General features: G+C 55.3%; 97 protein-coding genes, 1 pseudogene and 2 riboswitches (2 of these 100 cut by a window edge). Of the genes and pseudogenes, 30 read left to right on the top strand and 68 right to left on the bottom strand.

Annotated features, from left to right (window positions below):
* The 7 genes from IAE55_RS05155 to IAE55_RS05125 all read right to left on the bottom strand — a co-directional run.
* Window positions 1-314, bottom strand: partial view of a D-2-hydroxyacid dehydrogenase gene (locus tag IAE55_RS05155; protein WP_200631324.1) — the start only. The gene continues 658 nt to the left of window position 1, outside the view; 314 of the gene's 972 nt are visible here — the first part of the coding sequence; its start codon is at window positions 312-314; its stop codon lies off the left edge, out of view.
* Between the two features lie 257 nt (window positions 315-571).
* Window positions 572-2,110, bottom strand: a complete 1,539-nt coding sequence (locus tag IAE55_RS05150; RefSeq protein ID WP_200631323.1) for a right-handed parallel beta-helix repeat-containing protein — start codon at window positions 2,108-2,110, stop codon at window positions 572-574.
* A gap of 135 nt (window positions 2,111-2,245) precedes the next feature.
* Complete coding sequence (locus IAE55_RS05145; protein WP_200631321.1) at window positions 2,246-3,202, bottom strand: carbohydrate kinase family protein; 957 nt, start codon at window positions 3,200-3,202, stop codon at window positions 2,246-2,248.
* Entirely contained in the window at window positions 3,199-4,500 is a 1,302-nt protein-coding gene (gene melA / locus IAE55_RS05140) for an alpha-galactosidase (protein ID WP_105444457.1), read from the bottom strand. Before melA ends, IAE55_RS05145 begins: the two co-directional genes overlap by 4 nt.
* Window positions 4,501-4,532: 32 nt before the next feature.
* Entirely contained in the window at window positions 4,533-5,357 is an 825-nt protein-coding gene (locus IAE55_RS05135; protein WP_200631319.1) for a carbohydrate ABC transporter permease, read from the bottom strand.
* A 15-nt stretch (window positions 5,358-5,372) separates the two neighbouring features.
* On the bottom strand, window positions 5,373-6,314 hold the full coding sequence (locus IAE55_RS05130) for a carbohydrate ABC transporter permease (protein WP_200631317.1): 942 nt from the start codon (window positions 6,312-6,314) through the stop codon (window positions 5,373-5,375).
* Between the two features lie 16 nt (window positions 6,315-6,330).
* Complete coding sequence (locus IAE55_RS05125) at window positions 6,331-7,467, bottom strand: ABC transporter substrate-binding protein (protein ID WP_200631315.1); 1,137 nt, start codon at window positions 7,465-7,467, stop codon at window positions 6,331-6,333.
* Window positions 7,468-7,872: 405 nt separating this feature from the next.
* Between IAE55_RS05125 and IAE55_RS05120 the strand changes: the two genes are divergently transcribed.
* Entirely contained in the window at window positions 7,873-8,889 is a 1,017-nt protein-coding gene (locus IAE55_RS05120; RefSeq protein WP_089548270.1) for a LacI family DNA-binding transcriptional regulator, read from the top strand.
* A gap of 331 nt (window positions 8,890-9,220) precedes the next feature.
* The gene (locus IAE55_RS05115; protein WP_105444454.1) at window positions 9,221-9,583 is read left to right on the top strand and encodes a winged helix-turn-helix transcriptional regulator; all 363 of its coding nucleotides are present in this window, start codon (window positions 9,221-9,223) and stop codon (window positions 9,581-9,583) included.
* Window positions 9,584-9,637: 54 nt separating this feature from the next.
* On the opposite strand, the gene IAE55_RS05110 is transcribed toward IAE55_RS05115, so the two are convergent.
* The 8 genes from IAE55_RS05110 to IAE55_RS05075 all read right to left on the bottom strand — a co-directional run bounded on the left by IAE55_RS05110 (window position 9,638) and on the right by IAE55_RS05075 (window position 18,177).
* Window positions 9,638-10,870, bottom strand: coding sequence for an MFS transporter (locus tag IAE55_RS05110; protein WP_200631313.1), 1,233 nt, complete (start codon window positions 10,868-10,870; stop codon window positions 9,638-9,640).
* A gap of 393 nt (window positions 10,871-11,263) precedes the next feature.
* Complete coding sequence (sigK, locus tag IAE55_RS05105) at window positions 11,264-11,965, bottom strand: RNA polymerase sporulation sigma factor SigK (RefSeq protein ID WP_076169711.1); 702 nt, start codon at window positions 11,963-11,965, stop codon at window positions 11,264-11,266.
* Between the two features lie 136 nt (window positions 11,966-12,101).
* Window positions 12,102-12,758 (bottom strand): nitrite reductase, encoded by a 657-nt coding sequence (locus tag IAE55_RS05100; RefSeq protein ID WP_200631311.1) that lies wholly within the window; start codon window positions 12,756-12,758, stop codon window positions 12,102-12,104.
* Between the two features lie 62 nt (window positions 12,759-12,820).
* Window positions 12,821-13,714, bottom strand: a complete 894-nt coding sequence (locus tag IAE55_RS05095) for a hypothetical protein (RefSeq protein WP_200631309.1) — start codon at window positions 13,712-13,714, stop codon at window positions 12,821-12,823.
* Entirely contained in the window at window positions 13,711-16,191 is a 2,481-nt protein-coding gene (locus IAE55_RS05090) for a heavy metal translocating P-type ATPase (RefSeq protein WP_200631308.1), read from the bottom strand. The genes IAE55_RS05095 and IAE55_RS05090 overlap by 4 nt, the downstream gene beginning before the upstream one ends.
* A gap of 28 nt (window positions 16,192-16,219) precedes the next feature.
* Entirely contained in the window at window positions 16,220-16,420 is a 201-nt protein-coding gene (locus IAE55_RS05085; protein WP_145157913.1) for a cation transporter, read from the bottom strand.
* 203 nt (window positions 16,421-16,623) lie between these two features.
* Window positions 16,624-16,941, bottom strand: coding sequence for a metal-sensitive transcriptional regulator (locus IAE55_RS05080; RefSeq protein ID WP_089550326.1), 318 nt, complete (start codon window positions 16,939-16,941; stop codon window positions 16,624-16,626).
* A 162-nt stretch (window positions 16,942-17,103) separates the two neighbouring features.
* Entirely contained in the window at window positions 17,104-18,177 is a 1,074-nt protein-coding gene (locus tag IAE55_RS05075) for a lactonase family protein (protein ID WP_200631306.1), read from the bottom strand.
* A 370-nt stretch (window positions 18,178-18,547) separates the two neighbouring features.
* Here IAE55_RS05075 and IAE55_RS05070 point away from each other — a divergent pair, with 370 nt between their 5' ends.
* Complete coding sequence (locus IAE55_RS05070) at window positions 18,548-19,297, top strand: SDR family NAD(P)-dependent oxidoreductase (protein ID WP_200631304.1); 750 nt, start codon at window positions 18,548-18,550, stop codon at window positions 19,295-19,297.
* 142 nt (window positions 19,298-19,439) lie between these two features.
* Window positions 19,440-19,853, top strand: coding sequence for a GNAT family N-acetyltransferase (locus tag IAE55_RS05065; RefSeq protein ID WP_325168605.1), 414 nt, complete (start codon window positions 19,440-19,442; stop codon window positions 19,851-19,853).
* A gap of 38 nt (window positions 19,854-19,891) precedes the next feature.
* On the opposite strand, the gene IAE55_RS05060 is transcribed toward IAE55_RS05065, so the two are convergent.
* The 6 genes from IAE55_RS05060 to IAE55_RS05035 all read right to left on the bottom strand — a co-directional run bounded on the left by IAE55_RS05060 (window position 19,892) and on the right by IAE55_RS05035 (window position 27,453).
* Window positions 19,892-20,497, bottom strand: coding sequence for a pentapeptide repeat-containing protein (locus tag IAE55_RS05060; protein ID WP_145157905.1), 606 nt, complete (start codon window positions 20,495-20,497; stop codon window positions 19,892-19,894).
* 258 nt (window positions 20,498-20,755) lie between these two features.
* Complete coding sequence (locus IAE55_RS05055; protein WP_200631302.1) at window positions 20,756-22,957, bottom strand: alpha-L-rhamnosidase-related protein; 2,202 nt, start codon at window positions 22,955-22,957, stop codon at window positions 20,756-20,758.
* 43 nt (window positions 22,958-23,000) lie between these two features.
* On the bottom strand, window positions 23,001-23,840 hold the full coding sequence (locus IAE55_RS05050) for a carbohydrate ABC transporter permease (protein ID WP_200631300.1): 840 nt from the start codon (window positions 23,838-23,840) through the stop codon (window positions 23,001-23,003).
* A 15-nt stretch (window positions 23,841-23,855) separates the two neighbouring features.
* Window positions 23,856-24,752 carry a carbohydrate ABC transporter permease gene (locus tag IAE55_RS05045; protein ID WP_200631295.1) on the bottom strand — a complete coding sequence of 299 codons (897 nt, stop codon included), beginning with the start codon at window positions 24,750-24,752 and terminating at the stop codon, window positions 23,856-23,858.
* Window positions 24,753-24,872: 120 nt separating this feature from the next.
* Window positions 24,873-26,198, bottom strand: coding sequence for an ABC transporter substrate-binding protein (locus IAE55_RS05040; protein WP_200631293.1), 1,326 nt, complete (start codon window positions 26,196-26,198; stop codon window positions 24,873-24,875).
* A 244-nt stretch (window positions 26,199-26,442) separates the two neighbouring features.
* Window positions 26,443-27,453, bottom strand: coding sequence for a LacI family DNA-binding transcriptional regulator (locus IAE55_RS05035; protein ID WP_105444448.1), 1,011 nt, complete (start codon window positions 27,451-27,453; stop codon window positions 26,443-26,445).
* 223 nt (window positions 27,454-27,676) lie between these two features.
* Between IAE55_RS05035 and IAE55_RS05030 the strand changes: the two genes are divergently transcribed.
* From IAE55_RS05030 to IAE55_RS05000, 7 genes are all read left to right on the top strand, one after another.
* Complete coding sequence (locus IAE55_RS05030; protein WP_200631292.1) at window positions 27,677-29,293, top strand: helix-turn-helix domain-containing protein; 1,617 nt, start codon at window positions 27,677-27,679, stop codon at window positions 29,291-29,293.
* Window positions 29,290-31,089: a cache domain-containing sensor histidine kinase gene (locus IAE55_RS05025; RefSeq protein WP_145157886.1), complete on the top strand. Its 1,800-nt coding sequence runs from the start codon at window positions 29,290-29,292 to the stop codon at window positions 31,087-31,089. Before IAE55_RS05030 ends, IAE55_RS05025 begins: the two co-directional genes overlap by 4 nt.
* Before the next feature lie 5 nt (window positions 31,090-31,094).
* Window positions 31,095-32,078, top strand: a complete 984-nt coding sequence (locus IAE55_RS05020; RefSeq protein ID WP_076169695.1) for a substrate-binding domain-containing protein — start codon at window positions 31,095-31,097, stop codon at window positions 32,076-32,078.
* A 29-nt stretch (window positions 32,079-32,107) separates the two neighbouring features.
* Window positions 32,108-33,403: an extracellular solute-binding protein gene (locus IAE55_RS05015; RefSeq protein ID WP_200631291.1), complete on the top strand. Its 1,296-nt coding sequence runs from the start codon at window positions 32,108-32,110 to the stop codon at window positions 33,401-33,403.
* Window positions 33,404-33,648: 245 nt separating this feature from the next.
* Window positions 33,649-35,031, top strand: a complete 1,383-nt coding sequence (locus IAE55_RS05010; RefSeq protein WP_145157878.1) for an ABC transporter substrate-binding protein — start codon at window positions 33,649-33,651, stop codon at window positions 35,029-35,031.
* 93 nt (window positions 35,032-35,124) lie between these two features.
* Window positions 35,125-36,027, top strand: coding sequence for a carbohydrate ABC transporter permease (locus IAE55_RS05005; protein ID WP_200631290.1), 903 nt, complete (start codon window positions 35,125-35,127; stop codon window positions 36,025-36,027).
* Window positions 36,028-36,054: 27 nt separating this feature from the next.
* A complete protein-coding gene (locus IAE55_RS05000) occupies window positions 36,055-36,900 on the top strand; it encodes a carbohydrate ABC transporter permease (protein ID WP_145947400.1) in 846 nt (281 codons plus the stop codon).
* Window positions 36,901-37,062: 162 nt separating this feature from the next.
* Here the strand turns inward: IAE55_RS05000 and IAE55_RS04995 are convergent, their stop codons facing one another.
* On the bottom strand, window positions 37,063-38,763 hold the full coding sequence (locus tag IAE55_RS04995) for a DUF4127 family protein (protein ID WP_200631289.1): 1,701 nt from the start codon (window positions 38,761-38,763) through the stop codon (window positions 37,063-37,065).
* 472 nt (window positions 38,764-39,235) lie between these two features.
* On the opposite strand from IAE55_RS04995, the gene trhO reads away from it, so the two are divergent.
* On the top strand, window positions 39,236-40,138 hold the full coding sequence (gene trhO / locus IAE55_RS04990; protein WP_105444433.1) for an oxygen-dependent tRNA uridine(34) hydroxylase TrhO: 903 nt from the start codon (window positions 39,236-39,238) through the stop codon (window positions 40,136-40,138).
* Between the two features lie 225 nt (window positions 40,139-40,363).
* On the opposite strand, the gene IAE55_RS04985 is transcribed toward trhO, so the two are convergent.
* The 4 genes from IAE55_RS04985 to IAE55_RS04970 form a co-directional block, all read right to left on the bottom strand.
* On the bottom strand, window positions 40,364-42,304 hold the full coding sequence (locus tag IAE55_RS04985; protein WP_200631288.1) for a DUF2207 domain-containing protein: 1,941 nt from the start codon (window positions 42,302-42,304) through the stop codon (window positions 40,364-40,366).
* A gap of 366 nt (window positions 42,305-42,670) precedes the next feature.
* Entirely contained in the window at window positions 42,671-43,759 is a 1,089-nt protein-coding gene (locus IAE55_RS04980; RefSeq protein WP_200631286.1) for a hypothetical protein, read from the bottom strand.
* A 225-nt stretch (window positions 43,760-43,984) separates the two neighbouring features.
* On the bottom strand, window positions 43,985-47,305 hold the full coding sequence (locus tag IAE55_RS04975) for a DEAD/DEAH box helicase (protein WP_200631284.1): 3,321 nt from the start codon (window positions 47,303-47,305) through the stop codon (window positions 43,985-43,987).
* A 144-nt stretch (window positions 47,306-47,449) separates the two neighbouring features.
* Window positions 47,450-48,523: an undecaprenyldiphospho-muramoylpentapeptide beta-N-acetylglucosaminyltransferase gene (locus IAE55_RS04970; RefSeq protein WP_200631283.1), complete on the bottom strand. Its 1,074-nt coding sequence runs from the start codon at window positions 48,521-48,523 to the stop codon at window positions 47,450-47,452.
* 271 nt (window positions 48,524-48,794) lie between these two features.
* Between IAE55_RS04970 and IAE55_RS34220 the strand changes: the two genes are divergently transcribed.
* Window positions 48,795-48,944: an RAxF-45 family protein gene (locus tag IAE55_RS34220; RefSeq protein ID WP_279628456.1), complete on the top strand. Its 150-nt coding sequence runs from the start codon at window positions 48,795-48,797 to the stop codon at window positions 48,942-48,944.
* A 90-nt stretch (window positions 48,945-49,034) separates the two neighbouring features.
* Window positions 49,035-51,008: a ribosomal protection-like ABC-F family protein gene (gene abc-f / locus IAE55_RS04965; RefSeq protein WP_200631281.1), complete on the top strand. Its 1,974-nt coding sequence runs from the start codon at window positions 49,035-49,037 to the stop codon at window positions 51,006-51,008.
* Window positions 51,009-51,188: 180 nt separating this feature from the next.
* Here the strand turns inward: abc-f and IAE55_RS04960 are convergent, their stop codons facing one another.
* The 7 genes from IAE55_RS04960 to IAE55_RS04930 all read right to left on the bottom strand — a co-directional run bounded on the left by IAE55_RS04960 (window position 51,189) and on the right by IAE55_RS04930 (window position 59,015).
* On the bottom strand, window positions 51,189-51,821 hold the full coding sequence (locus IAE55_RS04960; RefSeq protein ID WP_200631279.1) for a 50S ribosomal protein L25: 633 nt from the start codon (window positions 51,819-51,821) through the stop codon (window positions 51,189-51,191).
* A gap of 368 nt (window positions 51,822-52,189) precedes the next feature.
* Window positions 52,190-52,648: a cupin domain-containing protein gene (locus IAE55_RS04955; RefSeq protein ID WP_145023379.1), complete on the bottom strand. Its 459-nt coding sequence runs from the start codon at window positions 52,646-52,648 to the stop codon at window positions 52,190-52,192.
* Between the two features lie 308 nt (window positions 52,649-52,956).
* On the bottom strand, window positions 52,957-55,293 hold the full coding sequence (pulA, locus tag IAE55_RS04950) for a type I pullulanase (RefSeq protein WP_200631276.1): 2,337 nt from the start codon (window positions 55,291-55,293) through the stop codon (window positions 52,957-52,959).
* 442 nt (window positions 55,294-55,735) lie between these two features.
* Window positions 55,736-56,128 carry a glycine cleavage system protein GcvH gene (gene gcvH, locus IAE55_RS04945; protein ID WP_076169681.1) on the bottom strand — a complete coding sequence of 131 codons (393 nt, stop codon included), beginning with the start codon at window positions 56,126-56,128 and terminating at the stop codon, window positions 55,736-55,738.
* Between the two features lie 48 nt (window positions 56,129-56,176).
* Entirely contained in the window at window positions 56,177-57,097 is a 921-nt protein-coding gene (sdaAA, locus tag IAE55_RS04940) for an L-serine ammonia-lyase, iron-sulfur-dependent, subunit alpha (protein ID WP_076169680.1), read from the bottom strand.
* A gap of 7 nt (window positions 57,098-57,104) precedes the next feature.
* Complete coding sequence (gene sdaAB, locus IAE55_RS04935; protein ID WP_200631274.1) at window positions 57,105-57,779, bottom strand: L-serine ammonia-lyase, iron-sulfur-dependent subunit beta; 675 nt, start codon at window positions 57,777-57,779, stop codon at window positions 57,105-57,107.
* A gap of 173 nt (window positions 57,780-57,952) precedes the next feature.
* Window positions 57,953-58,065, bottom strand: a riboswitch (glycine riboswitch).
* A gap of 110 nt (window positions 58,066-58,175) precedes the next feature.
* Window positions 58,176-59,015, bottom strand: coding sequence for an ROK family protein (locus tag IAE55_RS04930; protein WP_200631272.1), 840 nt, complete (start codon window positions 59,013-59,015; stop codon window positions 58,176-58,178).
* 259 nt (window positions 59,016-59,274) lie between these two features.
* Window positions 59,275-59,370, top strand: a riboswitch (glycine riboswitch).
* A gap of 279 nt (window positions 59,371-59,649) precedes the next feature.
* On the opposite strand from IAE55_RS04930, the gene gcvT reads away from it, so the two are divergent.
* The 3 genes from gcvT to gcvPB are packed head-to-tail and all read left to right on the top strand — an operon-like array spanning window position 59,650 to window position 63,620.
* Window positions 59,650-60,756: a glycine cleavage system aminomethyltransferase GcvT gene (gene gcvT, locus IAE55_RS04925; RefSeq protein ID WP_200631270.1), complete on the top strand. Its 1,107-nt coding sequence runs from the start codon at window positions 59,650-59,652 to the stop codon at window positions 60,754-60,756.
* 57 nt (window positions 60,757-60,813) lie between these two features.
* Entirely contained in the window at window positions 60,814-62,166 is a 1,353-nt protein-coding gene (gene gcvPA / locus IAE55_RS04920) for an aminomethyl-transferring glycine dehydrogenase subunit GcvPA (RefSeq protein ID WP_200631265.1), read from the top strand.
* Entirely contained in the window at window positions 62,163-63,620 is a 1,458-nt protein-coding gene (gene gcvPB, locus IAE55_RS04915) for an aminomethyl-transferring glycine dehydrogenase subunit GcvPB (protein WP_105444427.1), read from the top strand. The genes gcvPA and gcvPB overlap by 4 nt, the downstream gene beginning before the upstream one ends.
* A 280-nt stretch (window positions 63,621-63,900) precedes the next feature.
* Here gcvPB and ptsP read toward each other — a convergent pair whose 3' ends face one another.
* The 4 genes from ptsP to IAE55_RS04895 form a co-directional block, all read right to left on the bottom strand.
* Window positions 63,901-65,610 (bottom strand): phosphoenolpyruvate--protein phosphotransferase, encoded by a 1,710-nt coding sequence (gene ptsP / locus IAE55_RS04910; protein ID WP_200631263.1) that lies wholly within the window; start codon window positions 65,608-65,610, stop codon window positions 63,901-63,903.
* Window positions 65,603-65,878: an HPr family phosphocarrier protein gene (locus tag IAE55_RS04905; RefSeq protein ID WP_200631261.1), complete on the bottom strand. Its 276-nt coding sequence runs from the start codon at window positions 65,876-65,878 to the stop codon at window positions 65,603-65,605. The genes ptsP and IAE55_RS04905 overlap by 8 nt, the downstream gene beginning before the upstream one ends.
* Before the next feature lie 313 nt (window positions 65,879-66,191).
* The gene (gene glcT, locus IAE55_RS04900) at window positions 66,192-67,046 is read right to left on the bottom strand and encodes a glucose PTS transporter transcription antiterminator GlcT (protein WP_145157837.1); all 855 of its coding nucleotides are present in this window, start codon (window positions 67,044-67,046) and stop codon (window positions 66,192-66,194) included.
* Window positions 67,047-67,164: 118 nt separating this feature from the next.
* A complete protein-coding gene (locus IAE55_RS04895; RefSeq protein ID WP_200631259.1) occupies window positions 67,165-68,067 on the bottom strand; it encodes a LysR family transcriptional regulator in 903 nt (300 codons plus the stop codon).
* A gap of 129 nt (window positions 68,068-68,196) precedes the next feature.
* Between IAE55_RS04895 and IAE55_RS04890 the strand changes: the two genes are divergently transcribed.
* Both IAE55_RS04890 and IAE55_RS04885 read left to right on the top strand, forming a co-directional pair.
* Window positions 68,197-69,669, top strand: coding sequence for a carboxylesterase/lipase family protein (locus tag IAE55_RS04890; RefSeq protein WP_200631258.1), 1,473 nt, complete (start codon window positions 68,197-68,199; stop codon window positions 69,667-69,669).
* On the top strand, window positions 69,666-70,433 hold the full coding sequence (locus IAE55_RS04885) for a sulfite exporter TauE/SafE family protein (RefSeq protein ID WP_145157829.1): 768 nt from the start codon (window positions 69,666-69,668) through the stop codon (window positions 70,431-70,433). Before IAE55_RS04890 ends, IAE55_RS04885 begins: the two co-directional genes overlap by 4 nt.
* Window positions 70,434-70,622: 189 nt before the next feature.
* Here the strand turns inward: IAE55_RS04885 and IAE55_RS04880 are convergent, their stop codons facing one another.
* From IAE55_RS04880 to IAE55_RS04870, 3 genes are all read right to left on the bottom strand, one after another.
* On the bottom strand, window positions 70,623-72,155 hold the full coding sequence (locus tag IAE55_RS04880) for a flotillin family protein (protein ID WP_181152989.1): 1,533 nt from the start codon (window positions 72,153-72,155) through the stop codon (window positions 70,623-70,625).
* Window positions 72,155-72,691, bottom strand: coding sequence for a protease (locus IAE55_RS04875; protein ID WP_200631257.1), 537 nt, complete (start codon window positions 72,689-72,691; stop codon window positions 72,155-72,157). The genes IAE55_RS04880 and IAE55_RS04875 overlap by 1 nt, the downstream gene beginning before the upstream one ends.
* 140 nt (window positions 72,692-72,831) lie before the next feature.
* Window positions 72,832-73,251 carry a MerR family transcriptional regulator gene (locus tag IAE55_RS04870; RefSeq protein ID WP_145157824.1) on the bottom strand — a complete coding sequence of 140 codons (420 nt, stop codon included), beginning with the start codon at window positions 73,249-73,251 and terminating at the stop codon, window positions 72,832-72,834.
* 172 nt (window positions 73,252-73,423) lie between these two features.
* Here IAE55_RS04870 and IAE55_RS04865 point away from each other — a divergent pair, with 172 nt between their 5' ends.
* Window positions 73,424-74,269, top strand: a complete 846-nt coding sequence (locus IAE55_RS04865) for an SDR family NAD(P)-dependent oxidoreductase (RefSeq protein ID WP_200631256.1) — start codon at window positions 73,424-73,426, stop codon at window positions 74,267-74,269.
* Between the two features lie 186 nt (window positions 74,270-74,455).
* Here the strand turns inward: IAE55_RS04865 and IAE55_RS04860 are convergent, their stop codons facing one another.
* The 4 genes from IAE55_RS04860 to IAE55_RS04845 form a co-directional block, all read right to left on the bottom strand.
* Complete coding sequence (locus tag IAE55_RS04860; protein WP_163879753.1) at window positions 74,456-75,619, bottom strand: iron-containing alcohol dehydrogenase; 1,164 nt, start codon at window positions 75,617-75,619, stop codon at window positions 74,456-74,458.
* A 137-nt stretch (window positions 75,620-75,756) separates the two neighbouring features.
* A complete protein-coding gene (locus IAE55_RS04855; protein ID WP_200631253.1) occupies window positions 75,757-77,346 on the bottom strand; it encodes a UDP-glucose--hexose-1-phosphate uridylyltransferase in 1,590 nt (529 codons plus the stop codon).
* Between the two features lie 12 nt (window positions 77,347-77,358).
* A complete protein-coding gene (gene galE, locus IAE55_RS04850) occupies window positions 77,359-78,348 on the bottom strand; it encodes a UDP-glucose 4-epimerase GalE (protein ID WP_200631251.1) in 990 nt (329 codons plus the stop codon).
* Between the two features lies 1 nt (window position 78,349).
* A complete protein-coding gene (locus IAE55_RS04845) occupies window positions 78,350-79,528 on the bottom strand; it encodes a galactokinase (RefSeq protein ID WP_200631249.1) in 1,179 nt (392 codons plus the stop codon).
* 173 nt (window positions 79,529-79,701) lie between these two features.
* On the opposite strand from IAE55_RS04845, the gene IAE55_RS04840 reads away from it, so the two are divergent.
* On the top strand, window positions 79,702-80,598 hold the full coding sequence (locus tag IAE55_RS04840; RefSeq protein ID WP_105444416.1) for an AraC family transcriptional regulator: 897 nt from the start codon (window positions 79,702-79,704) through the stop codon (window positions 80,596-80,598).
* Between the two features lie 266 nt (window positions 80,599-80,864).
* On the opposite strand, the gene mgrA is transcribed toward IAE55_RS04840, so the two are convergent.
* From mgrA to IAE55_RS04820, 4 genes are all read right to left on the bottom strand, one after another.
* Window positions 80,865-81,869 carry an L-glyceraldehyde 3-phosphate reductase gene (gene mgrA, locus IAE55_RS04835; RefSeq protein WP_116229396.1) on the bottom strand — a complete coding sequence of 335 codons (1,005 nt, stop codon included), beginning with the start codon at window positions 81,867-81,869 and terminating at the stop codon, window positions 80,865-80,867.
* A gap of 179 nt (window positions 81,870-82,048) precedes the next feature.
* Window positions 82,049-82,792, bottom strand: a complete 744-nt coding sequence (locus IAE55_RS04830; protein WP_076169657.1) for an NAD-dependent protein deacylase — start codon at window positions 82,790-82,792, stop codon at window positions 82,049-82,051.
* Between the two features lie 199 nt (window positions 82,793-82,991).
* On the bottom strand, window positions 82,992-83,660 hold the full coding sequence (locus IAE55_RS04825) for a bifunctional 2-keto-4-hydroxyglutarate aldolase/2-keto-3-deoxy-6-phosphogluconate aldolase (protein WP_089550331.1): 669 nt from the start codon (window positions 83,658-83,660) through the stop codon (window positions 82,992-82,994).
* Window positions 83,661-83,738: 78 nt separating this feature from the next.
* Window positions 83,739-84,707, bottom strand: a complete 969-nt coding sequence (locus IAE55_RS04820) for a sugar kinase (protein ID WP_200631247.1) — start codon at window positions 84,705-84,707, stop codon at window positions 83,739-83,741.
* Between the two features lie 373 nt (window positions 84,708-85,080).
* On the opposite strand from IAE55_RS04820, the pseudogene IAE55_RS04815 reads away from it, so the two are divergent.
* Both IAE55_RS04815 and ilvD read left to right on the top strand, forming a co-directional pair.
* Window positions 85,081-85,326, top strand: a pseudogene (locus IAE55_RS04815) (KGG domain-containing protein); the annotation flags it as partial.
* Window positions 85,327-85,586: 260 nt separating this feature from the next.
* Window positions 85,587-87,272, top strand: a complete 1,686-nt coding sequence (gene ilvD, locus IAE55_RS04810; RefSeq protein ID WP_181152987.1) for a dihydroxy-acid dehydratase — start codon at window positions 85,587-85,589, stop codon at window positions 87,270-87,272.
* A 213-nt stretch (window positions 87,273-87,485) separates the two neighbouring features.
* On the opposite strand, the gene IAE55_RS04805 is transcribed toward ilvD, so the two are convergent.
* Entirely contained in the window at window positions 87,486-88,898 is a 1,413-nt protein-coding gene (locus IAE55_RS04805) for a polysaccharide deacetylase family protein (RefSeq protein ID WP_145157801.1), read from the bottom strand.
* Between the two features lie 196 nt (window positions 88,899-89,094).
* On the opposite strand from IAE55_RS04805, the gene IAE55_RS04800 reads away from it, so the two are divergent.
* The gene (locus IAE55_RS04800) at window positions 89,095-90,252 is read left to right on the top strand and encodes an AI-2E family transporter (RefSeq protein ID WP_200631245.1); all 1,158 of its coding nucleotides are present in this window, start codon (window positions 89,095-89,097) and stop codon (window positions 90,250-90,252) included.
* Here the strand turns inward: IAE55_RS04800 and IAE55_RS04795 are convergent.
* The gene (locus tag IAE55_RS04795) at window positions 90,218-91,996 is read right to left on the bottom strand and encodes a peptidoglycan D,D-transpeptidase FtsI family protein (RefSeq protein ID WP_325168604.1); all 1,779 of its coding nucleotides are present in this window, start codon (window positions 91,994-91,996) and stop codon (window positions 90,218-90,220) included. The genes IAE55_RS04800 and IAE55_RS04795 overlap by 35 nt on opposite strands.
* A 227-nt stretch (window positions 91,997-92,223) precedes the next feature.
* Window positions 92,224-94,422: a methyl-accepting chemotaxis protein gene (locus tag IAE55_RS04790; RefSeq protein WP_325168603.1), complete on the bottom strand. Its 2,199-nt coding sequence runs from the start codon at window positions 94,420-94,422 to the stop codon at window positions 92,224-92,226.
* A gap of 432 nt (window positions 94,423-94,854) precedes the next feature.
* Here IAE55_RS04790 and IAE55_RS04785 point away from each other — a divergent pair, with 432 nt between their 5' ends.
* The 4 genes from IAE55_RS04785 (at window position 94,855) to IAE55_RS04770 (ending at window position 99,251) form a co-directional block, all read left to right on the top strand.
* Complete coding sequence (locus tag IAE55_RS04785) at window positions 94,855-96,054, top strand: MFS transporter (RefSeq protein WP_145947372.1); 1,200 nt, start codon at window positions 94,855-94,857, stop codon at window positions 96,052-96,054.
* A 97-nt stretch (window positions 96,055-96,151) separates the two neighbouring features.
* Complete coding sequence (locus tag IAE55_RS04780; protein ID WP_200631236.1) at window positions 96,152-97,390, top strand: aspartate aminotransferase family protein; 1,239 nt, start codon at window positions 96,152-96,154, stop codon at window positions 97,388-97,390.
* 53 nt (window positions 97,391-97,443) lie between these two features.
* The gene (locus tag IAE55_RS04775) at window positions 97,444-98,481 is read left to right on the top strand and encodes a zinc-dependent alcohol dehydrogenase (protein ID WP_200631235.1); all 1,038 of its coding nucleotides are present in this window, start codon (window positions 97,444-97,446) and stop codon (window positions 98,479-98,481) included.
* Between the two features lie 44 nt (window positions 98,482-98,525).
* Window positions 98,526-99,251 (top strand): HAD family hydrolase, encoded by a 726-nt coding sequence (locus IAE55_RS04770; protein WP_200631233.1) that lies wholly within the window; start codon window positions 98,526-98,528, stop codon window positions 99,249-99,251.
* A 173-nt stretch (window positions 99,252-99,424) separates the two neighbouring features.
* Here the strand turns inward: IAE55_RS04770 and IAE55_RS04765 are convergent, their stop codons facing one another.
* The 11 genes from IAE55_RS04765 to IAE55_RS04715 form a co-directional block, all read right to left on the bottom strand.
* A complete protein-coding gene (locus tag IAE55_RS04765) occupies window positions 99,425-100,030 on the bottom strand; it encodes a DUF1349 domain-containing protein (RefSeq protein ID WP_200631232.1) in 606 nt (201 codons plus the stop codon).
* A gap of 172 nt (window positions 100,031-100,202) precedes the next feature.
* A complete protein-coding gene (gene mltG, locus IAE55_RS04760) occupies window positions 100,203-101,270 on the bottom strand; it encodes an endolytic transglycosylase MltG (RefSeq protein ID WP_200631231.1) in 1,068 nt (355 codons plus the stop codon).
* Window positions 101,271-101,381: 111 nt separating this feature from the next.
* Complete coding sequence (locus tag IAE55_RS04755; RefSeq protein WP_116229388.1) at window positions 101,382-101,693, bottom strand: DUF1292 domain-containing protein; 312 nt, start codon at window positions 101,691-101,693, stop codon at window positions 101,382-101,384.
* On the bottom strand, window positions 101,686-101,997 hold the full coding sequence (locus IAE55_RS04750) for a DUF1292 domain-containing protein (RefSeq protein ID WP_076169646.1): 312 nt from the start codon (window positions 101,995-101,997) through the stop codon (window positions 101,686-101,688). Before IAE55_RS04750 ends, IAE55_RS04755 begins: the two co-directional genes overlap by 8 nt.
* Window positions 101,998-102,008: 11 nt before the next feature.
* Window positions 102,009-102,425, bottom strand: coding sequence for a Holliday junction resolvase RuvX (gene ruvX, locus IAE55_RS04745; RefSeq protein WP_076169645.1), 417 nt, complete (start codon window positions 102,423-102,425; stop codon window positions 102,009-102,011).
* A 9-nt stretch (window positions 102,426-102,434) separates the two neighbouring features.
* Window positions 102,435-102,695, bottom strand: coding sequence for an IreB family regulatory phosphoprotein (locus IAE55_RS04740; protein ID WP_076169644.1), 261 nt, complete (start codon window positions 102,693-102,695; stop codon window positions 102,435-102,437).
* Window positions 102,696-102,898: 203 nt separating this feature from the next.
* Window positions 102,899-105,523, bottom strand: coding sequence for an alanine--tRNA ligase (gene alaS / locus IAE55_RS04735; protein ID WP_200631230.1), 2,625 nt, complete (start codon window positions 105,521-105,523; stop codon window positions 102,899-102,901).
* A gap of 395 nt (window positions 105,524-105,918) precedes the next feature.
* Entirely contained in the window at window positions 105,919-106,950 is a 1,032-nt protein-coding gene (locus tag IAE55_RS04730) for an AI-2E family transporter (protein ID WP_234489360.1), read from the bottom strand.
* A 416-nt stretch (window positions 106,951-107,366) separates the two neighbouring features.
* Window positions 107,367-107,573, bottom strand: coding sequence for a hypothetical protein (locus tag IAE55_RS04725; protein ID WP_076169641.1), 207 nt, complete (start codon window positions 107,571-107,573; stop codon window positions 107,367-107,369).
* A 13-nt stretch (window positions 107,574-107,586) separates the two neighbouring features.
* Entirely contained in the window at window positions 107,587-108,108 is a 522-nt protein-coding gene (locus tag IAE55_RS04720) for a PRC-barrel domain-containing protein (protein WP_076169640.1), read from the bottom strand.
* A gap of 161 nt (window positions 108,109-108,269) precedes the next feature.
* Complete coding sequence (locus IAE55_RS04715; RefSeq protein WP_116229385.1) at window positions 108,270-109,412, bottom strand: cysteine desulfurase family protein; 1,143 nt, start codon at window positions 109,410-109,412, stop codon at window positions 108,270-108,272.
* 168 nt (window positions 109,413-109,580) lie between these two features.
* Between IAE55_RS04715 and IAE55_RS04710 the strand changes: the two genes are divergently transcribed.
* Window positions 109,581-109,916 (top strand): hypothetical protein, encoded by a 336-nt coding sequence (locus IAE55_RS04710; RefSeq protein ID WP_076169638.1) that lies wholly within the window; start codon window positions 109,581-109,583, stop codon window positions 109,914-109,916.
* 163 nt (window positions 109,917-110,079) lie between these two features.
* Here the strand turns inward: IAE55_RS04710 and cymR are convergent, their stop codons facing one another.
* Window positions 110,080-110,499, bottom strand: a complete 420-nt coding sequence (cymR, locus tag IAE55_RS04705; protein WP_076169637.1) for a cysteine metabolism transcriptional regulator CymR — start codon at window positions 110,497-110,499, stop codon at window positions 110,080-110,082.
* Between the two features lie 404 nt (window positions 110,500-110,903).
* Here cymR and mnmA point away from each other — a divergent pair, with 404 nt between their 5' ends.
* Window positions 110,904-112,028 (top strand): tRNA 2-thiouridine(34) synthase MnmA, encoded by a 1,125-nt coding sequence (gene mnmA, locus IAE55_RS04700; protein ID WP_325168602.1) that lies wholly within the window; start codon window positions 110,904-110,906, stop codon window positions 112,026-112,028.
* 149 nt (window positions 112,029-112,177) lie between these two features.
* On the opposite strand, the gene IAE55_RS04695 is transcribed toward mnmA, so the two are convergent.
* The 5 genes from IAE55_RS04695 to IAE55_RS04675 all read right to left on the bottom strand — a co-directional run.
* Window positions 112,178-113,488 (bottom strand): replication-associated recombination protein A, encoded by a 1,311-nt coding sequence (locus IAE55_RS04695; RefSeq protein ID WP_200631229.1) that lies wholly within the window; start codon window positions 113,486-113,488, stop codon window positions 112,178-112,180.
* A 122-nt stretch (window positions 113,489-113,610) separates the two neighbouring features.
* Window positions 113,611-114,174: a GNAT family N-acetyltransferase gene (locus IAE55_RS04690; protein ID WP_145157774.1), complete on the bottom strand. Its 564-nt coding sequence runs from the start codon at window positions 114,172-114,174 to the stop codon at window positions 113,611-113,613.
* A 141-nt stretch (window positions 114,175-114,315) separates the two neighbouring features.
* Window positions 114,316-114,639 carry a DUF6092 family protein gene (locus IAE55_RS04685; RefSeq protein ID WP_234489320.1) on the bottom strand — a complete coding sequence of 108 codons (324 nt, stop codon included), beginning with the start codon at window positions 114,637-114,639 and terminating at the stop codon, window positions 114,316-114,318.
* Window positions 114,620-115,141, bottom strand: coding sequence for a nitroreductase family protein (locus IAE55_RS04680; protein WP_200631228.1), 522 nt, complete (start codon window positions 115,139-115,141; stop codon window positions 114,620-114,622). Before IAE55_RS04680 ends, IAE55_RS04685 begins: the two co-directional genes overlap by 20 nt.
* 19 nt (window positions 115,142-115,160) lie before the next feature.
* A protein-coding gene (locus tag IAE55_RS04675; RefSeq protein ID WP_200631221.1) for an NADPH-dependent oxidoreductase crosses the window boundary here: on the bottom strand, window positions 115,161-115,343 show its final stretch. Its footprint extends 678 nt past the window's final position; the window shows 183 of its 861 coding nt (coding positions 679-861); its start codon lies beyond the right edge, outside the window; its stop codon occupies window positions 115,161-115,163.

Below are 115,343 nucleotides of genomic sequence, written 5' to 3'. Positions count from 1 at the left end.
AACTGCGCCACAGACTCGGTTCCGTATGCCGGCACATTCGTCACCGTAATCCCGCGCGCAGCAGCGGCTTCAATGTCAACTACATTGTAGCCGGTCGCAAGCACGCCGACGTAGCGGAGGTTCTCTGCCGCCTCCAGCACCTCCCGCGTCAGCTGGGTTTTATTCGTCAGCACAATTTCGGCGTTCCCGATCCGCTCCTGAATCAGCCCGGCGGGGGTGCGCTCGTAGACCGTCACGGAACCGAGCTTTCCCAGCTCGTCCCAGCTTAAATCCCCTGGGTTCAGCGTATGTCCGTCCAGCACGACGATGTTCATTACAGTCAACTCCTGTTCCTGAAAGTGTAATCGAATTCCCGCATCTTCAGCTAGCAGCAGGAGAGTTATATCTACTATACCATTCGGGCAGTACCGGGTGAACAAGTCCGTTTCGACATCAGCCCCGCCAAGCAGGAAATCGTTTCAAGATCTGGATGCGAAACCTTTGCTGAATACTAGACTTTTCCTCATAAAATAAAAGCAGCCCCCCGCGAAAGGGGGCTGCTAATTAGGCTTGCAATGACGATGAACGAACGTTATTCGTCCGCGCCAATATTGACGCCTGCCCCTTGAACACGGGGCTGCCCGTCGATATCGAGCGACCCGATATCCGAATCCGTCAAGCCCTTATCAATGGCGGGCGATCCCGCCTTCAGGTGTAAATCGCCTGCAGCGGGGTTCACAAGGAGTGGATCGGCGAATACGGAATGGGCATCATTGCCCGTTCCATTTTTATAAGCAGCAAAGCCGGTGTATTCTTTGTTTTTCCAGGTCCAGCTGGCATCCGAGCTTCCGCCGGGAGCGAAGTACAAATTGTAATCCACGACGTTGCCGGAATTTTTCGTGTATTCATTATAAATGAGCACATCGGTAGAACTGGCCACAAAAATGTTGTTACGGATGACGTTGTTCTGGGTATCGTACTGCACGTAGAGCTGACCGCTGCCGTCGCCAATGGTGTCATTTTTGTACAGCGTATTGTTGACGATGTGGCAGCCTACCGTCGAGCCGCGATCTGTGTCGTATCCGCCCATGGCGATGCCCGTCAAACGGTTGTTGTAAATGAAGTTGCTGCGGATCGTAATGTTGCTGGTCGCCTTGCCGGCATGCTCGGAGGCGATTTCCACCCCGATATCGTTGTTATAGCTGTAGTTACGCTCGATGATGCTGTCCTTGCCTCCATCGACATAAATGCCGTCCGCCGAATTACTGTTGTTCGGAAGCTTTTTGCCGTAGGAAGGATTGTTATTGGAGGTGATATTGTACACTTTATTGCCGCTGATGATTCCGTTTCGTGCCTGGTCGTAGGCGGAGTTCGGCGACTTCCCTTCGAATCCGATCACGTCGATACCGATGTTGTCGTTGTCGTGAATGATATTGTTCGTCACGGCAAAAGTATCCACATTTCCGTTAAGAACGAGCGTTTCGCTGGACCCCACCACCAGATTGTACAGCTCATTGCCGTCGATCGTCACGTCATGAATGGATTCCGGCGCCTTGGTTCCGTACACGGCGATGCCGTGCGCATCCCGGCCCAGCAGGTCGATGCCGGCAGGAGTCGACGTGTTTTTGATATCATGGATCTTGTTTTTGGACAGGGTAATGTTGCCGCCTGCGCCATGAACATAAATCCCAACGGGCATGACGTTGCTGGCAGTCGTCGTATAATTGCGAATTTCGAAACCTTGAATGGTCACATAGTTGACGTCGGCTAGGTCAACGATGCCTTCCGTTCCGCTTACGGGAAGTCCCGTACCGTCAATAACCGGCGTCTCGCCGCTGTAATTGGCAAAGGTGATCGGCCCTTGGTCCGCGGAACCGGACTTGGTGATCTTCAGCTTTTGGTTATACACCCCGCCCCGGACATAGACCGTGCTTCCCGGGCCGGCTGTGTCCGCCGCATGCTGCAGCGTTTTCCACGGTGCGGCGCTCGTACCCGCATTCGAATCGCTTCCGCTAACAGCAACGTAGTACTCGGCGCCCGAAGCCTCGACGGTCTGTGACGCCGTATACCCGATTCCAAGCCCTAATACAGCCAGACTGATACCTGCAATCAGTGTTTTACCGAATTTCACGAAATATCAACTCCCATGATTAAAGTTTGAACTGAAATGAAAAGGATCCGATTTAGACTTGCTATGTAATGTGTCGATCACCCCCTTTGCCCGGACTCTCATGAACCTTTGCCTGAGCTTCCACCGCCGAGGCGCTTACTGGAGCGACCGCCTTCCCTGCAGGGCCGATACCGCCGCCGCTGTCGGCAAATGGCCGGTTCCCCCCACGCCCAGCGTGGATAACGCGCCGCAGGCATTGGCGTACTCAAGCAGCTCTCTGCCGGTCAAGCCTTGGAGGAAACCGCAAATCAATCCGGCATTGAAGCAATCGCCTGCTCCTGTCGTGTCCACGGGGGTAACCGGATAAGGGGGCGCCGACACGACAGAACCATCAGGAGACCGGAGCGATGCACCCTTTGAGCCTTGTTTGACGGCGATCAGACCGGGAACGGCCGCCAATTGGCCGAATACCGTTTCTACGCTGTCCTGCTCAAAAATATGCAGCACCTCCTCCTCGCTGGGGATAAACAAATCGGTAACGGCCAGCAGTGCGCGGATCCCGGCAGCATCCCACCGGCCACGGACGTCCCATCCGGTATCAAAAGATGTGCTGACCCCTAAGTCCTGCGCCTTCCCGAACAGCTCCTTCCAATGCGGCCGCATGCCGTCCTGCAAATAGTAGGAGCCAAAATGCAAATGATCCGCCTCCTGAATCAAAGCATCGGGAATATGGCCGGGCGTCAACAGCGGAATACTTCCGGGATACGTGATCAAACCGCGGTCGGAAGGCGTCGTAAACGAGAGGGTAACCCCCGTTGTGACCTCCGGCAGCACCGCTACATGATCGGTGTTCACCCCCAGCCGCTGCAGCTCGCCCAGGCAGAAGCGGCCGAAGTCATCCGCCCCCACCACGCTGACGAACCGCACGTCCAGGCCGAGGTTGGACAGCGCGCTCGCGGTAATCGCAGAAGAGGAGCCGAGAACGACGTCAAAACCGTCGACGATTTTCTCCCGGTTCCATTCCGGGATCACGTCCGTTCCTGAAATAATGATGTCCACGTTCAGCTCACCGGCCACAACGACAATCGGTTTATTCTTGTCCGCTCTCCTCATTTCAGCACCGGTATGAAGTCGCGCTCCGCTTCATACAGCTCCTCAAACATGTCGCTGATCTCATCCAGCGAGCAGACGGCGGCGGACAGCGGATCGACCATCAGGGCATGGCGGGCCATTTCCTTGTCGTTATTCAGCACAGCGCCGACGGCCAGGTCAAAGAACGCCATGTTGGACCGGCACAGCGCGGCCAGATGCTCAGGCAGGCTGCCGAAGCGGCATGGATTGACGCCATTGCGGTCGACCATGCAGGCTACTTCGACGATCCCGTCCCCGGGAAGATTGTGAATCAGCCCTTCGTTCGGCACGTTTCCGTAAATCACCTTCGGTTCATTTTTCAGCATCGCTTCAATAATGATAGCCGCGTATTCATTGCTTGGCGCAAGCTCGATCGGGAGGGAGCCTTCCAGCTGCTTGACGATTTTTTCGTCGTTTTCCTTGCGCCAGATCGGCCAGTTATCCGCATAGTAGCCTGTCGCGCCATTATACCCGGTGCTGCAGTGCTTGTCGATTAAGGACTGCCGTTTGCGGTAGTACGGAATGTACTCCGAAAAGTGCCCGCTGGACTCCGAGACAAAAGCGCCCAGGTACTTCATGGCGTCAAAGCGCACAGGGTCCTTTTTCAGCAGGTCGGGATTCTGGATCTTTTCCCGGAGCACAGGATACAGATCTTTTCCCTCGTGGGTCAGCTCCACAAACCAGGACATATGGTTGATTCCTCCGGCCCGCCACTGCATGTCTTCGTAAGGTACGCCGGCGTATTTGGCTAACTGCCGGGACGTATTCTGGATGGAATGGCACAGGCCGACGACCGGAATGGAGGTCACCCGCGACGTCAGCAGGGTCACCGCCGACATCGGATTCGTATAGTTCAGAATGGTCGAATCCGGGCACAAATCCTCCACATCGCGGATGATGTCCATCCAGCTCGGAAGCGTGCGCAGCGTTTTAAACAGTCCGCCCGGCCCCAGCGTATCGCCGATGCATTGATTGACCCCGTATTTCAGCGGAATCTCGTACTCATAGCGGACCGTTTGCAGCCCGCCCACTTCGATTTGGTTGATGACGAACTGCGAGCCCCCGATGACCTCCCTGCGATCGGTCGAAGCGATAACGTTCCAGCGCTTGCCGGACAGCTCAATGATTTTCTCGACCAGCTTGCGGGCGATCTCCAGCCGCTCCGCGTCGATATCCACCAAAGCGATCGTCCCGCCTTCAATGCCTTCAATCAGTAAAATGTCCGTGGCGATGTCCTGCGTAAAGGCGCTGCCTGCGCCGATAATCGATATTTTAGTCATGTAGTTTCTCCTCCTCATGGTCTCTTCTCTTTTTATTTCATGCCTGTCATCGTAAGTCCTTTAATAAACTGCTTCTGGAAAATCAGGAACACCGCAATCACCGGCAGGGTGATGAGCACAGCCGCCGACATGACGACGTTATAGTTGACCATATGGGTTCCGTTAAAATAAACAAGGGCGAGCGGCACGGTCATTTTGCTCTCGTCGTTCAAAATAATGAGCGGCCATAAATAGTTGTTCCAGGCATTCATAAACGTAAAAATACCAAGCGCCGACAGCATCGGCAGAATCAGAGGCGCAATGATCCGGACCATCAGCCGCAGCTCGCCCGCCCCGTCGATCCTTGCGGCATCGAGCAGATCCTGGGGAATGTCCTCGATGAACTGCTTCGCCAGAAACACTCCGTAGGAGCTGACCAAATTGGGCAGGATAATCGCCAGCAAATGATTGACCAGCCCCAGTTTGGCCGTAATCAGATACGTCGGAATCATGACCACCTGAAACGGAATCATCATCGTTGCCAAGATCAGGATGAACAGCAGCTTCTGCCCCTTGAATTGATGCTTGGCGAAAATATAGCCCGCAAGGGCGCTCGTAAATAACGTCGCGGCCGTAATGACAACCGACGTCATCGCGCTGTTCAAAAACCACCTTCCGAACGGCGCGTCTTCAAGGACGGTCCGGTACCCCTCCAGGCTGGGATGCTGCGGCAGAAGCGCATGCGAGCCGGACACGATTTCCATGTTGCTTTTTAAAGAAGACAAAACCATCCACAAATACGGCAGCAGCATCAGGCATCCGGCTGCGATCAGCACGAGCATGACGATGCCGTCGAACCATCTATTCCTACGGTGCATTGAAAGTCCCCCTTGTCAGTACTCCCACTCCGTGCGCCCCCACTTCAGCTGAAGCAGGGTCACCAGTAAAATAATGATCAGAAACACCGTGGCCATCGCGGACGCATATCCCATGTTGGAATTGGAGAACGCCTGCTCATAAATATGGAGGGCCAGCACCCGGGTCTCGTTAAACGGCTCCCCCTTGGTCATGATCTGGAATTGGGCGAAAGCCTGAAAATAGGAGACGACCGTCGTCACCGAAACAAACAGCATCGTGCGCCGGAGCAGCGGCAACGTCACATGCCAGAACGAATGCCAGCGACTCGCCCCGTCCAGAATGGCCGCTTCATAATACATATCCGGAATGGAATCCAGACCGGCGATAAAGAGCACGATGTTATACCCGATATCGGCCCACAGCGTCATCAGAATTACCGAGTACAGCGCATAATGAGGATCGCTCAGCCACTGCACGGGAGCCATGTGGAGCTGGGTCAGCACGATATTAAACAGACCGTGACTATAATTGAACATCGTGCTCCATACGATCGCCGTTCCCGCCAGCGGCGCGATCGTCGGCAGAAAAAAGACGGTGCGCATCAGGTTCCGCAGCCAACCCGTACGGATCCGCTGGATCGCGACGGCAAACATCAAGGTGATAAGGATATTGACCGCAACGGCAATGACGACGAACTTAAAGGTGACCCACAGCGACTTGATAAAAATGGAATCTCCCAGCATGCGGATATAATTGTCCGCCCCGACGAACAGCGCGCTTGCGCTGAGCGGATTATACTTAAATACCGATAGTCCCAAACTCCATCCAATAGGAATGAAAGCGAATACACCGAATAGCAGCAGGATCGGCGCCAGCGATAAATAGATGAACCAGCGGCCCCTTCCTTTCTCCTCTCTCCGGTTCGGGGTACCGGGGACGATCCCTGGACTGCTGCTTGCTGCAGCATCATGCTTCATGCGAACACCACTCCGATCATTTATGTTGATCCTGACTGTCGTTGATGGTTTTTTCGATCTGCTGCAGACCGCTTTCCACCGATTCCTGGCCGGTCGCCATCAATTGGAAATGATCATTGATCGTTTTAAAGAAAAAGTCCCGGTCGGCAATGGGCCCGATCCACTGACCCAGCTCCAAAATATCCAGCGATGTTTTCATATAAGGATTCGCTTTAACGTAATCGGGATTTTGCGCCACCGCTTTTTTGGCCGGAACCGTAAACGTGCCCTGGTTCCACTCGAGCAGATTTTCGTCGGATGACATGAATTTGATAAAATCGACGGCCGCTTCCTGATGCTTGCCCTTCTGAGACGCTACAAGGCCCCAGCCAGATTCGGCCGCATAAGAAGGTGGATTCGTCGTAAAGGAAGGAACGGGCACATACTCAAAGTCTTTCACCTTGTATGTATTCAGCCCTGCAGCAATCGTCCATGGACCCCGGTAGGTCATCGCCGAGCTGCCTTGAAAGAAGTAGTCTGAGGTGTCAAGTTCACCGCCAAACGTGGTGAGGTCCGCCACTTTATCGGTAGCGATCAAAGAGGTTAAGGCGGTCATCGCCTTTTGTGCTTCAGGGGTTTGAAAGTTCACATGGTCGTTATCGCCCCAATACTTGCCGTTTTGCTGCAGAATCAAGGAAAGGAACGTGAAGGTGATGTTGTCGCTGGAGACGAAATCGAATCCCTTCACCTTGATGCCGTTCGCATCCCGCACCGTCAGCTTCTTGGCGTCTTCGACCAGTTCATCCCATGTGGCCGGAGGGGTCGCGATGCCCTGATCCTTCAGCATTTGCGGGTGAATCAGCATTCCGCCGTTCTCGATGTTAAACTCGAGCGGCAGTCCATACAGCTTGTCGTTCAACGTGTATCCTCCGAGCGGGGCTTCGTAATACTCCTGCCGCAGCTGCTCGGCCTCCGGGATCTCCACAAGCGCCCCGTTTCTTGAATATTCCGGTGCCCAGGTACCGAACATTTCTGCGATATCGGGCGGGTTTTTGGCGGAGAAGGATGCCTTGAGCTTCTGATTGTACACGTCGTAAGGGAAAGTTTGGTAGGCGATCTCAATGTCGGGATGCAGGGATTGATACTTGGCGATCAGCGCTTTATAAGCGTTCATAATGGCATCTTCCTGATGACTCCAAAACACAAGTTTGGTTTTGCCTGTTGAACCGGCAGAGGTGGCGGAAGCATCAGAGCCATCATTCTTTGCGCAACCAATCAGCAAAAAAAACATGCAAATTAGAGCAAAAACAGAGAAACTTTTGAAATATCGCAATGACATAACCCCTTTCCCTTTACTTTTTTGCTTATATCACCTCAATCTCATGAAAATCATACCTCTGATGAAAAAGTTAGTCAATCAATTTTTGCAAGAATTTTGCAATAATTTTATTGTAATTTGCACATTATTATTATCGTTTTTCAGTTGACCTGTGATTTTATTTTACTTAACATATAGAGTAAGCAATCCAAAAGACAGGTTTTGCAGAATCCTCATCTGACATTAAAGGCAGGTCATGACATGCCCACATTAAAAGATATTGCCGAACGCGTCGGCGTCTCCATATCGACCGTTTCCCGCGTACTGGCCGACGATTCGAACCGATCCTCAAGCAGCGGGACCAAGCGGAAGATCTGGGACGCGGCGCAGGAGCTCGGATACATGGCGAAGGTGCCGCCCCAGGACCAGGCCGCAGTCAAAAAAATCGGATGCGTCGTATCCACCATGCAGGGACGGCGCTACCATCCCTATTTTTCGGTTATTTTTGAGGGAATTGAGAAGGAACTGGCCCGTCACGGATACCAGATCGCTTTTACCTACACGCAAGAAGATTTGCAAAAAAATGAAATTTTGCAGCAAATCTCCGGCAAAGATTCAATCGACGGTTTAATCGTGATCGAGGGCATTGAGCCCAAATTATACAGCTATCTCAAAAAACACGTTCCGCATGTGGTGGGAATCGACGTTTCCGATCCGAGCATCCCGACCATTTCGTACGACCGCGTCGAAGCGGCGTCGATTGCCGTCAAGCACTTGACCGGACAGGGCCACCGCGAAATTATGTTTATCGGAGGTACGGGCTTGTCCGGCCAATTCGACCGGGAGAAAAGGTACCGGGGGTACAAGCAGGCTCTGGAGCAGGCCGGCTTGCCGGTTCAGCCGGAGTATGTGCTGAATGCCGAATGGGAGCCCGACCGGGCCTACCGCCTTATGCTGACCTTTTTGGAGGAGCATCAGGGTAAGCTCCCGACGGCGGTCTTCGCGGCCAGTGACATCATGGCGATGGCCGCCATGCGGGCCATTTCCGAGAAAGGCTACCGCATGCCCCAGGACTTCGCCGTCGTCGGCTTCGACGACAACGAACCGTCACGCTACACCGTTCCTCCGCTCTCCACCATTCATATTCCGACGTTTGAAATCGGCGTCATGGCCGCGCGAACGATCCTGCAGATCACCGGGGATCCCTTCCCGCTGCCGGTCAAAATCGTGCTGCCGTATGAACCGATCTTCCGCCAGTCCAGCATTTGGCAGGTATAGACGCAGCGCAAAAGGCCCCTCTTTCCGCTCTGAAGAAATGAACTTCAAGCGGTAAGAGAGGCCTTTTTTCGGCTGCAGGGGCTTCCTGGCCAATATAAAAAAACAAAGTCAACTGATCCATGTGCGCTGCACAAAATCACTCGGCGAAAACTTCCAATGTATTTTTGCCATACCTCTTGACGACCACCTTCATTAATTTATGTACTAGTTGATCCAGAAGTTCTTGACAAGGGGCATGGTTCAACATAATATATGGAATGACTGATCTATAATTTGACTGAACTGGAAAACTGATGGTTTTTCTATTCTTCTGTAGGGGATGTGTCGACAGATGATAACCTTTAGAGACAAAACATATCGCTGTACCTCGGAAATTATACTAAGCTTAGTTAGCGGTAAATGGAAGATATCCATATTAAACGAATTAGTTAATGGCCCGGTACGGTTTAATCAGCTGCAGCGGCTGCTTCCCGAAGCGACCCAACGCATGCTTACGATGCAGCTGCGGATGCTGGAAAACGACGGACTCATTATACGCAAGGTTTACCCGGTTTCGCCACCAAAAGTGGAATACGGCTTGTCCGAGCTGGGCGAACAATTTGCTCCCATGCTCACGATGTTATGCGATTTTGGCACTACCTATATCCAAAGTTATCCCGATGAAGTATCCTACACCAGCCAAAAGCATGCCTAAACAGCCGCTTCGAATGTGGAAAACAGAGGTACCCTGCGTGGGTACCTCTTCATCTTATAATACCTGATCACGAACTTCCTTCGTATTGGTGCGTAGCCCATTCTTCTCTCTAGATACGCTGCGTGTTCCACGATCTAAACGATAGGTGATCCAAGCCAGCACGGCTGCTAAAACAGCCATCATTCCCCCGGACCAGGAAAGATCAATGAGCTCCATATTCTTCGTGACGAAACCTCCCAAAGCGGATCCCATCGCGATCCCGACATTGATGGATACGGAAGTTAAGGAGGAAGCCAAGTCTTTGGCCTCAGGAACGTGCCGATCGGCCCAATTCATGAAATACAGCTGCATTGTCGAGTTCATAAGGTATACTGCGAGGGCGATCAATGAGATGCTGACGAGCCCCCCGGCAAGCGAGCCGGAAGATACATAAAGCGACGCGAGAATGACAGCCTGGGCCAGGAAAATATAGCAAATTTTTCCCATCCCGCCACCGACAGCCAGCTTCCCCCCGATTAAAGTGCTAAAGATGGACACGATACCATAAAGCAAAAAGACTAGGCTAATATACCGTGCCGGTACAAAAAGCACATCCTGGAGCATAGGAGCTAAATACGTATAGACGCTATAAGTTGCCGCAATGCTAAATGCAGGAATAAAGAAAGCAAGCACAATTCTGGGATAGGTAAATAATCGAAGTTGGTTTTTGAGTGAACTCCGCGCCCCCTTCAGTCCCCTGGGAATCGTTGCAAAGCTTACTATCAGTGAAACAATCCCCAATAGTGTGGTAAACCAGTAAGACATGTGCCACCCGCCCCATTGCCCGATGAAAGTTCCAAGGGGGACGCCAAGAACGCTGGCCACGGTGAAGCCCGTAAAGATGATCGAGATCACAGGCCCTCTTTTTTCCGGTGGCAGCGCTTCACTGGCCACAGCCATCGCAAGTGCAATCAGGACGCCAGTAACCACGGCGGTAATCACTCTGGAAAACAGAAGCAAACCGTAGGATCCGGATATCGCCGTGATCATATTCCCGATAATAAATACGCCGATCAAAGCAAGGATGAGCGGGCGCTTGGAGAATCGGCTGAATAACGCCGTGAAGATCGGGGTACCGATGGCAAAAGACAGGGCAAAGGCCGACACCAAGGAGCCTGCGATCGATATGGCGATCTTCATATCCGAGGCCACTTCGGTTAACAATCCGACCATCACAAATTCACTGGTTCCCAGGACAAAAGTCAATAAAAATAAATTCAAAGTCAGAAGCTTATGTTGTCTAGTCAATATAAATCCCCTCCTACTCCTATCTCTATGGACAGTGACGTTCTTATCTTTCAAAGTAAGCTAATATTTCTGCATACCTTCGCACCTCACCTGTGATTTAAACGACCGTACCGCTCGGCGAAATCTGGATCGATCGTTCTATATGTAAGATTATCAAGTTCCACTACGCCTGAATAGTACGCACTTTTTTGTATGGTCCGATCATTTTTGTAAGGTAGGATACTTTTTGATACTGGATTATGGAGTCATTAAAGACCATCGGCGAGAAAAAGAAAAAGGCCCGTGACGTTAAACGCCACGAGCCTTCGGACTATTAATCATTACTTTATCTACTCAAACTCACTGCTTCCTATGTCAATTAGACAAAAGCATCGGTGTTTCCTGCGCTGAAAGCTATTGCTTGGATTTATAAAATTCATGGTACAGCTTCATCAGGGCACGCTTCTCGATCCGCGACACGTAGCTGCGGCTGATGCCCAGCTCCCTGGCGATTTCGCGCTGCGTCCGTTCTTCACCGCCGTGCTCCAGGCCGAAGCGGCCTTTGATGACCTCCTGCTCGCGCTCATCGAGAATGTCCAGGTTCCGGTAGATTTTGCTCTTCTCAATCTTGAGCTGGACCATGTCGGCCACGTCGTCCGCCTCACTGCCCAAAATATCAATCAACGTGATTTCATTTCCCTCTTTATCCGTTCCGATCGGATCGTGCAGGGAAACGTCCTTCCTCGTTTTCTTCAAGGAACGCAAATGCATCAGGATCTCATTTTCGATGCAGCGGGCTGCGAACGTGGCCAGCTTCGTGCCTTTATTTGCCTGAAAGCTCTCAATAGCTTTGATGAGCCCGATGGTACCGATCGAGATCAGATCCTCCAGATCCTCGCCGGTATTATCGAATTTTTTCACAATGTGCGCCACCAGCCGCAGATTATGCTCGATCAGCATATTGCGGGCGTGGGCGTCTCCTTCCGCCATCAATTGAAGGTACTTACTTTCCTCTTTCTCTGTCAGCGGCTGCGGAAAGGCGTTGTTTTTGACGTACGATACCAGCAGCGTTAATTCTTTAATGAAAAGGGCGATAAAGCTGAAAAGTCCGGGCAAAGATGACACCTCCTGCTGAATGACTGGGCACCGCGAAAACATGGCTGCTGCTTCCTGCTGTTAGGCTGCGGTCTGTTCATTCTATGTGGGCGAAGGCCCATCTGTGCCTGTACGTATAAAAGAAAATGCTGCCCCTTTAGGCCTGCCTTGCTTGCGAGGATGTTTCCCCGGCGGCGCCCTCTGCGGCTTCGCGCAGCTTCTCGAGGGTAAACCGCTGGACAAAGCGGCGGTAGGACTCCTTCCTTTTTCCATGCTCCTGAAACTGGGCAATGAGCCGGGTAACGGCCGGAATCAGCTGTTCCGCCTGAAGCCCCGTCAAGAGCAGCTTGGCCAATTCGGCCTTGATCCCTTTCGGCTCACCTCCGACATAGAGATCGTAGCTGTCTTTCATCTTGACAACGGCGATATCCTTCAGCAGCGGTTCGCTGGTTCCGAGTGCGCAGCCGGCGTACCCGATCCTCAGCGGACTCGGTACCGCTATGCCCGCGATCGCCAGATCCAGAGCTCTCGCCACATCCAAACCGGCCTCTTCCGCTCCGCGGCAAAATTGGCAAGCGATCAGGCTCTTGGTCACAAAACCCGCCGGGTGAATTTGAAGCCCGGCGGCCCTGAGTTCCTCCTGAACATCTGCCAGACGTTCTTCTTCTGCCGTCACGTACAGCTGTTTGAAGCCGGTCATTTCCACGTCGACGACTCTGTCGGCAATGCCGCCGATCGCTGCTAGCTGTTTCGGGGAGAACACGGTCCCCCCGACCCCGAAGCCGGGGGTAACCGCAAATTTGCGCTGACCCAACCTTCCTCACTCCTTATCGCTTCGATGAATATACCTGGTACCTGGTGACAGCCGGCAGCAGATTACGGCACGTTCACGACAAAGGGAACGGTAATGACACGTCCGTCGCGCTGGAACTGCCCCCATATTTTATAGATGCCGGCGTGCGGAAAGGTCGTCATAAACTCGGCCTTTGGCCCGGAGCCTTTTTCATCCATCGGATGGACGTGCAGGTACTGCTCCGCATCTTCGGACAGGATGACCACGTGTCCGACAGCGCCCAGGTACGGCTGCAGGTCGGTGACCGGTGCGCCGGTCTCGGCATCCTTGATCGTATACGTGAGCATCAGCTCCTGCCCTGCCGCAAGTCGGTCAAAATCCAGGGTCACCCGCAGTCCGTCCACCGTTTTGACCCGCTCTCCGTCCGGCTTCACGGGAACAGCCGGCAGCGGTGCACCCTTCACCTGAAGCCACGCCGATTTATTCATCGCGCCTCCGCCTTCCGGAACAAAGTCGGCGATCAGCTTGTAATCTCCGCCTGCGGGGAAGCGGTTATTCACTTCAAACACGCCGCCGCCCTGGTACTCCGGATGAATATGGTGAAAGTATGAAAGATCTTTGCTGACGATAATGAGATGCTCTTTTTGTTCATGCGTCGTTTCGAAGGATTCAATCGCCTTGCCGTCATGCGTAAATGCCATGGTGATCTTCGTATCCACGCCGGCTTCCGGCGCTTGGCCATCTGCGTACGTCCAGCTGACGTTCACGTCCTTTTCCTGAAGCCCTCCTGTTTGGCCGCCGCCGTGGTTATGCGTACTACCTTCTGCGCCATTCGTCTTTGCCGGCCCATGGGCCGAGTGATGATCATGCGACATGTTCATTTGTTCTCCATCTCCTTTTGTGGCTTTTGTTTCGGACTCGCAGGCGGTCAGCACCGCGAGTCCGAGCAGTGCGGCGAGTCCCAATGAACGTTTCATGCGGCCCGCTCTCCTTTCGGGTTCGTCTGCAGTTTCATCCGCTGCAGTCTAAGTGCGTTCAGGACGACCGAGACCGAACTGAGCGCCATCGCCGCCCCGGCAATCCAGGGAGCGAGCAGCCCGAGGGCCGCGACCGGAATGCCCAGCGTGTTGTAGCCAAGCGCCCAGAACAGGTTTTGGCGGATATTGCGCATCGTTTTCCGGCTCATTTCGATGGAATCGGCAATGCTGTTCAAATTACCGCGCATCAGCGTCACGTCCGCCGCTTCCATGGCGACGTCCGTCCCTGTTCCGATGGCCATGCCAATGTCGGCTTGCGCCAAGGCTGGGGCATCGTTGATGCCGTCGCCGACCATCGCCACTTTTTTGCCAAGCGACTGCAGCTTTTTGACTTCGGCGGCTTTCCCTTCCGGCAGAACCTCCGCAAGCACCTCGTCAATGCCCGCCTGCCGGGCGATCGCTTGGGCGGTGCGTTCATTGTCCCCAGTGATCATGACCACTTGAATGCCTAAGCCTTTCAACCGGCCGACTGCCGCCTTGGAGCTTTCCTTGATCGTATCCGCAACGGCGATCAGTCCGGTGTACCGGCCGTCTACTGCGACGAGCATCGCCGTTTTTCCCTCTTCCTCCAGCTTCGTCATGCTGCTCTCGGCATCCCGGGCAAGGATGCCATGCTTCTCCATCAGCTTGCGGGTTCCGGCGAGCACCTCACGGCCGTCCACGACGGCCCGGATACCGTAACCCGGGATCGCCTCGAATTCCCCGGCTTCGGTAAGCGTAATGCCGCGGGCCTTGATGCCGTCTACGATGGCCTCAGCGAGCGGATGCTCCGAAGACTTCTCCGCCGAGCCGGCCAACCGCAGAAACTCTCGCTCATCCATTGATGCAGTGAGCACATCGGTCAGCTCCGGCTTCCCTTTCGTGACCGTGCCCGTTTTGTCCAGGATGACCGTATTGATGCGGTGCGTCGACTCCAGATACTCGCCGCCCTTAAACAGGACGCCCAGCTCGGCGGCGCGGCCCGAACCGGCCATGATCGACGTCGGTGTCGCGAGTCCGAGGGCACATGGGCAGGCGATAACCAGAACCGCAATCGCCTTCTCCAGCGCACTGGCAAAGTCGTACGGGGCAACCCAGAAGTACCAGACGACGAACGTCAGGAGGGCAATGCCGACCACGATCGGGACGAAGATGCCGGAGATGACGTCGGCTACCCGCTGGATCGGCGCCTTCGAGCCCTGCGCTTCCTCCACCACTTTGATAATTTGCGCGAGGGCCGTTTCCCGGCCGACCTTCGTCGCCTGAATTTTGAGCCGCCCATTTTTGTTGACGGTCGCCCCGAATACGGAATCCCCGGCCTTTTTCTCAACCGGTATGCTCTCGCCGGTCAGCATCGATTCGTTGACGGCCGACGCCCCTTCGAGCACGAGTCCGTCCACCGGGATTTTTTCGCCCGGCTTCACAAGGACGATGTCCCCGACCAGAACCTCTTCGACCGGAACGGTGAGCTCTTCGCCGTTTCTGATGACGACGGCGTTCTTCGCCTGCAGCCCCATCAGCGTTTTGATCGCTTCGGACGTCCGTCCTTTCGCAAGCAGCTCGAACAGCTTACCCATAATGACCAGTGTGATCAGCACGGCGCTTGTTTCATAATACATTTCTGGGCCGTGATGAAGGCTTCCGCCTCCGGCAGCCCACTCGATGGTTAAATAGAGGCTGTAAAAGTAGGCTGCCGACGTGCCCAAGCTGACCAGAACGTCCATGTTGGCGCTTTTGTTGCGGAGGGCGTTGAACGCCCCTTTATAGAACTGCCTTCCGATATAAAACTGCACCGGGGTGGCGATTGCGAGCTGGAACCAAGGGTTCATGAACAGCTCCGGCATCCAGATCCAGGACAGGAAGGAGAAGTGGCTGACCATGGACCACAGCAGCGGCAGGGACAAGAGAGCGGAGATCAGCAGCTTGCGCTTCTGCTGCGTGATTACCCGGCTGCGCTGGTCTGCCGGATCGGCGGTCTGTTCCCGCTTGGGAGTCGCCTTGTATCCCAGCTTGTCGATCCGCTTCTCCATGTCGCCCGCGTTGACTTCCAGCGGGTTAAATTCCACTCTGGCCGTCTCCATCGCAAAATTGACGTTGGCGCTCTTTACCCCAGGCATCTTGTTGAGCGTTTTTTCAATTTTGACCGCACAGGCCGCGCAGTACATCCCGGTAATATCCAGATCGAGCACTTCTTTGGCCGTATCGTACCCCAGCTTCTTGACGGCTTCCTCCATATGATCCGTGCTGGTCCGTCCCGGATCATACGTAACCGTGGCGCGCTCCATCGCAAAATTCACGTTGGCCTCAGACACGCCATCCAGCTTTTTCAGCCCCTTCTCAATCCGGTTGGCACATGCGGCACAAGTCATGCCAGTGATCTGCAAAGACGCTTGCTCCTGCTGCTTCAGCTGCTCCTGCTCCCTACCGTATGTTTCCATTGCAACGACACCCCGTTTCATTTATTCGTTAGGCAACCTCATAGCCTTGATCTTCAATGGCTTCCTTAATGGATTGAAGCGACAGCTTTCCGCTGTCATACGCTACCGTGACTGTCCCGTCGGCCAAGTTGACCTTGCCGTCCGCACCCAGCGCCTTCATCGCGCCTTCGATGGAATTGACGCAGTGCATGCAGGACATGCCGTTGACTTGTAATGTAACTTGGTTCATATATCATCTCTCCTCGGATCGTTATTGTTGAAAGATGGTATTGGGCAAGAGGCCGAATTATTGATCACCATCTCCTTGTCATGTAGTATACCCCCCTACCCTATAATAAGTCAACCATTATTTTACTATACCCCCCTAATCTATATTTTTGCCTACAAAAAAAGGATTCTTTCGAATCCTTGGGTCATCTGAACCATTTTCGATTATTTCATCAATTTATTGATCGTTATGAGCAGCTCGTCGATCACTTCATTCTCCCCGTCCTGAATGCGTTCGATCAGGCAGCTCTTCATATGATGCTCAAGCAGCAGCTTGCTGACCCCGTTCAACGCGGATTGGACCGACGAAATCTGGTTCAGCACGTCGTCGCAGTACGTATCCTTTTCTATTAAGCCTTTAATGCCGCGGATCTGCCCCTCGATCCGGTTCAAGCGGCTGATCAGGTTGTTTTTCGTTTTGGGGGAATGGTGGCTCTTCCGTTCGCCTGTTCCGCAAGACTCGTGCTTGACGGATTCTTCCATGGTCTCTTCCACACGCATCCATCCTTTCTTACTGGCTATCTCTATTGTACCATCCGTTTCCCCGATTGATGAGTCCGGATCGTGCATCCGGTGCCTGGATTCGTAAAGATCCTTGATCAGCCGGGCATCGAAAGCCCGCCGGACCTTCAGGGGAATATGGATTTAGAAGCGGACGGCCCACACGCAGACCGGTTTGGACACTTTTACCGAATGGCCTGTATACGTTAATTTGCCGGTATCCTGGTCTACGGTGAAGAGCGTCAAGTTATTCGTATCCCGATTAGCCGCGATCACATGCTTACCGCCGGGAACGATGGAAAAATGGCGCGGGTGCTGGCCTTCCGTCGACACGTGCTGCACCGTTGTCAGCTTGCCTGATTCCGGATCGACCGCATAGACGACAATGCTGTCGTGACCGCGGTTTGAGCCGTACAGGAACCGGCCGTCGGCAGAAATCGTAATTTCCGCGCAGCCGTTAGCCCCCGTCCACTCGGCAGGCAGCGTCGGCACGGTTTCCAGCGTCTCGAGCGTTCCGTGTTCCGCATCGTATTGAAAGGCCGTAACCGTCGAATTCAATTCATTGATCACATACGCGAATTTTCCGTTCGGATGAAAAGTCAGATGGCGCGGTCCGGCGCCTTTCTCCACCCGGGCGTCGCTCACGGGCACGAGCTTGCCTTCGGCTTTGTCGATCCGGTATGTACGGATGAGATCCAGACCAAGGTCACACGCGAGCAAAAAGCGCTGATCCGGGCTGTAGAACGAGGAATGCAGATGCGGAGCCACTCCGCTGTAGTCGCCTTGTCCGACATGCTGCTGGATGTCCAGCACGCTTCCCACCTTGCCGCCTGCGGCAAGCTCCACCAGGCTGATCGAGCCTTTATGATAGCTGGTCAGCGTCAAATATTTGCTGTTTGCGCTCCGCTGAATGTGGCATGCCGGACCGTTTAGTGCGTACGCGCGGCTGGCTTCGGTCAGCTTGCCTGTTTCCGGATCGATCGTATAAGCTGCGGCGTCGCTCGTCTTCGTTCCGTCTTCGGCTGCAGTTTCACTGATCGCGTACAGCAGGTTTCCCGCCTGATCCACGTTCAGGAACGTCGGATTTTTGTTGCCGTCCACCTTGTCGAGCAGCGTCAGCTCGCCTTTCCCTTCATTCAATTCGTATACGTAGATTCCGTCGGATGCCGCTTCGGCATATGAACCGACGAACACCAGCATGCGATCGTTTGCTGTCATGATCACTTCGCCTCTCTCTTTGTGTTTGTATAAATGATTGTATCATTGTTAGTGGAATACGGCAAAAAGGGCTCAGCCTTCTTTTTCACCCACCCATAAGGGAAAAGGACGGATCATCGGGTCCATGGTGTAATTATCCTCGGGAAGGAACATAGTAATATGGTCTGTGTTATTGGTGGATGCGTATAACGGGGATTGCTGCATCACTGGCGGATCTGTTCAAACGTCATACAGTCATTATGGTACGGGCGACATCATCCTTAAACATAAGGAATATCTGGGACCACAGTCGGACGTAAAAATCATTACAGCGCTTCGGATAGAGCGATCGAATGCAAACAAACCCAACATCAGGAGGCTGATCAAACCTATGAAATTAGCGGATCATATGATTCTCGTCAATGGGGGCGCCGCGGGTATCGGCAGGGGGGTCGTTATGGCTCTCGCCAAAGAGGGCGCCAGGGTCGCCTTTTTCGACAGCAGCGAAGAAAAGGGACGCATCACGGAGAAGGAGGTTAGCGAAAGAGCGGAATGCATGTTTGTGAAAGTCAACCTGCTCGATAAAGATGAGGTCGCTCAAGGCTTCAAGCAGGTCATCGGAAGGTTCAAAACGCTCCACGGATTGGTGAACTGCGCGCAGGCTTCAAGGAACGTGCCCTTTCTGGATACGACTGAAGAAGAGCTCAGACTGGCGCTGCATACAGGTTTTCTGCCCGCTTTTCATCTGATGAAATGGAGCTACCCCTATTTAAAAGAAACGCAGGGCTCGATCGTGAACTTTGCGTCCGGAGCGGCGCTCGAAGGCATGCCCACGCAAACCTCCTACGCAGCCGCCAAGGAAGCCCTGCGCGGTATTTCCCGCGTGGCGGCCAAGGAATGGGGGCCGGATCAGATCAATGTCAACATCGTCTGCCCGATCGCAGCCTCCGAAGGCGTGCTGGAATGGAAAGAGAAGATGCCCGAAGCTTACGAGAAAATGGTCAACAACATCCCTTTGCGGCGGCTTGGCGACTGCGAGCATGACGTCGGCCGGGTCGTCTGCTTCCTGCTAAGCAGGGACGCCAAATTTATTACCGGGCAAACCATCATGGTTGACGGCGGCACCATGATGCTGCGGTAGCGTTCAAGCTTGATGGGGAAGCAGCATCCAGCTGCGTGGATTGGCGGCTCCCGGGCACAGCTGTGTAAGCAAGTCGCCAGCTTGCCCATTGAGCCGTGACGCCTTCCATAGCTTCAGATATACTTGGGAGCAAAGGAGTGAGATGATGAATTCACACATTCAGCTAGGACATGATGTCCCGGAAGCCGAGGAGTATAACAAGCTGCGGGTAAAAGCCGGCCTCAGTCCCAAGGACATCGAAGCCTCCCGCAGAGGACTTCAGGGCTCCCTCTTCATCGTGACCCTCCGCCTGGAAGGGAAACTGATCGGCATGGGCCGAGTCATCGGGGACGGCGGCTGCATGTACCACGTCGTGGACATCGCCGTTGATCCCGATCATCAAGGCCAGGGCCTGGGCAAGCGGATCATGACCGAAATCACCGGCTACCTGGACCATAACGCTCCGTCCACCGCCTATGTCAGCCTGATCGCCGATGTGCCGGCCGACCGGCTGTATCGGCAGTTCGGGTTCGAGGAAACGGCGCCGGCATCGGTCGGCATGTACAGGCGGTTCTAGAGCGGAGCGGCCATCGGCGGCAGTCTCGGCCATGGTCTTTAGTCCACCTTGGCGCCGTAGGCCCGGGCTACGCCGACCGCCTGCTCCAGGTCGATCCGCACCCCGGTGAGGTCGATCGACCGGAAATCAAAGCGGTCCAGCTTCGCGCCCCGGAGGTCCGCACCGTTCAATGCGGCCTTTGCCAGCCGGACCCCGCTCAAATCCGCCTCGCGGAGATCCGCTTTTTGCAGATTGCATTCGGATAAGTCCGCCTCTACAAAGCGGATACCCCGCAGCTGCTGCTTGACGAGATTGGCGTGCCGCAGGTTCGTGTAAGACCAGTCCCCGCCCTGGATTGTGATGCCGTCCAGCGATGCGCCGGAGAAGTCGCTGCCCGTCATTTTGCAATCCTCAAACTTGCTTACAAACAAATTGGCTCCCGCAAAGCGGCAGTTTGTAAACGCCGACCGGGCATGAACAGAAGCGTTCAGCGTCGCTCCCCCAAAGTCGCATTCGATAAACCGGCAGCCGGTCGTCCAGACCTCATCCAGCGCGGCTCCGCGAAAGCTGCACTGTTGGAAGGTGCATCCCTTCAGTTCCCCTTCTTTCAGATCGGCTTGGCCAAAATCCACTTTTACGTATTCCTCATCTATGTACTGATACATCCGCTCATCCCCCACGTTTTATTCGATAACCCTTAAGTTTGTTTAGACGGTTTATTTTCTATCCTATCAAACATATGTTCCTTTCTCAATCGTCGTGAAGCCTTATGGTGCACCATTCCGATGTCCTCCTCTGAAAAAAACAAAAACAGAAGGCCCGGGTCATATCCTGGGCCTTCTGTTCTTTTCCCCCGCGTAACCATTGCTGGGAATTATCCGTTTGTAATCCTCTGTACAGCGCTCTGAGGTGCTGCCGCCTACTTACAGCGTCACCCGGATATGCGGCTCATCGCTGATCACCGTCTGGCCGGCCCATTCGAGGATGACCTTCAGCCCACCGGGATTCGCGATGTCGGCATGCAGCTTGCCCGCCTCGGAGCGGAGCTCCAGGTCGATGACCGCCTGGCCGATATGAAGCTGCTGAAGCGTCATCTTTTTTCCGTCCCAGACGGACGGAATGAGCGGCGCAATGTGCACGGTGTTCAGATGCGCATGCGGCTTGACGCCGAAGAAGTGGCGGATCAGCGGAACGGCCATCGCATACAGCGTCCATGCCTGGACTGCGCAGCCGTAATCCGGCGACATCTCGTTCATCGAGCCCGGCAGCGCCATCGAGAACGTGCGCATCATCCGCCGGAGCAGATCAAGCGACTCATCGGCAAAGCCGTATACCGCCTCTGCCACGGCGTGCACGCCCGTAGATATCGTCATCGTTTCGGTCCGGTATACCCCTGAGAGGTATGTGCCGTACGGACCGATGAATTCCTCCGTTCTCATGTTGCCGAGAGCCCGGACCGCCTTCTCCCGCTCAGCGATTCCGGTTTCCATCGGGGTCACGATCACCCAGTTTTTGTTCAGCAGCCAGCCGCGGTCTTCCTGCTCATCCTGCACCCGGTCCAGCACCCGGTTGAGAACGTCCCGGTAACCCTGGACGCCGTGCTTCTCCGCAACGGACACCAGATGGTCAACCTTCGGCACAATGTCGCTCTTCGGAGCGACCGCATCGGCGTATAGGCCGTCCTCCTCGGACCAGTATACCCGGTTGATGGCTTTCTTCATCCGGTCCGCCAGCGCTTCGTACGCCTCCGCCCGCTGCCTTTCGCCAAGCGCCACGCTCATGCTGGTGAGAGCTCCGGCCGCCTGAGCCGAATACACCGCGGTATCGATCAATTCCATATTCAGGCCGGAAATTTCAATGATTCCGTAGCCGGATGGGAACAGATCGCCGTCCGGGTCCATTTCATGCAGCAGCCAATCCATGCCCTGCACGCAAATGTTGTAGTTCTCTCTAAGCATCTCCAGATCACCTGTCCAGGTGAACAAATCCCAGATCATCGTGATGAAATGGGCGGTTTCCTGCGTATTCCCCGGGTTGGCAACCACGCCCATCGTCGTAATTTCGTGAACGATGCGTCCGTTACCGTTGGCTTCCTGCGAAATGCTTCTGAGGATATCTACCGTATCCTTAGCGAGCCGAAAATCCCCCACAGCGGCAAGTCCCTGCACCGTATAGGAGTTGTCGCAGCCAAACCACCACGGATAATGCGGGGAGCCCGCGGTCAGGCCGCGCCCGATAAAATCGACCCTTTGCACGAGCCACTGCGTATTCCATTTGGTCCAGGAGAAGATTTCATTCAGCTCGTCTTCTCCTTCGATGCTCAGCTTGGATTTCCGATCGATGCTCTCCAGCAGGCGCAGCTTTTGTTCAAACAGCCGTTCATGCTCCTGCTTGAGACGGTCAAACGTGGCGATGCATTCGTCCCGGGATGTGTAAGAGCCTGCGATAAAGGCGTGAAAAGCAGAGGTTTCGCCTGGCGCCAGCTTCAGAGAAGCGGTGAGCGAAGCCCCGGAACCGCCGCCTGCGGTCCGCTCCGGGCCGAACAGGGAACGGTCTGTGGTCATCTGGACCGATCCGACTCCGGGCATTTCAGCCCCCACCATCACGTACCATTCGCTGCCGCTGTCTTTGGCGATCAGGGCCGACTCCGACACCGCTTCAAACCGGTCCTCTTCCCCGTCCTCGATACCGATTTGCTCTGAGTACCACACCGGGCGAAGATCGGAGCGAAAGAGCAATTCCAGCTCCAGCACCGTTTCCTCTGCCGCATAGTTCACGATTTCGTACCGGACGACCATGCCCTTTTCTTCGTCAGGCGCAAACTGGACGCGCTTCATCGAGACCGGGATATGCCCCAGGCCATGATCGTAACGGAATTCCGAACCCCAAGGATGATTGATGAACTCGTCCGCCTTGGACCAGACGGAAATGTTCCGGCGGTGATCGGTCAGCCGGAGCCAGAAGCCGTCCAGCAGCTTGATGGGATGAAGCCATACTCCTCCCATTTCACCGGCAACATGATGTCCAAAGTCCGGGAAATAGCCGTCCTGCGTACCGACCGCCTTGATATATTCACCCGCCGTCAAATAAATCGGGAATGGATGCCTGCTGCTTTGCTTTATCATTCGGAATCTCCTCTTCTTCTTGTGTATTGGTCTTTCGCGAAGGCTAGCCCTTCATCGCGGACGAGAGGGAAATCCCCTCGATGAAATACTTCTGCAGGAAGAAAAACACAATGATCGCCGGCAGCATAATCAGCACGGTAGCGGCCATCAGCATGTTCCATTCGACGTTATAGAGCCCCTTGAACATGGACAGCCCCAGGGCCAGCGTATATTTTTCGTTCGAATTCAAATAAATCAGCGGACCCTGGAAATCGTTCCACACGCCCATAAAGGTAAAAATCGATACCGCGATGAGCGGCGGTTTGCTCAGCGGAAGCATGATCCGCGTAAAAATGCTCCACCGGTTAGCCCCGTCCATATACGCGGCTTCATCGAGGTCTCGGGGAATTCCCCGCATATACTGCCGGATCAAAAAGATGTTGAAGGCGCCCCCGCCAAAAAAGGACGGAACGATCAGCGGCAGGAACGTATCGACCCAGCCCGCCTCCTTGAACATGATGAACATCGGAATCATCGTCACCTGGCCCGGAAGCATCATCGTCGCCAGCAGCACGAGAAACAGCCAGCGCTTGCCCTTGAATTTGAACCGGGCGAAGCCGTATGCGCACAGGGCCGAGGTAAACACCGTTCCGATCATGACCGGAATCAGGATCAGCACCGTGTTTTTCAGGAACAGAAAAAACGGCACCGCGGTCACTGCGTCCCGGTAGTTCCCCCATTTCCACGTTTTGGGGAAGAACGAATCCTGAAAGACCTCGGCCGGCGTTTTCAGCGAGGTGGATACGGTCCAGAGCAGCGGCACAAGTACGATCGCAGCGCCCGCAGTCAGCATCAGCAGCGTCAGGATCCGGGACAAACTCCATTTTCGAATTGCCGTATGCATACGCGATCCCTCCTTTTAATCCCGGTCGTCATCGCCGTTGTAGTACACCCACATCGAAGAGCTGCGGATGACAATCAGCGTGAAGAACAGGATGATCGCAAATAAAATCCAGGATAAAGCCGAAGCATAGCCCATTTCGTAGTTCACGAACGCCTTGTTATATAAATACAGGTTGTAGAACAGCGTTGAGTTAAGCGGCCCTCCATTTGTCATGACAAAGGCCTGGGTGAAGTACTGAAAGCCCCCGATGATCCCCATGATCAAATTGAAAAAAATCGTCGGGGAAATCATCGGCATCGTCACGCTGAAAAAGCGGCGGATGCTTCCCGCACCGTCCAATTGCGCCGCCTCATGCAGCTCCTCGGGAACGCCCTGCAGCCCGGACAGGTAAATGATGATCGTGTTGCCGACGCCCCAGATGCCCATGACGATCAGCGCCCCAAGCGCATAGCTCGGATCCTGCAGCCAGGCCGGTCCCTGAATGCCGAACCATCCCAGCGCCCGGTTCAATATGCCGTATTCCGGATTGAAAATCATGATCCACATCATCGACACGGCGACGGCCGGAATGACCGACGGCATGAAATAGATCAGGCGGAACAGCTTCATGCCCCGGGTCCGCATGTTCAGCAGCAGCGCGATGAGAAGAGAGACAATCTGATATAAAGGGACGGAGACGAGGGCAAAGATGAAGGTGACTTTCAGCGACTGGTAGAACAGCTCATCGTGAAAAATCGCCTTGAAGTTGTCCAGGCCGACGAATTCGATCGATCCGATGCCCGTAATGATGTCCCATTTGCTGAAGGACAGAACAAACGAAAAGAGCATCGGACCCAGCGTAAACAGCAGCAGGCCCATAAACCAAGGAAGAATAAACAGGTATCCCGCCCTTTCCGATCGTGAATTCCGCATAAAGTAACCTCCTTGATGGTACGGATGGCCGCCCGGCTGATGCAGCACGGGCTGTTGCATCCGGATGTTCGACGAAGGAGGAAGCCATGAATCGGGGACTCATGGCTTCCTGTGTCATCCTTACTTCGCGATCTTGCTGTCCACATTTTTGGCCGCCTCATCTAAGGCGTCCTTCACCGTGGATTTATTCAGCAGCACCTTTTCAACCGCCTTATTGAATTCCTCCGTAAAGGTCGGCGCATTCGCCGAACGCATGGAAATCGGCTTTTTGGCATAATCCATCATTTCGATGACCGGTTTGTCGACCACTTCCGTGCTCTTGACCTGATCCAGCTCCGCAACGGTAGCCGGAAGCACCTGGCCCTTTTCGGAGCGGGCCTTTTGCGCCTCGGTGCCGGACAGCCATTTCATCAGCTCATACGCTTCCTTCTTGTGCTTGCCGTTTGCGTTCATCGCCCAGCCGGCGGCGGCAATAATGCTTGCGCGTTCTCCGCTTGCCCCTTTCGGGATCAATGCCGAACCGTACTGCACGTCGGATTTGTCGAGATCGCCCTTGACCCAACGTCCGGTAATCATCATGGCCAGCTTGTCGGTCATGAACATCGACGAGTCCCCGCCCAGCGTCTCGGTGTCCTGCGGCGTTGGGGATACGCGGTCGTCACCCTGTGCCAGCGCCACGTATTTTTCCATGGCTGCCACCGTCTTCTCGCTGTTCATGAAGCCTTCCGCTTTCGTGCCGTCTTCATTGCCGATGTCGGTTCCGTTCAGCCACAGGTATATGTAAATCGGATATTCCCATTTGGTTGCGTTAAAGCCGAATTCCTTGATTTTGCCGCTGCCGTCCTTCTGGGTCAACTTCTTGGCCGCGCTGATCATGTCGTCCCAAGTCCAGTCGTCAGTCGGATAAGGGATCTTGGCGGCGTCGAACATGCGCTTGTTGTACCATAAAGCGAGCGGATTGAAGTCTTTCGGAAGGTAGTACAGCTTGCCGCCGATTTTGCCCATGTTCAGCAGATCCTGCTGGAACATATCCGTCTTGAAGGAGCTGTCCTGGCTGATGTACTCATCCAGAGGCTCCACCACGCCCTTGTCGACGTATTTGAAATAATCCCCTTCACCGATCAAAAAGACGTCCGGTGCCTGCCCCGCCGCCAGCGAAGTCGTCAGCTTCGTGGCATAGCCGTCTCCCGGAACCGGTTCAAACGTAACCTTGATGCCCGGGTGGGATGCATTGAACTCGTCGGCCAGCTTTTTCTCTACCGAATCGGCCGACAGCTCTCCCCAGGTCGTAAATTTCAGCTCAACCACCTTGGCGGACCCGCCGCCATCAGAGGAACCGCTCCCCTGGGCGCTGTCGTTCCCCTTGGAACCCGAGCCGGATGAGCAGGCACTCAGGATGACGCTGAACAGCAGAACAAACGCTACACTTGCAGACCATTTTTTCATTGGATAGACCTCCCTGTTTTTTCACTGGAAACGATGAAAGCCGTGCAACCCAATCACCTAAAAAATGAGTACTGATGCGGTCCCAAATCGATTTCGGAACCTTGAAAAAAATATTCACCCTCCCTGCAGGTTGGCCTGTCGGCTCCTTGTTGGCATGAAGGTGAAATGCATTGGTACCCTTGATCCGAAATCGATTTCGATCTCCGTAAAAAAATATGAAAATTTGAAAGCGCTTCCGTGCAAATTATAGCATCGACGTCGTTTCCCTGTCAACCACCTGAAATGGAATTTTCAAATGTTTTCCGGTGCCGTTGTGCTCCAGCAGATGAATGACCTGCTCGAATGCCGTCATAGCCATCCGCTTAAAATCCTGCCTTACTGTGGTCAGCTTGGGTGACGTGTAGCTGGACAGCACGATATCGTCAAACCCGATCACGGACAGCTGCTCCGGAACGCGGACGTTCATCTCGCGGCAGCGGTTCATGAAGCCGATCGCCATCAGATCGCTTGCGAAGAAAACGGCCGTCACGTCCGGGTGATCCTGCAAATAGGACTCTGCCGAACCATAGGCATACTCCTCCGTATAATCGCCGTTAACGACCAGCGCTGGATCGAATTCGATGCCGTTTGCTTTCAATGCCTGTCGGTAACCCTTCAAACGCTCGTTGCTGACCACGGCAAAATTATGGCCGTTGACCATGCCGATCCGGCGGTGTCCGAGATCGACCAGATGCTGGATGGCCGCCTGGGCCGCCCCGACGTTATCCGTCATCACCGAGCTGGTGTGGCTTCCCGTAATGTCGGCGTCGATCACAACGCACGGAAAATTACTGTCCACGATTTCCTGAAAATACGGATCGGTCGTCTTCAGTCCCGTTATGACCGCGCCCGATACCTTGTGCTCCTTGCAGAACTGCCAATAGGACTTGTCCTGCTGCTCCGACAGGTTCCGCGTGTACAGCAGCACCTCGTAATTGTAATGCGACGCCGCCTCGAAAATCCCTGTCATCATCTGAAACAGCACGCCGTCCTTGCCGCTCGAACCCTCAAAATTGGAGAAGATCAGCGCGATCGATTTCGTGACTTTTTGCTTCAGATTTTTGGCCAGCATATTGGGGGAGTAGTTCAGCTCCTCGACCGCCTTCAGCACCTTTTTCCGCGTCTCCTCGCTCACGTCCGAATACCCGTTCAGCGCCTTGGAGACGACCGTCGTCGATACGTTTGCATGCTTGGCCACATCCTTGATCGTTGCCATGTTTCTCTCACCTCCCGTCCCGGCTAATATTTTCATATTAAAGCATAGAGCCGGGATCATGTCAAAATACGGCAATTCGGACGTTCCATCTTTGACTCGCACATTCCCCATATCCACAAATCCGCTTTTACAGTATAATTATTCCAGAATTATTACGTTTTTATGAACAAGGACCCTGGGTCCGGAAGCCTTACGGCATCGAACAAAAGACAGGGGGCATACCATGTACAAAGTATTCATCGTCGACGATGAAGCGGTTGTCCGCGACGGGCTGAAGCGAACGATCGGCTGGCAGGAGCTCGGCTTCGAGCTGATCGGCGATTATGCCAACGGCCGCGAGGCGCTGGAGGCGATCGATCTGAACATGCCGGATCTCATCATTTCGGACATCTCTATGCCGTTTATGGACGGTCTTGCGCTGACGGCCGCTGCAGGCTCCAAATATCCGCATATCAAAATGATCATCCTGACCGGTTACGACGAGTTCGAATACGCGCAGCAGGCCATTCGCCTCAAGGTTTCCGATTTTATTTTGAAACCGATTACTGCCCAGGAAATTCGCGAGCTGCTTCTGAAGGTCAAGGCCGAGATGGACGAAGAGACACGCAGGCGCGAGGATTTCAGCCGGCTCTACAGCCAGCTAAAGCAGAGCCTGCCGCTCCTGAAGGAGCGCTTCCTGGAGCGCCTCGTCGTTACCGGGATGAAAGCCGAGGAAGCACAGGAGCGCTTCCGCTATTTCGGCCTGACACCGCTGGCTTCGCCATGCCTGGCCATGGTGGCTGATATCGACGATTTCGGCTCCCGCCCCCTGCAAAGTGAGAGCGGGCAGGACACGGAAATTCTTCGCTACGCCGCTTACAACCTGTTCGAGGAAATCGCCCTCCGCGAGGACCTGCTGCTGTTCCGCACACGCGAGGAGCGCATCGCCCTGGTCGTCTCGGACGGCGCCGAGGATACCGATGTGTACGAAAAGGCGTTTCGGGTGGCCGAAGAAGCCCGCTTCTACATTCACAAATATTTAAAGTTCACCATTACCATCGGCGTCGGACAAGCAGTGCAGGCAGCGCAGCAGCTTCCCGCATCGTACACAAGCGCCCTTTCCGCGCTGGATTACCGCTTTTTGCTCGGCAAAAACCGGGTGATCAGCCTGCTGGACATGGAGGACCGGCCCGCCCTCGCCGAGACGCTCCGCCCGGATTGGGACCGCCAATTGGCTTCCGCCGTCAAGACCGGCTCCCTGGAGGAAATCCGCCAGCTGATCCGGGAATTCGTCTGCGACCTGAAACAGGGCATGGCACCGATGGATTCGTGCATCTTTCACATCCAAAAGGTCATCCTTTCACTCATGAACACAATTCAGGAGCTGGGCTTGCACGAGCCGCGCTCGATCCTGCTGACCGACGTCTACAAATACAAAACGCTCGACGAAATCGAAGCCTGGCTCACGGAGACGGTCACCTCCGTCATGAACGCCGTTGCCGAAAACCGCCATCATTTGACCCATATGCAGATCCGCAAGGCCGTCGACTACATCGAGACGCATTATGCCGACGAAGACATCTCGCTGCAGCACCTGTGCCGCCACGTCCTGATGAGCACCAGCTACTTCAGCCTCGTCTTCAAGCAGCATACAGGCGAAACCTTCGTCGAGTACCTGACCCGGACCCGAATGGACAAAGCCAAGGAGCTGCTGGCACACACCGGGCTCAAATTTTACGAAATCGCCGGTCAGGTCGGCTACAATGACCCGAACTATTTCAGCATCCTGTTCAAGAAGCATGCGGGCATGACGCCCCGGGAATTCCGCGACAGGCAGGCCAAGGAGAGCCCGCAGCCATGACCAGACAGCGTGCCTCCCTCCTTCCTTTTTTGCCGTTTAAAAGCATTCAGTCGAGCATCTTTTTCACCTTTTCCTGCCTGATCCTGATTACCGTCCTGGTTATCAGCCTGAACAGCTACAACCTGTCGGTCGCCGCGATGGAGACCAATTCTGAGAGCTACGTCCAGGAAATCATCACGCAGGTCAACTCCAACATCCAGTCTTACATTGACAACATGGAAAATATCAGCCTCTTGGCCATGACCAACAAAGACGTCAAGTATTACATCTCCAACAACACGTTTATCAGCACAAGCGACCGGCGGCCGTATGAAAAGCGCATCTCCGACCTGTTCCAGGCCATCCTGTACTCGCGCAAGGACATCTCGGCCATTATGGTGTTCGGCTACAACGGCCATTACGTGTCCGACCGCCGGATTACCCTGCTCAACCCGAACACCAAGCTGGAGGACCAGTCTTGGTACAAGGAAGCAAAGAGCAAGGGCGGACAATCCGTCATTTCGCCGCCTCACGTGCAGAACGTCATCCAGAACGAATACCGGTGGGTCGTCTCCCTCAGCCGCGAATTGAAGAGCACGGACGGGATCCGGGGCGAGGGCATTTTTCTCGTGGACCTGAACCTGAGCATCATCAACGATATATGCAGCAAAATTAACCTGGGCAAAAAGGGCTACGTCTTCATCGTCGACCAGAACGGGAACATCATTTACCACCCGCAGCAGCAGCTGATCTACAGCAACCTGCGCACGGAGCAGATCGCCAAGGTCACCGGTGCCAAGAGCGGTACCTCCTTCACGATCAACGACGACAAGGGCAAGCGCGTCTACTCGGTTCATGACACGAACTTCGGCTGGAAAATCGTCGGCGTGGCCTATGCGGACGACCTGATCGCGAACGAAGGCACGATCCGCAGGTCCATCCTGCTGTACGCCATCATGGGCATCCTCTTCTCCCTGCTGCTGTCGCTCGTGTTGTCATACCGCATGTCCAAGCCGATCCGCATTCTGCAGCGGGATATGAAAAAGGTCGAGCGCGGCAACTTCAATATCCGCACGAAGATCGACCAGCCGAACGAAATCGGCCAGCTCGGACGGTCGTTTAATTTGATGCTTGCCCAGATCAAGAACCTGATGCAGGAAATCATCCATAACCAGGAGAACAAACGAAAAAGCGAGCTGATGCTGCTCCAGTCACAGATCAATCCGCATTTCCTGTACAACACGCTCGATTCGATCGTATGGATGGGCGAGCAAAAGAAGCACGAGGAAGTCGTCCTGATGACCTCTGCCTTGGCCAAACTGTTCCGCGCCAGCATTACAAAGGACAAGGAGCTGGTGCCAATCAAGGTGGAGGTCGAGCATATCACCAACTATCTGCTTATACAGAAGATGAGGTACAACGAGCAGCTGGAATACGACATCGACGTGCCGGAGGAAATCAGAGGTTTCATGACGCTCAAAATTTTGTTGCAGCCCTTTGTGGAAAACGCCATTTATCACGGCATCCGCAACAAGCCCGAACCCGGAAAAATCGTCATCCGGGCCCGCGACCTGGGCCAGATGATCCAATTTGAAGTGGAGGACGACGGGCTGGGCATGACGGAGGAGCAAATCGGGCAGATCTGGAACCCGCCGGAGGGCAAGACGTCCGGCCGGACGAAATCCGGCGGCATCGGGATTGCCAACGTCAACGAGCGCGTAAAGCTGTACTTCGGCGACGTCTACGGCATCCAAATCCGCAGTGAGCTGGAAGAAGGGACCTGCGTCACCATCACCATCCCCAAAATGAAGGAGTAGCACCCATGCGCATACAACGTGCCACGCTACTGTTGGCCATCATTTTTGTCATATCCTGCGTCTACATCATCCTGTACTTCAAGCTGTTTATTCCGACGCCCCCTCAGGAGAGAAGCGTGACGGTGATCCTCAAGGAGCACAACATCCGCTCCGAATTCTGGCAGACGGTGAGCGCCGGGGCCGAAGCGGCCGCCAAGGAGGCCGGGGCCAGCATCAGCATCACCGGCCCGCTGCAGGAGACGGACGCCGAGTCGCAGCTCCAGCTGCTCAAGGGCGTCCTCAAGCAGAAGCCGCAGGCCGTCGTCGTCGCCCCAATCAACGACGACCGCATCATGGACGAGCTCAAGAACATCCAGGATGAGGACATCCCGCTCGTCATTATCGATACGCCTCTCAGCCTGAAATCGCCGCCGGCCTTCGTGTCGAACGATCATGTCACTGCCGGCGTCCAGGCCGGCAAAGTGGCGCTGGAGCAGACCGGCGGTTCGCTAAGGGCGGTGATCATCAGCGATTTCGTGACGTCCGGCGTATCGGCCGAGCGGGAAAAAGGCATCCGCCAAGCGCTTGAGGCCTCGTCCTCGGCGATCTATGGCACGTTTTACTGCTCCGATTCCGAGGAGCGTTCGTACCTGATCGCCAAGACGCTGATCCGGGACCACCGCGACATGAACGCCATCATCGCGCTGAACGAATCCGCGGCCCTCGGCGCCGCCAAAGCGGTCAAGGAAGCCCATCGGACCGGGCTCGTCCAGCTGATCGGCTTCGACACGTCGGCCAGTGAAATCCGGCTGCTCGAGGAAGGCACCCTGAACGCGACCGTCGTGCAGCAGCCTTTTAACATCGGATATTTGGGCGTACAGACCGTGCTCGATCTCATCAACGGCAAAAAGGTCAAGCCGGAAACCTACACCAATTCGATCGTCGTCACCAAGGCCAACATGTATTCCCCGGAAAATCAGAAACTCCTCTTTCCATTTATCGATAAATAAACAATAACCATCGAAAGGTGCGAGAGCCGATGACTTCCCGTTTTCTGACCCGGCTTGCCGGGATCTCTCTCTGCCTGCTGGGCATTCCGGCGCTCCTTCTCTCCTGCTCCGGCCCGCAAGATGCCAAACCGGTGATGAAGCCGCAGGAGGAGCAGACTGCGCTTATCAATTTTGTCGCCTCCGAGTACAGCTCGGAGACGCGGCCCCTGCTCGAAAACCTGGTGCAGGACTTCATGCTGAAGAACCCGTCGATCGTCATCAATTTGCAGGTGGCCAACTGGGACATCCTCGACGGCATCTATACTACGATGATCAGTAAAAATCAGCCGCCGGACCTGCTGAACACGAACGTGTACACACATTTTGCGAAGGACGGCCTCCTGAACGACATGGACGAGATCATTTCGCCGGAGCTGAAGCGGAAATTTTATCCGGACCTGATGAAGCTCGACCAGTGGGACGGCAAGCAGTATGCCATTCCGTACGTTTCGTCCACCCGGAATATGTATTACAATCGGGACCTTTTCGAGGCGGCTGGCATATCCAAAGCACCGGCCACCTGGTCGGAGCTGAAAAAGGATGCCCTCAAAATCAAAAACACTGGCAAGGCCCACGGCTTCGGCGTCGATTTGAGCGATAACGAAATCCAGGCCTATCTCTCTTATTTCTTCCTGGGGGCGGGCGGCGGGTGGTTCCGTGACGGGAAATGGACGATCAATTCGCCGGAAAACGTCGAGGGCCTTGCCTTTCTGAAGGACCTGTACGACGAAGGATTAACCGATCCCGAGCCGACCGTCACCACCCGGGACGAGAAGCAGCGCATCGTCGGGGACGGGAAGCTGGGGATGATGATTTCGGGCAATTATTTCGGCACCGTCATGCCGAGGGAGTTCCCGAATCTGAAGTGGGGCACCGGCCCTATTCCCGTCAAGGACGGCCGCAAGCCGCTCCTGTTCGGCGTGCATGATAACCTGGTCTCGTTCAAAACAGACCATACCAACAAGGAGGCGCTCTCCGCGTTCCTGGATTATCTGTATTCCAGCCCGGTGTATGAGGAAATCATCGCGCAGGAAGGCTTCCTGCCCGTGACGGAGGAGGCCGGGGCCAAGCTGTCGGCAGCGGATCCCATGGTGAAGCAGCGTCTGGCGGAGCTGCGGAAATCCAGCTTTTATCCGATCCAGCAGCCGGAATGGCAGTCGATCATGGATACCGCACGGAAAATGGGCGACGCAGTCCTGCACGACCACGTCTCGCCGAAGGAGGCGTTGGACGAGCTGCAGCGTTACGCCGAGAAGGTGCAGAAGGAGGTCCATGGAACGGAGTAAGGGGAAAGCGGCAGCGGCGCAGCAGCACTGCGACGGGGCCGCTCTACAACCTCACATTTTCCCTCCTCATCCCAAGTAGAAGATTATCCCTCCTTTTTTCCCCACGAACAGAAAATAACAAAGAATTCATGGAAGATATTCAATAGAGCCTCTCCCCCCGAATCCTTATGATGGTTTTAGGCGCTGTAATCTAAAATAGACAACCACTATGGCGTTGCACAATCACTTAAGGAGGGTTAGCTTTTATGATGTTCAAGAGACATTTGGCGGCACTCAGCCTTGCGGCTTTGATGATCGTCGCCCCGCTGGCCGGATGCGGCTCCAAGGACTCGTCCACTTCGACGAAAACCGAAGACGCGTCCTCCTCAACCACCGCCACAACGACCAACACCGATTCCAGCTCGAACACGACGACCGATGACAGCACCAAAAAACTGACCGGAGACTTTGAAATCCAGTACTTTGTCGGCGGCTACGGCGACAAGTGGTGGAAAAAGGTCATCGCCGACTTTAAAGCGGCCAACCCCGATTTGAACGTTAAAGAAAGCGGCGGGCCTAAAATTAACGACCAGATGAAGCCCCGCTGGGTCGGCGGCAATCCGCCGGACTTCGTGTATATTGACGGACCGAACCTGAACGACCGCCAAATGGTGGAGGACGGCCAGCTGGAGGACCTGACGGATTGGATGAAGGACGCCACGAACATCGACGGCACCAAAATCAGCGACATTCTGGCGCAGCCGCCGCAGCTGTTTGACGGCAAGGTCTACGACATCCCGCTCGTTTTGAACTCCTGGGGCGTGTTCTGGGACAAAGCCTTCTTCCAGGAAAAAGGCTGGGAAGAGCCCAAAGACTGGCAGTCCTTCTTGGCCGTCAGCGACAAAATCAAAGCGGCGGGCGTGACTCCGTTTATCCATACCGGCAAATATCCGTACTACATCAACGGTGCGATTTTGTACCCGGCGATCGTATCCGCCAACAACAACGATATTTCCATTCTGCAGGACATGGCCGATTCCAAAGTGGAAGCCTTCCAGCAGCCCGCCGTGCTGACCGCACTGAACAAAATCGTCGAGCTTCGCGACAAAGGCTTTATCGACAAAGCCTCCATCCAGATCAACCACACGGATTCGCAAATGCTGTTCCTGCAGCACAAAGACGCCTTCATCCCGAACGGCCTCTGGCTGCCAAACGAAATGGCCAAGGACGTCCCGGGCGGATTCTCCTTCGGCTTCATTCCATCGGTGACGCAGGATTCAGGCGGCAAGGTCGTCGCCAACACTTCCACCGCCAACGTGGCGATCGCCAAGAACGCCAAAAACAAGGAAGCGGCCAAAGCATTCCTGCAGTTCATCTTCTCAGAAGCCCAAGCTTCGCAGTGGGCCGAGCTGAGTGGCGCTCCGTCCAACATCAAAGGCGACATCAGCAGCTCCAGCGCGCCAAGCCATGTTAAGGATGCAGCGCGGTATTTAACCGATTCCAACACCGTCGTCGTTCCGTCCATTACCTTTAATGCGGACGTGGATAAGGCGATGCAGGATGCCACGGATGCCCTGACCATCGGCAAAATCACGCCGGAAGAGTGGGTACAGCGCGTCGTGGACGTCGCCAAGAAAGTGAAAAAGTAATGCGATAGACCGGCAGGAAACGCGGAGGATGACGGGGATGAACGCTCTCTGTTATCCTCCGTACATTTTAGGTGAAAGGCAGGGAGAACGAAGATGAAATTGGGGACGAACGCCTGGCAGCGCAACCTGTTTATCGCAACCTTCATCATTCCCACGTTCCTGTTCTTCTGCGTGTTTACGGTATACCCCGTACTGCAGGCGATGTATTACTCGCTGTATGACTGGTCCGGCTCCTCGGACAATAAAACGTTTATCGGCCTGGACAATTTTAAGGAGATGCTTCACGACCCCATCATCTGGATCGGGATGGGCAACGACTATTTTCTCGTCGCGGGCAAAATTATCGGCATCATGATTCTGGCGACGTTTTTTGCGGTCGCTCTGACCCGCTTCAAATTTCGGCTCGCCAATTTCTTTCGCTCGATTTTTTTCATTCCGAACGTCATTTCCGTCGTCGTCATAGGCGTCCTCTGGAATTTTATCTATAATCCGCAAATCGGCTTTCTGAACTCCTTCCTGTCCTTGTTCACCAAAGACAAAGTGGACATTACGTGGCTCGGCTTCACCAGCCACACGATCTGGATGCTGCTTCCGCCCGCCATCTGGGCCGGCATCGGCTTTTATATGATTCTCCTGATCGCCGCGATTCAGGGGATACCGGAATCCTACTACGAGGCCTCAAGCCTTGAAGGCGCTGGCCAGTGGCACCAATTCCGCCATATCTCTCTGCCGCTGATCTGGGAACAGATGAAGGTGTCCATCCTCAACATTATGATGACCACGCTCAACGGCTCTTTTGTCATCGTGATGATTATGACGAACGGCGGGCCGGACAACACCACCCAGGTCATGGGGTCCTACTTGTATCAAATGGCCTTCACGCAGTACCACTTTGGCTATGGTGCGGCCATTGGCGTGCTGATTCTGGTCTTATCGATGATCACGACAGTCATCCTGCAGCGGCTCATGCGCCAGGAAACGATCGAAATCAGCTGATTTTTCTAGGCACAGGAGGAACAAATAATGAAATCAGGCCTTTCCAATCCGATGGTCAAAATCGTGTTTTACGCCATCCTGATCCTGTGGGGCATATCGGTCATTTATCCGCTGCTGTGGACCCTGCTGGACTCGCTGAAAAACAACGACCAATTTTTCCGCAAAATGCCCTGGTCCCTGCCGGACGTTCCGCTGCTGTGGAGCAACTTCAGCTACGTATGGCGGGAGTTCAGCTTCGGCGATTACTTCCTGAACTCCGTCGTGGTGACGATCGGTTCCACGCTGCTCGGGCTGCTGCTGTCGGCCACCACCGCCTACGTTCTGGCCCGATACCCGTTCCGGGGAAGCACCGCGCTGTTCCTGCTTTACATTGCCTCCATGATGATCCCGTTCAGCCTGGCGCTCATCCCGCTCTTTTTCCTGATGAACTCCATGCATCTGACGAATTCGTCTTTAGGGCTGATCCTGGTGTATGCCTCTACGCTGATTGCGTTTGGCATTTTCGTGCTCGTCGGATTTTTCAAAAGCCTGCCCAAAGAGCTGGAAGAAGCCGCCGCCATGGACGGAGCGTCCTACTTCGGCATCTTCTTCCGGGTGATGCTGCCGCTCTCGCAGCCGGGGCTTATTACCGTGGGCATCGTCAACGTCCTTAACATCTGGAACGAATACATTATCGGCACGATTCTGGTCAACGATCCGAAGCACTATACCCTGCCCGTCGGCATCGCAATGATGCAGGCCCAGATGCAGTACCGTACCGAATGGGGCCCCCTTTTCGCCGGTCTGCTCATCACCATCGTCCCCGTCCTGATCATGTACATGTTCTTCCAGCGGCAGATCGCCAGCGGAATAACGGCCGGGGCCATCAAGTGATCCCGGGTTGCCGGGTTACATCGCTCACAGCCGTACAGAAAAAAGCCCGGAATCCCCGGGCTTTGTTTTTGTCCTGCACGTCAGCAAGCTATGCAGTTGTAGCCGTGCTCGCGCTGGCACCGGATGCCGGCAGCCACCACGAGCCGCCAGTCGCTTCCCGCCCTAGCACTCTTTCAGCGTCACTTCCGGCCCCAGCGTAATCTCAAACGCCCGCTCCCAAATGAATGCCGGATTGTCGTAGTCCAGAGACGCGCAAGCATACGTCGCAAACGACCATCCGGACGGATTGATCCGCCACACGTTCTGCGACACGCCGAGCTCGAATGCCTTTCTGGCAGCCAGCGTCTTCGTGTTCGCCTGCATGCGTTCGCGAAGCATCTCGACCAGAACCTTATAGTCTTCCGGCGAGTTGAACAGGCGAATGTTTTGGTCCGCATACGGTACGTTGGAGTATAGGGTGTGTGCCCGCGAGTACGCTCGAATTTCGGCAATCGTGATCTTCTTATAGTAGTAGTCCTTGAGGAATCGCTTGAACAGCAGCGATCCGTGCGCATTCACTGCCTCTTGCAGCGCCGGCGGCCGCTTCTCCGTGCCAAGGTATACGAATCGGGCTTGGGCCATGCCGAGGGCCATGCCGATTTTGTTGCCGGCCGTGTTCCACGCGCTGTATCCCAGAAGCTGTCCGGTGGACACGCTGTCGAGCAGCGCTTCGGTTACGGTCGCATCGGCGGCACCTCCCCCGACAAAATCTATCACAAGCGTCGGGATCCGTCCGGCGCTGTTCGCTTCCATCCGGCTCACGGCGGCACCGATCTCGCTGGCGCTGGTAACCGCCACGATTTCGATGTCATAGGCTGCCGTGTCAACGAACTCCCCGCCGACGATGTCCACATGATGCCGGATATTATCGTGCACGCTCATATACTCGTAAGGATTGACGATGGTCGACCCGTCCGGCCCAAAATATTTGACGCCGTATTTCGGACGGGAGCTGTACCGGTGAAGCTCCTTCGCCATCCGGCCCAGCAGCGAGTATCCCAGCGCATCGGCATCGGGGAGAATAATCGCTTTGTCCGGATTCTGGCCGCCGGTGCCGCCCAAATGCTCATTCACAAAGGCTTCCAGGTAAGCAATTTCGTTGGCCTGTACTCCCTGGGTATAGGAGTCATCCACCCCCACTGCGAGAAAATCCACGTATCCTTCACGGACGAGCCGTTCAATGATGTATCTGTTGGTCTTGAATTTATGCCTTCTGGCATTATAGTACTGCTCTTTGTCAAAAAGGGTAGGCTCTCCGAACGAAGTGCCGTCGGGTTTCGTGTCATACCCTTCCAAAATGCCCTCGAACGTGGTTGCGACCGCCCGCGGCTGCTGGGCAAAGGCTCTCGCTTCATCGTATGCAGCCTGGGTCAGGCCTTCCACAAACACCGTGGTCGCCAGCCGCATGATCGTATCCAGCACATAGACCGGCTTACGCGGGTAGGCCCGCTTCACTTCCCGAACGACGTCCAGCAGTTTGGTAGTCTCGGGGTCGTAATCAGGGTAGTCGCCGCCCGCGCTTGGACGAAGCCGTCTGCTGCCGATTAACCCGCCGTAGGCCAGCATATCCGTCGAAATGATAAATCCGTCTGCCTGAGCGGCGTGTTCCCTAATAAATCGGCGGATATTCCGCGTCTTTCCGTACGTCGGCGATGAGGTGCTCACCAATTGGCCGCCTTCGGCCACGGCCTTGGAATCGAGGCGATTGGCAATATCCTCCCGGTCGGGGACAATCAGCTGGATCCCTGCGGATCTCCCCTGCACGATCACATCATCCAAATTGGCAGGACGGTCGTCCAGCGGCACATAAAGCACTTTTTTCATAAGAGAACATCTCCTTTGCATGCTTGATTTGTCGTATTACGCGGCGCTGCTGAATACGGTTAAACTCAAGATGGCTTATCATGCCGAAGGAAAGCTTACTCCATGGACAGCCGTATCGGATTTCCGGATATCCGACGCTGCCGCGTTGTTCTTTAAGAGTAGGCACCTTCTATCTTCGGCTGATTCGGATCCGTTAATCCATAATATCATATACCGTTACGATACGCAATATAATATTTGGTTTTTTATTCCTCCAACGAGAAGGATAGCCGCCCTCTAAATTTGCGCGAGCAGACGGAGCATTTTCCAGTATTTCTCGGATTCATTCTCATCTATAGGCCGCATCGAAATTGCGTCTTTCAGCTAAGCTATTAGGAATCCTCTGGTTACTTACTATACTTTCAAGTTGACTATGTATGCCCTATTCATCTACAATATATAAGGTAAATTTACAAGAACAGGTGAAGAAGCAATGACAACGAAGCAAGAATACCGTATTTTGTTATATTATAAATTCGTCAACATCCCTGATCCTGAGCAGTTCACTGCGGAGCATCTGCAGTATTGCAAAGATCTGGGCGTCAAAGGCCGCATTCTGATCGCCTCTGAAGGCATCAACGGCACGCTGTCCGGCACCGTGGAACAAACCGAGAAGTATATGAACGACATGAAAGCGAATCCGCTGTTCTCTGATATCGTCTTCAAGATCGATGAGTCGGAAGGCCATGCGTTCAAGAAAATTTTTGTCCGTCACAAGAAAGAGCTCGTCACGTTCCGTTACGATGAGCCGCTTGATCCCAATGTTATCGGCGGGAAGCGTCTGTCTCCGGAAGAGTTCCATGAGCTGCTTCAGCAGGATGACGTTATCGTCCTGGACGGCCGCAACAACTATGAATACGAAATCGGACATTTCCGCGGCGCCATCCGTCCGGATGTCGAGTCGTTCCGCGAATTTCCGGAATGGATTCGCAACAATATGAGCCAGTTCAAGGACAAGAAAATTCTGACCTACTGCACTGGCGGCATCCGCTGTGAGAAGCTGACCGGCTTCATGATCAAAGAAGGCTTTCAGGATGTTGCCCAGCTTGAGGGCGGCATCGTAACATACGGCAAGGACCCTAAAGTCAAAGGACATTTGTGGGACGGCAAATGCTACGTCTTTGACGAGCGCATTTCGGTGCCGATCAACCGTACGGAAGAAGATGTCGTGATCGCCAAGTGCATCCACTGCGGCAAAACGCATGACCGCTATATCAACTGCGCCAACCCGACCTGCAACAAACAGCATGTTTGCTGCGAAGAGTGCGAAGAGATCCATCAGTCCTTCTGCTCCGACGAGTGCCGGGACGTCATCATGGCAGCCAAGACCAACTGATCGGGTACAGCTATCCAAATAAACGGCAGTTCCTCTCTTTGAGAGGAGCTTGCCGTTTTTTTGTTAATACGTGGCGGGCGGAAAGCCGCTTTCTTCCATCCTCCAGGCATAAAAACAGCCCGTCCCTCAAATGCCAGGGAACGGGCTGCTGCGGATTTACGTGGTCATCTCAATCGTTATCGTTCGTTATTCCTTGGGCGGTGCAGTTGGACGATTTGGCGTAAGCTAGAACGCGCCGGTTCCCCCGCCTCCGCCTCCTCCCCCGCCGTCACTGAAGCTGGACGAGGAACTGCTGCTGCTTCCTCCGACGCCCATCGGCTTCAGGAGCAGGTGATTTTGCGTATAATTCAAGGACTCCATAATTTCCACGCTGAATAATGCGGGAACGGCTGCGGCCAAAGCGGCGCCTGACGTTCCGGTCTGCTTACGGTGTTTAATGTACCGCGGAACGGTCCCAAGCAGGGCGGCATACTCCGCGGCCTGCTCTGTTTCCAGGGGTTCGCCTGCGTAGGACATCTCTCCTTTTCCGAGGGTACTTCGAAGTGCCTTGAGTGCATAGCGATAGCGATGCGTCTCCCAGGACAGCACATGAACGGGAATGCTCCATACAAACAGAGCGGAACATACCGTCAGGATCAGATAGTCGCCCGAAATATCATGCACGATTTGGGAGCCCATAATAAAGCATGCGAGCAGATACAGGAAGATCCACAGCTTATTCCGGAAACGGATGGACGCCCATACCCCTCCGGCACCAAGCAGCACGGCGGTTAGCACGATCATGAGCGTGGACGCCGCGTCGGTGTACAGCAGATACATCAGCAGGCCGTAATTCACCGCAGCCGTCAGCGGAATGAACAGCTTCAGCAGCGGATTGGGCCGGACCTGCCCCGAATAAGGCTGGGTACGCGACAGCAGCCTGATCCACTTCATCAGCCGGTCGGCATGCTTAACCGACTTTGCCCGGTACTGCTTGACGATCCTTGCGCTCTGCCGCTCCTTAAACGTTGGTCCCGCCAAGGAATCCAGCTTGAAGATCAGGCTGCCGTTGATTTCTTCGAACAGCCAGCCGACAAGATGCTTCTCCGCCGGGTTGAGCTGATCCATCCTGCCCGTAAAGGTGAACAGCAGCGTGAATTCGGGAGCCGTCGGCTCTTCCTGGAAGCGTTTGGAAGCTGGGACCTGCTTCACGGTCACGTAACCCTTCTGCCGCAGCGATAACAATCCGGCCATGAAGTCTTCCCTTTTTAACCGGCCTTTGCGCAGCATATACATGAGAAGCAGCGGATCCGCTTCATCGATGTCCTGCCGTGTGACATCCCCGCGCCGCAGCCAGGCCGATATTTTTCTCCACGACAAAGCGTACAGCAGCGCACCTACAATGAAAACAGCCATGCCGACTTGCACAACCGGACGGATGGCGTTCATTCGAACGTCACGGGCGGCAAGCCGGTCCTGGTATTTCTGCTCGGCAGACAGCTGCTTTTGCAAAGAAAGCTGTTCCTCGGAAGCCGTCATTTGGGATAACTGATCCGGTGGAAAATAGACCACCATATGCGCCGAGCCGTCACTCTTCAAATCATCGGTTTCATAGTGAACCGCTGGCGGCCCTTCGCTTGTAATCTTTCCGCCCGAACGGTCATGCAAATAGGCATGAACGTCTCCGTCCTTATAATCGCCGGGCATAAACAAGTCGACGGACACCTGGTGAAGATCCTCTTGGTTATTTTTGAAGAAGCTCCATTCCAGCTTGCCCGTTTCGCCATACCTGACCGCCGCATGGTCAATCCGGTAGCGGTAATAGACCTGTTTCGTTTCGTTCTGCGCGGCATCGTATATGTAATACGTATCATTGTCGTCGTCCCATTGGACATCCAGCCGCTGCAAGTTTTCGTAGGAGAAACTGCCTAGCTTAGGATGTTCCGGGGGTACATAAGCTTCAAAAAATTCAACCCCCTTCTGATCCGCCCGATCAATCGCACGCGTCATTCCGTTAAAGCTGCCCTTAAAGGTATACGTAAACAGTTCTTCGACATACAAGTCTCCATCCGGCCCGAGGTAAGCCCTGGATTCCACGCGGTCCATCGAGTAGCTCTTCTTGTCTCCGCAGCCGGTTATCCCAAGGACCAGGACTAGGCTGCCCAGCAGTAGCCACCATCTCCTCATGCGCTCACTCCCATCTCCATACTTCTTGCTCTCTCTACTGACTATGCATAGATTCAAAATGCCGCTTCCCTGTCATTCAAAGAGCTGTATTCTTCGGTTACAGCGGCTGCCATAGACGTTTTCTATTATATTAACAAATGCCCCCTAGTGGAAAACAAGTGCATATGGTACCAAAATATGAGTTTTTTCGCCATTTATTGTTGGAATATACGTCTTCCGTCGCATACTTTCAGCGTCTTCCGGTATGTGTTCATTGGAGGACAGAGCGCTCATTTTATGCGTTTAACCTAAAAAAGACTGCCTCGGATGATCAACCGACACAAAAGGTCGGTCACCCAAAGGCAGTCTACAGCATGAACATGCTGATTACAGAAGGTCGTCAACCGGTTCAAAACCAGTACCGGGATCGTACTCGATCCGGTGAGAGCAGTGCATTAGTGCTTCCAGGCAGCGTTCACGCCCTGCATGATAGCCGGCAAAAAATTTCCGCTCGATGCGGATCGACAGCACCGTAATGTACTCCTCCTGCCCGGTCTTTCCGTTCAGTTTGGTGTCCCTCGCCTGCACGACGACCGACTCCAGCGGGAGCAGGGCAAACAGCTCGCCTGCAATCCGGAGGACAGAGCCGCAGATGTATTTCAGCTCCAGGTCATTGCGTTCGGGGACGGACAGTTCAGGCGAAGCTACCCCTGCTTCGGTGCGGACTTTCGCCTCGCGTGGGATCACCTGCTGGGAATTGACATCCAGTTCCACTTCCACTTCGGAGCTGCTTCGGACGCTGAACTCGAGGCCGCTCCCCAGCATCGTCAATTCCTGCAGCGGGGCCATCTCTTCCAGAACCCGCAAATAGGCGGTACGGTTGCCGTCCAGGATGTCGTGTGCAAAATCGTTGGCTGCTTTCCATGCCAGATAGTCTTTACGATCCTCTTCCCGAGCCAGCTGAACCTGCCTTTCGAGCTCCTCGCGGATCATGGCGTCCTGCTTGAGGAGCTTCTGGATACGGGTCGGCTGGAACGCAGCTAAATTCCCCTCAGCCAGCTTCTCTTTCGGTCCCTGTTCCCCTCTCGGGAACGGAGGAGCCATGGCAGCAAGAACATCCCAGAATACCGGCTCCCCGTAAGTTTGATCGATCGTCGCGATCCACTCCAGCTGATTGTCGTACCAATCGGCCTCAAACGCTAATTTTTCCGCCTCGTTCCAAGCGGTGTGCCCCTGCTGCCGGTTTATAAGTTCACGGCGCTTAAGATAAGCGCTGCTGTAGGTCGGTGTGGTAGAAAAAAGAGAGGCTATAGATATAGAGCCTGCTGCCGCGGACGCAGCCGCATGTTCGTCGCGAGGCATATATCCGCTGACAGGCGGCGAATCTGCGCCCTGTTCGCGGCTTCCCCCTGTATCCATGCTGTACAGATGAGGCCCTGAATTGGTTAGGATACCGTAATTGTATCGATTTCGCATACATTCTTCTCCTCATTCCCAAGTCCGTGAATGGATCACAAGTAATAGGTCATTTTTACTAAAGCATAGAGGTAAATTTCGCCATTGCCGTTCATATTCCTGCATCCTTTTCATGAAAATTTATCGGGATCAAATGGAGCTCGGCCCGTTCTCGCAGCTAGACAAGAAAAAAACCGGCCCCTCCAAGGTCCGGTTCACGGTACTTCCATGAATAAAAATGACTCTCTATAAGGCAAGCAGCTCGCGGATTTCCTGCTCAGTCAAGGTCGTGACCGCGTCATCCGCCGACTCCATCACTTCGCGGATCAAATCCTTCTTCCGCTGCTGCAGCTCCAGCATCTTTTCCTCCACGGTTCCCTTCGTCACCAGGCGAATAACCTGAACCACGTTTTTCTGCCCCATCCGGTGGGCGCGTCCTGCGGCCTGTTCTTCCACCGCCGGATTCCACCATAAGTCGTACAGGATGACCGTGTCCGCTCCGGTCAAGTTCAGCCCTGTCCCGCCCGCTTTGAGCGAGATCAGGAATACGTCGTTCTCTCCCTGGTTAAACCGCGAGCAGGTGTCCACCCTCTCCTTGGCCGGAGTCTGCCCGTCCAGATAAAAGACCGGAATCCCCCGCTGGGCCAGCTCGCTGCGGATGATCCGGAGCATGCTCGTAAATTGGGAAAAGATCAGGATCCGCCGCCCGCTGCTGAGGCATTCGTCGACTACGTCCAGCAGTTGGGAGAGCTTGCCGGCCGGACCTTCGTACCCGTCCACAAACAGCGAGGGATGGCAGCACAGCTGACGGAGCCTCGTGATGCCGGCCAATATTTTCATCCGGCTCTTCTGGAACCCCTCCATCTCCAGGTCACGGATCGTCTCTTCCTTGAATTCCTCGAGGTAAGCGGCGTACAGCTTCTTCTGCTCAAGGCTGAGCTCCGAGCGCTGAACCGTCTCGATCCGTTCCGGCAGCTCGTCCAGCACATCGGCCCTTAACCGGCGTAAAATGAACGGCTGCACAATTCGGGAGATCTGGCCGCGGGTCAGGCCGCGGAAAGCTTTCTGACCCGTAAAAAGACCCGGGAATACCGCCTCGAAAATCGACCACAGCTCATCCACCGCGTTTTCGATCGGCGTGCCCGTCAGCGCAAACCGCCGCTCCGCACGGATTTCCCGCACCGCTTGAGCGGTCTGCGTCGCGTAATTTTTGATCATCTGGGCTTCGTCAAGAAACAGGGTGCTGAAGCCCATCTCCCGGTACAGCCGGATATCCTTGCGCAAGGACGGATAGGAGGTAATAATTACGTCCGCCTGCTGCGCAGCAAGGCTGTTAGGAGATTCGGTTTCTGCGCCCGCAGCCGCTATGCGAAGCAGGGAATCGCTGCGCTCCTTCCGCGCGCCAAGGGCCACATGAACATGAACGGACGGAGCGAATTTCTGGAACTCGCTCTCCCAGTTATATACGAGCGATGCAGGGGATACGATCAGGACCGGAAGGTGCCCGCCTTCCTTCTCCCTGCGTTCGGACACAATGTAGGCAATGCTTTGCAGCGTTTTGCCCAGCCCCATGTCGTCGGCCAGAATCCCGCCGAACCGGTAATGGCCGAGCGTCTTCAGCCACTGAAAGCCGTCCCGCTGGTAATCCCTGAGCACGTCGGCAAGCTCCTCAGGAACATCGAAGTCCATCTGCTCGGGATGCGTCATATGATCAATCAGCTGCCGCAGCGATTTCCCCATCTGGACCCCATAAGCCCGGCCTTCCTTGTCACGAAGCTGCAGCCCCTTGACCAGAGGAAGATGGATGCGGCTGCCGGTAATATCGCCTTTTTTCATCCCGAGCTCATCATACAGCTCGCCGAAAGTTTGGAAGGCTTCCTTTTCCAGGGACACATACGCACCGCCGGGAAGACGGTAATACTTCCGCTTCTCAATCACGCTCAGCAGCAGCTTGCGGATTTCTTTGTCGCTCACATGGTCCAGCTCAAAGTTGATCTCGAGCCAGTTGGTCGTATGGTCCGTGTCCGCCTTGATTTTCGGAGGCTTGTTCGGATTGTGCATCAGCTGCTTGACGGCGGGAGTGGCGTATACTTGGACCCATTTCTCCAGCTTGGGCAGCAAATGAAACAGGATGTCGTATACGCTGTCTTCTTCCGACAGGTCCAGCACCATTTCGCGTCCGCTCTGCACAAAGTCCGTTCCTTTCAACGCCTCGATCATCCGCCGCTCCTTATCGGTATCCCGGACCAGAATAAAATCGCCGTCCTTCCGGGCATCTGTATCGGCAAATGCATCGATCACAACCCCGTCGTACACGAATTCCAGCCTTGCGGTCAGCTCGGTTTCGTCCCGGTCCAAATACAGCTTGGCCACGAGGTCCGGCTGCACCAGCTGATCCCGGACGCTGGCGTCCATGCCGACCTTCCCAATGCGCCGCAGGCCGGGAACCACCTTCTCCATCAGTGCGTCCATCTGGTGCGGTGATATGTTAATCCGCTTATGGTCATAGCGGTATATCAAGGTTTTCATCTCTGACAGCAGGAGCAGGTCGCGCACCGGCAGCCGGTATATCGTGCCGTCAACAGCTGCGCAGCCGTATGCGGTCATCACGACGACCCGCTTCAGCCCGTTGATTTCCAGATGATAGGCGTCGCCGCTATCAATGCTGCCCACATGGAACGACAGCGGTATCTGGCCTTCACCCAGCTGAATCGGCTGAGGCGAAGCATACTCGCGCTCCATCGCGGCCCCGGCCTTGACCAGCAAAGGCAGCAGCTCGTTCCAGCCCAGCGGCGGGATCGTCAGCATCCGCTGGCTGCCCGAGGCTGCGAAGCCGGGAATGGAACGGCCTGCTTCATCATACGCGAACTCGCTTCCGCAAATCCGGATCAGCATGTCGATGACTGCCCAGTCCTCCGGCCGGAACGTGTGCTGCTTCGGGCTGTATGTGAACAGCTTGGTAAAAGGCAGGCTTCTCCCTTCCTCGATGTGAAGCAGAAACTGCCTGATATTTTGCACGACGTACAGCCGGTTCGATCCGACCTTCATCTCGATCCGGAACTTCGGTTCCGGCTGATACTCGTCCGTCACTTTGCAGATCCATTCCACAGCCAGCGTTTCCTTAAGCACGCTCGCCGCTTTCTGGCCGGTCTTCAGCCGTTCGCTGTCCGCCATCTGCTCAAACAGCTCGATCAGTCCGCTGGTGAGCCGCACGTCCCTGGAGGAAACCGCGGGCGTCGGAATCGGGACGACCTCCCCCCGCGGCTGCATCCGGTCCGCCCCGCCCTTTTCTTCTTCCAGCAGATAGATCAAGATGCCGGCGATATGCTTGCAGTAAGGATAATATCCGCCGAAGCCCGAACAGTGGCAGGTTGCGCTGAAGTCCGCTCCGTCGATATCGACCTCGACCCGGTATATATCCTCGTCCTGCACTACCGCTTCAATGTAACGGTTATCGTCATCGCGTTCCACGATCATGACCTGACCGTAGGCGCAGTATTCCTCACCCCGTTTAAAGGCGGATGCGCCGCATAGTGATCTGATTCTTTGTGAAGTAAACGCCAGCATGTCTTCCGTCCTTTCCCGTCTCCTGTCCTAAAATCTCGTGTACTCAATATACCATAGTTCGGCTCAGGAAAGCGAAAAATTAGGAACTCTTGTTCTCTATTCGTTCAGGTAAAATAAGGTTCCTTTCCAAGGTGCAGACGATCTTCAACGTCGCTTTGCGGTTTCTTTGATCAGCTTGAATACTTCCGCAAGCGCGTCCGTCTTTTGGCCGCTCTCCATGGCCGATACGTAGGCATCCCGATGGGCATGCAATGCCCGAACCCGCTCGAGCAGCGTTTGCGGAGACAGGCCTTCCTCTTCCAGCACTTCGGCATAACCCGCTTTTTCGAACGAATGCGCATTAAGGATTTGATCGCCCCGGCTTTGCTGCCGGGTCAATGGGATGAGAAGCATCGGCTTGCGCAAAGAAAGAAACTCAAAGATCGAATTGGAGCCGGCACGGGTGATCACCAGATCCGACATCGCCAGCACATCCGGCAGTTCATCGCGAATGTATTCGAATTGACAATAGCCGGGAACCGTCAGCGCCGGATCAAGCTGGCCTTTCCCGCATAAGTGCACGACTTGAAAAGCTTCCGTCAGCTCAGGCAGCGCCTGGCGCACCGCCCGGTTAATGCTCTGCGCGCCAAGACTGCCGCCCATCACCAGCAGGACGGGCTTTCCCGGTGTGAACCCGCACAGCTTCCGTCCGGCGGCAGCACTGCCCTGTTTCAGCTCATTCCGGATGACGGCGCCGACATGGCGGCCCTTGCCCTTGCCGATATGGGCAGCCGCTTCCGGGAACGTCGTGCACACCGCTTCAGCCATCGGGATGGCAATCCGGTTGGCCAGCCCCGGCGTGATGTCCGACTCGTGAATGATAACCGGCACCCGGTTCAGCCAGGCACCGATGACGACGGGCACCGATACAAACCCGCCTTTGGAGAATACAATATCCGGTTTCCGGCGGCGGATGAGACGGTAGGCCTGATAGACGCCCTTGGCGATCCGGAACGGATCCTTGGCGTTTTGCCAGTCCAAATACCGGCGCAGCTTTCCTGTCGATATCGGAAAATACGCCACGTCCGGCAGCGGCGACACCAGCTCCCGCTCGATCCCATTGACCGAGCCTATGTATTCCACCGCCCAGCCCTCCTGCCGAAACAGCGGGATCAGCGCCAGGTTGACCGTGACATGTCCGGCGGACCCTCCGCCGGTAAACATTATTTTTTTCTTCATGGGACCCTCCACTCGTTTCAACCACTGCATCTTATTGTATTATAATGCCGGTCTGGAGATAAATGCCCGTCCCGCTATTACAAATCAGCCGTAAACACCGACACCCCTTCGACAGCCCGAAGCCGAATTGGGACCACCCCTCCAAAACCTGCTGAGGGTTCTGATCAGGGTTATATGGCCATTTTCATAAAATGTTTCATCCATTGCTTGCTTTTAGCACTCGTTGTGGATACAATAAAGCTAACTTTTTTCACAGGGAGGTGAGGTAGAAGTGGTACGCAATTTTGGAAACGACCGGATCAATCAACTGCCGATGATTTTGTCCGGCATTTTTTACAGAGTTCCTGTTAACGGGATCCGTCTGTCCATTTTTAACAATCCGGTTGTTTTACAAAATTGCGAAATGCCGCTCCTACCTTAACTTCAACGGATAAGCGTTGAACGTTCAAGCCGCAGGGACATTTCCCTGCGGTTTTTTTCTGTAGATGCGGCATCTATGGAGGAAAATACGATGATGATTCAATGCAAAAACATACAAAAATACCATGGTGCCCAACTCGTTCTGTCCGATGTATCCTTTGAAATCCGCGAAGGGGAAAAAGCGGCCCTGATCGGCCGCAACGGCTGCGGAAAAACGACGATGCTCCACTTGCTGAACGGCGGAGACAAGCCGGACCAAGGCGAAATCTCCATTTCGCGGGGCGCCAAGCTTGGCTTCCTCGCCCAAATTCCCCAAGCCGGAGACGGCGAAACGGTGTATGACATCCTGCTGCGCGCCTTTGCGGCGCCGCTAGAATGGCAGCGGCGGATGCGCGAGCTGGAGGCGCTGATGTCCCGCTCCTCCGCTTCCGGCGGCAAAGAGCCGGAGCAGTGGCTCGCCGAATACGGCAGGCTGCAGGAACGCTTTGAAGCAGCCGGCGGATATGAAATGGAAGCGACCATTGACCGCATCGCCGGCGGCCTTGGCATCCCCGCGGGCCAGTACACCCGCCCCTTCGCCTCCCTCTCCGGGGGAGAGAAAACCAAGATCGGGCTCGCCTCCCTGCTGCTTGAGCAGCCTGATGTGCTGCTGCTGGACGAACCGACCAACCACTTGGACATGGCGGCGATCGAATGGCTGGAGCAGTTCCTGAAGGAATACCGCGGCACCGTGCTTACGATATCGCATGACCGTTACTTTCTCGACAAGCTCGTGACCAAGGTGGTCGAGATTGAAGACGGAGAAGCCTTTACCTACCACACCGACTACAGCGGTTATCAGAAGGAAAAGGAAGAGCGGCTCCTGCAGCAGTTTGCCGATTACCAGGAGCAGCAGAAAAAAATCAAAAAGGTGCAGGAAAGCATCAAGCAGCTGATCGAGTGGGGCAACCGGTCCAACCCGCCGAACGCCGGTTTCCACCGCCGTGCCGCCTCCATGCAGAAGGCGCTCGACCGTATGGTGAAGCTGAAGCGGCCGGTGCTTGAACGGAAGACGATGGATTTGTCGCTGCAGCAGGAAGACCGCTCCGGCAAGCAGGTGCTCGTGTTCGAGGAGCTGGGCAAATCGTACGGCACGCGCACCTTGTTCAAAGGCGTAAACGAAACGCTCCGGTACGGGGAAACCGTCATGCTGCTCGGCGGCAACGGAAGCGGCAAGAGCACGCTGATCAAGCTGGCCCTGGGCGAGCTCGAACCGACCGAGGGGAGCGTGGCCGTCGGCTCGCGCGTCAGCATCGGTTACCTCGCGCAGGAGGAAACGCCGGAATCCGTCAAGCAGAACGTGCTTCAGTACTACCGGGAGCAGGCCGGCATCGAGGAAGGTGAAGCCCGCGGCCGGCTGGCGCGATTCCTGTTCTACGGCGCCGATGTATTCAAAGACATCCGCAGCCTCTCCGGCGGGGAGTGGACGCGGCTGCGCTTCGCCATCCTGATGGAGCAGAAGCCGAATTTGCTGATTCTGGACGAACCGACCAACCACCTGGACATTGACGCCAGGGAAGCGCTGGAAGAGGCGCTCGAAGAGTTCCCCGGCACCATCTTCGGCGTATCCCACGACCGGTATTTTATCAACAGGCTGGCGGCCAGAATTTGGAGCCTGGATCACGGGCGGGTCCGTTCCTTCATCGGTAACTTCGAGGATTACAAACAGGAAATCCGCAAGCTGAGCGAGGCCGAAACGGCGGAGCAGGCACGGAAGGCAGAGGCGGCTGGCTCAAAGGCCGCGGAAGCCGGCAGCCAGGGCAAGGAGCCGGTATCCAAGCCGGCTGCTGCGCGCCCCGATACCGGCGAGCGGCGTTCCCGGAAAAGCGACGCCTCTGCTTCCTATTCACTCGAGCAGTCGATCAAGGAGCTTGAGGCCCGTCTGGGGCAGATCGACGCCGACATGCTGAAGGAAAGCGCCGCCTCGGATCTGGGGCGCCTGCAGCAGCTTCATGCGGAGCGGGAGCAGCTGCAGGCACAGCTGGACGCGGCGTATGAGCAATGGCTGGAGCTGCAGAACGCGTAAACAGGTGATACGTATACGAGTGAAACGTACAAAGGCGATTGGCAGTACACAAACAACCGTGCACCCACTTCGCCAAGTGGGTATACGGGCAGTGCATCTCACACATGCCTCATGCAAAGAAACCCCTGGTCGTGAACGACCAGGGGTTTTCCTGTACAAGCATGTATATGATAAGACGTTTTATTCGTTGTTGTCTTCTGCAGCCGTTTCCGCCGCTTCTTCTCCCTCCGCTGCCACGGATTCGTCCGCAGCCTGGGCCTCGGTCGCCATGCGGGATGCCGTTACAGAAGCAACCAGCTCTTCCGGTGAGGCTACGAGCGTTACGCCGGATGGCAGCTGGATGTCTCCGGCTATCAGCTTGTCGCCGATTTCCATATGCGATACGTCCACGGTGATCGTGGATGGCAGATTTGCAGGAAGCGCCTCGACTTCAAGCTCGGTCTCCTGATGCTGAAGCACGCCGCCCACCTTGGTGCCGGCAGCCGTACCTTGGAAGTCGATCGGAACGCGAACCTTGATCGGCTTGTTGGCGGAGATGTGCATGAAGTCCACATGCATCCACTCACCGGCTTTGCGCTGGTAATCCTTGATGATCACGTCCAGATCCGACGAGCCTTCCACCTTCAGCTTGAACACTTCGGACCGGCCTGTTCTGGCAACTTTCGCCAGCTCCTTCGCATCGACGCTGACCGGCATGCTCTCGGTCTGTGTTCCGTAGACCACCGCCGGAATGCGTCCGCTTTGTCTCAAGCTGCGCAGGCTCGAATGCTTCGTGTCGGTTCTTCGTTCTGCTGTAAGAGAATGAGATGTCATCTTTTACAACCTCCTCTGATATTTAATCTGTCCCCTGCAGTACACAGGCATATCTATGTATTACCCATTTTTGGCGAAATCAAAACCTTGCAGCGCAAAACAGCCGGCTGCATCTGAAGCAAACGAAGTACGCTGCTTAGCCCCGAGTACACCGAAGGAAGGAGCAGTGTATCTAAACAAAAATGTCTAGCAGCGTCCTTTGAAGGAAGCTAGACGGTTTTTAACTGAAGCTTGTGTCTGACGCTATAAAATTGCCCAGCTCCCGAAAGTTATCCTTTCCAATATCACAAAAAATCCCGCATCGGTCATTGCAACCGTGCGGGATTTGGGCTGGCCCGGCGAAGCGGGACATGCCGCTGCCGAAGGATTTATTTTCCGGATATCATCGTAAAATCGTCAAAATGAAAGCCTGGGGAAACGACGCAGGAGACGAACACCGGCTCGTCGCCCAGCGGCTTGGCCGCCTGCCAGACATTGGCCGGAACGAGCGCCTGCGGCACCTGGCCTTTCTCGACATCCATTCCCAAAATGATTTTGGTCTCCCCGCCCGGCTGTTCCCCATCGCCTCCGAGCAGCAGCTCGAGCGGACTGCCGGAATGCCACAGCCACAATTCATCGGAATAAACGCGGTGCCACGCGGAGGATTCCTCCGGATGCAGCAGGAAATAAATCGAAGTCGCCGAAGGGCGCGAACCCGAATACTTGGGATCCAGCACGTCTTTCGGGATTTCAAAGGACGCCTTCCATAACTCCTTGTACCACCCGCCCTCGGGATGGGGCAGCATGTCAAAGGTTTTCACCAGAGGCGACAGCAGTTTCTCGGTCATCGTAAGCCTTCTTTCTCTGTTATATATCACCCTATCCAAGGGAATCTCACTTTACTTTATAGGAATCACCCGTTTTTGTAAAATGCATGCATCCCTATCCCGGTTACAGAAAAGAAAGCTCCATATTTCCGTCATACCGTCGCCCCAGGCTTCTAGGCTTCTAGGCTTCTAGGCTTCTAGGCTTCTCAGCTTGCAAGCTTCTAAAGCGGCCAAACCTTCCAACCTGTTAAGCTGCTCCATTCCCAGGTTGCCGTACGCTCCAGCCAGCCCCCTTACACAGACGGCCACATTCTCCCGGCACCCGGGCGTCAGCTGATCTTCTTCCAGTCGTCCGATCCACTCCGGACAAGCACCTTCAGCTTGCTGTGATGCCATCCGAGCTTGATAAACCGGTCCTGGTCGCAGTCCTTCGCCTCCCACTCGTTCAGCCGCACGATATATCCGATTTCCTGCACGTTCAGCGGGACATATATCGTCGCCACAGCGCGTCCGTCCTCCATCCGGTCAAAATCGACCCGGCGCTCCCGCATGCCGCTGCCCCATACCCATAAGTTCCAGCCGTCATATTTACGGTCCTGGCGCTCATAATGCAGCTCCACCGTCTTGAGCGGGCGCGGACGGCCGCCTTCTTCCTCATACAGAACCATGACCGACAGGCCTGGGACGCTCACCGTTTCGTCTACGATCATCTCCAGCGCCCCGTTCCGGGCCTGAAGGTTTTTGACGGCCACCTTCCAGCCGGTAATGGAAAACGGAATGTCGACCTGCGCCTCCCGAACGTTTGCGTTGTAGATGACGATGATATTTTTCCACGTATCGCCGTTGGCATGGTCCTTCAGCCGGTAAGCGACGACATTGCCGTCGCAGCGCATGACCTCCATGCTCCGTTTGATCTGCTCCTTGTCGGTCATACGGAACGCCCGGTGGGCGCGGCGCAGCGCGATCAGCCCCTGGTAATACTCGAATACCGGCAGGAACCGGGACTTGTTGCTCCAGCGGATGGCGTTGATCGCATCTCCACTCCGGTAGCTGTTGTGGTCGCCGAATTTGCTGCGGAGCATCTCGTCACCCGCATGAATGAGCGGAATCCCCTGAGAAGTTAGCACGATGCCGTTGGCCAGCAGCGCTCTCCGGACGCTTTCGTTCTCCAGCAGCCGGTCCTGGTCTATGCTCCGGTAAGGATCGGTGGCTGCGACAGCATCTTCGAGGCTCCCCCCTCCGGCAAGTTGGCCGTTATCGATACCCCGGATCAGATCACCTCCCAGTCCCTGCGTTATCAGTACTTTATCCCACAGGTTAAGGTTGTCGTGAACCGTCACATAGTTGATCGTCTCCGTAGGTGATCCGGTGAAATCGTCGATTGCCCCCTGAACGCCGGCCAATACCGCCGCTTCCTTGCCGGGCTGCCCCGTGGCGAAGCCCTTTCCCGAACCGTCGCTGTCTCCCTTGATGGCCCCCCGGAAATTGTCGTTGAAAACGGCAAAGCCTTTGCCTCTTTGGGACCCTTTCAAGGTTTGCTGCTTCAGCGGCGTTTCACCGCCTGTCCAAGGCTCCCCGTAAATCAGCAGTCCCGGATGTTCGCGGCGGAGCTCCTCGGTGATCTGCGCGATCGTGTCCGTGTCGATCAGACCCATCAGGTCAAAACGGAATCCGTCGATATGGTATTCTTCCGCCCAATAGCGCAGGGAATCCTTGATGTACTTGCGGACCATCGGGCGCTCGGTTGCCAGCTCGTTCCCGACGCCGGAGCCGTTGCTGAACCGCCCTGACGCATCGGTCCGGTAAAAATAACCCGGCACAAGCTTCTCAAACAGGCCGTCCCCCGCAGAGTAGGTATGATTGTACACCACATCCATCACGACCCGGATTCCTTTGCGGTGCAGCGCCATGATCATCTCCTTGCACTCCCGGATCCGGACTTCGGGGCTTGACGGGTCGGTCGCGTAGGAGCCTTCCGGCACGTTGTAATGCTGGGGATCATAACCCCAGTTGAATTTCGGTTCCGCCGAGTCCGGATCATCGACCGTCAGCTCGTTCACCGTCGCATAATCAAAAATCGGCAGCAGATGGACATGTGTCACGCCGAGTTCGGCCAAATGATCGATGCCGAGCCGGCTGCCGGCTGCGTCCCGCACGCCTGTCTCCGTAAACGCTTTGAACTTGCCTTTATACTGGAGCCCGGAATCCGGGCTGATCGAAAAATCCCTGACATGCAGTTCATAGAGAACCGAGTCTTCCACCCCCACAAGACCGGGAGTTTCATCCTCTTCCCAGCCCTCCGGGCTTGCGGCCTTCACGTCGACGATCGCCGTCCGCTGCCCGTTGGCACTGACCGCCCAGGCGTAAGGATCGGCCGCATAAACTTCCCGTCCGTCCGGGTGCTCCACCTTGTACATATAATATTTTCCGGCCAAATCGCCTCTGAAATGAAGTGACCATACGCCGCCTTCTCCGCGTCTCATGCCAATTTCGAACCCTCCGGCGTGATCGGTAAGCGCTCCGCCGTCATAAGTTCCCGCGTCGTCGTACAAGGCCAGGGTTACCTTCGCCGCCGTCGGCGCCCAAACTTTGAATATACTTTCAAGATGCGTATAATGACATCCCAGGTCGCCGCCTTCATATATTTCCACGTTATTCATCATCATTCATCTCACCACCATGGTTTACCTGAATAAATGCCTCAAAAAATCGCTTTCACTACATCCTATGTTACTTTCTTGCCATTTGTAAGGGGTTCTATAAGCTTTTCACTGCCCAAATTTACGGGACAGCTGTGACTGCATGGTTAAATCATTATATGCTTGTACGCTAGCATTTACCCCATAGTTGCACGGTTCTTTCAAATTCATAGAATAATAGATGCAGCGCAACTTCCATTTAGCGGCGTATGTACACTCCTCTTATTCTTGTTTTCGACAAACCGAATCCTGGTCATAAATAAGCTCGCTTGAAGGAATAGTTAAGAAAATTACCCGCACTGCAGGTGCAGTAAGCTGTGCAGGGATAACGGGCCGTCGTATAAAATCGTCGTATAAAATCAAAGAGGCTGCGGCACGATGTGCCCCAGCCCCTGTCTCGATATCGTTATTATTCGTTCAAAAATTGCTCATACTGCTCTGCCGTCAGCAGCGATTGCAGCTGCTCGTCCAAATCTCCTTCAACCTCTACCTCGATCATCCAGCCTCCGTCGTACGGCTCGCTGTTGACGAGCTCCGGCTCGCTTTCCAGCGCATCGTTGATTTTGGTCACTTTGCCGCTCACTGGACTGAACAGATCCGACACGGTTTTGACCGACTCGATCGTTCCGATGCTCTCTTCGGCCGCTACGTCGGCGCCGGCTTCCGGCAGCTCCACAAATACGATATCCCCCAGCTGGTGCTGGGCAAAGTCGCTGATCCCGATGCGGACCACAGATCCGCCTGCCTTTTCCACCCATTCATGATCCTTGCTGTACCAACGGTTCTCCTTCACATTGCTCATCGATTTCGCGTCTCCTTTGATTTCAATTTTGGGGCTGCCGTTAATAGGTTAGTCTTCCTTGGCAGGCGCTTTAGCTTCTTTGGCCTTTCTGCGGCGCTGTTCCACCAGTTCCTTGGTCAGCTTGCGGCCAGTTGGCGTCTGGGCGAGTCCGCCCTTCCCGGTCTCGCGGTGCTTGGCCGGCATGGCGCTTCCGACCTCCAGCATGACGCCGATCACTTCATCGGCCGGGATAACGCTACCAACGCCGGCAAGAGCCATGTCCGAAGCCGCCAGGGCGGTGACGGCCCCCAGCCCGTTCCGGACGATGCAGGGAATCTCCACCAGCCCGGCGACCGGATCGCAGATCAGGCCGAGGCAGTTCTTCAGCGCCAGGCCAACAGCATGAACGGCCTGCTGGGCCGTGCCGCCGCGCAGCTCGACCATCGCACCCGCGGCCATGCCGATCGCCGAACCGACTTCCGCCTGGCAGCCGCCTTCCGCCCCCGAGATCGAGGCGTTATTGGCTATAACATAACCTATGGCGCCGGCACAGAACAAGCCCTTGACCAAATGTTCGTCTTCCCAGCCGAAGCGTTCCTGGGCGCTGACGAATACGCCGGGGATGATTCCGCACGAGCCCGCTGTCGGCGTCGCGATAATGCGTCCCATCGAGGCGTTCACTTCCGACACCGCCAGCGCGTAGGCCATCGCCTCGGCCGCAGGGCCGCCAAGCGATGTTTCGCCCTGCTGCATATAATCGGACACCTTTTTGGCATCGCCGCCGGTGAGTCCGCTCCGCGACTTGGTGTTGCCGGTGAGCCCCTGGCGCACCGCTTCCTTCATCACACCGTAATATTCGGCCATTTGCCGGAATACTTCCTCGCGGGAGACGCCCGTTTCGCGCGCCTGATCCTCAAGCATAACCTCGGCAATCGTCTTGTTCTCCTGGCGGCAAATGTCCGCCAGCTGTTCGAGGGTCTCGAATCTCATATGATGGTTAGCTCCTTTTGGTCAAATCGATCATCGTGACTTCCTTGATATGGGGAAGCTTGCTGATGGCCTGAATCGTGCTCTCTTCCGGAGCGGAATCCAGTTCGAACACGGTCATCGCATCCCCGCTGCGACCCTTGCGGTCCACATCCATATATCCGATATTATATCCGTCCTGGCTGAGCAGCGCGGTCATGTTGGCCAGAACGCCCTGGCTGTCGGAATGCTTCACCGCCAGGGTCGGGTATTCGCCCGTGATCTGCACGTCAAAACCGTTCAGCGAATATACCGCGATCGTCCCGCCGCCAATCGAGGCGGCTACGATTTCGGCGGTTCGGCCGCCCCCGGTCAGCTGGATTTTGACCGAGTTCGGATGCGGTCCGTTGCCCCGGCCCTGAACCCATTCCAGGGTCATGCCGGCTTCTTCGGCAAGCACGTCCGCCTGCGGAATCCGCTGATCATCCGTATCATAATCCATCAGCCCGGCGGTCAGCGCCAAATCGGTTCCATGTCCCCAATACGTCTCTGCAAAAGAACCGAACAGCGTCATCTTGGCCGTCTCCGGCTGGCTGCCCAGCAGCTGACGCGCTACTCTGCCGATGCGTACCGCTCCCGCGGTGTGCGAGCTGGAAGGCCCCACCATGGAGGGACCGATAATGGAAAACACATTTTTAAATCTCACTTCGTTCTACGCTCCCCGTTAGCTATTTTCGACGCGCTTTGCGATGAATTAGACAGAAAAAAGGACAGCAAAAAAGGCGTCAGCACCTTTTCTCTGTCCCTTGTACCTGAGAGTTTGTGCGGCATCGTGCGCCGCGTTCCCCTTGGGTGGCCGTATAGCTCTCTCCAGAGCCGCGTCCCGCGGCGGTTCCTTGTACCTGAGAGATTAGCTGCCTGCATGTGCCTACCTGCAGCTTGCTCCTTCGGTGCCGCCCTTATACGATGGGCGGTCTCTCCCGCGCGCGTTCATCCGCTGAATATTCAATTACTTTCCAAGCATCCGCTCTACTTTTCTAAACTCTGAACTAAGAATAAAGCAGAGCGAATACGGGTGTCAATATAACATATGCGGCCTCGTCTAAAACTCCATTCCAGTGCGCAAAAATTGCATCGCTCCGAGCGCCGCGATCCGCTTGCCGTCTTTCGGGGATGCGAAGGAGCACGCTTGGAACATGTCCGGCAGTGTATGCTTCTCGGCCGTTTGCAAAGCGGTGTCCATATATCCCGGATAGGTGGAGGTACTGCCGCCAATCACCAGGACGTCCGGATTAAACAGGTGCAGCACGTTGGTGATGGCCAGCCCGCAGTAAAAGCCGGCACTTTCCAGCAAAGCCAACGAATCGCCGTCTCCATCTCGGATCTTGGCGAGGAAGGCGTCGATACCGCAGCCCGCCCTAGCGAGAATTCCGATGCCGCCCGCCAGTTCGTCCACCTTGCGCGGCCCGGCTTCAGTCGCAATAACGGTGTAGCCCAGCTCCCCGGCAAACCCGCCTGCGCCGGTATACATCCGCTGTTTGGAGTAGACCCCGAGCGCCAGCCCCGAGCCGGCCATCATCACCGCGACCGTATCCTTTTCCGGATAATTGGCCGCCTCGGCAACCGTCGCCGCTTTCACGTCATTGATCAGACGGCAGCGAAAGCGCCCTTTGGCAAAATCGTCAGCCGTCACCCCACACAGCGCGTGGATATCGGAAAACTGCAGGCGGCGGTCTCCCTCTACGAGTCCCGGAAGCGCGATTCCCAGCCCCTCCGGCTCATACGGGAGCCCTGCTATAAAACGGTCAATCTCCCCCGCCAGATATTCCAGCGAACAATCCAGCCCGGTAGGGACCTTCCGCTCGACAAGCTGTCCATCCACCTCGGCAACCATCAGCATTTTCGTACATCCCATATCGACGCCTACTACGTTCTTCATCATCACAGCTCCTCCCAAACATCCTGATTCGCTTCACCTTCGGCAGACAGCTCTGGGACGATACAGTCCCCTCAGAGTACCGCTTGGACCAAAATACCCAAAATCGAACATTATCAACATAAATTCATTGTAATATTCGTAAATAGGCATTATGATAATGTTGTTGACACCGGTTTGTACTTTGAGTATTAATAATATATAGAACGAACTCGAACATTTGATTCGAGCTTTATGATGTCGTGAACAAACAATCGTATAGCGGATGATGGTAATGGGAGAGATTACTGCGAGCAGTAACGCCGAAGGAGTAAGCCCGGACCCGGGTGAATCTCTCAGGCAAAAGGACGATTACCGGACGCATCTCTGGAGAGAATTCTGAACGTAAGAATCACCCAAGGGGAAACTTGCTTGTTGCCCGGGGTTGATGTGGAGCCCGAATTTCGCCTGTGAAGTCCCGGGCCGCTCCATTCACCGGCATCCGTAAGGTAACTCTCAGGTACCAAGGACAGAGCTTGAAAGAAAGTATGCGAGCACGCATGCTTATTCTTTCGCCCTGTCCTTTTTGTGCTGCTTGAAAGAACTTTTATGATGAAAAGCCTAAACAATCCGTGGTAACACGTGAAAACCGAGGTGACTCATGTCCGAATTGAAAAGAACACCGCTTTTTCCGCTCTATGCACAGGTTCCCGGCGTCCGCTGCATCGATTTTGGCGGCTGGGAGCTTCCCGTCCAGTTCAGCAGCATCCACAAAGAGCACGAGGCGGTCCGCGAGGCCGCCGGGCTCTTCGACGTTTCCCACATGGGCGAATTCAAGGTGGACGGCCCGGGATCGGAGGATTTTCTCCAGCTCGTGACCGTCAATGACGTATCGGTTCTCGAGCCGGGTCAGGCGCAGTACAGCGCTTTGTGCTATCCGGACGGGGGCGTTGTCGACGACCTGCTCGTCTACAAGCTGGGTGTGGAGTCCTACATGCTGGTTGTGAATGCCTCCAACATTGACAAGGATTGGGCCTGGCTTCAGGAGCATCGGCCGGACGGCGTGAACATGGTGAACGAGTCCGATGGAACTGCGCTGCTGGCACTTCAGGGGCCGAAGGCTGAAGCGGTGCTGCAGCCGCTCGTCGATGCCGATCTGGGGCAGCTCGCCCCGTTTCATTTTATCCAAAATGTGAAGCTGTTCGGCGCTAGTACGTTGATTTCCCGCACCGGTTATACGGGGGAAGACGGCTTTGAGATCTACCTTGCCGCACAGGATGCTCCTGCGGTCTGGAGCGGATTGCTCGAGCAAGGCGAGAGTGCGGGCCTGATTCCGGCAGGGCTCGGCGCCCGCGACACGCTTCGCTTCGAAGCGAAGCTGCCTCTGTACGGACAGGAGCTGTCCAAGGACATCTCCCCGCTCGAAGGCGGCATCGGCTTCTTCGTCAAGCTGGGCAAAGCGGCCGATTTTATCGGCAAGGCGGCCCTGCAACAGCAGAAAGACGTCGGCGTGCCGCGCAAACTGGTCGGCATCGAAATGATCGACCGGGGCATCCCCCGCTCCCATTATCCCGTATATGCGGGAGATGAGCAGATCGGCGAAGTGACGACGGGAACCCAGTCCCCGACGCTGAAGCGTAATCTCGGGCTCGCGCTCGTGCAAAGCGGCTATTCCGCCCTTGGAACCGAAGTGGAAGTCGACGTCCGGGGCAAGCGGCTCAAAGCCAAGGTCGTAAGTACTCCTTTCTACAAACGCGAGCGCAAATAAATAGCAGGCTAACAGCATGATACGATTTTCAACCTAATCTAAAGGAGCTGACTCCACTTGAAACACCGTTATCTGCCTATGACCGAACAGGACCAGCAGGAAATGCTGGATACGATCGGCGTCTCCTCTCTTGAGGACCTGTTCAAGGACATTCCTGAAGAAATCCGTTTCAAAGGGGACTTGCCCGTATCCCCGGGACTGAATGAATACGCGCTGACGACGCACCTGTCGGAGCTTGCCGCTAAAAATGCCAATACGGACCAATATGCCAGCTTTCTGGGCGCGGGAATTTATGATCACCACATCCCTTCGGTCATCAACCATGTCGTGTCCCGTTCCGAATTTTACACGGCCTACACGCCGTATCAACCGGAAATCAGCCAAGGCGAGCTGCAGGCGATCTTCGAGTTTCAGTCTTACATTTGCGAGCTGACCGGCATGGCCGTCGCCAATGCGAGTATGTATGACGGGGCCACCGCCCTCGCTGAAGCCGGCTCCCTGGCCAGCGCCGCCACAAAGCGCAAGCAGCTGCTCGTGTCCAGCACGGTGCATCCGGAGGCCCGTCAGGTTGTCCGCACGTATGCCAAAGGGCTCGGTCTCGATGTCGTGGAGGTCCCTTCCGCAAACGGCGTCACCAACCTGGCCGAGCTGGCTGAAGCCGTGTCCGATCAAACGGCCGCCGTGCTCCTGCAGAGCCCGAACTTCTTCGGAGCGATCGAAGATTTGGCCGCCATCGGCGACCTCATCCATGCCAGCAAAGGGCTGATGGTCGTCAGCACCAACCCGATCTCCCTCGGCATTCTCGAAGCTCCAGGCAAGCTCGGAGCCGACATTGTCGTCGGCGACGCGCAGCCGCTCGGCATCTCATCTTCCTTGGGCGGGCCAACCTGCGGATTCTTTGCCGTTTCGCAGGACCATATGCGCCGCATGCCCGGACGGATCGTAGGCCAGACGGTCGACCGGAACGGCAAGCGCGGCTTCGTTCTGACGCTGCAGGCCCGCGAGCAGCATATACGCCGCGAGAAAGCGACGTCCAACATCTGCTCCAACCAGGCGCTGCTCGCCCTCTGTGCATCCGTATACCTGTCGGTCATGGGCAAGCAGGGCATGATCGAGGTCGGCCAGCTGAATCTGCAGAAGAGCCATTACGCCGCACGCCGGCTGGGCAGCATTTCAGGGGTAAGCATGCCGTTCACGTCCCCGTATTTTAACGAATTTGTCATTAAGCTGCCGGAAGGAACCCGCGTGGCCGAAGTCAATGCGAAGCTGCTGCAGAAAGGCATCCTCGGCGGGTACGACCTCGGCAGAGCTTATTCCGAACTGGAAGGACATATGCTGATTGCTGTCACGGAACGCCGCACCAAAGAACAGATCGACCAATTTGCTGAAGCGCTGGAGGGCTGCATATGATTCAGGAAAAAGCGTTGATTTTCGAGTTGAGCCATCCTGGACGGATTGCCTACTCTTTACCGGAGTTTGACGTCCCTGTTGAGGAAACCGAAGAGCTGATCCCAAGCTCGATGCTGCGGTCGGAGCCGGCCGCGCTGCCTGAAGTGTATGAAGTGGACGTCATCCGTCACTATACCGAGCTGTCCCGCCGCAATTTCGGGGTGGACAACGGCTTCTATCCGCTCGGCTCCTGCACGATGAAATATAATCCGAAAGTGAACGAAGATGTCGCCCGTTATCCGGGCTTTGCCAAAATCCATCCGTATCAGCCGGAGGACAGCATTCAGGGCGCGCTTGAGCTGCTATACCGCCTGCAGGACGATTTGGCCGGTCTGACCGGCATGGACGCCGTGACCCTGCAACCGGCCGCCGGCGCGCATGGCGAATGGACCGGTCTCATGATGATCCGCGCCTACCATGAAAGCCGCGGCGAGCAGCGCGACAAGGTCATCGTGCCGGATTCCTCGCACGGCACCAATCCGGCCAGCGCCACCGTCGCGGGGCTGAAGACGATTACGATCCCGTCGACCGACAAAGGCCTCGTCGACCTCGACGCCCTGCGTTCCGCCGTCGGCAGCGACACCGCGGCGCTGATGCTTACCAATCCGAACACGCTCGGCCTGTTTGAAGAGCAGATCCAGGAAATTGCCGCCATCGTCCACGAGGCAGGGGGCCTGTTGTACTACGACGGAGCCAACTCCAACGCGATCATGGGCATCACCCGCCCGGGAGACATGGGCTTTGACGTCGTGCACCTGAATTTGCATAAAACGATGAGCACGCCGCACGGCGGCGGTGGTCCGGGAGCCGGTCCGGTCGGCGTGAAGAGCCGCCTGATTCCGTTCCTGCCCCGCCCGCTCGTGTCGAAAACGGCTGAAGGCAAATATACGCTCGAAGGCGGCAGCGACCAGTCCATCGGGCGGGTCAAGGCGTACTACGGCAACTTCGGCATTCTCGTCCGCGCTTACACCTATATCCGCAGCTACGGCCCGGAAGGTCTGCGCCGCGTATCGGAGTGCGCCGTGCTGAACGCCAACTATATGATGAGCCGGCTCGCGCCATACTTCGACATTCCGTATCCGGGCGTCTGCAAGCACGAATTCGTCATGTCAGGCTCCCCGCTCAAGCAGTACGGCATCCGTACGCTGGACGTGGCGAAGCGCCTGCTCGATTTCGGCTATCACCCGCCGACCATTTACTTCCCGCTGAACGTGGAGGAGTGCATTATGATCGAGCCGACCGAAACGGAGAGCAAGGACACGCTCGACGCCTTTATCGATACGATGATCCGCATCGCGAAGGAAGCGGAGGAGCAGCCGGAGCTGCTGCTGAACGCGCCGTACGACACACCGGTGACGCGGCTGGACGAAACGACCGCGGCACGCAAGCCGGTGCTGAACTGCGCCTGCAGCTGATTTTCGGATTTGGATTCGATATAATTCGGATTCAATGCGAATTCAGATATTGGAGAGAATACCCAAGAGCACCCTTTTCAGGGTGTTCTTTTTTTAAATATTTTCTGTAAACCGGAGACATACCCACATAAAAAAAGGCCGGCATTCCGTAGAATACCAGCCAAGTTCGGATAAAGATATGCGTTATGCGTGCAAAGCTTAGCTAAACTCAGGTTGATAAATAAGGGTTATAAATCGTGATGCCTCTCTAAATCCCGCTGGTCACCAGCAGAACCATCCACTACTGAAGGCTCTGCACCAACTGCGTCACTTCCTCCGCCGTGCCGAGTTGCAGCGCCTGTTCGGCGAGTCGCTCCATGTCCGCCCGGGACAGCTTGGAGATCTGACTGCGCGCCGGAAGAATGGACGAGGCGCTCATGCTGAACTCGTCGAGCCCGAGGCCGAGCAGAATCGGGATGGCCACGGCGTCCCCGGCCATTTCGCCGCACATGCCGACCCACTTGCCCTCGCGATGCGCGGCGTCGATGACCATTTTGACCAAACGAAGGATCGCCGGATTATAGGGCTGATACAGGTACGATACCTGTTCGTTCATCCGGTCGGCTGCCATCGTGTACTGGATCAGGTCATTGGTGCCGATGCTGAAGAAATCCACTTCCTTGGCGAATACGTCCGCCAGGACGGCTGTCGACGGAATTTCGACCATGATCCCGATCTGGATGTCGTCTGCAACGGCGATGCCTTCCGCCGCCAGCTTATCCTTCTCTTCCAGAAGAACGGCCTTGGCTGCCCGGAACTCGGCAAGCGTGGCGATCATCGGGAACATGATGCGGAGGTTGCCGTGCACGCTGGCCCGCAGCAGAGCCCGCAGCTGGATCCGGAAGATGTCCTGCCGGTCCAGGCAGAGGCGAATCGCGCGGAATCCGAGAAACGGATTCATTTCCTTCGGCAGGTCCATGTAAGGCAGCTCCTTGTCGCCACCGATGTCCAGCGTGCGCACGACCACCGGCTTGCCTTCCATCAGCTCCAGCACGGTTTTGTAGGCGTTGTACTGCACATTCTCCGAAGGCAGCTTGTCGCGGCCCATGTAGAGGAACTCGGTCCGGTACAACCCGACCGCTTCGCCGCCGTTGTCAAGAACGCCCGCCACGTCGTTCGGCGTACCGATGTTGGCCGCCAGCTCCACATGAACCCCGTCCTTCGAGACGGTCGGTTCCGTACGGAGCTGCTTCCACTCCTCCATTTGCTTCGCATAGGCCTGCTGCTTTGCCGTGTATTCGGCGATCACCTCTTCGGTCGGATGGATGATGACATCACCTTCAATCCCGTCCACGATCACCAGCTCGCCGCTTTGCACGGAGCTTAGAACGCTTTTCGTGCCGACCACTGCCGGAATTTCGAGCGAACGGGCCATGATGGCCGAGTGCGACGTTCGACCGCCGATATTCGTCGTAAAGCCTTTCACGAACTTGCGGTTTAAGCCCGCCGTGTCCGATGGAGTCAGGTCCTCGGCGATCACGATGACTTCCTCATCGATCTCCGACGGGCTCACGTATTGAAGGCCGAGCAGATGCTTCAGAATGCGCTTGGTCACGTCCCGCATATCCGCGGCGCGTTCCTGAAGATAAGCGCTTTTCATATTTTCGAACATCCGGATGAACTGCGCTGCCGTCTCATCCAGGGCATATTCCGCATTGACCGATTCGCTCCGGATTTTGTCCTTCACCGGATCAATAAGCTCCGGATCGCTTAAAATAAGCAGATGCGACTCGAAAATTTCCGCTTTTTTCTCGCCCAATTCCGCCAGCGTCCGCGCCTTGATCGACTCAAGCTCCACCCGCGACTTGGCCAGCGCATCATCCAGCTTCGCAAGCTCAGCCTGAACGTCATCCGCCTGCTTGCGGGTTACCGTGTAATCCGGATGCTCCAAGATGAATGCGCGGGCGATCGCAATTCCCGCCGATGCCGCGATTCCCTTGATCTTATTCATGAATCTCGCCCAGCCCCTCGCCAACCATAACCTGCTCAAGCGCTTCCAGTGCTGCGCGCTCATCGCCGCCTTCCGTGATCAGCGAAATGATGTCGCCCTGCTCCAGATCCAGAGACAGAACGCCCAAAATCGATTTTAAAGTGACCTTCTTCCCGCCGGATTCGGCAAAGCACTCCGTATCCTTGAATTTGGTAGCTGTATTGACAAGCGCCGTCGCCGGACGCGCATGGATTCCGTCTTCATCGATAATTTTAAACGTTTGCTGCATGAGGATCATCCTGCTTTCTGCTGAGATTTTGTAAATACCAAAAAGGCATGAGTATCCGCTCGGGATCCTGGTCTCTACCGCTAAGCGTTAGATTGCCCCAGTAATGGGGAAAACAACCAAGATCTACAGGTTTACTCATGCCTGATCGTATCAGTAACACGTATGCATGTTCAATTGGGTTCATTACAGTCAGTATTGTAGCACCCAACCCGCCAAGATGCAAGCGCTTGATATTCGAAAAAGGCGCCTGCGCTCCTTCCAAAGTGAAAGCGGCGGGACCATACACAATCAAAGGCGCCACACCCGCACGCGATCAATCCACGCGCCCCTGCTTTTTGTGAACCAGACGCTGGAGATGGATCGTCAGATATCCGACTTCCGCCGGATATACAGGCCGGCCGAGCCGCTCCTCCATCACTCCGGTCAGCTTTTGAGCGAGCCGGTACGTATCCGGGTATTCCCGCTGCATCAAGGCGTCGAGCGTGTCTGTTTCCTCTACGGCCTCGCCTCTGCGGATCCGCTCCAAAGCAAAGCGGAGGTGCGTAATCAGGCGCGAGTAGTCCAGCGAATCCCGCGGGACCCGGAAGTCCATCTCCGTCTCCACGATGTGGACCAGATCGCTGATCAGCTCGGAATGCTTGCGAACTTCGGAAATATGCTGGTTGGTCAGCGCGCCGTGGATATGCAGGGCGATAAATCCGGCTTCCTCTTCACCCAGGTCCACGCCAAGCTTCTGATGAATCAGCCGGACGGCGAACTCCGCCATTCGAAACTCCTCGGGGTACATTTCTTTGGTCTCGTACAAAAAGGGATTATGGATATGAATGCCCTGCTGCATGCGCTTGATCGCAAATGCGATGTGATCCGTCAGTGCGATATGGACATGCTCGTTCAAGGCCCCTGAGCTGGTCTGGTCGGCATGCAGCAATATTTCGTTGACCGCTTCAATCAGTTTCTCGTCGACCTGGGGCAGCAGCTGCTTATACTGCTCCTGCTCCTCCGGTTTGGTCAAAATAAACATCTTCTCTACCTCAGCCAGCGGAATGGCCTGCCCGGTCTTCCGATTAAAGCCGATCCCTTTGCCGATGACTACCACCTCGCCGTGCTGGGGATGCTCGGCAATGATGACATTGTTGTTTAACACCTTGCTCACTTGCAGACTGCTCACACTATGCACCTCGTTTGCTGACGCCTGATAAGTTTTATCATCTCTGACAGACAGAAAAAATATCAGAAATCGGCCGATTCGTCAAACCGAGCGGACATGAAACCGTGCATTCCCTGTTTTAATCGCCTCGGCCACTATCTTGATCATGCGATGCAGTCAGCCTGGCAAAATAGTTTACGGCAAAATCGCGAAATGCCGCTGCGGTATGCGTCAAATACCGTTCCTGCGGCCAGGACAAGGCAATCGAGCGTTTGCACCAGCTTTCTTCGAGCCGCAGCAGAACGACGTCCGGCCCGGTTGAGCCGCCCCAAGTAATAGCCGGCAGAAACGCAACGCCTTGACCCGCCCGGATCAAACCGCGAACCATGGCCGGGTCGTCGCTCTCAAACCGGATACGCGGAGTAAAACCGGCTAGGCGGCAAAAAGCATCCGTCGTTTCGCGCAGCGATTTGCCCGGGGGCAGCGAGATGAAGCTCTCCTCCCTCAGCTCCTTCAAGCCGATTTGCGTACGGTCAGCGAGCGGATGGTCCGCGGGAACCGCAACAAAAATTTCCTCTTCGAGCAAAGATAGCGACGTTGTTCCCGGCGGCAGTTCAGCCCCGTCAGAAAGGCAAAGATCGAAGCTCGCCGCCCCTTCGAACGTCGAATGCTGCAGCAGATGGAACTCGGCTGCCGGGCATTCTTTGCGGAAATCGGCCAGCAGGTCCGGCAGTAAATGCGAGGAAACGCGGACGTCGAGCGAGACGGCGGGAGAAGCAGAGCCGCCGAGGTCCTGCAGCTGCAGCTTGCCGTCCTCAAGGGCCTGCAGGGCAATATCCACCTGGTGCAAAAATAACTTGCCGTGCTCGTTCAGCCGTATGCTTTTGGGCTCCCGCTCAAACAGCTTTGTCCCCAGCTCGGCTTCCAGCGAGGCGATCATTTTGCTGAGCGCCGGCTGCGAAATATGCAGGCTGCGGGCAGCCTGGGTCATATGCTGCATCCGGGCGGCAACCTGAAAATATCTTAGCTGCAGCAGTTCCATACCGTATCCCTCTTTCGATCTCGAGAATAACCTATAAGTTATGATAAATATAATTCAATATATATTATAGTTCATGGAATAAACAAGTTATAATAGTTCACAAATCAATAGGAATAGGAGTCGAGCACCTTGATCGTACAAACCACATCAGGCAAAGTCTCAGGAGTACCTTTACAAGGGGCCTATGTATTTCGGGGCATTCCCTATGCAGCGCCGCCGACGGGCAAACGGAGATTCCAGCCTCCTGCGCCTGCGCAACCATGGCCCGGCATAAGAAAATGCGATCACTTCGGTCCGCTCGCCCCTCAGCAAACCGATCCTTCAGTAGGGGCTACGCGTATACAGTCTGAAGATTGTTTGTATTTGAACGTGTGGACCCGGGGATTCGAAAAAGAATCGATGCCCGTATTGGTGTATATTCATGGCGGCGGATTCGTATCGGGCACCGGCGCGGACTGCGACGGTTTGCGGCATGCGGCGGGGGATGGCATCGTCTACGTATCGATCAATTACCGCCTTGGCGCGTTAGGCTTCCTCTACTTGGGCGAGGTGCTGGGCGAGGAATATGCAGCCTCGGGAAACAACGGTCTGCTCGATATTGCGGCCGCGCTCCAGTGGGTTCAGCGTAACATTTCCGCTTTTGGAGGCGATCCGGCCCGCGTGACTGTTATCGGGAATTCCGCCGGTGCCAAGTGCACCGCTTCGCTCTATGCGATGGAAGCAGCACGCGCGTTATTCCACCGGGCCGTGGCACAGAGCGGCGCCACCCAAGCGATCCGGGATCGGCGCACCGCCAACGTCACCACCCTCCGGATCCTGGAAGAGCTGGGCTTGTCCGGTGCAGATCCAAGCCTGCTGCTGGAGCTTCCGTTCGAGCAGCTCATCGCAGCGCAGTCCGCCGTCGGCTCGGATACGTCGCGCAGCCTGCACATGTTCGGCCCGGTGGCGGACGGCCGGGTCATTCCCTTGGACCCTTTGGCCGGCATTGCTGCTAGTTCCGGCCTGCCGCCGCTCCTGATCGGCACGAACGAAAACGAAGCGTCGATCTTTATCCGGGACGATTCCACGCTCCAGTCCCCAGGCAGGGAACCGCTCGACAGATTTTTTGGAAGCCATGCTCCCGCCGTATGGGATGCCTATCAGCATTATGCCGAGGCGATGTCCCCAGCCGACGCATGGTGTACAACGTTAACCGAGCATCTGTACACGATTGGAGCTGTGCAGTTCGCACAGGCCCTCGCTTCCTCAGGAACCCCGGTATGGATGTACCGGCTTCGTGCTGGCAGCGCTCTCGGAGCGACGCACGGCTATGAGGGCAGCCTTATTCATTGGGATCCGGAAACGCAGCCTTCAGCTGCCCTTGCAACCGGCGATCCGTACGCTGTACCCGCCGAGCAATACCCGCTCGCAAGAAGTATGCGGGAAGCCTGGGTCGCGTTCATACGAAACGGGGATCCCAATATCGACGCGCTGCCTGCATGGCCGGTCTATGGGACAAAACCGGCCATCATGGTGCTGGACACTACCAGCCGCGTTGAGGATGACCTGCCGGAACCGGCTGGAATCGGCGTTCCCCATCAGGTGTGGAGGGTCGACCGATGAAGCTGATCGATATCTCTGCCGTTATGATTCTGCTCGGTCTGCTCCTGGGCTTCGTGGGCGCGGGCGGCTCCGGTTTTATCATTTCGATCTTGACCGTTGTGTTCGGATATCCGATTCATATCGCGCTGGGAACCGCGCTGGCGGCGATGTTCTTCTCGTCCCTTTCCGGTTCGGTCAGCCATTACCGCGAAGGAAATATGCTGCTGAAGTCGGGCGCGGTCGTCGGTTTGGCCGGAGCGGCGGGGGCGTGGGTCAGCTCCAGCTGGTCAACGCTCATTCCGGAGGATAAACTGGGCTGGATGACTTCCGGCATGCTGTTCGCCTCGGGGCTCGCGTTGTGGCTGCGGATGGCGGTCGTCTCGCGTCGGCCGGGTGCGTCCGTTAACCAGGCTCCGCCTGCCGCCAAGGGGCTGCGGTATTGGTCATTCGCGCTGCTGATCGGCGTCGTTACCGGCATGCTGTCCGGCCTGTTCGGCATCGGTTCCACGCCGTTCATCCAGCTGGGGCTCATGCTGCTGCTTGGCATGCCGATGCGCTATGCGGCAGGAACGACGATGATGGTCATCATTCCGATCGCGCTGGCTGGCGGAGCAGGCTATTTTACGATCGGGTACCTGGATTTCCGGCTGCTCATTGCGGTGGTGTGCGGAACGATGATCGGCTCTTACGTCGGGGCGAAGTTTACGAAGCGCGTTCCCGCCCGTTGGCTGAAAACATGCATGGTCATCACCCCGATGATGGGCGCGGCGATACTGCTGCTGTAATGTGAATCCTTGCTCATAGTTAATCCCTCAAACAAAAACGGCGGCTTCACTTTGGAAAATCACCCAAAGCGAGCCGCCGTTTAAGCTATAATTCTGTTACTGTTTGATCGAGGATCGGGATACACCGTCGTCTGCTTCGCATGCCGATCATTCGGCTTGCAAAGCGCCGGTTATCCCGGTTGAGTTCTATTATTCCTTCGTTGCCCCCGCTTCCAGGGTAACCAAATCCTGCTGCGCGGCTGCAGGCGCCGCGGATGCAGCCGGAGGCGTTTTCCGTCCGGTCAAGCCTTGGATGAGGCTCTCCACGTCGATGCCGGACACGTTCTTGAGCATTTCCGGAGCCGTCGACATCAGCTCGGTGACGTAATTGCTCACGCGTGCCGCGCCCTCTCCCTTGCCGGTGTCCACCACCGTCAGCTTGTCGATGGAAGCGATCGGCTCGGCGATTTTGCCCGCCAGGTCCGGCAGCATTTTCACGATAATATCGAGGATGGCCGCTTCGCCGAACTTCTGGAAGGCTTCAGCCAGCTTCTCTTTCGCATCGGCTTCCGCAAGACCCCGCAGGCGGATGACTTCCGCCTCGGCGGTACCTTTGGCACGTTCTGCGTCGGCAATGGCCTGGCCGTCCAGCCGCTTCTGCTCGGCCGATGCCTTCGCCTGGGTTTCGATGGAGTACTGCAGCGCCTCGGCCTCCAGCATCTTTCTCGCCTTGTCGGCTTCAGCCGCGACTTCGACTGCATACCGGTCGGCGTCCGCTTTTTTCTTCACTTCGGCATCATATTGCTTCTGCCGCACCAGAATTTCCTTCTCCTGCAGGTCGATCTCCCGCTCCTTGCGAACGAGCTCTACCTTCATCTGCTCTTCCACCATCGTCTGCTTGGCGCGGGCTTCCTGTATGTGGTACGCCTGGTCGGCTTCCGCCTTGGCAGTGTCCTGTTCCTTCTTAAAGGAAGCTACCTTCAATTCCTTCGCCTTCGTCGCTTCGGCGATATTCGTATCGCGCAGCAGCTCGGCCTTCTGCCCCTGCTCCTCGGCGTTCGCCTTCTGGATCCGCGCATCGCGCATCGCTTCCGCCTCGGCGATCTCCGCGTCCCGTTTCACCGCTGCAATCCGCGGCTTGCCGAGCGCATCGAGGTACCCCTGCTTGTCGCGTACGTCCTTGATCGTAAAGGAGACGATCTGCAGGCCCATTTTCTTCAAGTCCCTGGCCGCTACACCTTGAACCTCCTGGGCAAACTTGTCGCGGTTCCGGTACACCTCTTCCACAGTCATCGAACCGAGAATGGCCCGCAGATGCCCTTCCAGCACTTCCTGCGCCTCGCCCTTCAAGGCTTCAATCGGCTTGCCGATGAACTGCTCCGCCGCGGTCGCGACGTCTTCAATCGAGCTGCCTACTTTGATGATGGCCACGCCGTCAGCGATGACGGGCACGCCCTGCTCCGTGTACACCTCCGGCGTTGACACATCCAGCTTGTGGGAGAGAAGTGATATGAATTCCGACTGCTGGAAGACGGGCAGGATAAAAGCCCCACCGCCCCGAACGATTTTGATTTTGCGTCCGGATTCATCTTCCGATATGTTTTTGCTTCCCAGAAACGATCCCGTCACGATCATGGCTTCATCCGGTCCCACCGTTTTGTAACGGGCCCAGAAAGCCAAGCCAAGCACGACGATTACCCCTATAACGATCAGCGGTATTACCAGGTATTCAGGCACTGTCATCAAACCACATCTCCTTTTCTCTCTTCGAGTCCGGTCACGCGCAAGACGCCGTCCAGCACATCCACGACGACGACGCGGGTTCCGGCGGGCAGCGGAAGGCGCTCCAGACTGGAGGCGATGTGCAGTGTGTTGCCTGCCCCCAGCCTCACCATCACCTCACCGAACCCTTCCGGCGGAATGGGAATCGTCACTTCACCGATGCGGCCTTCGAGCTCGCGGATGGAATATCCCGTGGAATTCTCGCTGTTCTCCATCGGCCTGACATACACAACATAGACGACACCCGCCATAGCAATGGCACCAATTCCGGCGATAAGTGCGCTTAGGCCCTGATGCAAACCGGTGTAACGCAGCAGCAGAATACCTGCGCCTCCGAATACGGTCACCGCCGTCGCAATCACCATCGGCTTCAACACATCAACAGACAAAAAATCGAGAAGCCCATCCAGCGCATGGCTCAAAATATCGCCAAGCACCACGCTGACCACCGCAAAAATAACCCCGCCTGCCAGGCAGCTCCAATAAAGCGTTTCCATCCTCCGTTCCCCCCTGCGCGTATTCCTGACTGTCTATATAAGGGTATACGTTAGAAGTGCCTAAATTGTTTCAATATTTTCCTTTTTCGTTAGAATTCCGGGAATTTTCCGCCAAAATCCTCCTTTTCCTTCCGGCTGGCTCACGGTTTCAAGCTCAGGAAGCCGAATCGTTTCGGCTGGTCGGCCAAACCACATTCCGCTTCAGGCGCTGTTCCAATCATCTGAGAATCAATGAAATCCAGGACCTGCTGAAGAGAGTCCATCTGTTCCCTGATTTTTGCCCGGTGCTCCAAAATCAAATCGTGCAGCTCCGGATGCTCGCTGATGTCATCGCCGACCGACAATTTCAAAAACGGCTTCATCTCCTCCAGCGGCATACCCGTCTTCTTCAGGCAGGTGACCAGCTTCATCGTTTCCAAATCCTTTGGACGGTACACCCGGTGGCGGTTTGGTTTACGCTCTGCGTGCGGCAGAATCCCGATCCGTTCGTAATAGCGAATCGTTTCTTCGGGGATGCCGGTATGCTCCGCGGCTTCTTTGATCGTATATGCATCAGTCATGGCTTTCTTCCCTTTCGTTTCTGGTATGTTCATACCATCATACAACTTGGAGTTGACTCCAGGTCAAGTCCGGTAGGTTTTTCGAAAATGGGGATTGACTTGTAGCCGACTACAAGTTGTAGAGTGGCTTTACCGCAAATACAAAAACCTATCCATTTGCTAGGAGGCACATATGAAAACCAACTCAATTGCACTGATTACCGGGGCAAACAACGGCATCGGCCTGGAGCTGACCCGCAGACTGCTGGGTGAAGGCTGGACCGTTCTTGCCTTGGTCCGTTCCGCTTTCCCCAGCGACGACGCCTTGATTCAGAAAGCTCTCGCCAACCGGCAGCTTCGACAATATAAAGCCGATCTCGCCGATTTCTCCGCCTTACAACGGGCGCTGGACGAGATCAAGAGCAAGGAGGACAAAATCGACATGCTGTTTAACAACGCCGGGGGCAGCTTCCCAGATCTTGTGTATTCCAAGCAGGGACGGGAGATGCACTTCGAGCTGCAAACCGTAGTTCCCTATATCATCTTCATGGAGCTGAAAGATTTGGTAAAGCAAGGTTCCTTCAAAACGATCATCAACACGTCTTCCTCAGCGATGAAAATGGTCCGCCGCTTCCAGCCGGCAGAGCTGGCCTCTCCGCGGACGTTCAAGAAGCTGTTCGGTCCCTACGCCGCTTCCAAGCTGGCGTTGTCGCTGTGGACCCGCGAAATCGCCCCCTTGGCAGCCGCCGAAGGCTTGACGATCCGCAGCGCAGACCCCGGGGGAAACAATACGATGCGGAAAGGAAAAAATTCCGGGCTGCCCTGGTATATAAAAATAGCGATGAAGCTGGTCATGAGTCCTCCTTCAAAGGGCGCTGCGCTACTGTATGAGGCGGCTTTCGGCAAGCATAAGAACCTGAACGGCGTATTTCTGTTGAAAAACGAGCCCACAGAGTTGATGTATGCCGAAGCCGGCAAACCGGTGCTGGAACTTGTTCAGGGCATTTACGAAAACGAGTATGCACGAAGGCAACAATGATTATAGAACGGAAATATACTTGTACGGAGAAGCTGAATTATGATTTGTAACCATCCACAAAAGCAGCAGAACGGCAAAAAGGGGCTTTCCCGGGTCGGATCGACCTTATGGGAAGCCCCTTGGCTATATTGGCGGAGAAAGGAAAAATACTCCAGTTCTCCGGTCGCTGACGGAACGCTTATCGGCTTACAGCGACATTTTGTAAATTTCGATGACGTCTTCCTTGTTCAATTTGCGGAAGTTGCCAAACGGACCGAAGCGCACCGACTTCTCAGCCATCACTTCGATCTGGCTGTCGTCGATGTCGTAATCGGCAAGGCGGGCCGGCGCACCGATGGAGCTCCAGAAATCGCGAAGCGCTTGGATGCCCTCTTCCCCGACCTGCTCGTCGCTCTTGCCGGCCGGATCCACGTTAAACACGTTGACGGCAAGGCGCTTGAAGCGGCCTGGATCCACGCTCAGGTTATATTTCATCCAGTTCGGGAACAGGATGGCCAAACCGCCGCCGTGCGGAATGTCATACACGGCCGATACGGCGTGTTCAATGTTGTGGGTCGCCCAGTCGCCGGACATGCCCATGTTCAGCACTCCGTTCAGCGCCATCGTGCCGCAGTACATGATCGTAGAACGGTACTCGTAGTTTTCCAGATCGTTAATCAGCTTCGGCGCGGTTTCGATGACGGTACGAAGGACCGTTTCACAGAATCCGTCCTGAACCGGCGTGTTGGTCTCCTGGTGGAAGTAATGCTCCAGCACGTGGGACATCATGTCTACCATGCCGTAAACGGTTTGGTCTTTCGGCAGGGAATACGTGTTCACCGGATCCAGGATGGAAAATGCCGGGAAGGCAAACGGGCTGCCCCAGCCCATCTTTTCTTTCGTTTGCTCGTTCGTAATGACCGAGCCGCCGTTCATTTCCGAGCCCGTCGCCGCCATCGTCAGCACCGTGCCGAGCGGAAGGGCCGCCTGCGGAGCGGCTTTGCGTTCCACAAAGTCCCACATATCGCCGTCGTATTTGGCGCCGACCGCAATCGCCTTGGAGCAGTCCAGGACGCTGCCGCCGCCAACCGCAAGGATCAGCTCAATGCCGTTCGTCCGGCACAGGTCCACCCCTTTATGTACAGTTGATAAGCGCGGATTCGGCTCTACGCCCGCCAGTTCGGTCACCTCGGCGCCGATTTCCTTGAGCAGCGCAAGCACGTTGTCGTACAGGCCGGAGCGCTTGATACTTCCGCCGCCGTAGACCAGCAGCACCTTTTTCCCGTATTTCGGAACTTCGGTTTTTAATTTATCCAGCTGACCTTGGCCAAAAATCAGCTTGGTCGGGTTATGAAATTCAAATGCTTTCATTGTCGGATTCGCCTCCATGATGTAATGAGTTGCCCTAAATATTATAACCCTCCGGCCGCAGAAGAAACAAACCGCCCATCCCATGCAGGGAATAAGCGGTTTGTAATGAAGGGGGCGCATCCCCCGAAGATAGTATATTACGCCTCGGTATAACCCATCGAAGCAAGGAAGCGGCGGAACGCCTGCTGCCCGGCCTCCGTCCGTTTGTAGACGCCGGCGTGGCCCAAAATCTCCACGAAAATGCGTCCAACCTCCTCGCGGACCCATTCCTCGGCGGCAGCTTTGTCCCGCTCCATGCCCTGTTCTTCCACCAGGCGGGTGATCCACGGTTTGTGGACCTGGAGCGGATGGTTGTCGTCCTGTAGCAGCGCTTCATACAGCCCGCGGTTTCCGGACAGAATATCCGCGACCTGATCCAGCTCTTCCTTCAGCCGTCCCGGCAGAATCGCCAGGCCCATCACCTCAATGAGGCCGATGTTTTCCTTCTTGATATGGTGCATTTCGGCATGTGGATGGAAAATCCCCGCCGGATGCTCCTCGCTGGTCCGGTTGTTGCGCAGCACCAAGTCCATTTCGTAAGCGCCGTCCGGCGTCCGATGGACGATCGGGGTCACCGTGTTATGCGGCACCCGCTGCCCGCCTTCTTCTGTAAAAGCATAAATCTCGGCTTCCGGATCGCTGTACTGCTTCCAGGCTTCATAGATGGAATCAGCGCATTCCAGCAGGACGGCGCTGTCCGCCGACGCAAGCCGCAGCACAGACATCGGCCATTTGACGATGCTGACCATGACGCCCGGGAACTGCGGGTGAGCGAAGGATGTTTCCTTCGGCGCGTTCTGGATCGGGAACGTATGGCGCCCGCCCTGGAAGTGGTCGTGGGTTAGAATGGACCCGCCCACGATCGGCAGATCAGCATTGGAGCCAATAAAATAATGCGGGAAGACGTCTACAAAAGCGAGCAGGCGGCGCAGGCTGTCCTTCGTCAGCTTCATCGGCACGTGATCGTGGTGGAACACGATGCAGTGCTCGTTGTAGTACACATAAGGCGAATACTGGAAGAACCAGTTTTCGTTGTTCATCTCAAGCGGAATGATCCGCAGGTTTTGGCGTGCGGGATGGTTGACCCGGCCGGCATAACCGACGTTCTCACGGCACAGCTGGCATTTAGGGTAGACCGGCGGCGGCAGCAGCTTGGCCATGGCGATTTCCTTCGGACTTTTCTCCGGCTTGGACAAGTTGATGGTCATTTCGATGTCGCCGTATTCCGACGGGTACGTCCAGTATACGTTTTTGCTGACCCGGTCCATCCGGATGTAGTTCGAATCGATCGACAGCCGGTAAAACCGGTCGGTCGCCGCTTCGATTCCCTGCTCCCGTGCCGTGTGCTCAAACTCCGCAATCACTTCCGAAGGCCGCGCCATGAGCAGGCCCATTATTTTGGCATCAAGCAAGTCGCGGTAGGTGTCGGTGTTCTCGGGCATCAGTCCGATCTCAAACGCGTAATCCAGCAGCGTGTCGATCATCGGCTGCGGGCTGTCCGCGGCCTCCGGCTCAGCTTCGCCCAGAGAAGGCTCGCTTGCGCCGAACATATCCAGCAGCAGGTTGCGGCTGTAGTCGGCATCTTCAGCCTGAATGAGCCGGTGATCCAGGGCAAATCGCACGAGGCGGTCGATCGCCTGCAAGGCTTGCTCTTTCAAGGGACTCGTGGTGTCGGTTTGTGAATTCAATGCGCTTCCCCCTTATTCTTTGCCATATCCGTCAGGATGGCTTTGATGCCAGCTCCAGGCGCTCTCGATAATGTCCTCCAGCTTGGTGCGCGAAGGGTTCCATCCGAGCACGGTGCGGGCTTTTTCAGAAGATGCAACGAGCACAGCGGGATCGCCGGCACGGCGGGCCTGCACGACGACCGGAATGTCCAGCCCGGTGACTTTCTTGGCCGTCTCGATCACTTCCTTCACGGAGAAGCCTTCCCCGATTCCCAGGTTAAACACGTTGCTGGCCTCGCCCTTGCGCAAATAATCGACCGCCCGCAAGTGCGCGTCCGCCAGGTCGCTCACGTGGATGTAGTCGCGTACGCAGGATCCGTCTGCTGTCGGATAGTCGTCGCCGAAGACGGCAATACTCTCGCGCTGCTTCAGCGCGGTTTGCAGCACCAGCGGAATGAGATGGCTTTCGGGACGGTGGTCCTCGCCGATTTTGCCGCTGTCATGCGCCCCGGCCGCATTGAAATAACGCAAGGCTACGTATTTGATGCCGAGCACCTGGTCGAACCAGGACATCATACGCTCCATCATCAATTTGGTCTCCCCGTACACGTTCGTCGGCTGCGTACGGTCGCTCTCGACGATCGGCACGCGTTCCGGTTCACCGTAAGTCGCCGCTGTGGAGGAAAAGACGATCCGGCGCACGTTCGCCGCGTCCATCGCTTCCAGCAGGCAGAGCGTGCCGTAAACGTTGTTATCATAGTACTTCACCGGCTTCTGCATACTTTCGCCAACGAGAGAATTCGCCGCGAAATGGATCACCGCATCGATCTCGTTCTCGGCGAACAGCTTCGCCAGCAGCTCCTTGTCCCGTAGATCCCCTTCGTACAGCTTGCCGCCGAGCAGCGCCCCGCGGTGCCCCGTTTGCAAATTGTCCAGCACGACAATCTCCTCGCCGCGCTCCAGAAGAGCCGCTACCGTATGCGACCCTATATATCCTGCTCCACCCGTTACGAGAATAGCCATGTTAGTGATCCCCCTTCAGTTCTTTGACTCCGTCGCCTGCGCTGCACACATAGAAATCGGCCTTGAGGCCCGTTCTCGCCTGATACGCTTCGCCGACGTGCTGAATGAACCGTTCCACCGCATCTTCATGCACGAGCGACACGGTGCAGCCGCCAAAGCCGGCTCCGGTCATCCGCGAGCCCAGCGTGCCTTCGATCCGCTGCGCTTCTTCGACCATAACGTCCAGCTCTTCGCAGCTGACCTCGTACAGGTCACGCAGCGATGCGTGCGATGCGTTCATCAGCTGTCCGAAGGTCTGCAAATCGTTCTGCTTCAACGCTTCCACTGAATCCAGCACGCGCTGGTTCTCTTCGACCACGTGCTGTGCACGTCTTACGACCGTCTCATCGGCGATAGCATCCTTCAGCGATTCGAACTGATCCGGCGTCAGACCGGCCAAATACTGAAGCGAAGGCATCTTCGCCTGCAGCTGGGCCAAGGCGGTTTCGCACTGCGAGCGGCGTTCGTTGTAAGCCGAATCCACCAGGCCTCTGCGCTTGTTCGTATTGCTGATCACCAGCTTGTAGACCCCGGTCTGGAACGGAACATGCTTGTATTCCAGCGTGTCGCACATGAGCAGGATCGCGTGGTCCTTCTTCCCGTTCGCGACGGCGAACTGGTCCATGATGCCGCAGTTGACGCCGACGTACTGGTTCTCGGCCTTTTGCGACAGGAGCGCAATCTGCACCGTATCCGTACTGTACCCCTCCATCGTCTGCAGCGCATACGAAGTGACCACTTCGATCGAGGCGGAAGAAGATAATCCGGCGCCGTTCGGAATATCGCCGTGATAAAGGATGTCATAGCCTTTAGTAACCGGACAGCCGATATTGGCGTTCTCGACCATGACGCCTACGGCATAATCCACCCACTCGCCCGTTTTATGGCTGCCGATTTCCTTGACGGCTAGTTTGTATTCATAAGGTAAATTTGTGGAGGCCAGCTGAATCACATCGTCCCCGCGCTCCCGAATGAGCAGCGTCGTGCCGAACTCCAGCGCTGCGGGAAGAACGTAACCTCCGTTATAATCGATATGCTCCCCGATCAGGTTAACCCGGCCCGGAGCATGAAACACACGTACTTCCTCGCTGCTGTCACCGTATTTCGTCATGAATTGCTGTAATAAAGTTTCCGATGTCATAGGGATATGCACCCATCCTTTCCTTATGGTTCTGCTCTTTCATTATAAAAGGACTTCCTGTCCGCGTTAATGCAATTATGTTGACTGGATATGGATTTATGTGACCTTGGAGAATATAATGGTGTAAGAAGGACCGCATTTATTTTGATGTTTGTGAAAGGATCGATGAATCCATGATTCCGCAGGAGACCTACTCCGTTGCTTCAAACCCCGTCTATCATGACGACGGCCCGCTGCACGTGCTGTTTGCGGGAGAGAGCCAGACCAGGCCTGTGCATGCTGTCGGGCCAAAAATTTATGATTACTATCTGCTTCATTATGTAGAAGAGGGAAAAGGGACGTTTCGAACCGAGCAGCGCACCTATGAGCTCGGACAAGGGAGCTGCTTTCTCATTCATCCCGGCCAGCTGGTCAGCTACGCCTCCGACGCCGGCGAGCCTTGGCGCTACCGCTGGACCGCCTTCTCCGGCAGAGAGGCGCAGGGGCTCCTGGCGAACGCCGGCTTCGACCCGCTGCATCCGGTGCTCTTTACCGACGGGGACACCATGATCCCCGGCTCCATTGAACGGATGCAGGAAGCGTTCTATACGAAGCAGGAAAGCGCCGATCTGGCGTCGCTCGGCTATCTGTACCTGATCTTCTCGGAAGCGCAGAATATCCTGTCCAGCCATTCCCGGCTGACGGGAACGGAATCGCAGGTGCAGCGGACCGTCAAGCAGATGATCCACTACATGTCGGCGCAGTACGCCCATCCGGTCTCCATTGAGCAAATGTGCGACAGCCTCGGTTATAACCGGGCCTATCTGTCGCGGATTTTCAAGAAAGAAACCGGCTGCTCGCCGGTGACCTATTTGCTTAAGCTCCGCATCGATAAGTCGCGCCAGCTGCTGCGCGAACGGCCGGAGCTGTCGATCGAGCAGGTGGCCGCCTCCGTCGGGCTGACGGACGCCCTGTATTTTTCCCGCCAATTCAAGCGGCTGTGCGGGCAGTCCCCGACGGCGTACCGCGCCGTCGTAACGGCTCCGGACCTTGTCGCTTCCGCCCGGCCGGACTCGCAGCGCGGATCCTAAGCGCTTGGCACACAATAACCCGCATGCCCTGCCCTCCGGCAGACAAGCGGGTTATTGTGAGTTAGGCCCATGATAAGCGGGTTATTTCGATTAAGGGCCAGACAAGTGAGTTATTGCGCGTAACGCGTAAGATGTGCGTAAAGTTAATCCAAGCCGGTCATACACCTGATATACGCGCAAGGTCAACCGCAGGATGGTCGCTAATATGGACTTAAGTTTCCGTCACTGGAATATGCCTCTCATCGATCCGCAGGATATCCACTAGATCAGGATTCGCTTTCCGTTTTTAAAATCGCTTCGATCCGGTCCAGCTCTTCCTTGCTGAATTCCTGATTCTTCAGTGCAGCCACGTTGTCTTCGATCTGGCTAACACGGCTGGCTCCGATCAGTGCTGAAGTCACGCGCCCTCCGCGCAGCACCCAGGCCAGCGCCAGTTGGGCCAGGCTTTGGCCGCGGGCGGCGGCAAGCTGGTTCAGCGCCCGAATTTTGCGAAGCACATCCGGCGTAATGTTGCTCTCGTTCAGGAAGACCGACGGGCTCGCGGCACGCGAATCTTCCGGAATGCCGTTCAGGTATTTGTTCGTCAGCAGCCCTTGAGCCAGCGGGGTAAAGGCAATCGTGCCGATCCCCTGCTCATCCAGCACGTCCTGCAGGCCGTTCTCGATCCAGCGGTTCAGCATGGAATAGCTTGGCTGGTGGATCAAGAGCGGCGTTCCCAGCTGCTTCAGGATCGCGGCGGCTTCCGCCGTCTGCTCCGCCGAATAATTCGAAATGCCGACGTACAGCGCTTTACCGGAGCGCACAATATGGTCAAGAGCCATCATCGTTTCTTCCAGTGGAGTATCCGGGTCAAAGCGGTGCGAATAAAAAATGTCGACATAATCGAGACCCATCCGCTTTAAGCTTTGATCCAGGCTGGAGACGAGATACTTGCGTGATCCCCACTCCCCGTAAGGACCGGGCCACATGTAATACCCGGCTTTGGACGAGATAATCAATTCATCCCGGTGGCTCTTCAGGTCTTGGGCCAGAATCCGGCCAAACGTTTCTTCCGCCGAGCCTGGTGGAGGACCGTAGTTATTCGCCAGATCGAAGTGGGTAATTCCTAAATCAAACGAGCGGGTGATCATATTCCGCGCATTTTCGTACGTATTGATTCCGCCAAAATTATGCCAGAGTCCCAGCGATATGGCCGGGAGCTTCAGTCCCGAACGGCCACAGCGGTTATAAGTCATCTCTTCGTAACGTGATTCGCTTGGTGTATATGCCATTGATATCCGCCCTTCTCTCTCACGGTTAATAGACTACTAGAACCATCATAAATCCTCGGCAAGGCATTTGACAAGAAACCGATTACACGGGCTGGAGGTCCCGGCTAATATCCTTCCTGTTAAAAAGGGATGGACTAAGCTGTTACCACGCTTACCGCGCTATGAACATCTGCCACCCATTAAATACCCAGTTTCCGCTCCACCTGCTCCATCACTTCGCCGATTTTATCAGCGATCAGCAGATCCGCTTTGCGGTCATATGGAGTGGGGTCCATATTCAGGAGGACGGTGCGGCTTCCTTGAAAATAGGACACCAGGTCCGCCGCCGGCTGAACCGTCAGAGAGGTGCCGCCGATGATGAGCAGATCCGCCTGGGAGATCGCCTCCACCGCACCAAAGAGTACCTGCTGGTCCAGCGGCTCCTCGTACAGGACGACGTCGGGCTTGATGATCCCGCTGCAGCTTGGGCAGCGCGGAACGAGCTTGTTCGTCGCCATGATGTGCTCCAGGTCGTAAAACGCCCCGCAGCCCATGCAGTAGTTCCGGTGAACAGAACCGTGCAGCTCCAGCACCTCTTTGCTTCCCGCCTTCTGATGCAATCCGTCGATGTTCTGGGTCACGACAGCCTTCAGCTTGCCGGCTTGCTCCAGCTTGGCCAGCATCCGGTGGCAGCCGTTCGGGGCCGCATCGGGATGCAGCATTTTGCTGCGGTAAAAATCAAAGAACACCTCGGGAAGCTTCATAAAAAAGGACCGGCTCAGCATTTGCTCCGGCGGGTATGGCAGATGCTGTTCAGTCTGATACAGCCCGGCGGCGGAACGGAAGTCGGGAATGCCGCTTTCCGTCGACGTTCCCGCTCCACCGAAAAAAACGATATTGCCGCTTTGTTCAATCCAAGAGGCAAGCGTATCTATGTTCTGCACGATATGGTGCACCTCCACAAGTGTTGGTCCTTTTGATCCGATCCGCGGCTTCTCGCTTCATATGGAATAAGGGACCAGCCCGCCTCCACATGCGGGACGGCAGGCTGTATGGTGTAGTACCCGTTACGATCGGGTTTGATTCATAATGCTTGGGTTTTACTTATGATACAATGATTCCGCTCACAACATTCCGGCCGGCTTACAGCTCCGACTTCGCCTTGCGGTAAGCCTCCATGTACTGCTCCGCTTTCGTGCGGACATGGCTTAAATCCCCGGTCTTCACAGCCTCGTTGGTCAGGTCCGAGCCGATGCCGACGGCCACCGCTCCGCCTTTGATCCAGTCGCCGAGATTGGACAGCGATACGCCGCCTGTCGGCATAAAGTCTGCTTGAGGCAGAGGTCCCTTCATCGTCTTGATGATAGACGGATCGTACAGGCTGCCAGGGAACAGCTTCACGATGTCGACCCCGAGCTCGAGTGCCTGCTGCACTTCGGCGATCGTCATGACGCCAGGCAGAATCGGCACCCGGTACAAATTGCACAGCTTAACCGTGTCGGGATTCAGCGAAGGACCGACGACAAACTGGGCTCCAGCCATGATGGAGGCGCGCGCCGTCTGAGGCTCCAGCACCGTTCCCGCTCCGATGATGGCGAATTTGTCCGGGTCGCTCGTCTCCCAGCTGTACATCCGGCTGAGCTTCTCGATCGCATGCAGCGCTCCTGGCACGGTCAGCGTAACCTCGATGACCTTGATCCCGCCGGCAATTGCCGCCTCCGCCATGTCAAACACCTGATCAGCCGAATCTCCGCGCAGAACGGCAACGACGCCGTTATCGATAATTTTTTGCAAAAGCTGGATTTTTTTCACAATGACCGCTCCTTTTGTTCATTATATGGAAAAGCCTGAAAGATGTCTATTTCCAGAGTACCCCTGCACTCTTTCGCCTTATCTCTCAATATGCGCCTTGTTGCCGAGCTTCGCCTCGACCTGCTCCCAAGTCGGAAGCGCTTCCCAATCACCCACGGCCTGAATAACCATGGATCCGGTAAGATTCCCCAGACGGGTCGCTTCCACAGCGCTTTCGCCCTTCAATAGCCCGGCGATAAAGCCGGCACAGAAGCCGTCACCCGCTCCGACGGTATCCAGTACGTTGTCGGCTTTGAAGTACGGAACCTCCGTTACGTTCCCCTGCTCCAGCACATAAGTCAGGTCAGGACCGCCTTTGATGATCGATACGGCTTTCAGTTTGGAAAGGCTTGCAAAAATCCCCGCGTCATCGTCCGTATCGTACAGCAGCTTCAGCTCATCGAGGCCCGGTAAAAAGTAATCCGCCTTTTCGGCCAGACGCAGCAGCACGCCCCGCGCCTCTTCCAGACTCCACAGCTTCAGGCGGAGATTGGGGTCAAAGCTGATTTTGACGCCGGCTGCCGTGGCAATATCTATAGCCGCTTCGACACAGGCAAGCCCGGACGGGCTGATCGCCGCCGTGATGCCGGTCACGTGTAAAATTTTAGCTCCGGCAATATAAGAAGCATTCAGCTGATCCGGCTGCATCCGGCTTGCCGCCGAGCCTTTCCGGTAATAGTACACCGACGTGCGGCCCGCCGTATTTTCCCGGATCATCATGCCTGTCGGCGCGTCAACGCCGCGTACCGTCTGCGACACGTCGACGCCTTCGCCGCGGATCGACTTGTAAATCATGTCCCCGAGAGGATCCTTTCCCAGCGCCCCGAACCAGCCTGAGGTGTGACCCAGACGGGCGACGCCGATGGCCACATTGCTCTCCGCTCCGCCAAAGGATTTATGTAAGGTGGAAGCATACTCCAGGCCGCGGGAATCCTGCGCCGTGAACAGCCCCATGCTTTCTCCGAACGTGACAAGCTCGGGTGATCCAGGTAGGTTACTATCCTGCATGTTTTCTTCCCCTTTCCGTTACTTGGTCTGTCCCTATTGTCAGCGGAGGAAGAAGGGTTGTCAATATGTAACAATTGAAGCGGAGCCGTATTTCTCTCCTCCTCTCCACGGGCTTATCCGCTAGGGCTGATCCGATAGGCCTCCTTCCGACAGCGCTGTATCCAAGCGAGTTATTTACCAATGATTTCATAATTTAATTGTTTCAATCCAAAAAAGCCGTGGTAAGTAAAGGATGCGCGCAACTAATATAGAGTGAACTAAGGCTAACGTCATCCGCACTTTCTCCGGAAGGCGGGTACGGACTTCGGGTCCGGAGGTACACTTTAGTTCAATCTATATCAATCAAAAAATACTTTCCAAGGAGTGATTTGAAATGGCACGTAACAACGATAATAACGGTAAAATGAGCAGAGAAGAAGCAGGTCGTATGGGCGGGGAAGCAACGGCCAAAAATCATGACAAGGAATTTTATCAGGAAATCGGCCGCAAGGGCGGCGAAGCCACTTCCAAAAACCATGACCGTGAATTCTATCAGGAGATCGGCCAAAAAGGCGGCGAAGCCACTTCCGAGTCTCACGATAAGGAGTTCTACAAAGAAATCGGCCGCAAGGGCGGCAAAAACTAATCCCTGCCTGACCATAAGCCAACAACAAGTGATTGATTGACATAAGCCAAAAGGCACCTTCATTCCCAGCGAATGGAAGGTGCCTTTTCCTGTTCGCCTGCCTGGGCCTAAAGTTCCCCGAATCTTTCGAACCATTGCTAGAAAAAGCTTTCATTTTGTGATAGACTCATTTAAAACCGTTTCGTTTTATACGGGCACTTTCATAGTTAACCGCGCTAAAGCGCGATACTTACAGTTAGGGGGAAAAAGACATCATGGCAGCTAATAAAATGCGCTCTGACATGATTAAGAAGGGCTTTGACCGCGCGCCTCACCGCAGCTTGCTCCGCGCGGCGGGCGTGAAAGAGGAGGATTTCGGCAAGCCGTTTATCGCCGTGTGCAACTCATACATCGATATCGTTCCCGGCCACGTCCACCTTCAAGAATTCGGCAAATTGGTCAAGGAGGCCATCCGCGAAGCCGGAGGCGTTCCGTTTGAATTCAACACGATCGGCGTTGATGACGGCATCGCCATGGGACACATCGGCATGCGTTATTCCCTGCCGAGCCGCGAAATCATCGCCGACTCGCTCGAAACCGTTGTCTCTGCACACTGGTTCGACGGTATGGTCTGCATTCCGAACTGTGACAAAATTACGCCGGGCATGCTGATGGGCGCGCTGCGCGTCAACATCCCTACGATCTTCGTCAGCGGCGGTCCGATGAAGGCCGGCGTCGACAGCAAAGGACGCCGCCTGTCCCTGACATCCGTATTCGAAGGCGTCGGTGCCCACCAAGTCGGCAAAATCAGCGACGACGATCTGTTGGAACTCGAACAATACGGCTGTCCTACCTGCGGTTCCTGTTCGGGCATGTTCACCGCGAACTCCATGAACTGTCTGGCGGAAGCCCTTGGACTGGCAATGCCGGGCAACGGAACGATTCTGGCGGTAGCCGAAGAACGCAGAGAGTTCGTCAAGCAATCCGCACGCCAGCTGATGGAACTCGTGAAGATGGACCTGAAGCCGCGTGACATCGTGACCAAGGAGTCCATCGACAACGCCTTTGCACTCGACATGGCCATGGGCGGCTCCACGAACACCGTGCTTCACACCCTGGCTCTCGCTCAGGAAGCCGGCATCGACTATCCGCTGGAGCGGATCAATGAAGTCGCCAACCGCGTGCCGCATATCTCCAAGCTCGCACCCGCTTCGGATTACTTCATCGAAGACGTTCATACCGCAGGCGGCGTAAGCGCCGTGCTGAACGAACTGCTCAAGAAGCCAGGCGCATTGTACGGCGACTGCATGACGGTTACCGGCAAGACGCTGGCCGAGAACGTGGCCGGCTGCGAAATCCAGGACAAGAACGTCATCCATCCGATCGACCAGCCATACTCCGAGCGTGGAGGCCTGGCGGTGCTCTACGGCAACCTGGCTCCGGAAGGATCCATCATCAAAGTCGGCGCCGTGGATCCATCCGTCGGCGGCTATCATAAAGGTCCTGCCATTTGCTTCGACTCCCAAGAGGAGGCGCTGGAAGGCATCGCGAACGGTAAGGTTAAAGAAGGCCACGTCGTCGTTATTCGTTACGAAGGACCTAAAGGCGGCCCAGGCATGCCGGAAATGCTGGCGCCTACGTCCCAAATCGTCGGCATGGGCCTTGGAGCCAAAGTTGGCCTGATCACGGACGGACGTTTCTCCGGCGCATCCCGCGGAATCAGTATCGGCCACATCTCTCCGGAAGCAGCTGAGGGCGGTCCGATCGCCTTCGTTGAAGACGGAGACATTATCGAGCTCGACCTGAACAACCGTAAAATCGAGCTTCTTGTCAGCGACGAAGTGCTGGCCGAGCGCCGCACCCATTGGAAAGGCTTCGAGCCGAAGGTGAAAACAGGCTATCTCGCCCGTTACTCCAAGCTCGTCACCAACGCCAGCCAAGGCGGCGTCATGAAAATCTAATCCACTCTGCATCGAAGTGAGATGCATCCGAGGTGCTTCATAAGTCGCTCCGACTTATGAAGCACCTTTTTTATATAAAGCATAAAGCTTTAAATAGTAAGGCTGCTTCATTCGGTTTCCGGTTCAACAACAAAAGGGCTGTCTCCAGCTGCGGTCTTTAACCACAGCCGGGACAGCCCCGATCATTAATATTTCGTATAATTGCTGTTTGATTTACACAGCAGGCGGCGTGCTGCCGATGCCCTGCGACGAAGCAACCAGATTCAGGTCAAGCATCTCGTCCTTCTTCTCCTCTTGCGGATCGGATGGCTCCTTCACTTGCTGCCGGCGGTGAGATCCGCTCTCGGAAAACCGCTCGACCAGCTGAGCGACGGGCATGACCAGCATTTTCGGAACCATCTGTTCCGAATGGTCCTTCAGCCGTTCCTGTCCGGACGGATTAATGATCCGCAGCAGGAATCTCAGGTACAGCTTCGACGACTTGGCGAACAGCCCGTCTTTTAAGTCGACGATTTTGAAGCCGAAGTTCTTTGGCCCCCGGTTAATCATCGTGACTCCGTATATGGCCTTCGCCTGCTGCAGTTCAGGGTCGTTGATGATAATCCGGGCCAGTTCCGGGAACTGATCTTCGGTGCCGCGGATCATCTGGATGGCCAGGTGCACCATCGATCTGGACCGGACACCGAGCCGGAACAGCTTCTCGTTATCGAAGTGCAGCTCGATGACTTTATCCCCCTTGGACAGCGTTGCGCCGTCATTCATCTCCACCGTTTGTCCCTTATAGGTGCGCAGCCGGTAATGGATGAAAGGATCATAAGGCCGGATCGATTTCAACCGGAACATCGCATGAAACAGCGTCTCCCACAGCAGCCAAACTTTGACCGAAGCCCGTTTCAGCCGCGGCAGCTTTCGCTCCGGCGCTTTCTCCTTCGCTTCGATCATCTCGTCGATCCGGATGGCTTTCATTCCGCGGCGCTCCGCTTCCTCCAGCACCCGCTCCAAAGCAATCAGCATCTGCTGTGGCGCGTCCGGGTTAGCTCCGGCTGTGAGCCCGCAATCATGCAGCAGCATCACTTCTCCGGGCTGAAGCTTGTTCAGCATCCGCTCGGTCAGCCGATCCGCGCCGATGCGTTCCCGCCAGTCGCCGAACATGGACGACCACAGGACGATCTTGAACTGGCTCCGCTTGGCAAAATCAAACAAATTCACGATTCCCCACGGCGGACGGTAATAAGAACTGCGCTCGCCGGTAATCGTATGAATAACCTTGTCGGTCTTCATAATCTGTTTCTTGACCGTTCCCGGCCGCATCAGCCAGTTCGATTTATGGACATAATTATGAATGCCGATCAGATGGCCTTCGTCATAGATCCGCTTGACGATTTCGGGATGCTGCTCCGCGTGCGAGCCGACGACGAAAAAGGTGGCCTTGGCGTTGTATCTTTTCAGCAGGTCCAGCAATTTCGGAGTGTACACCGAATCGGGACCGTCATCGAAGGTCAGCGCGTATTCATGCTCCGTGATCCCTCTGCGAAATACGCGGAAACCGAATATTCGGGTGATCAAGCCGGGAATAAACGCGTAAAACGATGAGATGTAAAATAACCAAAGCAGCAAAGTCTGCATGTCATATCCCCACTTTTCTCTGTATTGACTTTGACTTGCCGAAAGGCATGTGTTATTTGATAACTTTGATTTTCATAGGCACCCTATAAAAATCGCTACCTCTTATTTTATCACAGTGACTGAAGAAATAGGCGTTTTTTTATAAATCGTGTACAATGAAAAATAATCTGTTGTGAAAAGGAGAGATCCGCCCGCGATGCTTCCACTGTACAAAAAATACTGGCGAACCTTTGTGGATATCGGGTTCATCGTACTTACCGTTTTCCTCGTCATGTACATATTCAGCAAGCTGTACCAAATCGCCGCGCCCGTATTTTTATCGTTCGTCGTCTTCTTTATGATCGAACCGCTGGCCAAGTTTTTGCACAAGAGGGGCATGCCCAAACCGTTCGCTTCCGCCATTTCCGTACTCGTGTTTATTTTGGTAATCCTGGGGATCCTGTTCGGGGTCGGACTGATCGTTGTTTCCCAGTTCGCCCAGGTCCAAGATAATTTGCCCAAATACACGCATATGATTCAAACGGAATTTACCAAGCTGACGCAATTTCTTCAGGAAAAAATCGCAGCCCTGCCGCCAAATGTCACCGCAAAAATGAACGAGTATTTTACGACGTTAACGGATTATGCCAGCGGGTGGGCCACCGCTTTCTTTAAATATATGGTCGGACTGTTCAGTTCGTTCTCGTCCTTTATGGGCAACTTCGGCATCGCCATCATCCTGGCGTTTTTCCTCAGCACCGAAATTGGCAGCTGGAGAAAAGTGATGCGGGACAAATCGCCGAAGACGCTGAAGAACGCCTATACATTTCTGAAGACATATGTCCTGAAAGCCATCGGCTCCTACATCAAGGCCCAGCTGGTCATGGTGCTCATCACCCTCGTGCTCGTATATGCCGGGCTGTTGATTCTGCGCACAGGCAACGAGCTTGCACTAGCCTTGGTTTGTGCCGTATTTGATATTCTGCCGCTCGTCGGGGTTCCGGTTATCCTGATCCCATGGATCATTTATTTGTTTATTGTCGGCAATCTCAGTCTGGCGATCGGCCTTTCCGTCCTGCTCGTCGTGGTGCTTCTCACCCGCCAGCTGCTCGAACCGCGAATTACGGGCAATTCGATCGGCGTGTCGTCGGCATTCCTGATGCTCTCGTTCATGATCATCTCCCTGTCGATCTTTGGCATTGCCGGACTGATCCTCTCTCCCGTGCTGCTGATCCTGATCAAGGAACTGCTCCAGCAGGGATATTTGCAGAGCTGGATCCGCCTTCCGAAGGAAGAGTTCGACGTGTCGCCGTTTGATATGACCACCCGCACGCCGGATGCTACGCCGCCGGATGAGCCGCAAGCAGGTTCATAATGCGTCCGAACAGCACCGTCGCCTGGTTCCGGGAGGACGGCGACATATTTTGATACAGTACCGCAGCCGCGTATTTCGGTTGGTTCACGGGTCCGTACCCGATGAACCACTGATGATTACGCGGCTGTCCGTTTATGGTCACCTGGGCCGTTCCCGATTTGCCGGCTAGCGGCCATGCCGCGCCGCGGATCGACTGACCCGTTCCTTCGGTGACCACCTTTTCCATCCAGCCGGTAATCAAATCCGCAGTTGCCGGCTGGACGGTACCAAGGGACGACGGGGCCAAATGGGGCTTTAGCTCTTTCATCAGCTGGCCGTTGGCATACGAAACGCTCTCTAGAATTCGTGGCGCATGGACTTGTCCCTGCTGAAGAAGCGTCACGATCATGTTGGCGGCCTGCAGCGGGGTCACCTGTACATCGCGCTGACCGATGCCGGTCTGTGCGCGGATCCCCCCGTCCCGATCGGCCTTATCCGGATCGGCAAAGATTTTTCCGCTGTCCTCATGATCGAACGGGCGCAGAAGAGGCAGGCCAAGGATGTCCTTTTCCTCCCAACCCACCGTTCTTGCCAGGCCCAGCTTATGAGCGGCCGCTTCGATTTCGCCCGCTGACAGCCGCTCCGCCAGTTCCGCAAACACAGCGTTGCACGATTCGGCATAAGCCTCCGCGAGCGTAATCACGCCATGCTCTTTGGGGCAGGAAAGTCCATATTTACCGTATGCGCCGGTGCACGTAAAGGTTTCATCCGGAGAAGTGACGCCTGCCTCCAGCGCCGCTGCCGCGATGACCGTTTTGAATATGGAACCAGGCACGGCTGCCTGTAAAGCGCGGTTATTCCATGCCCTTTGCTGCGGGTTGACGTCCAAGGGATTGTAGAACGGCAGCGATACCATGGCCACCACATCGGCGGTTTGCGCATCAAGGAGGACAACGGCGCCCTCCTTCATCCCCGATTCCTTGGCCAGCTGCTCGATCTGCCGTTGCAGCTCCAGGTCCACCGTGGTGCGGAATTTGAGCGGATAATAGGCGTTACCTGGTCCTTTAATCCGGATGCCCGTACCCGGAATGGGCTGATCGCTTCCATCGACGGTATAATAGGCGGTCGTCGGACCCATCCCGCGCAGGAGCGGCTCCAGCGTCTTTTCCAGCCCGGCCGCCCCCTCCTGAAAGGCATACCCCGTGTGGATCAGATGCTTCTGCCCGGGCTGCTCCGTTAAATAGCCGAGCCACTGCATCCCGCTGGAAGCATCCTCATACCGCTTGGTATACGGCAGCACTTCGATGCCGCTGATTCCGGCCGTCCTTACCTGTTTTGCCTCGCTGTCCTTCAACGCCAGCGGAACGCTCTTGCGGGAGTCCGGCCACACGAGAGGGACGCTCAAGTGGTCCCATACCTTCAAGAAGGCGGCCTGATCCGTCTTCAGGACCCGGGTGACCGCATTCAGCTTGTCCTTCGCCTCTTGCCGGATGGAACCGGAAACCGGGAACAGCACGGCGGCGGAAACCGTCTTCCCTGTTAAAGGCTCGCCGTTTCTGTCGTAAAACTTGCCCCGCCCGGAGTCCAAAACGACGCCGCGCTCCCGCTGCAGCACCGACATTTCCTGCATCGTAAACCGGCTTCCGGGCAGCTCCGACCCCCTCATAACGAGCTGTATGTAGGCTAATCTCAATATGAGTACCGTCATCATAAACGAAAGGATGACCAGCACATAGAAAATGCGCTGCTTATGTTTTATGCTCAAGAAGAACCCCTCTTTATGCTTTTTCCACTCAGTATATCCTTCCACAGGCATGTCCAACCCGGCCAGCTCAGGCTGGATCCGTTCTCAGAGAACCAAAAAGCCAACGCATCCCCGGGAGGGAGACGCGTTGGCTCACTGTGAAAACTGTATATTGGGTTGGCACTACGCTGTCAACGTTGCTGCATTCGAATAAAGCTAAGTTTTGAACATGCTTCCTTATGCTTTCTCTAGTTCAACGTAAACCGGGACAGCGATTCCTTCAGCTGAATCGATACATTTTCCAGCTTGGCGGAGAGCTCAACGAGATGATCGCCCACGCTTTGCTGCTCATTGCTGAGCGAGGCTACTTCCTCGGAGGTCGCCGAGGATTCCTCTGCGACCGCGCTGACGTTGCTCATGCCTTCCGAAAGAACGCTGTGCGAATCATGCAGCGCTGATATCGATTCGGTTACGGATTGCAGCCGCTGCGTGAAATCGCCCATCTGTTCCTGAACCGATACGAAAATTTCGTTCGTTTCCTTCACCGCATTCATTTGGTGCTGGAACAGCGGATAAGCGTCCGACAGCGCTTCGACCGTTTCATTCATCTCGGACATGATTTGACCGGTGATCTGCCCTACCATGTCAATCGATTGTCTGGACTGGTCCGCAAGCTGGCGAATTTCGTCCGCCACGACCATGAAGCCTCGTCCGGCCGCCCCGGCCCGCGCCGCTTCGATCGTGGCGTTCAGGGACAGAATATTCGTCTGCTTCGTAATATTTTGCAGCACGACCAGCACTTTGTTGACAGAGCTTGCCGTCTGCTTCAAGGCATCCACCTTGTGCATCAGCTCACGCGTCATTTCTTCCGTTTGATGCGTTTTGTCCAGCAGCTCGTTCAGCTGTTTGGTTCCGTACTGGCTGGATTGTTCAACATGCCGCGCGGCGCTGCCCATTTCCTCATTGGCCGTGATCACCAATCCCATCTGCTTGGCCATATGCTCGGTCATCTCGTTTCCGCGCTCCGCCTCGGTAGCCAGACTGCTTGCCCCGTTGGCGATTTCCTCGGTCGCAATGGCAATTTCTTTGGCCGAGATCGCCGTCTTCTTGGAAGCATCCGTCAGCTCGCCCGCCGTTTCAAGCACGAGCTGGGCCGTCGTATTCGTCTGCTGAACAAGCTTCGTAATTTGGTCCACCATCAGATTGAAAGCCTGTCCCAGCTGACCGATTTCATCCTTAGACTTATGCTGTGTCCGCACGTTCAGGTTGCCCTTGGCCCCCTCCAGCATCAGATCCTTCAGCTTGCTGAGCGGGGTTGCGATCATCCGGGCCATCCAGAACCCGATCAGGATGGCGACCACGATCGCGCCAACGGCCATTCCCATGGTCAAAACCAGAATTCCCTTGGCGTCCTTGACCAGCATTTCGACCGGAACGGTTCCTACCAGCTTCCAACCTGTCGTCTCGAGCGTGTTGTATACGGCAAGGATTTCATTCCCTTCGTTATCCTGCGTTTCCAGGGTCTTGGCCGGTTCTGTCTGGCCCTGCATGAACGAAAGTGTGGCTTTGGTTCCTGCTTCACTGTTCACGGTAGAGGCAACGACTTGACCGTTAGCGTCGCCAACCTGCAGCTTGCTGCCGTCACCCAAGCTGATTCCGTTGAGCTGGTTTTCGATGACGTCAGTCTTAAGCTCCACGACAATGACGTAGGCTCCGCCGCGGGACAAGCTCTGCAGCGAGCGGACCAGCTCGAAGGAAACGCTTCCATCCTTACCCTTTGAAGAAGGAACCCATGATGTCTGATTTGTTTTCTTCGCATTTTTTAACCAGTCGGCTTCGCGGATCGTATTGATGTCCAGGCCGCCTGAACCGGAAGAGATGATGCGCTGCGACTCTTCGGGCGGAACCAGATAAATCGCTTTGATCGAAGAGTTGCTGTTCAGCTGGTTTGACAATTTTTTGTTGATCTGATCCGTAAGCACGAAATTCTGGTATTCATCCTGCCGGTTCCGTGCCAGCTCGTCGATGACGCTCTGCATTTCCGGATCAAAAAACATCTGCATCGCCATATCTTCATATTGCTTCAGAATGATATCCAATTTTTCCTGAGTTTGCTGGATCGTCTGGCTATTCGCCAGCGCCGTATTGTTCTTGATGGTGCTTTTGGCTTTGCTATAGGATGTTAGACCCAGGGTCAGCACGATCGCCGCTATCGCCACGAAAAAAATCAGGAACAGCTTCACGCCCACCGACTTGAACGGGTTTAAATTTTGCAGCTGTGCCCCGCTGATGCCCGGCAGGCTGGCGAACCGTGACGGCTTTTTCGGATCTCCCGGCCCTCCTGATGCTGCTGAAGCCTTCCGCTTGCTGCCGCTTCGCTCCTTTGAGCTGGAGCTATTCTGTTTCTGTTTTTCTTCCCCCATATCTTTCTTTCGAATCCATCCCACTCTCACTCACCGCCGTTTCAATTTCTTGCATTACGTCGTATGTAAGTTTAAAAAACGAATGCCTACTTTATTCTTCGACATTTTCCATCTCGAACCTTTGCTTTTTTGGCAATTTTTTTATAACTTTTTTCCTAAGCCTCATAATTCTATTGAACTATGCATTGGAATGCCCATTAAAGATGGTGAAACAGAGGCTGCCAGAGGCGGAAGACCTTATTATTCGACGAAAACAGTCAAGCCTCTTCTTTCTCTTTCGTATGAGAAAGGTACCATGCGGATGGTGCGTTCTCCTTCTAATTACATATTTTTTACATTTAAAATATTATTTTACAAAATAACATATTTATTTTATGCCTAATATGGTATAAATTGTATTACATCAGCTGATAGATTTGGAGATCTCCCAAAATATCGACAAAGGAGCGTGAATTCTTGCGGAGGTTGTTTGCCTTAAGCTGCGGATTTTACCTACTGATCGGAATCACCAGTGTGGTGCTCGGCGCGATGCTTCCCGTCCTCCTGGCCCATTACCATAAGGATTACGGGGACGGCGGAACGCTGCTCTTCCTGCAGTTTCTCGGTTTTCTCGCCGGAGTTACGGCTTCGCCTTTCATGTCGGCCAAGCTCGGCCGAAAGCGGATGCTTGCTGTTTCCTTGGCCTGCGTCACCGCAGCCTGCATTGTCATGGGAAGCCTTCCGTCCTGGACCTGGTTCATTCTGATGACTCTGCTCGTCGGTTTCGGTTCCGGCATCATTGAGTCTTCGATCGGCGCGTTTACGATTGAATTTGCCGAAGAACAGAAAGCGGTCGCCATGACTAAGCTTGACGTTTACTTCGGTCTGGGCGCGCTCCTTATTCCCGCGGCGGTCAGCCTGTTTCTTACGATGGACGCCTGGTTCCTCACCTTTTTTACGGTTGCCCTAGTATCGCTGATGCTGTTGATCCTGTGGCTGGCCATGCCGGCAGAGAGCTCCGCACGGCTGGACAAGGCGGTATCCGCAGGTTCTCAGGAGAAAAGCCGCTACCGTGGTAGATACGCCGGGCTGCTGGGTATATTCATCGTCTTTTTCTTTGTATATATGGGTCTTGAGCTGGGGCTGATGAATTTTCTGCCCTCCATTCTGATCGAGAAGGTGCACGTTAAAGATTCACTCGCTTCCCTTGGCGTCACCATCCTGTGGATTGCTATGGTCATCGGGCGGCTGTTCGTGGGTAGAATCGCGGAAACAGTAAGGTATATCCCGTTTTTGGTCTGGAGCACGGCGGCTACCCTCGCCTTTACGATCGGGTTCGCTCTATGGGCGAACGAATGGACAGCCTACCTACTCGTCTTTGGAGTCGGCGTATCGATGTCCGGGCTGTTTTCCATCGCCCTCGTATATGCCAACGTGCTCATTCCGGGAATGACGGAGACAACCACCAGCATCCTGATCGCATCCGGTGGGATCGGCGGCGCGGTGCTGCAGTATCTGATCGGCTGGTCGATGGATCAGTGGTCGGCCGGAATGGCCGTCTGGATCCTTGCCGGATTCAGCTTGATCCTGCTGGCATCCCTGATCCTCACTAAGCAGCAGCAGTCCAGGAAACATAAGCTGGGAGGCAGCCTTCTGGGGCACGGCCACGAGGGATGATGGCCCCTTTTTGGGAAATTCGGTGTCGATACAAAAATATGACATTCTTCTAACAACGTATTACCGAAATGAAAATGAACCTTTGGAGGGAAGACGGATGCAAACCTTAACCACAAACCGTTTCAAGTTTGGAAAAGGGATTACGTTGGTCGATGATGCAGGCACGGAGTATTTGGACGGCGTGTCCGGGACGTTCAATCTTTCGCTCGGCTACAACCACCCGCATGTTGTGGAAAAGGTTCAGGAGCAGGTGGGACGCCTGACTCACATGTCCTCCACTTTTACCGAACCGTATGTGAACGAAGTGCTGGACCAATTGACCGAGCACGCCCCGAATGGGATCGATACCGGCTGGATGCGGGATATTACCGGCTCCACGGCCAACGAATGCGCGACCAAGATTGCGCAAAAATATACGCAGGCCACCGACATCATCAGCTTGTTTCTGTCCCATCACGGCCAAACCCAGTTTGCCACCGCCATCTCCGGCAACGCATTCCGGCGCAAGCACTTCCCCAACTCGACTGCCGCGAACAGCGTACACGTTCCCGCTCCTTACTGCTACCGCTGTCCCTTTAACGCCTCCCGCCCGAACTGCGGTTTTCAATGCATCGAATCGATCCATGACCACCTCGAATACGCAAGCTCCGGATCAGTCGCCTGCATCATCATCGAGCCGATCCTCGGTAACGGAGGGAATATCGTTCCACCTGAAGGATATTTCAAGCTGCTGCGCAAGCTCTGCGACGAACACGGGCTGCTTCTGATCGCCGACGAGGTTCAGACCGGAATCGGGCGGACCGGTTACATGTTCGCCAGCGAACGGTTCGACATTCAGCCGGATATGATCACCCTTGCCAAAGGCTTGGGCGGTATCGGCGTTCCGGTGGCGGCCGTGCTGATGCAATCCCGCCTGGACGTGCTGGAGAAGCACGAGCACTCCTTCACCTCGGGCAGCAATCTGATATCGGTTACGGCAGCCAAGTCCACCCTGGAGGTCGTATCCGAGCCTGGATTTTTGGATGAAGTCAAACTGAAAGGCGAAATCCTCGGCGACCTGCTGCATGAGCTTGAGACCAAATACAACTGCATCGGCGAAGCACGCGGAGTCGGGCTGATGTGGGGTTTGGAGATCGTGGACGAGGACGGAGCACCGGATGTCGCCAAGACCAACGCGGTAATCGATCGCGCCTTTGCCGATCAGCATCTGATCCTCCGCGGGTCCAGATACGGATTCGGAAACGTGGTGAAGGTCAGACCGTCCCTGACCGTAACGACGGATGAGATCGTAACAATCGTGGAAAGACTGGACGCGGTTCTGGCCAGCGTCGGTTAACGGTGCTAATGTTCGCAAAAGTCAAATATCCATATCCAAGGAGGTAATACGTGATGCAGGCATTGGTATACAAATCGGCATGGGACGTAACGCTTGAGGAACGGCCGGAGCCGTCCATTACAGAGGAGCATCAGGTTCTCGTCCGGATTCGCGCCACCGGCGTGTGCGGGACTGATCTGGGCATTGTGAGCGGCAAATATCATGCGGTATCTTCCGTCATCCTGGGCCACGAATCGGCAGGAGATGTCGTTAGCGTCGGCAGGGGAGTCACCACGCTGAAGCCAGGCGACCGGGTCGTGATCGACCCGACTTATTACTGCGGGCACTGTGAGATGTGCCGAACTGGCCGGCAAAATCACTGCGTCCATAAGTCTGTGACGGAAACCGGGGTCAGCGCCAACGGAACCTTTACCGATTATTACGTCACCGAAGACCGCTTTTTATATCCATTAAAAGATCATGTCAGCTACGAGGAGGCCACTTTAACGGAGCCGCTAAGCTGCATCCTGACAGGAATCAACCAAATCCGGCTCCTGCCGAATTTTCGCACGGTCGTCCTCGGCGCCGGGCCCATCGGCATTCTGTACAGCTATGCCCTGGCTTCCAAAGGCGTAACGGGAAGCATTGTGGACATCTCCAAAGAAAGGCTCGCCATCGCCGGGAGTATCGCCCCGGAACGCTGGAGAACTTACGATTCGTTCGAAACGGCGGTAGCGGAGGCTTCATCCGGTGGCGGACAGGTGGATCTTATCGTCGATACGACGGGCGTGGTCGGAACGCAGGTGCTTCCAAGCCTGGCAAACGGCGGTTACCTCATGCTTGTCGGCTTAAGAGACGGCGTCAGCACCTTTAATCCCAAAGAGGTCGTCGACCGGAGCCTCAAAATCATCGGCTCGATCGATTCCCTGGGCACCTTTTCCACCGCCCATTACATGATCGAGCGCCAAATTATTCCCGCGCAAAAAATCATAACCCACACCTATCCCTTGGCCCAATACCGGGAAGCCTTCCAAGCCCTGGGCTGTGATCTGGACGGGCGTTCGCTGAGCCCTTCGTCCCAGGCGATCAAGGTCATTCTGCAATCGGTCTGAAGCCGTTTAGGCACGAAAAATAACGACAAAGGAGCGTTAAGCGTATGACATTGCAGAAGCAGGAATGGCAGGCCCCGCCGGTAAAGGCCGTTATTTTTGATATGGACGGCGTGCTCGTAAACAGCGAACCGATCTATTTTGAGATTGAGCGCAGCTCTTTCGCCCACTTCGGCGCTCCCGTAACGGAAGAGGAGCATCACGGCTACGTGGGGGTAACGCTGGAGTCCATGTGGAGGCAGGTGCTGGAGAAGCATAAGCTCTCCTTCCCGCTGGAAGAAGTGCTCGCCTATCATCAGAACAACGTGCTGGACATCATGGCAGCACACCCCGAACTGCAGCCGATTCCCCACGTAACGCCATGGCTGGATTGGCTGCGCAGCCGTCAGGTGCCGCTTGCGGTAGCTTCTTCCTCGCCTCCGTCCCTGATCCGGCTCATCATGGAACGTACCGGACTTGGAGCCTTTTTCAGCGTGCGGCTTTCCGGGGAAGAGGTGAAGTCCGGCAAACCGGCACCCGATATTTTTCTGCAGGCCGCCGAGCTGCTGGGAGCCGAGCCCTCATCATGCCTGGTTATCGAGGACTCTTGCAATGGGGTCAAGGCCGCAAAGAGCGCAGGCATGCGCTGCATCGGGTACCTTAACCCCGGATCCGGCCGGCAGGATTTGTCCCAGGCGGACCATATCATCACCAGCTACCTTGAAATGGAAACGATCCGGGACATGCTGTCCATCGAACGGCTCACTCCAGTCCCTTTGGATTTGCAGGCATAACGCTGGCGGCTGTTTGATACGGCCCGGCTCCAAGAAACAACCGATTTGAATTCAACCACCAAAAGGCTGCAGCCTCCGTCCGGGTTCGGACAAGAGTCTGCAGCCTTTTTCGCCGATGAAGTCGACTGTTCCGGTGAAGGAGCAGGAGCAAGCTCAGCCGTCAGGCATGGCCTTCATTGCGACTCCGGCGGCTGTTCATGCACATCCGCATCCGGCTGGGCCGTTGCCCATCGGGTAAAAGCCACTTTGAGCCCAGCACTTGTCGGCGCGCACAAATACGGTCCCGCTTGCCATTCATCCGGAGTAAGCCGGCATACGCGGACGGTTCTCCAGCCTTCCCCTTGCGTTCGTGCTCTGATAATAACCGCATCTTTCAGACGGGACGCCCGGATCGTCACGATCTTCTCCATCCACTCCGGAACGGGCGCAAGCGACCAATCCGAATAGCCGTGGGTCACGACCGCTCCGAGATGAGGGACGCCATCATTCATCTCGATTCCGGCTTTGATCCACTGCTGCCCATGGCTCCATAACATCAGACCTGCCTGGTCATACAAATGATCGAAGGCGGTCAAACGAAAGGTTATCTCTACCGCTTCTTCCCCATCCCATGGCAGCAGAAGCGAGTGGCCGTTGTCCCGTTCAAAACCGTACATGGTCGTTTGCCAATAATCACTGCCCTGGCACGCTTCAACGATCAGCTCCCCGTCCTTCTCTTCACAAGCAGCCGGTTCCGTCGACCAGCGGCCGCTAGTCCACGGTATCACTTGTCTAGTCATATTCATGCCACCCTCTCCCCAAACGAATTTTAACATTTTGAACGATTCCCAGGAGAAACTACTGTACTTAAAAAGCACCCCGGACCCGGCGGAAGCGTGTGTCTCCGGCAGAGTCTGAGGTGCTTTGGTGCTCGCAGCGGCAAATGGATTCTGGGCGATACTTGCCCCGCAGCTACTGCTTCGCATTGCTGTTGCTTTTCTTGATGTTGTTCAAATGCTCCTGGTACGTCTTCGCAAATAAATGCTCATGCGAGCCGTCCTTCTTGGTCACGTAATACAAATAATCGGAAGCTTCCGGCGATAATGCGGCTTTGATCGAAGCGATGCTCGGACTGCAGATTGGTCCTGGCGGGAGCCCCGGATGCAAATACGTGTTATATGGACTGTCCACCTTCAGGTCCTTATACAGCAGCCGTTCCTTCGGCTCCTTCAAAGCGTACTGCACCGTAGCGTCGATTTCCAGCTTCATCTCCTTGTGCAGGCGGTTGTAGATGACACCCGCAACAAGCGGACGCTCCTTGTCGACCACAACCTCCCGTTCGACGAGCGAAGCCACCGTCAGCATCTCGTGCAATGTAAGGCCATGAGCCTTCAGATTCTGCTCCAGATCAGGGATCTGATCGAGCTTGCTCTGCATTTGCTCCAGCATTCGGGTCAGGATCTCTTCCTGCCCAGTCCCTTTTTTAAATTCGTACGTGTCCGGGAACAGGTACCCCTCCGCCTTATGCTTTAACGAAGTATCCGCAGGGATCTCCTTAAAGGCCGGTACGTCCGTCTGACCGCCGGTATCCGCCAGCTTTACGAACGCCGCCGGATCACTCTGGCTTGCTTCTCCCACCGTCTTTGCGATCTGCTCCAGCGTATAGCCTTCCGGAATCGTAATGCGGATCATTTCCGCCTTCACCACTTCGCCGCTGTTCAGCTTGGCAATCAGCTGGTCGTAGGTTACCCCCGGCTTCACCTCATAGGTTCCCGCCTGAAAACGGGAGCCCTGGTTTTTCCATTTCAAGTAGATTTTAAAGAACATATCGTTTTTAATGAGTCCACTTTGCTTAAGAACCCCGGCAATTTGCGAAGTTCCCATTCCCTGCTCAATGGTGAACTTGACGGCATTCTGCGAAGCCTTCACCGGCTGCATGCCGTTCCAGACGTAATAGGCCCCGCCAGCAATGATCACCAAGACGATCACCAGCACTACCAGAGCCTTTTTGGCAGCTTTCAAACCGATCCAACCCTCCATAACCAAAAAAATCCCCACAAAGCAGCGCAATGCTCCGTTTCACGCATTCCGCTGTCTTTGCGGGGACTCCGGAGTTATCAATTTTGGTACTTGATCAAACCTTGTGCCCGATTAATCTTCGCTGTCCTCAGGAAAGGTCATTTCGTCGTACAGCTCGCTGATATTTTCCCATTCATCGTCATCATCTATGGTGACAAGCCCAAGAGTTCCTTCAGGCGAGGAGACCACTTTCAGGATATCGAATTCTCCGCTTTGATCTCCTGGCTTTTGGAGCACAGCATAGCTCTGACCGTTGATTTCAAACTCAGCTGTAAGATCGTAGACGGAAGTGACTCCGTCCTCATCTTCCAGTTCCACAGTTGGACCAAAGGCTTCCTTCAGTTTGGAAGTCCATACGGCCTGATCTGCAGAGAAATCATTCATGTTCATTCCCTCCATCAAGTTCGGCAACCAGCGTATTGAACGTTTCCTCGACGATTTCCCACTCTTCGTCGTCCTCGATCATATACAGCTTCAGATCGTCTCCGTCCTCCTCATAGCGGAAGGCATAGACCTCGTCGGAGTCATCATCCTCGGAGTCAAGCGGAACGACCATCATATACTTGGAGTCCGAGCCGTCGACCTCGAATTTCATGATGACTTCAAACTCCTCTTCATTGCCTTCGTCATCGGGAATATAAATAATTTCCGGTTCTTCTTCTTCCATACGATTACGGTCATTAGCCATTTGTATCACCCTCACCTTTTACTCTTAGAGTCCAAATAGTTTTGCAAAATCAAGCTGGCAGCCATTTTATCCACGACCTGCCTGCGTTTCTTCCGGCTGACATCCGCTTCAAGCAGCGTCCTTTCGGCGGATACCGTCGTCAACCGCTCATCCCACAGATGAACCGGCAAGTTCAGCATGTCTCTCAGCTGGTCTGCAAACGCAATGCAGATTTCGCCGCGCGGACCAATGCTGCCGTTCATGTTCTTCGGGAGGCCAACCACGATTTCTTCCACTTCCTGCTCGCGGACCAGATCCGCAATTCGCTGCATTTCCGCCCCGTCGCGGCGGCGTTCGACCACTTCAAGCCCTTGGGCGGTCCAGCCGAACATATCGCTCACGGCCACCCCGATTTTGCGGTCCCCGTAATCGAGTCCCATAATTCTCATAAAGCTCTCCTATCGGTGATTGGCTAGATAGAACCGGACCAGCTCTTCAATCAACTCATCACGCTCTTTTTTTCGAACCAGGCTTCTCGCGTTGTTCTGGCGCGGTATATAAGCGGGGTCTCCGGATATCAGGTAGCCGACGATCTGGTTGATCGGGTTATAATCCTTCTCCACCAGCGCGTCGTATACCGTCAGAAGGATATCCTTCGCGGAGGCCTCCTTCTCATCACCCTTCACGTTAAACTTGACTGTCTTATCCATGGAATCCATTTGTGACACCTCGCTTCTTCAAAAACATGTCCATGCATGTTTTGACGAATTGAATCTTTAAGGTTTCCTACTTTTTCTATCATACCATACCGGGCCGCGCCGAAGGAAATTCCACGGAAATAAAAAACAAAAATTTTACAAAGTCCCGGATAGCCGCCGGAGGCTTTACAATGTATTGGATGCAGAAGGCAAAGATGATATGCCTAAATTCCAGATCCAACCAATTGTTCAGCCAGCTTCAAAGCGTCTTCGAGCTTGCTGGCGTCCTTGCCGCCGGCCTGGGCCATATCGGGACGTCCGCCGCCTCCGCCGCCGCAGACTGCCGCGATCTCCTTCACCAGCTTGCCTGCATGAAGCCCCGACTTCACGAGCTCCTGTGGAACGGAAACGACGAAGTTCACCTTCTCGTCCATCGCTGCGCCGAGCACCAGCACGGCATTCGGGAGCTTGCCCTTCAGTTCGTCGGCAATCGAGCGCAGGCCGTCCATGCTTCCCGCATTGACGCGGACAGCGAGCAACTCTCTTCCGTTCACCTGCTTCACCTGTTCGGTGAGCTGGCCGGCTTCGATCGTGCTCAGCTTGCTCTGAAGCGACTCGTTCTCGCGTCCCAGCTCTTTCAGCTGGCCGTGCAGCGCTTCAATCCGTCTCGGCACGTCGTGCAGATTCGATTTAAGAAGCTCTGCGGACTGTTTCAGCAGAGACAGTTGGCCTTCCAGGAATTCGTATGCCATACGGCCGGTTACCGCCTCGATCCGGCGTACCCCCGAACCGATGCCGCTTTCGCTGACCAGCTTGAAGATTCCGATCTCGGACGTGTTGTTCACGTGGCATCCACCGCACAGCTCCAAGCTGTAATCGCCGACCTGCACGACGCGGACGATGCTGCCGTACTTCTCGCCAAACAGCGCCATGGCGCCCATCGCTTTGGCTTCATCCAGCGATTTATATTCAATTGTTACATTAGTGCCCTTCCAAATTTGTTCATTCACGCGGCGTTCGATATCCGCCAGTTCTTCCGGCGTAATGCTGCCGAAATGCGAGAAGTCGAAGCGCAGGCGCTGCGGCTCAACGAGCGATCCGGCCTGATTGACGTGGGTGCCGAGTACTTCCTTCAGCGCTTTATGAAGGAGGTGGGTCGCCGTATGGTTCTTCTCGATGTCTCTGCGTTTGTCATGATCGACCTCCGTCTTGACGGTCTCGCCGACCTTGAGCTCCCCGGCTTCCACCGTCACCTGGTGCACATGCTGTCCGTGCGGTGCCTTGAAGAGGCCCTCCACTCTGGCTGTCACCGATCCGCCGCGCAGCAGACCCTGGTCGCTGACCTGGCCGCCGCTCTCAGCATAGAACGGAGTGACGTCAAGCACCACCTGGGCGCTCTGTCCTTCCCCGGCGATGTCCACCATGGCGTCATCGACAATGATCGCCACAATTTTCGACTCGGTTACGGTGTCATTATATCCAACAAATTCACTTTTAACCGTATAATCGGACAAGACGCCGCCCTGAACCTTCATGCCTCCGCTCTCCTGACGGGCTGCACGCGCGCGGTCGCGCTGCTCCTGCATCGCTGCGTCAAAGCCTTCGCGGTCAACGGTCAGCCCATGCTCAGCCGCATAGTCTTCCGTCAGGTCGAACGGGAAACCATACGTATCGTACAGCTTGAATGCATCGCTGCCGCCGATCTGCTTCGTGCCCTGCTCCAGCGCCTGCTTGCTGATTTCCTCGAGGATCGCCAGGCCGTCGGACAGCGTCTCATGGAAACGTTCTTCCTCCGTAGAGATCACCTTCTCGATGAATTCGCGTTTCTCCACCACGTTCGGGTAGTATACGCCCATAATGTCGCCAACGGTTTCCACCAGGCTGTACAGAAACGGACGGTCAAGACCCAGCACTTTGCCGTAACGTACGGCGCGGCGCAGCAAACGGCGGATGATGTAGCCGCGTCCTTCATTTGACGGAAGTACGCCGTCGGCCACCGCAAACGTAACGGTACGCACATGGTCGGCAATGACCTTCAGCGCGACGTCGCCCTCTACGCTGGCATTGTATTTAACGCCGGCCAGCTCTGCCGTTTTTTGAATGATCGGCTGGAACAGGTCGGTGTCGAAGTTGGAGTCGACGTTTTGCAAAATGGATGCAAAGCGTTCCAGGCCCGCTCCGGTATCGATGTTCTTGTTTGGAAGCGGCGTGTAAGAGCCATCCTTGTTGTGGTTGAACTGAGAGAAGACGAGGTTCCACACTTCCAGGAAGCGTTCGTTCTCCCCGCCCGGGTACATTTCCGGATCAGACAGGTCGCCATAGGCTTCGCCGCGGTCATAGAAAATTTCCGTACAAGGACCGCAAGGGCCTTCGCCGATGTCCCAGAAGTTATCCTCCAGCTTCACGATCCGCTCGGCCGGCAGGCCGATCTTTTCGTTCCAGAGCTTAAAGGCTTCTTCGTCCTCCGGATATACCGTGACCGACAGGCGCTCCGGATCGAATCCGATCCATTCCTTGCTGGTCAGAAATTCCCATGCCCATGTAATGGCCTCTTCCTTGAAGTAGTCGCCGATGGAGAAGTTGCCGAGCATTTCAAAGAAGGTGTGATGCCGGCGGGTTTTGCCTACATTTTCGATATCGTTGGTACGGATACACTTCTGCGAGTTCGTGAGCCGGGGATTTTCGGGACTGATACGTCCGTCAAAATACGGCTTCAGCGGGGCCATACCCGCGTTGATCCACAGCAGGGAGGGATCGTTATGCGGCACGAGCGAAGCGCTCGGCTCGATCTGGTGTCCCTTGCTTGCGAAAAATTCAAGCCATTTGGAACGAATTTCACTTGCTTTCATATTAAACAGCCTCCAGCTCTCTCGTAAATTGCATGCAAATGGACGGTTAAACGTAAAAAACGCCCCTGATCAGATCAGGGACGAATGAATTCGCGGTACCACCCTGGTTACCGCCTGAACGACTGCCGGGCGCCATACGCCGGCTGCCAGCTTGAATGATCAGGCGATCGCCTTGTTAAGGCCGTTAACGGGGCCAGCCGGTGAATTTGTCACACTCCGAAATCAGCTTTCCGGACAGTATCGCTTGGGGGCTCTTGCAGCCGTCACGCTCACCGTGAAGGAGCCCTTCTCTGAACAAGGAGGAACTGCCGTACTTCATTTCATCGCCGTTTTGTCCATTTTTGCATAGTATTGTTTGAATTATATCCGAAAGCGCGGACGCTTGTCAAACCGCTCTACGTCGTCTTCCGCTTGACGTAATAGGCAAAGAAGTGCTGAATGATGACCTTGAGCACCGCGAATAAAGGCACCGCCAGAATGAGTCCGACGACCCCTGCAATCTCTCCGCCGACCAAAAGGGCAAAAATAATCAGCATCGGGTGCAAATGCAGCTTCTTCCCCACGACCTGGGGCGATACGATGTTACTCTCCAGGAGCTGGCACAGCCAGTTCACGATGATGACCATCAGCACCATTTTCCAGGATATCGTCGAAGCCATGACCACCGCAGGCGCCGCACCCAGGAACGGGCCAAGGTAGGGCACGATGTTGAATACCGCAACGATGCTCGCCATCAGCAGGGCATACGGCATGCCGACGATCATATATCCGATATAGGCCAGAATGCCGACGATGAGACACACCAGGAACTGCCCGCGGACATAATTCCCGAGCGCCTCATCGATCTCCTTCAGCAATCTGACGGAAGCCTTGCGCCGGGTGCGCGGCAGCAGCGATACGACCGCCCGCTCAAAAACGTCGAAGTCCTTTAATATGTAGAAAATCAAAAACGGGATGATGAAAATGTTCAGCACGATGTTAATGGTACTGCCGATATGGTCCATGAAATTGGAAATGCCTTTGGCCAGCCGGTCCTCCCACTGCAGCAGCCACTGATCCACGCCCTCCTTAATCCCCACCGGAACCCCCCGATTATCCAGGTTGTTCATGATGTTCTGGGCATGCATCGTCATCTCCGGCAAATGCTCGTTCAGTTCCTCCATCTGCTCGATCAGCATCGGGATCAGATTGATCAGAATCACCGCAAGGCAGGTCAGAAAGACGGCGTAAATGAGCAGCACGGCGATTCCCCTCGGCATTTTCCGCGCGGCCAGCATGCTTACTACCGGATTGAGCACATAGGAAATGATCATCGCCACGACAAAGGGGGCCAGGATCGCTTTTAGAAATTGATAGATATTCATGAACATCGGCCGCAGCAGCCAAACGAAATACAGAATAATCAGACCGAGCAGGACCCAAATCATCCCCCGGAACCATTTATTAGCCGTCAGTTTATCCACCCTTGTCTCCTCCTTCCGGACGTGCTGTCAAGTTAGTATATGTCCCGAAATTCGAATTTAACCTATTGGCGGCCTTAGGAGGAGAACTATGGGTAAACGCAAAGAAACCCGGATACCGGCGTCCGCCATGGAGGCAAAAACGGGTACGGGTTTCCAAGATGACGGCAATAAGACCGTGTATGCTTCTTCCGCTGTGGGTGCTATGTAACCAATAATAGGGATTGAAGCTGCCGGGTGAATCCCCCTTGCGGGCCGTGGCCAAGTGAAGACAAACCACAATTAGCGGAAGGGGCGGCTCCATTTACGCAGCATAAATCAGAAAAATATTCGTTAGGACCCGAGGGTCTGCGGAAATGTTCTGACCGGTACATGCATATTGTTTAAGAGGAAGCGTGCAGATGAGGAAAATCCTGAGGAATCTCCTCAAAGAACAAATCGTCCAGCGAGCTGAGCGTACCGTCCTCTTCTACCTGGTATACGGACATTTTCTCCCCGTTCACCGTCAGTTCAATAAAGCAGCCCCAGCAGTAAAATTGGTGGGAACCGATTTTTCCTATATCTTTGGAATTGCAGTTAGGACATCTCATATTCATTGATCACCTATCCGTTAACAGAATTAATGGCTTTTTCCAAACGCTGTTCGCTCATAGGCGGAACCATGACCGCATTCTCCCCTATGGACATTTCCGTGGTGCAAGGCAGCCATTTCCGCCCTTCGATCAAATCCGAAACAAATCCGTCGCTTATTTCGAGACCTAATATTGTATTTCCCATTTCCTGGTCAAAATAAACGTCCGTCACTTTACCGAGCATCGTACCGTCCTCAGTAAGCACGTCCAGATCCTTTAATTTATTTTTACCCAAAAGATAGGTGTATTGTATGTCGTCGGCATCCGTCTTGCGAACAGCCTGTTTATTACGAATCATCACAGCATCTTCGCCATAAGCAACGACGTCCTCCCAGGACACCGTCTTCGCTGTGTTGGAGAACAACCCTTTGCCTTCCAGCTCAAGACCTTGAATTTTCCAATCTTCGGTGATGATAATATCGTATATTTTGCCGATCTCCTTGCCTTCTTCCACATCAAATACGGCAAGTCCGATCATCTCTTGGAATTTCATGGCCAGGATCCCACCTTACCCTCTTCAAAATTGAAACGAACCCCTTCACGTTACCACCGAAGTCAGCCAATGAAAGTGCGGCACGCGCAGGTCGATTTGTCTCGCGAACGGTATGGAGCACTCATCCCTCCCTCTCCATCCATGGAGAATCCCTACCTTTCTTACGTAAGACGACGCAGAATGGTTTCAATTTTTTGGGCTGTGTACTCCATATCTTCAGTAGTATTACCCAAACCAAAGCTGAATCGAATCGCCGAACGCAAAACATTTTGAGGCAGCTGCATGGCCTCCAGCACATGGGACAGCTCCAGCGAACCTGAAGTGCACGCCGAACCGCTGGCCGCGGCGATGCCCTCCATGTCGAGATTCATCAGAAGCGTCTCCGTATCTGTCTGCGGGAAGCTGATGTTCACGATGTGGGGAAGGCATTCCTCTTGATGGCCGTTGATTACAAAAGCGTCCCTGCCGATCTCCTGCTCCAGCGTGCTGATCAAGGCCTGGCGCAAACGAAGATCATGCTCTCTTCGCTGCTCCATCTGGCGGGAAGCAATCTCCACGGCTTTGCCGAAGCCGGCGATTCCGGCCATATTTTCCGTTCCTGCGCGCCGCTTTTTCTCTTGGAGTCCGCCGTGAAGGCGCGGTGCGATGACCAGTCCTTTGCGGACGTACAGCGCTCCTACACCTTGGGGTCCGTTGATTTTGTGCGCGGAAAAGCTCATCATGTCGACCGGAAGCTCATGGCAGTTGATGGGCAGCGCTCCAAGAGCCTGAACGGCGTCCACATGAAAAAGAATGTCTCTGCTTCGGGCGATTCTCCCGATTTCTTCAATCGGCTGAATCGTTCCTACCTCGTTGTTCGCATACATGATGCTGATCAGAATCGTATCCTCCGACAATGCCGCCTCCAGATCCTCGGGCCGAACCCGTCCGGTGTGGTCTACCGGCAGGTAAGTGACACGAAAACCTTCCTTCTCCAGCTCTTCGCAGGCGTGAAGCACAGCATGATGCTCGATGGACGACGTAATGATGTGGTTCCCCTTAGACCTGCGCATCGAGGCTGCGCCGAATAAAGCGAGGTTGTCGCTTTCCGTGCCCCCGGCGGTAAAGACGATCTCATCGGGCAGGCAGCCGAGAAACTTGGCGATCCGGTCCCTTGCCCCGCTGACGGTGCGCTTGGCCGCACGGCCGAATGCGTGAACGCTGGAGGCGTTGCCGTATTGTCCGGTCATGACGCGCATCATTTCTTCCGCCACTTCCGGATGTACCGGAGTGGAGGCCGCATGGTCCAAATAGATTGATTTCATGATTACACCACCTTGGTCTTGTGTAGTATTTCGCTTATGATGTCCAGTGAAATTGTTGTATTCAAATCAGGAATTTGGAGCCTGTTCATACAGGGTTTGGCTCGGATAGAACGGTTTCCGGGCAGTCATAATATGTCGGTAATCCAATCCCGATATGGAGGTAATGACATGAACCCGTATTCCCAATCCCAGCAAATCAACCAAATCATTCATCAGCTGACGCAGCAAACTCAACAAGCTTCTATGGCTTACCAGCAAATGCTGAAGCAGGAGCAGCAAAATGCGATGCAGCTGGAGCAGCTCGCTCAGCGTGAGCAGCAAACGTCGCAAATGATTCAATCCGCCCTTCAAGGCCACCAGCGCGCCATTCAACAGCTGCAGCAAATCTCCAGCCTGGCCCAGCAAATGGTGAGCTCCGTATCCCAGCCGGTATCGGGATATATGGAAACGCAGCAGCCGCAAGGCTTCCAAACGGGGTTCAACAACCAGTTCCGTCAACAGTAACAACCGGAAACAGACTCGCCGAAGCGGGTCTGTTTTTAATTTGGAAAACATTTACTTACAAAACTTTGGAAGTTGACTATCCTTACGGAAGGTACGCCCAGAAGGTACGCCGTTTGCAAAGCCGAATGCCACTCGCAAGGGGCGAGTGGCTGCAGCTTGTAGTCTAGATGTAGAACATATAGTTCTCGGACGTCTCTTTCTCCTGGTAGGAAATCAGGTCGGCAAGCGTCGTCGAATCCAGCACGTTGGCGATTCCGTCACGGATCCGCAGCCAAAGATTACGTTTGGCCGGATCATCCTCTTCTGTAAAATCGACCGGCGAAATCGGCCCCTCGAGCACGCGAATGACATCACCGGCTGTAATCTCGGAAGCTTCACGCGATAAGATGTAACCGCCGTAAGCGCCGCGGATGCTCTTAACGAGTCCGGCGTTCCGGAGCGGAGCGATCAGCTGCTCCAGATAGTGCTCGGAAAGTTGGTTTTTCTCAGCAATGCTCTTTAGGGATGTCGGCCCTTCGCCGTATTTGGCGGCAAGCTCCATCATGATTGTCAAGCCGTAACGGCCTTTTGTCGATATTTTCAAAGGTGGCACCTCTCTCAAGTGAAATTCATGGTATCTATATAGAATGAACTCAAAAACTTCATGTTGAACGGCTTGGATAAAGCCTATTACAACAAGGGGTTCAAATTTCGAAACTTGAGTTTCAATCTATTAGCTCTTACTCATGTATCGTTATCAATGGCTTTGGTTCAACAGGTCGGTGGTTAATCCAAGAGAATACAGCTTATGTAAGCTTTTCCATATCTGCGTATTCCGATCATTTCCCTAGCCTATGTTAACATATCCGGCTCCGTTTTGGTTTAAAAAACAATGACAAAACAAAGAAATGTTCGCGACCGGTGGACAACCTATGTGGTGTGATCTGTGGACAAATGTGTTAAAATAGATGCTATGGGCACAATCTCATATGAAAATGGTGATGACTTTTGTCTACAGATAATCAAAATATACGTGTCGTCGTCGGGATGTCCGGCGGTGTCGACTCATCCGTCACCGCGCTGCTTCTGAAGCAGCAGGGCTACGACGTCATCGGCATTTTTATGAAAAACTGGGATGACACCGATGAATTCGGCAACTGCACCGCGGAAGACGACGCCGAGGACGTCCGCCGCGTCTGCGAGCAGATCGGCATTCCTTATTACACGGTGAACTTCGAAAAGGAATATTACGATAAAGTATTTTCCTATTTTCTCGATGAATATAAGTTGGGCCGCACACCAAATCCCGATGTCATGTGCAACCGCGAGATTAAATTCGGCGAATTTCTGACGAAAGCGCTGAATCTGGGCGCCCAATATGTAGCCACCGGCCATTATGCCCGCGTTGTCGAGCAGGACGGCGTCTATACACTGCTGCGCGGCGTGGACAGCAACAAGGATCAGACCTACTTCCTGAACGCGCTCAATCAGCAGCAGCTGTCGAAGGCGATGTTCCCAATCGGACATCTGCCTAAGCCGGAGGTCCGCCGAATTGCGGAGGAAGCCGGGCTTTACACCGCCAAGAAAAAGGACAGCACCGGGGTATGCTTTATCGGAGAACGCAATTTCAAAGAGTTCCTGAGCCAATACCTGCCTGCCCAATCCGGCCAAATGGTCGATATCTCCACTGGCGAAGTCAAAGGCCGCCATGACGGCCTCATGTACTACACGCTCGGACAGCGCCAAGGCCTTGGTATCGGCGGTTCCGGCTCGGGCGAACCATGGTTCGTGGCCGACAAGGATCTAGAGAAGAACATTTTGTACGTCGTGCAGGGGGATCAGCATCCCAGCCTGTACTCCACCGGACTCATCGCTTCAGGCGTGAACTGGATCGCGGGACAAGGGGCCGTGCCCAAAGAGCCCTTCCAATGCACCGCCAAGTTCCGCTACCGTCAGCCCGACCAGAAGGTTACGCTGGAATGGCTGCCGGACGGCAGCGTCCACGTTGCGTTTGCCGAGAAGCAAAAGGCCATTACACCCGGCCAAGCCGTCGTGTTCTACCAGGACGATGTGTGCCTGGGCGGCGGAACGATCGACAAGGTGGAAAAAGTTCAATACGAAGCTGCCATCTAAACGCAAAGCATATGTGCAAACCGCCGGCTCTTTCGAGGGCCAGCGGTTTTTTTGCATGCCGTCCTTAAAGATTCTCCCCGCCATCATTATTATCCTGCTGTCATCGCAAAACTAATCCCTAATCGAAGTATGTTCCCAGGCACCGCGGTTTAAGACTGATCCTTCCGGAGCTGCTGGTTATGCCGGATTTTCGCCTCGTTGCCCTGCTCCGACGCTTCATAGAATACCCGGCCGGCGATTTCCTTCGGCAGGTAGTCCTGCTTCACATAATGGCCGGGATAATTATGCGGGTATTTGTACCCTTCATGGCCCAGCTTGACGGCGCCCTTATAGTGCGTATCCCGCAAGTGAAGCGGCACTTCCGCGGATTTGATCTCGTCCATGGCGGACATGGCATTCGAAATCGCCGTATAGACCCGGTTGGATTTGGGGCTCTCCACCGCGAACAGGATCGCCTGTGCGATGTTCAGCTTCGCCTCCGGCCAGCCGTTGTTCCGGTAAGCGTCCAGCGCGCTGACGGCCTGAACCATCGCCTGCGGGTTTGCCAGCCCGATATCCTCGCTGCTGGCGGCAATCAGCCGGCGGATGAACACCATCGGGTCCATGCCCAGCTTCTCCACCGCGTAGAGGAACCAGAACAGCGCGGCATCACTTGATCCGCGGATGCTCTTATGAAACGCCGAAAGCACGTCATACTGGGTCGACTCATCCGCGCGCACGATCGGCCGGCGGATTGACTCCTCCGCCACTTCGAGCGTGATATGGATGGTTCCGTCTGCCTCGGGAGGCGTCGTCAACGCCGCCAATTCCAGCGCATTCAGCGCGCGCCGGATATCCCCGTTCGCCATCGTCGCAATATGATCGAGAGCTTCCTCATCGACCTTCAGGTTCATGAAGCCGAGCCCCTTGTCCGGATCCTGCAGCGCCCGCTTCATTGCCAGCATGGAATGCTCCTTCGTAAGCGGATGGAGCTGGAACAGCGTCGAGCGGCTCATCAAGGCGCCGTTCACATAATGGAACGGGTTCTCGGTCGTAGCTCCGATAAAAATAATAGTCCCCTTCTCCACCGCAGGCAGCAGCGCGTCCTGGCGCGAGCTGTTAAAACGGTGCACCTCGTCCAGAAAGAGGATCGTTTTCGTTCCGTACATCGATTTATTGGTCTGGGCCTGGTCGATCACCTCGCGGACATCCTTGACGGAAGCGTCTACCGCGTTTAGCCGGACGAAGTCCGCCTGCGTATGCTGCGAAATAATATGGGCGAGCGTCGTCTTGCCGCATCCCGGAGGCCCGTACAGGAGGATGGAGGATACCTGGTCGGCTTCGATCGCCCGGCGGAGCAGCTTGCCCGGACCTACGATATGCTCCTGCCCGATATATTCATCCAGCGTGGTCGGCCGCATCCGGTCGGCCAAGAGCCGTTCGCCGGGATTCGCGTCCTGCTGGAAAGAAAATAAGTCCATTCGATTCACGTCCTTGAAAGTCTAAAATGCTTGTCCCTGCGGACCAAAGCTGTTCTTCTATCATACCATACCCGGCCGGGAGAGTTCATTCCCTTCTGTTTCCGGGCGAACAGGCGGTGCGCTCATGACTTGCTCGGACGGCGGTAGGCCTTTTCGTGAAAGCGCAGGATCGACTGAAACAGCTCCTCGCCGCCGTCATGCGATTCGACGGGATGCTCGGGATCAAGGCTGAGGTACATCGCCCGGTACGTTTCAGGTACCCAAATGTACGAATGCACGTACGCCGCCTGTGTAAAACCGGCCTTTTTCCAAAAGGCGATTCTGCCGGCGTTTTCTTCCGACGGATCGGCTTCCGCTTCAATCACGATACCTCTATAACCCCTGCTGCCGGCCCATTCACGCAAATCCCGGAGGCAGGCAAGTCCGACACCTGATCCCCTGGAACTTCCCCGTACCGCAATATAATCGATGACCAGCAGGTTTTCCTTGGCATCCGTCCCCGTCAGGGCCATGGCCGCTGCGGCTTGGCCTTCGCTCCAGACGTGCAGTGCACACAGTCCCCTTTCAAACATGCGCATGATGATCGCTTTCGTTTTCCGCCCATGCTCCGGAAAAGCCTCCTCATAAACCGGCTCCGCCTGCTGCCACATCGCTTCGTCCCAATGTTCCGTCACCTGATGCTGCATCGTTCGTTGTTCTCCTTCTTTGTAGAAAATGGATGGTCATGCCTTTATTATAATGGCCCGCATGACGAAAAACACCGCAGAGCCGGCCAGCCGGACTGCGGTGTAATAATAACAACGGCTCTCGTTCGTTGCGGCGAGCTGCTAAGCTTTGGGCTTCCCCTCCAGCGTCGCTTGGACCAGCACGGCGATCGCCCGGTCCAAGGCTTCGGCAAAGCCATCAGGGTCCGTCATCGCCACCGGCCGGGATTCGCGGACAGCAGCCATGGCTTGCTCCACCGTCTCGTCCCGGAACCCGGCGGATTGCAGCAGCTCCAGCCCCTTCTCCAGCGTATCTGCGAGCCGCATCGGCCCGTAGGACTGGGGCTCGCGGTAGAGGGCGCGGGCGCTGGTCAGCACATAGGCCGCAAAATCCAGCATTCGCTCCCGCATATCCCCTGCACCCAGGCTAGTTTCCGTAGCGTTCAAATGAAATCATCTCCTTCGGCGGCTTGGACGTTTTCGGACGCGGCGGCTTGTCGGCGTAGCCGAGGCTGATCAGCAGCTCGGGCTTCACTTCCTCCGGCAAACCGGTGATGGCCGCAATGGACGGTGCGTGGAACGACCGGACCGGACAGCTGGACGCGCCGAGCGATTGAGCAGTGAGCATGATCGCGGAAGCGGCGACCCCCAAATTAATGAACCGCAGCATGTCGGCACTGTCTGCTCCGCCCCGTGCCAGCGACTCCTGATGGTTGCTGCAGAGAACGACCACCGCCGCCGGCTGCCCCGACAGTCCCTGCGCAAACCGCTTGATATGCCGGATCCGCACTTCGTCCTGAACGATGACAAAATGTGATTCCTGCGCATTGCTCGCCGACGGGCTGTGAAGAATGGCTTCCTCGATCGCCTCCACGATATGCGGCTCAAGCCGCTGGCCAGTAAAAGAACGCGCGCTGCGCCTTGCCTTGATGGTTTCCAGTACATCCATGGTGTTATCCCCCTCTCGCCTAACGCAAGGAAAATCCTCTCCGCATCAAAACTTCCCGTAAATTCTCTCTCAAGCTTGACGATGCCGCGATCGTCTCCGGTCGCGTGCAGCGTCTGGCCGTGTGCTCACACCAGCCATAATCCGATCCTTCCTTCTCCGGCTCGCCGGCAATCGAGACCCGGCGGCCGTCATACGAACGGCG

It is taken from the genome of Paenibacillus sp. S28, from assembly GCF_016624415.1.
Lineage (GTDB): Bacteria > Bacillota > Bacilli > Paenibacillales > Paenibacillaceae > Paenibacillus_AQ > Paenibacillus_AQ favisporus.
The sequence above is the reverse complement of the archived record's forward strand: the minus strand, read 5'-3'. Positions and strand labels throughout refer to the sequence as shown.

Bases quoted from the DNA above. Each gene is read 5' to 3' on its own strand.
- IAE55_RS04690 (WP_145157774.1), bottom strand. From the start codon at position 114,174: ATGCAGCATCAGGTGACGGAACATTGGGACGAAGCGATGTGGCAGCAG.
- IAE55_RS05000 (WP_145947400.1), top strand. From the start codon at position 36,055: ATGAAATCAGGCCTTTCCAATCCGATGGTCAAAATCGTGTTTTACGCC.
- IAE55_RS05145 (WP_200631321.1), bottom strand. From the start codon at position 3,202: ATGAGGAGAGCGGACAAGAATAAACCGATTGTCGTTGTGGCCGGTGAG.
- IAE55_RS04720 (WP_076169640.1), bottom strand. From the start codon at position 108,108: ATGAAATTCCAAGAGATGATCGGACTTGCCGTATTTGATGTGGAAGAA.
- IAE55_RS05025 (WP_145157886.1), top strand. From the start codon at position 29,290: ATGACCAGACAGCGTGCCTCCCTCCTTCCTTTTTTGCCGTTTAAAAGC.
- IAE55_RS05080 (WP_089550326.1), bottom strand. From the start codon at position 16,941: ATGGAAGAATCCGTCAAGCACGAGTCTTGCGGAACAGGCGAACGGAAG.
- IAE55_RS04870 (WP_145157824.1), bottom strand. From the start codon at position 73,251: ATGACTGATGCATATACGATCAAAGAAGCCGCGGAGCATACCGGCATC.
- IAE55_RS04880 (WP_181152989.1), bottom strand. From the start codon at position 72,155: ATGACAGTGCCTGAATACCTGGTAATACCGCTGATCGTTATAGGGGTA.
- gcvT (WP_200631270.1), top strand. From the start codon at position 59,650: ATGTCCGAATTGAAAAGAACACCGCTTTTTCCGCTCTATGCACAGGTT.
- IAE55_RS05005 (WP_200631290.1), top strand. From the start codon at position 35,125: ATGAAATTGGGGACGAACGCCTGGCAGCGCAACCTGTTTATCGCAACC.
- IAE55_RS04740 (WP_076169644.1), bottom strand. From the start codon at position 102,695: ATGGATTCCATGGATAAGACAGTCAAGTTTAACGTGAAGGGTGATGAG.
- galE (WP_200631251.1), bottom strand. From the start codon at position 78,348: ATGGCTATTCTCGTAACGGGTGGAGCAGGATATATAGGGTCGCATACG.
- IAE55_RS05010 (WP_145157878.1), top strand. From the start codon at position 33,649: ATGATGTTCAAGAGACATTTGGCGGCACTCAGCCTTGCGGCTTTGATG.
- IAE55_RS04730 (WP_234489360.1), bottom strand. From the start codon at position 106,950: ATGATTTGGGTCCTGCTCGGTCTGATTATTCTGTATTTCGTTTGGCTG.
- IAE55_RS05045 (WP_200631295.1), bottom strand. From the start codon at position 24,752: ATGCGGAATTCACGATCGGAAAGGGCGGGATACCTGTTTATTCTTCCT.
- abc-f (WP_200631281.1), top strand. From the start codon at position 49,035: ATGATGATTCAATGCAAAAACATACAAAAATACCATGGTGCCCAACTC.
- IAE55_RS04905 (WP_200631261.1), bottom strand. From the start codon at position 65,878: ATGCAGCAAACGTTTAAAATTATCGATGAAGACGGAATCCATGCGCGT.
- IAE55_RS04985 (WP_200631288.1), bottom strand. From the start codon at position 42,304: ATGAGGAGATGGTGGCTACTGCTGGGCAGCCTAGTCCTGGTCCTTGGG.
- IAE55_RS05120 (WP_089548270.1), top strand. From the start codon at position 7,873: ATGCCCACATTAAAAGATATTGCCGAACGCGTCGGCGTCTCCATATCG.
- IAE55_RS05065 (WP_325168605.1), top strand. From the start codon at position 19,440: ATGATGAATTCACACATTCAGCTAGGACATGATGTCCCGGAAGCCGAG.
- IAE55_RS05095 (WP_200631309.1), bottom strand. From the start codon at position 13,714: ATGAAACGTTCATTGGGACTCGCCGCACTGCTCGGACTCGCGGTGCTG.
- mltG (WP_200631231.1), bottom strand. From the start codon at position 101,270: ATGGAGGGTTGGATCGGTTTGAAAGCTGCCAAAAAGGCTCTGGTAGTG.
- IAE55_RS05135 (WP_200631319.1), bottom strand. From the start codon at position 5,357: ATGCACCGTAGGAATAGATGGTTCGACGGCATCGTCATGCTCGTGCTG.
- IAE55_RS05020 (WP_076169695.1), top strand. From the start codon at position 31,095: ATGCGCATACAACGTGCCACGCTACTGTTGGCCATCATTTTTGTCATA.
- IAE55_RS05015 (WP_200631291.1), top strand. From the start codon at position 32,108: ATGACTTCCCGTTTTCTGACCCGGCTTGCCGGGATCTCTCTCTGCCTG.
- IAE55_RS04895 (WP_200631259.1), bottom strand. From the start codon at position 68,067: ATGGAACTGCTGCAGCTAAGATATTTTCAGGTTGCCGCCCGGATGCAG.
- IAE55_RS04845 (WP_200631249.1), bottom strand. From the start codon at position 79,528: ATGACATCGGAAACTTTATTACAGCAATTCATGACGAAATACGGTGAC.
- trhO (WP_105444433.1), top strand. From the start codon at position 39,236: ATGACAACGAAGCAAGAATACCGTATTTTGTTATATTATAAATTCGTC.
- IAE55_RS04995 (WP_200631289.1), bottom strand. From the start codon at position 38,763: ATGAAAAAAGTGCTTTATGTGCCGCTGGACGACCGTCCTGCCAATTTG.
- IAE55_RS05055 (WP_200631302.1), bottom strand. From the start codon at position 22,957: ATGATAAAGCAAAGCAGCAGGCATCCATTCCCGATTTATTTGACGGCG.
- gcvH (WP_076169681.1), bottom strand. From the start codon at position 56,128: ATGAGCAATGTGAAGGAGAACCGTTGGTACAGCAAGGATCATGAATGG.
- IAE55_RS04955 (WP_145023379.1), bottom strand. From the start codon at position 52,648: ATGACCGAGAAACTGCTGTCGCCTCTGGTGAAAACCTTTGACATGCTG.
- IAE55_RS04930 (WP_200631272.1), bottom strand. From the start codon at position 59,015: ATGATGAAGAACGTAGTAGGCGTCGATATGGGATGTACGAAAATGCTG.
- melA (WP_105444457.1), bottom strand. From the start codon at position 4,500: ATGACTAAAATATCGATTATCGGCGCAGGCAGCGCCTTTACGCAGGAC.
- IAE55_RS05075 (WP_200631306.1), bottom strand. From the start codon at position 18,177: ATGACAGCAAACGATCGCATGCTGGTGTTCGTCGGTTCATATGCCGAA.
- IAE55_RS05130 (WP_200631317.1), bottom strand. From the start codon at position 6,314: ATGAAGCATGATGCTGCAGCAAGCAGCAGTCCAGGGATCGTCCCCGGT.
- IAE55_RS04765 (WP_200631232.1), bottom strand. From the start codon at position 100,030: ATGACTAGACAAGTGATACCGTGGACTAGCGGCCGCTGGTCGACGGAA.
- sdaAA (WP_076169680.1), bottom strand. From the start codon at position 57,097: ATGAGATTCGAGACCCTCGAACAGCTGGCGGACATTTGCCGCCAGGAG.
- IAE55_RS04755 (WP_116229388.1), bottom strand. From the start codon at position 101,693: ATGAATGATTTCTCTGCAGATCAGGCCGTATGGACTTCCAAACTGAAG.
- ilvD (WP_181152987.1), top strand. From the start codon at position 85,587: ATGGCAGCTAATAAAATGCGCTCTGACATGATTAAGAAGGGCTTTGAC.
- gcvPB (WP_105444427.1), top strand. From the start codon at position 62,163: ATGATTCAGGAAAAAGCGTTGATTTTCGAGTTGAGCCATCCTGGACGG.
- pulA (WP_200631276.1), bottom strand. From the start codon at position 55,293: ATGATGATGAATAACGTGGAAATATATGAAGGCGGCGACCTGGGATGT.
- IAE55_RS04975 (WP_200631284.1), bottom strand. From the start codon at position 47,305: ATGCTGGCGTTTACTTCACAAAGAATCAGATCACTATGCGGCGCATCC.
- IAE55_RS04725 (WP_076169641.1), bottom strand. From the start codon at position 107,573: ATGAGATGTCCTAACTGCAATTCCAAAGATATAGGAAAAATCGGTTCC.
- IAE55_RS04960 (WP_200631279.1), bottom strand. From the start codon at position 51,821: ATGACATCTCATTCTCTTACAGCAGAACGAAGAACCGACACGAAGCAT.
- IAE55_RS04805 (WP_145157801.1), bottom strand. From the start codon at position 88,898: ATGCAGACTTTGCTGCTTTGGTTATTTTACATCTCATCGTTTTACGCG.
- IAE55_RS05090 (WP_200631308.1), bottom strand. From the start codon at position 16,191: ATGGAAACATACGGTAGGGAGCAGGAGCAGCTGAAGCAGCAGGAGCAA.
- mgrA (WP_116229396.1), bottom strand. From the start codon at position 81,869: ATGGCATATACACCAAGCGAATCACGTTACGAAGAGATGACTTATAAC.
- IAE55_RS04770 (WP_200631233.1), top strand. From the start codon at position 98,526: ATGACATTGCAGAAGCAGGAATGGCAGGCCCCGCCGGTAAAGGCCGTT.
- IAE55_RS04695 (WP_200631229.1), bottom strand. From the start codon at position 113,488: ATGGACTTATTTTCTTTCCAGCAGGACGCGAATCCCGGCGAACGGCTC.
- IAE55_RS05070 (WP_200631304.1), top strand. From the start codon at position 18,548: ATGAAATTAGCGGATCATATGATTCTCGTCAATGGGGGCGCCGCGGGT.
- IAE55_RS05115 (WP_105444454.1), top strand. From the start codon at position 9,221: ATGATAACCTTTAGAGACAAAACATATCGCTGTACCTCGGAAATTATA.
- IAE55_RS04840 (WP_105444416.1), top strand. From the start codon at position 79,702: ATGATTCCGCAGGAGACCTACTCCGTTGCTTCAAACCCCGTCTATCAT.
- IAE55_RS04750 (WP_076169646.1), bottom strand. From the start codon at position 101,997: ATGGCTAATGACCGTAATCGTATGGAAGAAGAAGAACCGGAAATTATT.
- IAE55_RS04680 (WP_200631228.1), bottom strand. From the start codon at position 115,141: ATGGATGTACTGGAAACCATCAAGGCAAGGCGCAGCGCGCGTTCTTTT.
- IAE55_RS05085 (WP_145157913.1), bottom strand. From the start codon at position 16,420: ATGAACCAAGTTACATTACAAGTCAACGGCATGTCCTGCATGCACTGC.
- IAE55_RS04710 (WP_076169638.1), top strand. From the start codon at position 109,581: ATGAACCCGTATTCCCAATCCCAGCAAATCAACCAAATCATTCATCAG.
- IAE55_RS05030 (WP_200631292.1), top strand. From the start codon at position 27,677: ATGTACAAAGTATTCATCGTCGACGATGAAGCGGTTGTCCGCGACGGG.
- ruvX (WP_076169645.1), bottom strand. From the start codon at position 102,425: ATGAGAATTATGGGACTCGATTACGGGGACCGCAAAATCGGGGTGGCC.
- IAE55_RS04885 (WP_145157829.1), top strand. From the start codon at position 69,666: ATGAAGCTGATCGATATCTCTGCCGTTATGATTCTGCTCGGTCTGCTC.
- IAE55_RS04820 (WP_200631247.1), bottom strand. From the start codon at position 84,707: ATGCAGGATAGTAACCTACCTGGATCACCCGAGCTTGTCACGTTCGGA.
- IAE55_RS04715 (WP_116229385.1), bottom strand. From the start codon at position 109,412: ATGAAATCAATCTATTTGGACCATGCGGCCTCCACTCCGGTACATCCG.
- IAE55_RS04780 (WP_200631236.1), top strand. From the start codon at position 96,152: ATGCAAACCTTAACCACAAACCGTTTCAAGTTTGGAAAAGGGATTACG.
- IAE55_RS04980 (WP_200631286.1), bottom strand. From the start codon at position 43,759: ATGCGAAATCGATACAATTACGGTATCCTAACCAATTCAGGGCCTCAT.
- IAE55_RS04865 (WP_200631256.1), top strand. From the start codon at position 73,424: ATGAAAACCAACTCAATTGCACTGATTACCGGGGCAAACAACGGCATC.
- IAE55_RS05125 (WP_200631315.1), bottom strand. From the start codon at position 7,467: ATGAACGCTTATAAAGCGCTGATCGCCAAGTATCAATCCCTGCATCCC.
- IAE55_RS04875 (WP_200631257.1), bottom strand. From the start codon at position 72,691: ATGGAAACGCTTTATTGGAGCTGCCTGGCAGGCGGGGTTATTTTTGCG.
- IAE55_RS05050 (WP_200631300.1), bottom strand. From the start codon at position 23,840: ATGCATACGGCAATTCGAAAATGGAGTTTGTCCCGGATCCTGACGCTG.
- IAE55_RS04970 (WP_200631283.1), bottom strand. From the start codon at position 48,523: ATGAAGAAAAAAATAATGTTTACCGGCGGAGGGTCCGCCGGACATGTC.
- IAE55_RS05040 (WP_200631293.1), bottom strand. From the start codon at position 26,198: ATGAAAAAATGGTCTGCAAGTGTAGCGTTTGTTCTGCTGTTCAGCGTC.
- IAE55_RS05060 (WP_145157905.1), bottom strand. From the start codon at position 20,497: ATGTATCAGTACATAGATGAGGAATACGTAAAAGTGGATTTTGGCCAA.
- IAE55_RS04800 (WP_200631245.1), top strand. From the start codon at position 89,095: ATGCTTCCACTGTACAAAAAATACTGGCGAACCTTTGTGGATATCGGG.
- alaS (WP_200631230.1), bottom strand. From the start codon at position 105,523: ATGAAAGCAAGTGAAATTCGTTCCAAATGGCTTGAATTTTTCGCAAGC.
- ptsP (WP_200631263.1), bottom strand. From the start codon at position 65,610: ATGAATAAGATCAAGGGAATCGCGGCATCGGCGGGAATTGCGATCGCC.
- IAE55_RS05035 (WP_105444448.1), bottom strand. From the start codon at position 27,453: ATGGCAACGATCAAGGATGTGGCCAAGCATGCAAACGTATCGACGACG.
- IAE55_RS04860 (WP_163879753.1), bottom strand. From the start codon at position 75,619: ATGAAAGCATTTGAATTTCATAACCCGACCAAGCTGATTTTTGGCCAA.
- IAE55_RS04775 (WP_200631235.1), top strand. From the start codon at position 97,444: ATGCAGGCATTGGTATACAAATCGGCATGGGACGTAACGCTTGAGGAA.